This window comes from Streptomyces sp. BE303, assembly GCF_036290945.1.
In the GTDB taxonomy this organism is placed as follows: domain Bacteria; phylum Actinomycetota; class Actinomycetes; order Streptomycetales; family Streptomycetaceae; genus Kitasatospora.
This window is the reverse complement of the sequence record NZ_JAQYWZ010000945.1, coordinates 1-111,411: the sequence shown is the minus strand read 5'-3', so window position 1 is coordinate 111,411 and position 111,411 is coordinate 1. Positions and strand designations below refer to the sequence as shown.

Here is a 111,411-nt window from a genome sequence, read left to right as displayed (position 1 = left end):
AGGTCGCGCAGCTTGTCCATGAAGTTCTCGTAGCCGCGGTTGATCAGGTCGATGCCGTGCACGGTCGAGGTGCCCTCGGCCGCCAGCGCCGCGATCAGGTACGAGAAGCCGCCGCGCAGGTCCGGGATGACCAGCTCGGAGCCCATCAGCTTGGACGGCCCGGAGACCACCGCGGAGTGCAGGAAGTTGCGGGCGCCGAAGCGGCACGGGGTGGCGCCCAGGCACTCGCGGTAGAGCTGGATGTGGGCACCCATCTGGTTCAACGCGCCGGTGAATCCGAGCCGCGACTCGTACACCGTCTCGTGGACGATGGACAGGCCGGCCGCCTGGGTCAGCGCGACCACCAGCGGCTGCTGCCAGTCGGTCTGGAAGCCCGGGTGCACGTCGGTCTCCAGGGCGATCGCCTTGAGCTCGCCGCCCGGGTGCCAGAACCGGATGCCCTCGTCGTCCACCTCGAAGGCGCCGCCGACCTTCCGGAAGGTGTTGAGGAAGGTCATCATCTCCAGCTGGCGGGCACCGCGGACGTAGATGTCGCCCTTGGTGGCCAGGGCCGCGCAGGCCCAGGAGGCGGACTCCAGGCGGTCCGGCAGCGCGCGGTGGTTGTAGCCGTTCAGCTCGTCGACGCCGGTGATCAGGATGGTGCGGTCGGTGCCCATCGAGATGATCGAGCCCATCTTCTGCAGCACGCAGATCAGGTCGACGATCTCCGGCTCGATGGCGGCGTTGCGCAGCTCGGTGACGCCCTCGGCGAGGACGGCGGTGAGCAGCACCTGCTCGGTGGCGCCGACCGACGGGTAGGGCAGCTCGATCCGGGTGCCGCGCAGCCGCTGCTGGGCCACCAGGTAGGTGCCCTGCGGGTGCTTCTCGATGGTCGCGCCGAACTGGCGGAGCACCTCGAAGTGGAAGTCGACCGGCCGGCCGCCGATGTCGCAGCCGCCGAGGCCCGGGATGAAGGCGTGGCCGAGCCGGTGCAGCAGCGGGCCGCAGAAGAGGATCGGGATCCGCGAGGAGCCCGCGTGCGCGTCGATGTCGGCGACGTTGGCGCTCTCCACGTGGGACGGGTCGAGGATCAGCTCACCCTCTTCGTCGCCGGTGCGCACGGTGACCCCGTGCAGCTGGAGCAGACCGCGGACCACCTTGACGTCGCGGATGTCCGGGACGTTGCGCAGTCTGCTGGGTCCCTGGCCGAGCAGGGCGGCGACCATGGCCTTGGGGACCAGGTTCTTCGCACCGCGGACGCGGATCTCGCCTTCGAGCGGGTTTCCGCCGTGGACCAGCAGGACGTCGTCGGTCATCGTTCTCGCAATCCGGGGTGCCAGAGGAGTGGGTGGGGCTCTGCGAGGAGCCGTGCGGTGGACCGTTTCACGGACGAGTCGGGCCCCCGGCGTGACCGAGTCGGCACCGTGGAGGGGCGTCCACCATCAGTAGATGGTAGTGGTCGCGCCGACGGTTCCCGTGAGCCTCTCCCGTGATGGTGCTCTCCCCGGGCCGCGGGCCGCGCGCCGGTACGCCCGTACGGGTGTTCGCCGCGTGTTCGCCGGGTGTCGACCGGGTGTCGGCCCGGCGGACCGCTGATTGCCCTGCGGGTCCTCGGCCGGTCCCCGGTTTCGGGTGTCCGCCCCCGGGGGTCTGCGGGATCATGTGAGGCATGACGGCGGCCCATTCGCACGGAGGCCGGTCCCACACCGGCCGCTTGCTCGTCGCGACGCCCGTGCTCACCGACCCCAACTTCGCCCGGGCGGTGGTGCTCCTCCTCGACCACGACGTCGAGGGGGCGCTCGGTGTGGTCCTCAACCGGCCGACGCCGATCGAGGTGGGCAGCGTGCTGGACGGCTGGGGCGTGCTGGTGGGGCAGCCGGCCGTGGTGTTCCAGGGCGGACCGGTGGCACTGGACTCGGCGCTCGGGCTGGCCGTGGCGCCGGGGGAGCCGGGCACCGGCGAACCGCTCGGCTGGCGGAGGGTGCACGGCGCGATCGGCCTGGTCGACCTGGAGGCGCCGCCCGAGGTGCTGGCCGGCGAGCTCGGGGCGCTGCGGATCTTCGCCGGGTACGCGGGCTGGGCGCCCGGGCAGCTGGAGTCCGAGGTCACCAGCGGCGCCTGGTACCTGGTGGACTGCGAGCCGGGGGACATCTCCAGCCCGGAGCCGGAACGGCTCTGGCGCGCGGTGCTGCGCCGCCAGCGCGGCCCGATGGCGCTGCTCGCGACGTACCCCGACGACCCCACCCTGAACTGACCGGAGCGGCTCCCGTCGCGACACTGGCCCGGTTTTGCGGGGCGCCCATAGACTTGGCACCTATGAGCACTCTTGAGCCCGAGCGCGGCCTCGGCACCGGCACCCTGGTCGAGCCCGTCCCGCAGGTGTCCAACGGGGACGGCGACCACGAGCGCTTCGCCCACTACGTCCAGAAGGACAAGATCATGGAGAGCGCGCTCTCCGGGTCCCCCGTGGTGGCGCTGTGCGGCAAGGTGTGGGTGCCCGGGCGCGACCCGAAGAAGTACCCGGTGTGTCCGATGTGCAAGGAGATCTACGACGGCATCGGCAAGCCGCAGGGCGGCGACGACAAGTAGCGGCCTGCCCCGCATGTGAGGTCTGGACCATTTTGCAAACTGGTCTATGCCCGTGGACGGGCCGGGGGCAGGATGGCGGAATGGACCTCATACCCGCCCCCTTGAGCTCCGTCCGCCTCCCGGACCAGGACTTCTCCCTCGACCAGACCACCACCCTGACCGCGCCGCCGGCGCTGGCCGGGGCCGAACGGTGGCTGCGCTCCTCACTGGCCGCCGCCACCGGCCTTCCGCTGGCCCCGGGCCGGCCCGGGGAGGGAGTCGAACTGGTCCTCGACGAGACGCTGGCCGGCGAGGCGTACCGGCTCTCGGTGCGCCCCGGCCACGCCGTGATCACCGCCGGCGGGCCGGCCGGCGCGCTCTGGGGCGCCCAGACGCTGCGCCGGCTGCTCGGCCCGGACGCCTACCGGCGCGCTCCGCTGCGCTCCGCCGGCTGGGTGCTGCCCGGCACCGACATCGAGGACGCGCCGCGGTTCGGCTGGCGCGGCGTCCTGCTGGACGTCGCCCGGCACTTCCTGCCCAAGTCCGACGTGCTCCGCTTCGTGGACCAGCTCTCCGCGCACAAGCTCAACGTGCTGCACCTGCACCTGACCGACGACCAGGGCTGGCGGGTGGAGATCAAGCGCTACCCGCGGCTCACCGAGCTGGCCTCCTGGCGCGAGCGCTCGATGGTCGGCTTCCGGGCCGGCGAGCGCCGCGACGACCGCCCGCACGGCGGCTTCTACACCCAGGACGACCTCCGCGAGATCGTCGCCTACGCCGCCGAACGGGGCGTCACCGTCGTCCCGGAGATCGACCTGCCGGGCCACACCCAGGCCGCCGTGGTCGCCTACCCCGAGCTGGGCAACACCGATGTGGTGGACACCGCGGCGCTCGGGGTCTGGACCGACTGGGGCGTCAGCCAGAACGTGCTCAACCCCTCCGAGGCCACCCTCCGGTTCTTCGAGGGGGTGCTGGAGGAGGTCCTGGAGCTCTTCCCGTCCGAGTTCGTCCACCTCGGCGGCGACGAGTGCCCCAAGGAGCAGTGGAAGGAGAGCGCCGCCGCGCAGGCGCGGATCCGCGAACTCGGCCTGGCCAACGAGGACGAGCTGCAGAGCCACATCATCCGGCACTTCGACGGCTGGCTCGCCGAGCGGGGCCGCCGGCTGATCGGCTGGGACGAGATCCTGGAGGGCGGACTGGCGCCCGGCGCCGCGGTCTCCTCCTGGCGCGGCTACGGCGGCGGGATCGCCGCCGCCGAGGCCGGGCACGACGTGGTGATGTGCCCCGAGCAGCACGTCTACCTGGACCACCGGCAGGCTTCGGGGGAGGACGAGCCGATCCCGGTCGGCTTCGTCCGGACCCTGGAGGACGTCTACCGCTTCGAGCCGGTGCCGGCGCAGCTCGACGAGGTGGCCGCCCGGCGGGTGATCGGCACCCAGGCCAACCTGTGGAGCGAGTTCATGGACAGCGCCCGGGACATCGACTACCGGGCCTTCCCCCGGCTCGTGGCCTTCGCCGAGGTCGCCTGGTCCGCGCTGCCGGCCGATCCCGCGGAGCGCGACTTCGCCGGCTTCGAGCAGCGGATGGAGGCCCACCGGGAGGTGCTGGACGCGCTCGGCGTCGAGTACCGGCCGGCCGGCGGTCCGCACCCCTGGCAGAAGTGGCCCGGGGTGCTGGGACGGCCGATCGAGGGGCTTCCGCCGCTGGTCTGACGGGGCGGCCCGGACGTGGGGTCCCGCAGCCGGCGGGACCCCGCGGGCGGGCGCGGCGCGCGGGGCGTGCCGGGCGGGTGTGGCGGGCGGGAACTTCTGAGCGGTCGTCGGACGTCAAGAAGAGATGAATATCTGCTCCGGTTCGTATCGAACCGGAGCAGATACCGCCCGGTATCGGTCCCAATCGGGCAGTACCGTTCGCCCGACCCGGAATGATCATCGAGCATTGTGTGCCAGAGTTGCCCAACCCGGCCCGATCGCCCGTACCCTACGGGCCAGGCCGGACTGCCGCAGCGGACACCCCGGCCGAGGGCCGCGGGCGGCAGGCGATCGATGAGCAAGTGGAGCACGGTGGGACCCAGGTGAACCGGACGATCATGCTGCCGGCCTCCCTCGACGAGGCCGTAGAAGCGCTGGCCTCCCACCCGGCCGCGGTGCCGGTGGCCGGCGCCACCGACCTGATGGAGGCCGTCAACGCCGGGCGGCTGCGCCCCGCCGCCCTGGTCGGCCTGGGCCGGATCACCGAACTCCGCGGCTGGCGCTACGAGGACGGCGGCACCGCCGTCCTGGGGGCCGGGCTCACCCACGCACGGATGGACCGCCCCGACTTCGCCGCGCTGATCCCCGCGCTCGCCGACGCCGCCCGCACCGCCGGACCGCCGCAGGTCCGCAACGTCGGCACCCTCGGCGGCAACATCGCCACCGCCGCCCCGGCCGGCGACACCCTCCCGGTGCTCGCCGCGCTGGAGGCCAGCGTCACCCTCGCCCGGGCCGGCGCCACCCGCGAGGTCCCGGTCAGCCACCTGCTCACCGGCCTCGACCCGGTGCGCCCCGGCGAACTGCTCACCTGGGTGCGCGTCCCGCTGCTGCACGCCCCGCAGGTCTACCTCAAGGCCACCGGCCGCAGCGGCCCGGCCCGCGCCACCGCCTCGGTCGCCCTCGTCCTCGACCCCGCCCGGCGCGCCGTCCGCTGCGCCGTCGGTGCCGTCGCCCCGGTGCCGCTGCGACCGCTGGAGGCCGAGGCCTGGGTCGCCGGCTGCATCGACTGGGACGGTTCGCGGGAGATCGACCCCGCCGCGACGGCCGCCTTCGGCGAGTACGTGGCCGCCGCCTGCGTGCCCGACAGCTACGGCGCCGAGGGCTCCTGGGAGGCCGTCACCGAGGGGCCGAGCGCGGCCGCGGTGCGGCTGCGGCGTACCGTATCGGTGCTGGCCCGCCGGGCACTGGGAAGGGCGCTCAAGTGACCACAGACCACCCCATCGAGACCCTCGACGCGAGCCCCCTGGACCACGCGCCGCAGGTCAGCCGCGAGCTGCGCCCCTGCACCTCGTACACCCTGCGGGTCAACGGCTTCGAACGGCCCGTCACCGACGCCTGGATCGGCGAGAGCCTGCTCTACGTGCTGCGCGAGCGGCTCGGCCTGGCCGGTGCCAAGGACGGCTGCGAGCAGGGCGAGTGCGGAGCCTGCTCGGTCCAGGTGGACGGGCAGCTGGTGGCCGGCTGCCTGGTGCCCGCCGCGCTGGCCCAGGACAGCGAGATCAACACCGTCGAGGGGCTGTCCGCAGCCGGCGGCGCCAGCGACGTCCAGCAGGCCCTGGCCGAGTCCGGCGCGGTGCAGTGCGGCTACTGCACGCCCGGCCTGGCGATGGCCGTGCACGACCTGCTCCAGCGCAACCACCGGCCCACCGAGGTCGAGGCGCGTCAGGCGCTCTGCGGAAACCTCTGCCGCTGCACCGGGTACCGGGGCGTGCTGGCCGCCGTGCAGACCGTCGCCGACGCGCGCGCCTCGGACGGCGAACCGGCGGAGGGGACGGCGCCCGCCGCGGAGGCCGCACCCGCCGCCGCGCCCGCCCCGACGGCCGCGGAGCCGGTCCCCGGACCGCCCGCAGCCGCGCCCGTCGCCGCGACGGCCGCCGGCGACCTGCCGGTGTACACCGACGACGTCTGGATCGAGCACGTCCCGCAGCCGCAGGCCGAGGAGACCCCGACCACCGCCGGGACCGGCGTCGGCGTCGGCATGCAGTACGGCGTCCCCGACGGCCAGGGCGGCTACGACACCGGCGTGTACGACACCACCGTGCTCGCCCCGATCCGCGACGTCCCCGCCCCGCCCGCTGGCGACGGCACCGGCTACTACCCGGCCCCGGGCTACCCCGAGCAGCCCTACCCGGGCACCACCCCCGCCCACGGCACCTACCTGCCCGGACCCGGCGGCTACCCCGAGGCGGGCGGCTACCCGCAGCAGCCCGGCTACGACAACGCCTCGCCGTACGACGGCCCGGTGTACGAGACCGCTCCGGTGCACGGCACCCCGGCCCACGGCACCCCGCTCCCGGGCTACGACGGCCAGGGCTTCCCGAACCCGGGCTACGACGGCACCCCCGCGCACGGCACGCCGTACGTCCCCGCGCCCCCGCACGGTGCCCCGGCCGAGGGCGCCGCCCCCGCCGGCGTCCCGTACGGCGCCACCCCCGCCCACGGCATCCGGCTCCCCGAGGACGACCACGCATCATGACGTCGCCTACCGACATCGGCGCAGCACCCCAGCAGGACGGCGACCAGGGCGGTGCGGCGGAGCCGTTCGGCCTGGGCAGTTCCCCGCTGCGCAGCGACGCCCTGCCGAAGGCGCTCGGCATCTACCCGTACGCCGCGGACCTCTGGGCCGAGGGCCTGCTCTGGGGCGCGGTCCTGCGCTCGCCGCATCCGCACGCCCGGATCCGCGGCATCGACACCTCGGCCGCGCTCGCGCTGCCCGGCGTGCACGCCGTGGTCACCGCCGCCGACCTGCCCGCCGGGCCGGACGGCAGCCCCGACGGCGCCCCGGCCGGGCCGATCGTCGCCGACCGCCCGGTGCTGGCCGCCGGCGTGGTCCGCCACCACGGCGAGCCGGTCGCCGCCGTCGCGGCCGACCACCCCGACACCGCTCGGCTCGCGGTCGGCCTGATCGCCGTCGACTACGAGCCGCTGGACGCCGTCACCGACCCCGAGCAGTCCTTCACCGCCCCGCCGCTGCACCCGGACGGCAACCTCTTCCGCCACCTGCCGCTGCGCACCGGCGACCCGGAGGCGGTCGGCGAGGTCGTGGTCGAGGGCCTGTACCAGGTCGGCCGGCAGGACCCGGCGCCGCTCGGCGCGGAGGCCGGCCTGGCCGTGCCGCGTCCGGACGGCGGCGTCGAGCTGCACCTGTCCTCCACCGATCCGCACGGCGACCGCGACCGGACCGCCGCCTGCCTCGGTCTGGAGCCGGACCGGGTCCGGCTGGTGGTGACGGGCGTGCCCGGCGCCACCTCCGACCGCGAGGACCTCTCCTTCCAGGTCACCATGGCGCTGCTGGCGCTGCGCACCGGCCGCCCGGTGAAGATGACGCTCACCCGCGAGGAGTCCTTCCACACCCACACCTCGCGCCACCCGGCCCTGCTGCGCTACCGCCACCACGCCGACGCCGAGGGCCGGCTGGTCAAGGTCGAGGCGCAGATCCTGCTGGACGGCGGCGCCTACGCGGACGTCTCCGCCGAGGCGCTGGCCGCCGCCGCCGCCTTCTCGGTGGGCCCGTACAACTGCCCCAACGTCTTCGTGGACGCCTGGGCGGTGCGCACCAACAACCCGCCGGCCGGCCGGATGCGCGGCGAGGGCGCGCTCCAGACCTGCTTCGCCTACGAGTCGCAGCTGGACCAGCTGGCCGCCCGGATCGGCGTCGACCTGGTGGAGATCCGCCGCCGCAACGTGATGGCCACCGGTGATCCGCTGCCCACCGGACAGGCCGTCACCTGCCCGGCCCCGGTGAGCGCGCTGCTGGAGGCGGTCGCCGAGGAGCCGCTGCCGGCCCTGCCGGTGGACGACCCGGACGCCGAGTGGCTGCTGCCGGGCGGGCCCGGCGGCGCCGGCGACCCGGCGGCGGTGCGGCGCGGGATCGGCTACGCGCTGGGCATGGTGCACATGCTGGGCGCCGAGGGCGAGGACGAGGTCTCCACCGCGACCGTCCGGGTCAGCGGCGACCACGCGACGGTGATCTGCGCGGCGGTCGACGCGGGCCACGGCTTCGCGACGCTGGCCCGGCAGATCGTCCAGACGGTGCTCGGCGTGAGCGAGGTCTACATCGCGCCGGCCGACAGCGACCAGTCGGTGGCCGGGCCGTCCGCCCGCGGCCGGCACACCTGGGTCTCCGGCGGCGCGGTCGAGCGGGCCGCGCTGATGGTCCGCCACCAGCTGCTCCAGCCGATCGCCGCCAACTTCGGCATGTCGGTGGAGCTGCTGCAGATCGCCGACGGCAAGATCACCTCGTACGACGGGGTGCTCGGCATGCCGGTCGCGGAGGCGCTGGAGGGCAAGGAGCTCTGGGCCACGGCGCAGTGCCGCCCGCATCCGACCGAGCCCCTGAACGAGGCCGGCCAGGGCGACGCCTTCGTGTCGATCGCGTTCTGCGCGATGCGCGCGGTGGTGGACGTGGACATCGAGCTCGGCGCCGTCCGGGTGGTCGAGATGACCGTCGCCCAGGACGTCGGCAGGGCGCTGAACCCGCGCCAGATCGAGGACCGGATCGAGGCGGGCGTCGCCCAGGGCGTCGGCCTGGCGCTGCTGGAGGAGCTGCGGACCGAGGGGGGCCTGCTGCTCAACCCCTCGCTGACCGGCTACCGGCTGCCGACCGCGCTGGACACCCCGGAGATCCGGATCGCCGCACTGCTGGAGGAGCGTGACGTGGTCGCCTCGTTCGGTGCCAAGGCGGTCAGTGCCGTCCCCGCCGTGACGGCCCCGGCGGCGGTGGCCGCCGCCGTCCGCGCGGCCACCGGACTGCCGGTCGGCCGGCTGCCGATCCGGCCCGAGGACGCCGTCACCGGCTGAGCCCCGGGGGCGGCGGAACCGGCTTCCGGGTCCGCCGTCCCGGGCTCCCGGAGCCCGGGACGGCCAACGGGACCGCGAACGGGGAATGCTCGGGGCACGGTCGGGGCACGACGGGGAATTCGTCGGAAAATCGGCCCGGAAAAGCCGTGAAAAAGCATGAAGAATTGCCGGTCGGCCTATCGGGCGCCGACCGGCAATTCTTTTGGTGGAGGCCATGACGGGAATCGAACCCGTGTAAACCGCTTTGCAGGCGGTTCCCTAAACCACTCGGGCACACGGCCGTGGGGTGAGACTGGACTGCGGCGGCGATCAGGCGCGGCGGCAGCAGCGACAGGCGCGACAACACCGGGGAGCGGCGGCGCAGGTGCGGGGCGCGGAGGCCACCGTCTTCCTGTCCATGTCCGACTCCTTGTCGTCGTTCGCCGTGTTGGTGAATTCAGTTTGGCGGAATGAGCAGTGGAACGTCAATATCCATTTGTAAATTCTGTGTGGCGGGGTGTGCTACGGTCGAAGACAGGTGGCCCCTTCCGGCCGCCCCGGACGAGCGCGTCGTACCCGGTGACGACAAGACGGCGCAGCACAGCGGCAACCCGGCCGCTGCTGACTGCGGAGGTACGACCGTCATGGCTTGGCTCGTTCTGATCGTTTCCGGCGTCCTGGAGACCGTGTGGGCGGTCGCCCTGGAGTCGTCGAAGGGCTTCTCCCGGCTGGTTCCGACCGTCGTCTTCGGGGTGGCGCTGGCGCTGTCCATGGGCGGACTGGCGTACGCGATGCGCTCGATCCCGATCGGTACCGGCTATGCGGTCTGGGTCGGTATCGGCGCGGTGGGGACGGCCGTGTACGGGATGGCCGTGCTGGGCGACGCGGTGACCGCGGCGCGGATCGGCTGCCTGCTCCTGATCGTCTCCGGCGTGGTGGGCCTCAAGGTGCTGCACTGAGTCGCCGGCCCGCGCACGCTCCCGGGCGTCCGTCGGGGCATCGGTACCCGTCGGGGCATCGGTAGGGGCCTCGATCGGGACGTCGGTCGGGACGTCGGTCCTAGGACCGACGGCGGAGGCGGGTGACGACCACGGTCAGGTATCAACGGGGCGTACGGGGCTTACGGTAGTACGTATGACCACAGCCTCCCCCACCTCGGTCGACCCTGACCACGTCCCGATACCGACCGACCCCGGTGGAGGGGTCCTCGGCAGCCGCTACCGTGCGCTCACCCTCGGCATCGTGTCGGTGGTGCTGCTGCTGGCCTTCGAGGCGACGGCGGTCAACACCGCGATGCCGGTGGCCGCCCGTGAGCTGGACGGGATCGGGCTGTACGCCTTCGCGTTCTCCGGTTACTTCACCACGACGCTGTTCGCGCTGGTCGTCTCCGGCCAGTGGTGCGACCGGCGCGGGCCGCTCCAGCCGCTCTTCACCGGCATCGCGGTGTTCGGCGCGGGCCTGGTGGTAGCCGGTGCGGCGCCCGGGATGTGGATCTTCGTGGGGGGCCGGGCGGTCCAGGGTCTGGGCGGCGGGCTGGTGATCGTCGCGCTGTACGTGGTGGTCGGCCGGGCCTACCCGGAGCGGCTGCGGCCGGCGGTGTTCGCGGCCTTCTCGTCGGCCTGGGTGCTGCCCTCGATCATCGGTCCGGTGGTCTCCGGGGCCGTCACCCAGCACCTCGGCTGGCGCTGGGTGTTCCTGGCCGTGCCGGCGCTGATCCTGCTGCCGCTGGCGGTGATGGGTCCGGCGCTGCGCCGGTCGGAGCGGGAACAGCCGCTGCCGAAGGGCGCCGCGTTCGACCGGCGCCGGACGGTGCTGGCCGCGATGGCCGCGCTCGGTGCGGCCCTGCTGCAGTACGCGGGCCAGCGGCTGGACCTGCTCGGCCTGCTGCCGGCGGCGGCCGGTGCGGCGCTGCTGCTCCCGGCCGTGCTGGGGCTGCTGCCGACCGGGACGCTGCGGGCCGGGCGCGGGCTGCCGACGGTGATCCTGCTGCGCGGGGTGGCCGCCGGGGCGTTCTTCGCGGCCGAGGCGTTCATCCCGCTGATGATGGTGACCGAGCGGGACCTCTCGCCGACCCTGGCCGGGCTCACCCTGACCAGCGGCGGGCTCTCCTGGGCGCTGGGCTCCTGGCTCCAGGGCCGGCCCCGGGCCGAGCGGTACCGCGAGGCGATGATCCGGGGCGGGTTCGTGCTGACCGCGGTGGCGATCGCGGGGGCCGCGCTGGTGCTGGTCCCGGAGGTGCCGGTCTGGGTGGCGGCGGTCGCCTGGGGCGTCGGCGGGATCGGCATGGGGCTGACGGTGGCGAGTGTCAGCGTGCTGATGATGAAGCTGTCGGCGCCGCAGGACGCCGGGGCCAACTCGGCCTCGCTGCAGATGAGCGACGCCCTCGGCAACGTGCTGCTGGTGGGGCTGTCCGGGGTGCTGTTCTCGGCGCTGGGCGGCGGCTCGGTGACCGCCGCCCACGACGGGGCCGGGGGGACCGGGACGACCACCGCGTTCGCGGTGATCTTCCTGGTCATGACCGGGGTGGCGCTGCTCGGCGCGCTCGTCTCCGGCCGGGTCCGGAAGGCCGACCCGGTCCGGATCTGACGGGCCGCCCGGCCCGGTCCGGAGGGGCCGGTTCAGCCGACGGCGGCCGGTGCCGGGGCGGGGGCCGGGGCGGGGGAGCCGAGGAAGGTCTCCCAGCCGCCGGCCGGGGCCTGGCCGACGGCGAGGCTCTGCAGCTTGCGCAGCACCGCCGGGTCCTGCGCGTCCAGCCAGTCGACCAGCTGCCGGAACGAGACCAGCCGGACCTCCGGGCGGCCGGCGATCGCCCTGAGCACGTCCTCGACGGCGTTCATGTAGATGCCGCCGTTCCACTCCTCGAAGTGGTTGCCGATGACGAACGGCGCCCGGTTGGTGGTGTACGCCCGCTCGAACCCCATCAGGTAGGCGTCCCGGGCCTGGGTCTGGTACCCGGGGTGGAGCGCCGGGTCGGCCTTGGTGTTGCTGCCGCACTGGTTGAACATGATGTTGTAGTCCATCGAGAGCACCTGGAAGGTGTGCCCGGGGAAGGGGATGGACTGCAGGGGGAGGTCCCAGAGCGCGCCGCCCTGGATCTTCTGGGGCCAGATCTGCGTCCCGTTGCCGCTGCTGTCGTAGCGCCATCCGCGCTTGACGGCGGTGGGCAGCAGGTTGCGCTGGCCCTCCAGACAGGGGGTGCGGCTGCCGATCAGCTCCTTGCGGTAGTCGAAGGGCAGCGCCGGCAGGTCGGTGAAGCCGGTGGTGGTCCGCCAGTTGGTGACGAAGTCCATCGCCTGCTGGATCTCGTGGTCCCACTCCTCCGGCGACCACTGGCCGACGCCGGTGGCGCCGCAGAAGTGGCCGTTGAAGTGGGTGCCGATCTCGTGGCCCTCCAGCCAGGCGCCGTGCAGGTTCTCCAGCGTGTCGTGGATGTGCTGGTCGCTCAGGTAGCCGATGTCGGAGGCGCCGACCTTGTGCTGCGGGGGGCGGTAGAGGTCCTTCTTGGACTCGGGCAGCAGGTACAGGCCGCTGAGGAAGAAGGTCATCGAGGCGTTGTGCTCCGTGGCGAGCCGGCGGAACCGGGCGAACAGCCCGTTGTCGAGCTCGCCGGCGCCGTCCCAGGAGAAGACCACGAACTGGGGCGGGCGCCCGCCGAGCCCGAGCGGTTCGGCGGTGGGCTGGTTCGGCTGCGGGCCGGTGTCGGAGGTGGAGCCGTCGCCGATCACGGTGACCGGTGGCTTCGCGGCCTCGGTCGGGGGCCCGGCCTGGTCGACCCCGGGGGTGGCCGGCAGCGGCTCCGGGGTGCCCGTCAGCCCGCCGGCGTCGGTCCGGCCGCAGCCGGCCGCGAGGGCGGCTGCGCCGGCGGCACCCGCGGCCAGCAGGGTGCGGCGGGAGAGAGCGTCCATGGTCACTCCGTTCGTGGGGCGTGCGCGGGGAGGCGGGGCACACCAGGCGGGGCACGGCCGGCGGGCACGGCTGTCCGGAGGCGGACAGCGGGCCGGTCAGACAAGTGCGGTGATAGGCCTGTGAACGGGGTCAGCATGGCATGTGATCAAGTTCGGTCGACGGTTCACCACGAACGGTCGGAACTGATCGCCCGAACGATGCAACCAGGACGGTGTTCCTGAGTGTCCGATGAAGAGGTCGTCGCGGTAACCGGCGTCCGCCAGGTGGCGGGCCGGTGTCCTTGTGGTGACATTTCACCCGCTCGGACCAGCTGGGGCCCGCCGGACCCTGCCGAACGGGGGGAGCAAGTACGACCGTCGTATGGATGTGGCATAAGGTCCGATCCGGTTGCATTGCTCTCAGAAAACTTCCAGGAACCGGCAACCGGTTCCTCGTCAGCAGAGGGGAGCGCCGGTGGGCGCCCAGCAGAGCAGGAGCCCGTGGCCGGGCACTCTGGCCGTCGGGGCCGCGCTCGTGCTGGGTGCGTGGCTGCTGAACGACGGCGGTCACGGCGACCTCCCCCCGGCCCCCGGAGCGGGGCAGGCCCTCTCGGGCTTCGCCCCGGTCTCCGTGGTGCCCCCGCTCGGACCCTCGACGCCGACCCGGATCCGGATCCCCTCCGTCCGGCTCGACGCCCCGGTCACCGGCCTCGGCCTCGACCGGGACGGACACCTCCAGACCCCGCCGGAGTCCGACCGCAACCTCGCCGGCTGGTACCGCGGCGGGGCCTCCCCCGGACAGCGGGGCACCGCCATCCTCGCCGGACACGTCGACAACGACAGCGGGCCCGCCGTCTTCTACGACCTGGGCGCGCTCCACCGCGGCGACCGGATCGAGATCCTCCGCGAGGACGGCCGCACCGCCGTCTACCAGCTCTACGCCATCGAAGTGCACGACCGAAAGGACTTCCCGGACGACCGGGTGTACCGCCAGGCCGCCGACGCACAGCTGCGGGTGATCACCTGCGGCGGTGGGTACAGCGAGGACCGCGGCTACCAGGGAAACGTGGTCGCCTACGGTTTCCTGGCCGACACCAAGCAGCCGGGAAAGAACGTATGACCTCCGTCTCCCTCGCCCTGACCTGGAACCCGATCGACTGGCCGCTGACCCGCGGCCCGATCCCGTACGCCATCCTGGCGGCCGGCTGGGGTTCCCTGCTCGTCCTCGCCCTGCTGGCGCGCAGCCGCACCTGGTGGCGCCGCCGGCTCCCGGTCGCGCTGCTCACCGCCGCCGCGGCGAGCCTGCTGCTGGACATCGTGGTCGACGGCTGGTGGCACCCCTTCCCCGAGGGGCTGCCCCGGTACATCACCTGGTGGATCGCCGTCGCCCTGCTCGGGTTGAGCCTGGCCGCCTTCCGGATGCCCGGTACGGCGCTGCGGCGCAAGCTCCTGGCGATCGGCGCCGGGTCGCTCGTGCTGCTGATGGCCTCCTCCCAGGTGAACCGGGGCTTCGACCAGTTCCCGACCGGCCGCGTCATGCTCGCGCCCTGGCTCTCCAAGACCCAGGAGCTGACCACGGCCAAGGCCGCCACGACCGTGAGCCCCCCGCCCGGCAAGGTGATGGAGGAGGTCTGGACGGCCCCGCCGGGGCTGCCGGCGAAGGGCACGGTCTCCACCGTCCCGATCCCGGGGACCAAGTCCGGCTTCAAGGCCCGCGACGCGTACGTCTACCTGCCGCCGGCCTACCAGGCCAGCCCCCGACCGCTGCTCCCGGTCGTGGTGCTCGTCTCCGGCCAGCCCGGGACCCCGGGCGACTGGGTGCTGGCCGGCCAGGTCAACGAGGCGCTCGACGCCTTCGCCGCCCAGCACCAGGGCCTGGCGCCGATCGTGGTGATGCCCGACCAGCTGGGGTCGACCTGGACCAACACGCTCTGCTTCGACTCCAAGATCGCCAACACGCAGACCTACCTGGCCCAGGACGTGCCCGACTGGGTGCGCGCCAACCTCCAGGCGGCCGAGGGACGGAAGTCCTGGGTGATCGGCGGCGCCTCGATGGGCGGCACCTGCGCGCTCCAGCTCGCCGTCAACGCCCCCGAGGTCTACGGATCGTTCCTGGACATGGCCGGCCAGGACGAGCCCACCCTGGGGACCCGTGCGCAGACCGTCGCGGCGGCCTTCGACGGTGACGAGGCGAAGTTCAACGCCATCGACCCGCTCCAGGTGATGGCCGCCAGGAAGTTCCCGGACACCGCGGCCGCGATCGTGGTCGGCCGCACCGACAACGAGTTCCGTCCGCAGCAGGAGAAGGTGTACAAGGCGGCACTGGATGCGGGGATGAACGCCAAATTCGACCTGATGCCCGGCGGGCACGGCTGGATCATCTTCCGGCCGGGCATCGTCGACCAGTTGCCCTGGATGGCGCAACAGACCGGGCTGATCCGGTGATCCGGCTGGGGGCGGCCTCGGCCCTGTTCGCCGACCGGGGCGAGCCCGCCGTCTCGGCCCAGGGCGTTCCGGTGCAGCCCGCCAGGGCTCCCGGCGTCCGGGCGTCGGACGGCCCGGCACCCGAACCCTCCGGGCCCAGGACCCCCGCGCCGAAGTCCCCGGCGCCGGACACCCGGCCCGGTCGGCGGCCCGTCCGGGCGGCCGCCGCCCGGATCGTCGCCCGGCTGCGCGCGGCGCCGCTGACCCTCACCCTGCTCGCCGTCCTCTGGGCGGTCGGCGGTGCCTCCGGCAGCCTGGCGCACGGCGCCTCCCGGGGCGTGCTGGCCAAGGCCGGCGTCGGCCTGCCGACCCTGGCCGAGGGCCACTGGTGGGCGCCGGTCACCTCGCTGTTCTGGTGCGCGAGCGCGGGCTCGTACATCTCCACCAGCCTGCTGCTGCTCCTGCTCGGCCCGGTCGCGGAGAGCAGGCTCGGCCGGCCGCGCACGCTCGCCGTCCTGGTCGTCGGGCAGCTGCTGGGCACCCTGCTCGGCAGCGGGCTGAGCGCGGTCGCCGCACGGGCCGACGACCAGTGGGCGGCCGCCGCCGAGCAGACCGCCATCGGACCGGTGACCGGCCTGTTCGCCCTGGCCGGCGTGCTCGGCTACCGGCTGACCGTGCTCTGGCGGCGCCGACTGCACCTGCTGGTGGTGCTCGTCCCGCTGGTGATGACCCTGTACGTCGGCCACCTGCAGAGCGTCCAGCGGATCTCCGGCGCGCTGATCGGCCTGGCCGCCGGCGCGCTCCTCAGCCGGGGCCGGCCGCACCTGCGCTCGCACCGCTCCTCGCACACCGAGACCCGGGTGCTGGTCGCACTCTGCCTGGTCGCCGCCGCGCTCGGGCCGATGATCGCCTCGCTGTACGACAACGCGGCCGGGCCGTTCAACACCTTCTCCGAGATCTACCTCTCGCACCGCCTCACCCCGGACGAGGTCGCCGAATTCTGCGCCCGCTCGGCCCACGACTGCGCCCGCGCACACGCCGTCGAGCGGATCTTCGACACCCCGGCCCGGCTGATGGCCACGCTGTTCCCGGCCCTGTTGCTGGTGCTCGCCGAGGGTCTGCGCCGCGGTCTGCGGCTCGCCTGGCGGATCACGATCGCCACCGAGCTGCTCTGGACCGCCCTGCTGGTCTGGCTGTTCACCGAGACCGGCACCGGCTCGGGCGACGTCCTCCAGTACTTCGTCGAGGCGCTGCTGCTGCCGCTGATCACCACCGCGCTGCTGCTGGCCACCCGGAAGCGGTTCCCGCTGCGGGTGCCGCGCGCCGTCCTCGGCCGGCTGGCCCTGGTGGTCGGCGGCGCGCTGGCCGTCGCCTCCGCGGCGTACGCGGGCCTGGGCGTGCTGACGGCGGGCCAGTTCGAACCGGGGGCCACCCTCCGCGGACTGGTCGCCGGGCTGCCGGCCCAGTTCCTGCCGCCCGCGTACAACGACCTGATGCCGCACTACCCGATCGCGGTCGGGCCGTTCGCGCGGTTCCTGGAGACGTACTGCGGACTCGCCTTCTGGGCGGTCGCGCTGACCGCACTGCTGCTGGCCTTCCGGCGGCCGGTGCTGCACGTGGACGCCGAGGACGCCACCCGGGCCCGGGCGCTGCTCACCGAGCACGGCGGCGGGTCGCTCTCCTTCCTCACCACCTGGGACGGCAACCACTACTGGTTCGACGAGGACGGCCGGGCCGCCGTCGCCTACCGGGTGCTGAACACCGTCGCGCTGACCACCGGCGACCCGTTCGGCGCACCGGACGCGCGCCGCCGGGCGGTGGCCGGCTTCGCCCGGTACTGCGACGCCCGGGGCTGGACGCCGTGCTTCTACAGCGTCACCCCGGAGACGCGCTCCGCCGCCGAGCAACTCGGCTGGCGCTCGCTGCAGGTCGCCGAGGACACCGTGGTCGCCCTCCCCGAGCTGGCCTTCACCGGCCGCAAGTGGCAGGACATCAGGACCGCGCTGAACAAGGCCGGCAAGCAGGGCATCACCGCCGAGTGGTGGTCGTACCACGAGGCACCGATCGCCCTGAAGGAGCAGATCCGGGCCATCTCGGAGGAGTGGGTCTCGGAGAAGGGGCTGCCCGAGATGGGCTTCACCCTCGGCGGGCTGGAGGAGCTGGACGACCCGGCGGTCCGGCTGTTGATCGCCGTCGACCAGGACCGCACCGTGCACGGGCTGACCAGCTGGATGCCGGTCTACGAGAACGGCGAGCCGGTCGGTTGGACGCTGGACTTCATGCGCCGGCGCTCCGACGGGTTCCGCGGCGTGACCGAGTTCCTGATCGCCTCCGCCGCGCTCGGCTTCAAGCAGGAGGGCGCGAGCTTCCTCTCGCTCTCCGGCGCACCGCTGGCCCGCTCGGAGAAGGAACCGCCCACCGGGCTGCAGAAGACCCTGGACTGGTTGGGCCGGGTGCTGGAGCCGGTCTACGGCTTCCGCTCGCTGCTGGCGTTCAAGGCGAAGTTCCAGCCGGAGTACCGGCCGATGTACATGGCCTACCCGGACCCGGCGGCGCTGCCCAGCATCACCCGGGCGATCGGCAAGGCGTACCTGCCGCACCTGACGCCGGCGCAGGGCGTCCGGTTGATGCGCAAGCTCTCGTCGTAGCCGGTCGGGACCGGTCGGGACCGGTCGCCCGGAGCGTGACCGGGAAGGGCCCGGGGCGGCCGCCGTCGCCCCGGGCCCTTCCCGGTCGCGGTCCGGGCCCTGCCGGTCCGGGCCCTGCCGGTCCGGGCCCTGCCGGTCCGGGTCCTGCTGTTCGAGGGCCCGCGGCTCAGCCGAGCAGCTCGGCGAGCGCGCGGTCGGCGTCCAGGTGCAGGTGCTCCTCGCCCTCCGGGACGACCAGCCGGCTGCGCCACAGGAACTTCCGCAGGTCGTCGGAGTCGAACCCGACCAGCGCGGTGCCCTCGGGCGCGCGCAGCTCGACCATGGTGCGCCGGCCGGGCGCGGGCCGGACGTGGACGTCGCCGGCCCCGGAGGGCAGCTCCAGGCCGTCGGCGAGCAGCCCGCGGGCGAAGACCCAGACGATGTCGTCGCCGTGGTCGGGGCCGGCCGCCTCGGCCCGGTCGTCCAGCGAGAACTCGGCGGGGAAGGCCATGCGGACGGCGAGCGGATCCTCCGGCACGTAGGCCAGCGTCACCCGGAGCCGGGCGGAACGGTGGGGGGAGAGGATCAGGCGGGCCTGGACGGTCTCTTCGACGACGGTGTGCACGGCGGGGTCCCTTCGCTGGTGTGAGGCCTGTGACGGCTGTGGAGGGTGGGGTGGCCTCACCCGGATGAGAGACGGTCCGGGGGGTTCCGATTACCTGCCTTTCCCGGGTTTTCCGATGTGATGCGCGTCACGTCGCTTTCCGGCCGTGCGGGCCGTGCGCGGGCCACGCGCGGACCCGCCCCGGCCGCCCGTTCGGCGCCGGGCCCGGTAGGCTGGGTGGGTTGCCCGATCGCCGCCCGACCGCGGGACGGGGCTGCCAAACCGCCTCTGACCTGCGATGATCCCCCCTCGGAGACCGTGAGTACTGCCGCCGCCTCCTCGATGCCGCTCTTCTCCGACGCGGACGAGCCGCACGCGCCCGTCCGGCCGAGCGGCCATGCCGCGCCGACCTCCTCGCACCACCTGTCGCCGGCGTTCCCCGGCCGCGCCCCCTGGGGCACCGCCGGCAAGCTCCGGGCCTGGCAGCAGGGGGCGCTGGACAAGTACATCGAGAGCCAGCCCCGCGACTTCCTCGCCGTCGCCACCCCGGGCGCCGGTAAGACCACCTTCGCGCTGACGCTGGCCTCGTACCTGCTCCACAACCACCTGATCCAGCAGATCACCGTGGTCGCACCGACCGAGCACCTGAAGAAGCAGTGGGCCGAGGCCGCCGCGCGGATAGGCATCAAGCTGGACCCGGCCTACTCCTCCGGTCCGCTCTCCCGGGAGTACCACGGCATCGTCGTCACCTACGCGGGCATCGGCGTGAACCCGATGCTGCACCGCAACCGGACCGAGGCCCGCAAGACGCTGGTCATCATGGACGAGATCCACCACGCCGGTGACTCGAAGTCCTGGGGCGAGGCCTGCTTCGAGGCCTTCGAGCCGGCCGCCCGCCGGCTCGCGCTCACCGGGACGCCGTTCCGCTCGGACACCAACCCGATCCCGTTCGTCCAGTACGAGGCGGGCGGTGACGGCATCCGCAAGTCGGTCGCCGACTACACCTACGGCTACGGGCACGCGCTCGCCGACCACGTCGTCCGTCCGGTGATCTTCCTGTCGTACAGCGGCAACATGCGCTGGCGCACGAAGTCCGGCGACGAGCTGGAGGCCCGGCTCGGCGAGCCGATGACCAAGGACCTGATCGCCCAGGCGTGGCGGACCGCGCTGGCCCCGCAGGGCGAGTGGATCCCGGCCGTGCTCCAGGCCGCCGACCGGCGGCTGAGCGAGGTCCGCAAGGCGATCCCGGACGCCGGCGGCCTGGTGATCGCCACCGACCAGAACACCGCCCGCTCCTACGCCAAGATGCTGCGCGAGATCACCGGGGAGAAGGCCACCGTGGTGCTCTCCGACGAGGTGGAGGCGTCCAAGCGGATCTCCGACTACGCGGACGGTGACTCGCGCTGGATGGTCGCCGTCCGGATGGTGTCCGAGGGCGTCGACGTGCCGCGCCTGGCGGTCGGCGTCTACGCCACCTCGATCTCCACCCCGCTCTTCTTCGCGCAGGCCGTCGGACGTTTCGTGCGTGCCCGCAAGCGGGGCGAGACGGCCTCCGTCTTCCTGCCGACCATCCCGACGCTGCTGGGCTTCGCCAACGAGATGGAGCTCCAGCGCGACCACGTGCTGGACCGGCCGAAGAAGGAGGGCGAGGGCCTCTTCGACGAGGAGGACCGGCTGCTCGCCGAGGCCGAGCGGGCCAACGACGGTCCGGACGGCGCCGGTGGCGACGAGTTCTCGTACGAGGCGCTGGGCTCCGACGCGGTCTTCGACCGGGTGCTGTACAACGCCATGGAGTTCGGCATGCAGGCGCACCCGGGCAGCGAGGAGGAGGAGGACTACCTCGGTATCCCGGGCCTGCTGGAGCCGGACCAGGTGCAGATGCTGCTGCAGAAGCGCCAGCACCGCCAGATCCAGCGGAGCAAGAGCAAGCCGGCCGAGGAGGCCGACCTGCTGGAGCTGCCGGCCGAGCAGCGGCCCGTGGTGACGCACCAGGAACTCCGGGAACTGCGCAAGGAGTTGAACGCCCTCGTGGCGGCCTGGCACCACCGCACCAGTCAGCCGCACGGCACCATCCACAACGAGCTGCGCCGCCAGTGCGGTGGGCCGCTGACCGCGCAGGCGACCGTCAATCAGTTGAATGCGCGGATCGCCCAGATCCGGGAATGGGCCAAGTAACTGCCTGTCGGGGAAGTTCGGGGGCCGTCGGTACTCCGGCAGTGCTTCCTCGTCGCCTGCTCGGCGTCGAGGGAGTGCTGTGACCATAAGGTCATGTGACGTTCAGGTAGTCGCGAAGGATTCGTGGAGACAGTCAGTGTGATGATCGGCTAATGTTCCGCGTGCCGAACCGCCGTCGAGCTGTCGAAGCCGTGCGCCCACCCGTCCGTGGTCGCCGCCGAAGCCTCGGTGACATCGGTTCGCCGCACCTCACCGACCCGGCCCGCGACCCACCGTCGCGCCCGGGACTGCCTGTCTTCAAGGAGCACACCGATCGTGTCGTACCCCCCGCACCAGCAGCCCGAGCTCTCCGACAAGTCGAAGATCGTCGCCGGCATCCTGACGATCCTGCTCGGCAGCCTGGGCATCGGCCGCTTCTACACCGGTCACATCGGCATGGGCATCGCCCAGCTGCTGACCTGCGGCGGCCTCGGCGTCTGGTCGCTGATCGACGGCATCCTGTTCCTCACCAGCAACGACCGGACCGACGCCCAGGGCCGGCTGCTGCGCAGCTGACCCTTGCGCCCGTTCGCGAAGGTGCGTCGCCGCCCCGGCTCAGGCCGGGGCGGCTTCGCCGTTCCCGGAACCGCCGGCCGGGGGCGGGCCCGGCTGCGTACCGCCTGGCCGCCGGTCGCGGTGCTCGCCGGCGGTCTGGCCGGCGCCGCGTACCTCTGGTCGCGCAACCCCCACCTGCCGGGACAGGTCCTGCCGTTCTGCCCCTGGCGCAAGGTCACCGGCCTGGACTGCCCCGGCTGCGGCGGCACCCGGATGGCCTACGACCTGATGCACGGTGACCTCGCCGCGGCCTGGCAGGACAACGCGGCGCTGCTGCTGTCGCTCCCGCTGGTCGCCGCGCTCTACCTGGTCTGGCTGCGGCACGGCCTGGCGGGGCGGCGCTGGCAGCCGCCGCTCGGCCGGCGCGGGACGGCGGTGCTGATCGGCGTGGCGACGGTCTGGACGGTCCTGCGCAACCTGTTCTGACCGGACGGCCGGACGGCCCGCCCCGTGGCGTCCGAGTGTCCGGACTTCGGAGTGTGGTCGAACTTGCGTCCCGGTGGGCTGGGAAAAATATGACCCTTTGTCCCCGTTCGTCAAGGCCCGAACAATCGATCTTGACCGAATTTTGGACAACCACTTCCGCCGCCGCAATTCCTTCACTACCTTTCCCACACGCTCTCCCGCCGGGTGACCCCCGCGAGACGGGCGCGCAGGGCCCCAGGACGTCAAGGACGACACACCGCGGCCCGAGCGCGGCCACCCACCCTGCGCGCGACATTCGAGTCCCGGACCGGTCAGCCGATCCGCGACCCGCCGCGGAAAGGAATGCGCGTCGTGACTGCAGAGACCTCCCAAACCCTGGACCGAGGCGTCCGGGTCCTCAAACTCCTCGCCGACTCGGAACGCGGGCTCACCGTCACCGAGCTGGCGGCCCGGCTCGCCGTCAACCGGACCGTCGTCTACCGGCTGCTGGCCACCCTGGAACAGCACGGGCTGGTCCGCCGGGACATCGGAGGCCGGGCCCGGGTCGGGCTGGGCGTCCTGCGGCTCGCCCACCGCGTCCATCCGCTGCTGCGCGAGGCCGCGCTGCCCGCCCTGCGCAGCCTCGCCGAGGACCTCGGTGCCACCGCGCACCTCACCCTGGTGGACGGCAACGAGGCGCTGGCCGTGGCCGTGGTCGAGCCCAGCTGGACCGACTTCCACGTCGCCTACCGGACCGGACTGCGCCACCCGCTGGGCGAGAGCGCGGCCGGCCGGGCGATCCTGGAGGCGCGGGCCTTCCCGAGCCAGCGCCGGCCCGAGCAGGGGTTCGTCATCACCCGGGCGGAGGAGCAGTCCGGGGCTTCCGGCGCCGCCGCCGCGCTGCTGGGTCTGAGCGGGATCGAGGGCAGCGTCGGCGTGGTGATGCTCAACGGACTCGTCCCGGAACGGGTCGGTCCGCGGGTGGTGGAGGCGGCCACCGAGGTCGCCGACGCACTGCGGTAGCGGACGCACGGCCGGGGAACGGGCCCGCCGGTCGTACCGCGCCCCGGGCCGGGCGGTCCGGCGGGCCGGCCGGGGGACCGTGTACGTGCCCGCCCGGCGGCCCCGGTGTGTTTGGATGCCTCTGTGTCCGACTCCAAGCTGCCCAAGGCCCTGACCGCCCCCCGGACCCGAGCGCTCGCGCTCTGCGGGGCGCTGGTCGCCGCACTGTTCGGCGTGGCCGCCTTCGTTCCGCTGCCGTACACGCTGACCTGGCCGGGCGTGACCGCGGACACCCTCGGCAGCTATCAGGACCGGCCGGTGCTGACCGTCACCGGGGCGCCGGTCCGGAACACCCGGGGGCAGCTGCGGATGGTGACCATCTCGGCGACCAACCCGGGGGAGCGGGCCACCCTCTGGCGTTCGCTCCAGGCCTGGTTCGACCAGGAGGAGGCCGTCCGGCCGACCGACACCGTCTACCCGCAGGGCGACCCGGCCAAGGCGGAGGAGGTGACGGCCCAGCAGATGGCGCAGTCGCAGGACAGCGCCACCGCGGCCGCCCTCTCCTACCTCCACCTCTCACCCGACCAGGTGAAGGTGAAGGTCGACCTCGGCGACATCGGCGGCCCGAGCGCGGGCCAGATGCTGGCGCTCGGGATCGTCGACAAGCTCGCGGGGGACGGCAAGGGCGGCGACCTCACGGGCGGGCTGACCGTCGCGGGCACGGGGACCATCGACGACCAGGGGACGATCGGGGCCGTGGGCGGTGTCCCGCTCAAGACGCAGGCGGCCGCGCGGGACGGCGCGACGGTGTTCCTGCTGCCCAAGGACGAGTGCGCGGACGCGAAGGTGAACACGCCCGACGGGCTGCGGCTGGTGCCGGTGGGGACGCTGGCGGAGGCGGTCTCGGCGCTGGACGCGCTGCGGACGGGCGGGACCGTCCCCGGCTGCTGAGGGCGGGCGGTGCGTCCGGCGGGCGGTGCGTCCGGTCGGCGGTGTATCCGGCGGGCGGTGCGTCCGGCGGGAATCCCGGCGCCCGGTGATCGGCGCCCCCGGCCCCGGGCCGGGGCCGATCACTCCGCCGCGGCCTGGTCGACCAGCGGGAGGATCCGGTACGGCACCGGGTTCTCCAGCGCGATCGCCGTCGAGGACCGGACGATCCCGTCGAACCCCACCACCCGGTCGATCACCCGCTGCAGATCGGCGTTGGACCGGGCCACGATCCGCACCATCATGTCGCCGTGGCCGGTGATGGTGTGCAGTTCCAGGACCTCCGGCACCGACGCCAGGTGCCTGCGCACGTCGGCGCCCTGGCCCTGGGAGATCTCCAGGGTCGCGAAGGCCGTCACCGGGTAGCCCAGGGCCGCCGGGTCCACCTCGGGACCGAACCCGCCGATCACGCCCCGCGCCTGGAGCCGGTCCAGTCGTGCCTGCACCGTGCCGCGCGCGACCTGGAGCCGGCGCGAGCACTCCAGCACCCCGATCCGGGGTTCCTCGGCGAGCAGCCGGATCAGCCGGCCGTCCAGCGCGTCGATCGCGTCGTTGGTGCTCCCGGCCGTACCGCCGGGCAGGACGCCCGAGGGGCCGCCGGTCGGATTGCCGAGGGCACTGCCGCCGGGGGCGCCGGGCGGGCCGCCGGCCGGGCTGCCCGCAGGGCCGCCGGAGGGGGCGCCGGTCGGGCCGGAATGTCCTTGACCGACGGGCGAGTTGGACGATCCGGGGGAGCCGGGCGCATGGGCGGGGGGCATCGCGGGCTCCGTCCTCCGGTGGGCATTCTGTACAGCGGTCCGGTCGATTCTCCCGCCCCGGAGCACACCTTGACCAGGAGGAAACGGAACAGTTGCGTGGAGGTCGACTCGGCGCCACCCTCCAGCCACAACCCCGTGAGCCGGTCCCCGTACCGGCGGACGGGACCGTCAACCGTGGTCCGTACACCTACCGGGAGGGCCGACATGACCGACACCGCCATCGAACCCGTGCTGCTCACCGCCGGCCTGGGAGAGCCCGAGCTCCTCCCCATGGGCCATGCCGACGCGGTGGTCTTCGCGGTCGGCGACGCCGAGCGGGCGGCCCGCCGGTACGCCGTCGCGCTCGGCCTCCGCTGTACGGCCTACGCAGGACCCGAGACCGGCGAGCCGGAGACCGTCTCCTACGTCCTGCGGGCACCCGGGACGCGGTTCGTGCTCACCTCCCTCGTCCAGGTGATCGGCCCGCGCGGCCGGGAACTGGCCGGGTACCTGGCCCGGCACGGCGACGGCGTCGTCGACCTCGCGGTCTCCGTGCCGGACGTCTGTTACGCGTACGACTTCGCCGTCGACCGGGGCGCGGCCTCGCTGGCCGAGCCCTACGAGGTGCGGGACGCGTACGGCACGGTGGTGCTCGCCGCGATCGGTGTGCCCGGCGGAACCCGGCACACCCTGGTCGACCGGTCCCGGTACGCCGGCCCGTACCTGCCCGGCTACGTCCCCTTCGACCGGTGGTGACGGCTGCCGGGGTACCCGCGGTCAGCGGGTGACGGTGTCGACCACCGGCGGGTGGCCGTTCCAGTAGACGAACACCGAATTGGCCTGGTTGTCCTTGGTGAAGTCCACCCGGATCCACTGCGGGCCGTTCCAGACCTGCATCTTCCACCCCTGGTCCGGCGCGGCGGAGATCAGCGAGGCGTTGTCCGTCTTGAGGTCCAGGGCGACCTTGCCGCCCGGGACGAGATAGCTGCGCACGGAGGACGTGGTGGAGGTGACCGGCGAGGGTCGGTGCGGGGACGGAGCGGCGGCGGAGGGAGCCGCGGGCGTCGCGGGGGGCGACGGCGCCACGGGGGCGGTGGGCCGCGGGGAGCTCGCCGACGCGGTCGGCGGCGCCGCGGGCGACTCCGACCGGGTCGCCGACTGCTGCTGCGTCACCGTGAGCGTCGGCGTGGGTCTCGCCCCGTCGGCCGACGCCGGGGACGGCAACGGCAGCGCGGTGGGCTGTTCGAAGGCGGCGCCGGTCAGCACCGCGTGCACGCCGAACCAGGACAGCGCCACCGCCGCCCCGGTGGCCGCCGCCCAGGCGCCGAGCTGTACCAGTCCGTTCCGCATCGTGCGCACATCCTGCCGTACTCGCGGGCCGGGCAGACGGGCGCCCCGGTACTTAGGCAGGGAACTTGCACAAACCCCCGGCGGCCCGGCCGAACCGGTGCCGACCTGGCCGGCGGTCCCGTCCGGAGCCACCCCGAGGTACAGACCATTCGGGGGCGATGGCGTACCGTGCAGCCCCATGGCAACAGTGCTCGTGGTCGAGGACGACCCCTTCGTGCGATCCGCCCTCATCCGCCACCTGTCCGACACCGGCCACGCGGTTCGTAGCGTGGGCACGGCACTTGAGGCATTGCGCGAGGTCGCCCAGGTCGGCTGTGACCTGGTGATCCTCGATCTCGGACTGCCGGACCTGGACGGCAGCGAGGCCCTCAAGATGATCCGTGGACTGACCAACGTCCCGGTGATCATCTCCACCGCCCGCGACGACGAGGCCGAGATCGTCCGGCTGCTCAACGACGGCGCCGACGACTACCTGGTGAAGCCGTTCTCCGGGGAACACCTCAGCGCCCGGATGGCCGCCGTGCTGCGCCGGCTCGGCGGCGGCGCGGCGCCGGTCAGCCAGGTGCTGCGGGTCGGCGGGCTGGCCATCGACCTCCAGCGCCGGGAGGCCTCGCTGGACGGCAGACCGCTCGACCTGACCCGTCGGGAGTTCGACCTGCTGGCCTTCCTCGCCGCCAGGCCCGGCGTGGTCGTGCCGCGCAAGGAGATCCTGGCCGAGGTGTGGCGGCAGACCTACGGCGGGGACCAGACCATCGACGTGCACCTCTCGTGGCTGCGGCGCAAGCTCGGCGAGACCGCGTCCAGTCCCCGTTACCTGCACACCGTGCGCGGCGTCGGGGTCCGGCTGGAGGCCGCCGGGCACCCCGCCGGGCCCGGGCCCGTCCCCGGGGAGCGCCGGACATGAGGAGGTTCGGACACTCGCTGCGCTGGGCCCTGATCAAGGCCGCCGTGGCCGGGACCACCATGGTCGCGCTGGCCTTCCTCATCCCGCTCGGCCTGATGGTCCAGCAGACCGCCCGGGACCGGGCGTTCACCGCGGCCGAGCGGCAGGCGGCGGCGCTCGGTCCGGCGCTCGCCATCACCACCGACCAGGACGCCATAGCCCGGGCGGTGGCGTCCACCGACGCGGGTGCGCAGGGGCGGATGGCCGTGCACCTGCCGCCGCCCGAGGGGGCGGGGACCAAGGCGTCCACGGGGTCGGGGCCGGGTGCGACCGCCGGTCCGACGGGCGGTCCGTCAGGCGGAGTTCCGGGCCCGGCGTCCGCCGGTGCGGGCAGCGGCGGCCCGGGCGCGGTCGCGAGCGGGTCGGCGGCGAGCGGGGTGGCCGCGGCGCAGGCCGGGCCGGGTCCCGCGCCGGTGGGATCCGGGGCGGCCGGGCCCGGGCCGTCGGCCGGTGCGACCATCGGCGAGGTCCGCGCCCTGGGCGCCGACGTGACCACCGCGGGCGTCCAGGGACGTTCGTTCACCGTCGAGGTCCCGGGCGGGTACGCGCTGCTCCAGCCGGTCGCGGTGGACACCGTCCGGACCGCCGTGGTCGAGGTGTTCGTGGCCGACGGCGACCTCACCCGGGGTGTCTCGACCGCCTGGCAGGTGCTCTCCGGGGTCGCGCTGGCCCTGGTCGCCATCTCGGTCCTGGTCGCCGACCGGATGGGTGCGCGGATCGTCGCCTCCGCCCGCCGGCTGGCCGCCGCCGCCCGCTCGCTGGGCTCCGGGAACCTCACCGTCCGGGTGCCGGTGGAGGGCAAGCAGGCCGCGGGCAGCCCCGAGGAGCTGCGCGAGGCCGCCCACGCGTTCAACGCGATGGCCGACCGTGTCGTGCAACTCCTGGCAGCCGAACGCGAGTTGGCCGCAGACCTGTCGCACCGGCTGCGTACCCCGCTGACCGTGCTGCGGCTCAACGCGGCCTCGCTCGGCGAAGGGGACGCGGCGGACGCCACCCGGCACGCCGTCTCCCAGCTGGAGCGCGAGGTCGACCAGATCATCCGGTCGGCCCGGCGGGCGCCGGAGGACGCGCCCGTCGTCCTGGTCGGCTGCGACGCCGCCGAGGTGATCCGGGAGCGGGTCGGCTTCTGGTCCGCACTCGCCGAGGACGAGGGCCGCCGCTGGCAGCTGGCGGGCGCCGAGCGGGAGACGCCCGTCCCGGTCCAGCGCGGGGACCTCGCCGCCGCCGTCGACGCGCTGCTCGGCAACGTCTTCCGGCACACGGCGATCGGCACCGCCTTCTCGGTGGACGTGACGGCCACCGAGAGCTCGGTGATCGTGCTGGTCGGCGACGCCGGTCCCGGTTTCACCGACCCGGCCGCCGCCCTGAAGCGCGGTGAGGGCCACGGTGGCGAGGGCTCCACGGGTCTGGGCCTGGACATCGTCCGCAAGCTCGCCGAGGCCACCGGGGGCGACCTCGCGCTCGGCAGCTCGTCGGTGCTCGGCGGCGCCGAGATCCGGCTCAGGTTGCAGAGCCGGCAGGACGGCATCGTGCCGGCCCGGACCGGGCGGACCAGCCGGCGTCGCAGCCGCGGGGCGCTGTTCTCGCGCTGATCGCCCGCGCGATGACTTGGCGAAAGGTTTCGGCACCGGTGCGGTGAGACGTCCGCTCCTCTTTCTTAAGCGCACCGTAAGAGAGCTCTACCCCTGGCTCAGCAGGCGGGTTTCGGCCATCCGGCGCCGCTAGCGTCGTCCGCGCCGGTCATCCGACCGTGCCGGTCACCCTCGACCGAGCCGGGTCACGCTCGCCCGCGACGGGTCCACGCACCCACGCGTCCGGCGGACACCCGTGACCCCACCCGGTCCCCACCTGCCTGCCGCGGAGGTACGCCCCCATGACGACCCAGCAGCCCGACCGCCGTCCAGGACGCCGCCGTCGCAGCCGCAAGGGAGCGGTCCTCGCCGCCTCGGCGGTCGCCGCGGCCCTGGTCGCCGGGGGCGTCGTCGTCCTCGCCTCCTCGGCCAGCGCCGCCTCGCTCGGCGCCGTCTACAGCCGCACCAGCAGCTGGGACGCCGGCTACACCGGCCAGTACCTGGTCACCAACCCGGACAGCAGCGCCATCGAGGACTGGACGCTCACCTTCGACCTGCCGGCCGGGGCGAAGATCGACTCGCTCTGGAACGCCGCGTTCGCGGTCGAGGGCCAGCACGTCACCGTCAAGCCGGAGTCGTGGAGCAAGCGGCTGGATCCGGGCAAGAGCATCGTGATCGGCTTCGTCGCCCAGGGCGCCGGCGCCGCGCAGGGCGAACCGGGCAACTGCCTGATCAACAAGGTCTCCTGCAAGGCCGGTGACGGGACGGCGCCCACTCCGTCGGGGCGCCCGACCTCCACCGCCTCCGCCACGGCGTCGGCCACCGCGTCGGCCACCGCGTCGGCGTCGGCGTCGGCGTCCGCCTCTGCCTCGGCTTCGGCGAGCGCCTCGGCCTCGGCCACCGCGACCAAGCCCGGCACGCCGAGCCCGACCGCCACCACGACCAGGCCCACCACCCCGGCGCCGACGCCCACCGCGACCGCGACCACGCCGGTCCCGACGCCCACCGCCCCCGCGACGGACACCCCCGTCCCGGTCACCGGCGCCGGCTTCGCCCCGTACGTGGACACCTCGCTGTACCCGCCCTACGACCTGGTCGCCACCGCCAAGGCCACCGGCGTCAAGAACTTCAACCTGGCCTTCGTGGTCTCCGGCGGCGGCTGCACCCCGAAGTGGGGCGGCGTCAGCGACCTCGCCGCCGACGCCGTGGCCGCCCAGATCGGCGCCCTGCGCGCCCTCGGCGGCGACGTCCGGGTCTCCTTCGGCGGTGCCAACGGCAGCGAGCTGGCCCTCGCCTGCTCCTCCACGGCCGACCTGACCGCCGTCTACCAGAAGACCGTGGACACCTTCGGCCTCACCAAGGTCGACTTCGACGTCGAGGGCGGCGCGATCGCCAACGCCGCCGCCAACACCCGCCGCGCCCAGGCCATCGCCCAGCTGCAGAAGAACGCCGCCGCCAAGGGCAAGGCCCTGGACGTCTCCTTCACCCTGCCCGCACTCCCCTCCGGCCTGACCCAGGAGGGCGTCAACCTGGTCGCCGACGCCAAGAACAACGGCGTGGCGATCGGCGCGGTCAACATCATGGCGATGGACTTCGGCGACGGCGTCGCCCCGAACCCGCAGGGCCAGATGGGCAAGTACGCCATCGCCGCGGCCACCGCCACCCAGGCCCAGGTCAAGAGCGTGCTCGGCCTCGACGACGCCGCCGCCTGGCGCAAGGTCGCGGTCACCCCGATGATCGGCGTCAACGACGTGGCCAGCGAGATCTTCACCGTCGCCGACGCCAAGCAGCTCGCCGAGTTCGCCAAGTCCAAGCACCTCGCCTGGCTGGCGATGTGGTCCGGCACCCGCGACAAGGCCTGCGAGGGCGGGGCCAAGGCCTACGCCGACGCCAGCTGCAGCTCGATCGTCCAGCAGCCGCTGGACTTCACCCGGGCCCTCGGCGCCTACACCGGCTGACCTCGCCGGGTACCGGTCCGGTACCCGCCCCCCGGCTCCGGCCGGCCGCGCCCCGACCGCAACAGGGCTCGGCCGGCCGGCACCACCGTCACTCCCCGTCACCGTTCGCGGCCGGGTCCGGTCGACGGGCATCGGGTATCGTCGCTGGTTGGCCGAACGGTGGACGGAGCGAACAGTGACAGCGGTGCAAGACGAGCGCAGCGCGGTGCGAACCGTACCGGAGCAGGCGCCCGCCCCCCTGTCGGAGCGGCTGCGGACCGCCCTCGGCGCGCCCGCCCGCGCCCTGCGCGAGGCCCCTCGCCGGCCGCTGCTGGCCGTCTCCGCACTGGCGCTGTTCTCCCTGATGGCCTACGCGGTCGTCCGGCACTTCGCCCACACCTCGATGGTGGACATGATCGTCTACCGGGCCGAGGGCGCGGCCGTCGCCAACGGCGACGACCTCTACGGGCTGCGCGTCACCCAGTGGAACCTGCCGGCCACCTACCCGCCGTTCGCCGCGATGCTCTTCGTGCCGACGACCTGGTTCCCGGTGCCGTTCCTGCGGGTCGCGATCACGCTCGGCAACCTCGGACTGCTCGCCCTGTTCACCCACCTGTCGTTCAAACTGGTGGGCTGGCCGCGCCGCGAGCTGCGCCCGATCGGCGTGATCCTGGTCACCGGCGCCGGCGTCTGGCTCGAACCCGTCTACACCACGCTGCGCTACGGCCAGATCAACCTCGCCCTCGCCTGCCTGATCCTCTGGGACCTCACCCGGCCCGACGGGCGGCGCAGCAAGGGCATCGCCATCGGCATCGCCGCAGGGATCAAGCTCACCCCCGGGCTGTTCGCCGTCTACCTGCTGATCACCGGCCGGGTTCGCGCCGCCTTCGTCGCCGGCGCGACCTTCCTCGGCACCTTCCTGATCGGTGCCCTGTTCCTGCCCGACGCGACCTGGGGCTTCTGGACCAAGTACCTCTACGACTCCTCGCGGGTCGGCAAGACCGAGATCGTCGACAACCAGGCGCTGAGCGGCGCCGTCGCCCGTCTCCTGCACACCGCCGAGCCGGGTGCGGTGGGCACGCTGGCCTCCGCCGCCGTCGCGGTGGCCGGTCTCGGGATCGCCGCCTGGGCCGCGAACAGCACCCGCTGGCTGCCGCGCGCCGAGGCGTGGGGCGTCTGCTGCGCCGCCGTCACCGCGGTACTGATCTCGCCGATCAGCTGGACCCACCACTGGGTCTGGTGCGTGCCGATGATCGTCCTGCTCGGCTGCGAGGCGGCGGTCGAACACGGCCGTCCGGCCGCCGTCCGGAAGGTTCGCTGGCGGGCCGCCTTCTGGGCCACGCTGGTCGCCTTCGTGTCCTTCGCGATGTGGGCCGCCAAACCGCAGGGCGCGCTGGTGCTGGAGCTCTCGCCGCTCCGCCAGATCCCGACCTCGGTCTACCCGCTGGTCGGGATCTGCTTCCTGCTGGCCGCCGCGCTACGCATAAGGGCCCGGCGGCTGGCCGCCGGCGCGCCGCTCGTGGCGCTGCCCGGCCAGCGGGGCGGCGACCGGCCGGATCCCGCGCGCGAACGTCAGCAGGCCCCCGCGGCCAGCTGAGTCGCCGGCTGCCGCCGGTCCGCCGGGGGCGACCGGGCCGCCGCGCGCGGTCGGGCTGTCCGTGGCGGTCGAGGTGCTCGGCGCCGTCGGGGTGCTCGGGGTCGTCGCGCTGTTCGGGGCGGGCCCTGACCGGTGCGCCCGGGCCGTGCGGCTCACGCGAGCAGCTCGGCCAGTGAACCGTCCATGTCGAGCGCGGCCATCTCGCTGCCCGGCGGCACCAGCCGGTGCGCCCGCTCCAGCCAGGCGGCCACCGCCGGCAGCGGCGCCTCCAGCAGTGCGTCCCCGGCCGGCGAGCTCAGCGCCATGCAGAGCACGCTGCGCCGGCCCGAGCGGGTCGGCCAGATCCGGACGTCCCCCTGCCCGCAGGGCCGGAAGGTGCCCTCCACCAGCAGCTCCCGCGCGAACACCCAGGTGACCGGCGAGCCGGTGTCCAGGTGGAAGGTGATGTAGACGGCGTACGGGTCGTGGCTGCCGTAGGAAAGCCGGGCCGGGACGGGGACGCTGTGCTCGGGGGAGAGCACCAGGTTGAGTTCCAGTTCGTGCTCGACCACGCTCGTCGGGCGCTCCATGATCGGTTTCCTCTCTGCCTGCGCTTCATGCCCGGTATCGGGCCCTGTGACCTTGGAGAGCGCGGTCCGGGAGCGCTCTTACACGTGTTTTCGAGATTTCTTGACGGGGGCCCTCGGTGAGGGTTCGGAACCGGGACCGGGGTGGGGGGTTCGGGGCGGGCGTCGGGGAGTGGTGAACGCGGAGAGAACGGGCGCGCGCTCCGGCGTTCGCGCCGTCTTCCTTACCGCGGGCGGGCCGGGGCTGTCCGGTGAACGGCCAACTTCACACCCCGGGTCCGCCGAGGCACTACCCTTGGTGACTGTCCGGCGACTGTCCGCCCACCCGCCGACGCCCCCTCGCGCGCGCCGCCACCGCCGCCACCCGGTGCCGCCCGAGCCACCGTCGCGCGCACCCCTCGCCGGGCGAGCCGCATCGGCCCTGCCAGGAAAGAAGACCCCCATGACGGACCGGCCTCTCGCGGGCGGCAGCACGGAGACGGCCGCGGGCCCCGCGCCGGGCTACTACCCCGACCCCTCCGTGCCCGGTTTCGTCCGCTACTGGGGCGGCACCTCCTGGGTGCCCGGCACGACTCGGCCCGCCCCGGCGGCGGGCGAGGTGCTGGAACCGCCCCGGTACGCGACCCGGCGGTCCGGCGCGGCGGCCGGGGTGGGCGCGCGGTACATGCCGCCGCCGACAGCCGTCGAACCGGCCGCCGACCCGGTCGGGGAGGCTGCGGCGGACTCGGTTTCGGTGTCGGCGTCGGAGCCGGTACCGACGTCGGAGCCGGTGTTGATGTCGGAGCCGGTGCCGGTTTCGCCCGGGGACACCGGGCCCGTGTACCTGGACGAGACGTCGGGCGGCGCCTCGTTCACCTTCTCGGTGCCGGAGGGCGGGCCGGTGTTCCGGACCGGCGTCGGGTCGGCCCACGCGGCGGCGGCAGACGTGGCGCCGGACCCGATGGTGGAGCCGGCCGGCGAGGGCATGCTCGGGGCGGTCCCGGAACCCCGGCCGCAGGGGGCGGTGCCCGTCGCGGCGCCCGGTTCCGTCGCGGCGGTGGAGCCGCCCGACCGGCAGGCGGCCCCCCGGGCACCGCGCGGCCCGATGGAGCAGGGCGCCGCACCGCGCTGGGTCTCCTGGGGGGTGGTTCCCGGAGTGGAGGCGCCTGCCGGGGCGGCCGTTCCGGCGCCGGTGGAGAAGCCGGTGCCGCTCCGGGCCTCGGCCCCGGCGGTCGCTCCGGTGGCCGCCCAGGTGGCCGCCCCTACGTCCGCCTCGGCGGAGGGGGAGGCGGCGACGGCGGCGGCGTCGGCGTCGGCCGGGCCGGAGGAGGCGCCGCTGACCGGGCCCACGCGGTCCGCCCGGCCTGCCGCTCCCGTGCCCGCTGCTCCCGTGCCCGCCGCCACCCGTCCGCCCGCGTCCCGCTCCGCGGGGAGTGCGTCGGCCCCGCCCCGATCGTCCGCGACCCGGACGGCGGGGCCCCGGGCGGCGGGGACCCGGCGCCGGACGATCAGGCCCGCGCCACAGCCGGCCGGGCCCGGCCGGCGGCTCGCCGCCCGACTGGTGGACACCGCCGTCCTGGCCGTCGTCGCCACCGCCGCCGGGATCCCGCTCGGCACGTCCGTCGCGGACCACCTCCAGGAGAAGCTCGCCCAGGCGAGGATGGCCAGCCGGCTCACGCGCCGTCAGGTCGACGTCTGGATGCTGGACGGCGTGGTGGTCGGCAAGGTCGCCGTCCTGATCGGCATCCTCCTCTTCGTCGGCCTGCTCTACGAGGTCCTGCCGACCGCCCGTACCGGCCAGACCTTCGGCAAACGGCTGGCCCGGATCCGGGTGATCGACGCCGCCGCGGCCGTCCCTGCCGCCGCTCCGTCCGCCGCCTCGTCCGCCGCCCGCGCCCGGTTGGGCCTCGGCCGGTCGCTGGTGCGATGGCTCGTCAGGCAGGTTTCGACGCTGCTGCTGGTCGGCCTGGTCTGGCCGCTGTTCGACCGCCCCGCCCGGCGCGGCTGGCACGACCGGGCGGCCCGCACCCGCGTGGTCCGGCTCTGACCCGGGTCCGCCCGAGAGCCAGGTCGGACAAAACCGACCAAATATCCCAAGTTCATAGAATGTGTGATGTTCTACTCGGGGGATGAGCACCCACGACCCCTCAGGCCCCGAGCCGGAGGGGGGCGGCCAGCCCTCCTTCGACAAGAAGCCCCCGCAGCAGGGCGGCGGCACGCCGGAAGGTACGCCGTCGGACCCGTACGGCACCCCGCCGCCGTCCGGCACCCCCTCCGACCGCCCCGGCGCGTACGGCGGCACCTACGGCGGCTCGCCGTACGGACAGGGACAGCCCCCGCCCGGCCGGTCGCCCTACGACCAGCCCCCGCCCGGCCACGGTCCCGCCGGCCACGGCACACCCGGCGCCGGCCCCGTCCCGGGGATGCCGCCGCTCGGCAGCTGGCCCAACCGGATCCTCGCCCAGCTGATCGACTACCTGCTGGTGCAGGCCGTGGCCGTCCTGCTGGTGCTGCCCTTCGCCAGCCTCTCCGACAGCTCCGGCTCCGCCGGTGCCTTCTGGGTCGCCTGCGCCATCTACCTCGTCTACGACGGGGTGATGCTCGGCCGGGACGGCCAGACCCTCGGCAAGAAGGCCATGAAGATCCGGGTCGCCATGCTGATCGACGGCAGCCCGCCGACCCAGTCCGCCGCCTGGACCCGGGCCGCGGTCTTCATCCTGCCCGCCGTCCTCTGCTGCGCCTGGCTCTGGTGGCTGATCGACGGCATGTTCGGCGTCTTCGACAAGCCCTACCGCCAGTGCATCCACGACAAGGCCGCCAAGACCGTGGTGGTCTCCACCGTCTGAGCCCCGCACCGTCTGAGCCCCGCCGCGCGACCGCCCGGCCCGCTCGAACCCGCACCTCGCACCCCGGAACACCCGGTACGCCCGGTGGCGCCGCCTCAGCGCTGCCGGGCGTAGCCGTGCCCGGCAGCCGCCCGGTCCGCACGACCGGCGGCGGCCCGCAGCGACAGCACCGTCACCAACGTGCCGAGGGCGAGCGAGAAGACCACCACCACCGCCACCTCCGGTACCTCCTCGGCACCGGTGGCGGCCAGCAGCGCCACGGTGGCGGCGACGACGGTGAACACACCGAGGACGAACTGGGCCGGAGTCGGGCGGCGCGGCATGGCGGAGTCCTTCGCACGTCGGGGGGAACGAGCGGGTCGCACCGGAAGCCAGAAGGCCCGCCCGGAAAGGGAGTTCGGGAGGACCGGCCGGTCCTCCGGCATTCCGACCAGGCTAACCCGCCCCACCCGGGGCACAGGGGGCGCACGGGCTCACCCCGGGGTCGTCCGCCCCGCTGGATACGGTGGGCCCGTCCCGCACGCTCCGTGCGACCGACCGATCCGCTCCGTACTCCCAGGGGGAAACCGCCGTGCCCATCCCCGCCGACTGGCCGACCACCGAGGCCCAGGCGCTCGCCGAACAGGAGCGGCTGCGCCCGCTCGTCCAGCCGTACGGCGCCGCCGACGCCCCTGGCCCGGCCGGCGCCGACGACCGGCTCATCGCGGGCGTCGACGTCGCCTACGACGACGAGCGCGACCTCGTCGTCGCAGCCGCCGTCGTCCTCGACCGCACCACCCTCGACGTCGTCGAGGAGACCACCGCCACCGGCCGGATCGCCTTCCCCTACATCCCCGGTCTGCTCGCCTTCCGCGAACTCCCCGCCGTCCTCGACGCCCTCGCCGCCCTCACCCACCGACCCGGCACCGTCGTCTGCGACGGCTACGGCCTCGCGCACCCGCGCCGCCTCGGCCTCGCCAGCCACCTCGGCGTCCTCACCGGCCTGCGCACCCTCGGCGTCGCCAAGACCCCGTTCACCTTCGACCACCGGGACCCCGGCCCCGCCCGCGGCGACTCGACCCCGCTCACCGATCCGGCCACCGGCGAGGAGGTCGGGCGGGCCCTCCGCACCCGCCCCGGCGTCAAACCCGTCTTCGTCTCCGTCGGCCACCGCATCGGCCTCGCCGAAGCCGTCGACACCACCCTCGCGCTGGCCCCCCGCTACCGGCTCCCCGAGACCACCCGCCACGCCGACTCGCTCTGCCGCCGCGCCCTCACCGCAAGGCAGCAGGCGCACGTCAGTTGACGGACCGCCAGACGCGTCCGGACGTTCCGCCGAGGACCGTTCTGCTCGCCCGGACCGTGTGTTAGACATGACCCACCGGCCGCCACCCCACGGTGCCGCCGCACCAGCACCGCGCACGACACACCGGACGGACGCACGGGGGAGGCGCCGCACGTGGCAACGGGAACCGGAACGGGCACCGGGTCGACAGGCGGGGGCGGACGCGGCTACCGCGTCGAGGTCGAACAGCTGCGCGCCTTCGCCGCCCAGGTGCGGCTGCTGCTGGCCGAGTTCCAGCACCACGCCGACGGCACCACGACACACGGACGCAGCGGCATCGGCCGGAACGCCCTCGGCGCCTTCGCCGAGGCCACCGACCTGCACGGCCGCTACCAGACCATGCGGGACGGCCTGCGCGACGTGCTCGACCAGCTCCAGGACGCGGTCGACGAGGCCCAGAAGAAGGCCGAACTCACCGCCACCAACTACGAGGAGCAGGAGCGCCGCACCCGGAACAAGCTGAAGCTCGGCGACGACGGCTGGTCCGTCGCCAACCCCTCCGCCACCAGCGCCGCCGCCTACGCCCGGACCGTGGCCCCCGCCCGGCACGACGACGGAAAGGGCGTCCGGTGAAGTACACGGACTTCAGGCACTACAGCCACGCCGAACTCCGCACGATGGCCCAGGCCCTCAACCCGGGCGAGGTCATGGCCGCCGCCGACCCCTGGCGCCGCGCCGCCGACACCCTCAAAGCCATCCGCACCACCCTCACCCGCGCCAGCACCGAGGCCGCCACCTCCTGGGAAGGCACCACCAGCGACGCCTTCCACACCCGCATGCTCCACCTCGCCGCCACCATCAACAACGCCGCCTCCTACGCCAACGACGCCGCCATCACCCTCAAGGCCGTCTCCGAGGCCATCGCCAAAGCCAAACGCGACATGCCGGAGGAACCCGGCGGCTGGGACCAGCTCACCGACGGCGTCGGCGACACCTTCTCCGCCCTCTTCGGCGCCGACGACGAGGACAGCCGCACCGCCCTCGCCGACCAGCGGAAACTCGAAGCCGCCACCGTCATGCAGACCCTCGCCATGCACTACCGCACAGCCGCCCCGATGCTGAAGCCCCCGCAGCCGATGGGCGCGCCGACGAAGGTGGGCAAAGGGGAGGTGGAGGACATCCCGCCGCCCATGTCCGGCGGCGACAGCGGGGCGGCGGGCGCGGGCACGCTGATGGCCGGAGCGAGCCTCGGCAGCTCAGGTGTGGGTAGCGGCGGGTTCGGCGGGGACCCGGTGCGGTCGGGGGGACGGAGCGAGGTGCCGCTCTCGAAGAGGGTGGCCGGTGACACCACGGCGGTCATGCCCGCACGAGGGGACTCGGGCATCAAGGGGGGTACGCCGACGACGGTGGCGCCGGGGCCGAGACACCAGGTCGGCACCGGTCCGGGAGTGGTGGACGGGGCTGTAGCGCCGACACCGCCGAAGCCGCCCTCTTCCGGCAAGGTCGGGCCCGGGGTGCTTCTCGACGGCATCGTGCCGATTTCCGGTGGAAGCGGTGTCAGCGGGCCGGCGTCGATGGGCGCCGGTCACGCGGCCCCTGTGGGCCCGGTCGGCGGCCCGGGCGAGAGCGGTGTGGGGCCGGCCCTGCCGGGCGCCGGTCTGCCGGGGCGCGCCTTGAAGGGCGGGTCTGTGTTCGAACCGGGCGAGGCTCAGGGGAATGGCGGTTCGAGCGCATCGGCAACCGGCCGCGGCATGGGCGGTGTCGGCGCGAGCGGTACGACGGCGGGTGCCCTTCCAGCGGTCGGCCAGACAGTCCCGGGTGTTCGGTCGGGCTCGGGGTCGGCCCGGAAGGTCGGCGGTGTGGTCGGAGCCGGGGAGCGTCAGACCGGCGGCGCCACGGGGAGGGAGAAGCAGGTGTTCACCGAGGGGGGATCCGGTCTGGGCGCCCGGGGCCGCATGCGACCCGACGGTCTTCAAGGGAACACGGGCCAGCCGTTCCTGGGCGCAGGTCCTTTCCCGGGAACGGCTGATTCGCGGGCGCGGAGGAATCAGAGAGAACGAGACGGTAGGAGGCCCGACTACCTCGTCGAGGACGAGGAGACCTGGCTGCCGGACCGGCCGGCGAATCCGAAGGTAGTGGAGTGACAGGTCCTTCCCCGGAAGGACAGGCGGATCCGATCAGTCGTCCCGCAGGCCGGCGGTCTGCGGGACGACTGCTGTGCTGAGTGAGGTGACCGGGTTGGCAACCGACCGACTGGCGCGTGGTGCGGCCGTGTTTACCGTCGCGGTTCTTCTGGGGGGCTTGCCCGCCTGTCCGGTGTCGGCGGACCAGATTCGCGACAAGCAGTGGGCTCTGCGCATCTATGAGGCCGAGTCGAAGCTGTGGCCTGACAGCCAGGGAGAAGGAGTCGTCGTCGCGGTGGTCGACAGCGGCGTCAGACAGGACCACCAGGATCTGAGTGGGCAGGTGTTGTCCGGGGCCGACTTCTCCGGTGCCCAGACGGACGGACGGGAGGACGTCGACGGTCACGGAACGGGAATCGCGAGTCTGATCGCCGGGCACGGGCATGGCGCGCGGGCGGGCGTGATCGGTCTTGCCCCGAAGGCGAAGATCCTCCCCGTCCGGATCCGGTGGAACGGTGAACGGCAGGACCTGCAGCAGTCCGACGTCGGGCTTGCCGTGCGATTCGCCGTGGACCACGGGGCCAGGGTCGTCAACCTGTCGATCGGCGGGTACTCCCGCTCTGACACCCAGGCCCGCGACGCGATCAACTATGCGATCGCCAGGGACGTCGTGGTGGTGGCCTCGACGGGGAACGACGGGGACAAGGGTGCTGCGGTCGACTATCCGGCGGCAATTCCCGGGGTCGTGGCAGTTGGTGCGGTCGGTGAGCAGACCGAGTTGTGGGAGCGGTCGACGTACGGACCCGAGATCACGCTGGTGGCTGCGGGCGCTGGAACCTATCAAGCCACGGCCAAGTCCGAGTCGAGCTACGGAGTGGGTAACGGCACCTCTGGCGCCACCGCCTATGTCTCGGCTACGGCGGCGCTCATTCGGGCGAAGTACCCGAACCTCTCGGCGGGGCAGGTCATCAATCGGATGATCAAGAGCGCTACGCCGCCCACCGGTGGGGGTGCGGTCCCGAACGACCGCTACGGGTACGGGCTGCTGGCACCGGCCAAGGCGCTGGAGCCGAACGCTGCGGTCGACGGTGGGGCGAGGGAGAACCCGCTGCTCGGTCGTGCGGAGTCGCAGGGATCGCCGCCGGTGGTGAGCGAGGAACCGTGGGAGGAGCCTGTGGCGGGGCAGGGGGGCGGGGGGAATGCGGGGGTTGCGTACACGGTGACGGGGGCGGCGGGGCTGGTGGTGGCCGGTGGGGCGGTCGGGGCGGTGCTGGTGGTGCGGGGGCGGCGTCGGCGGCTGGGGTAGTGGCCGTCCGGGCTACAGGGTGCGGTGCATGAGGTGGAGGCCGACGGGGCCTTCGGTGGGGTGGTCGAAGGCGGCGGGGACGGTGGCGAGGACGTCGAAGCCGAACGACTGCCAGAGGGCGACGGCGCGGTGGTTGGTCTCGACGACGGCGTTGAACTGCATGGCGCGGTAGCCGTCGGCGCGGGCCCGGTCGAGGACGTGGGCGCAGAGGGCGCGGGCGACGCCGCGGCCGGCGTGGCGGGGGTCGACCATGAAACCGGCGTTGGCGACGTGGGCGCCGGCGCCGGCCTGGTTGGGGTGGATCTCCGCGGTGCCGAGGACGGTCCCGGCCGTGTCCTCGTCGACGGCGACGAGGACGCGGCCGCCGGGCTTGAACCAGGTGGCGCGGGCGAGGTCCTCGGGGGTGTCGCGGTCCCAGCAGTAGGTCTCGCCGGCGGCGACGATGTCGCGCAGGAACGGCCAGATGGCGGGCCAGTCGTCGGGGGTGGCGTCGCGGATGTGCATGGTGTCCAGCATGGACCGGAGTGCCCCGTTCCGACCAGGGGCGATGTCCCGGTGCGAGGTCTCCCCGAGCGGTCCGGACGGCGGCCGGACCGCTCGGGCTACTCGGCGACGGCGATCTGCTCGCGGTGGCGGGCGGCCGGTCCGGTGAGCTGGTCGGCGACGGCGACGGCGAGGTCGGCCTGGGCGATCCGCCGGCCGAGGACCTGCGGGCCGCCGAGCCGGTAGCGGCCGGTGCCGGGGGCGGTGCGGTCGAGGTCCAGGGGCGGGGTGACGGTGACCCAGTCGAGCGTGGCGGGGGAGGCCCGGAGCAGGTCGAGGGCGGCGGCGTGGCCGAGCGAGAAGGCGCGGTGGGCCTCGGGGAAGGCGGGGTCGTCGTGGACGGCCACGCCGGGGGCGGTCTCCAGGGTGGTGGCCACTCCGACGTGGACCAGCCGGCGGACCCCGGCCGCGGGGAGGCCGGCGACGAGGGCGCGGGCGGCGGCGGGGTAGAACTCGGCGGAGGGCACGTCGGGGGTGTAGACGGTGCTCACGGCGGCGGAGTGGCTGCGGGCCGCGCCGGTGACGGCGGCGGGGTCGGTGACGTCGCAGGACACCAGGGTGACGCCGGGGCCGGTGAGGTCGGCGTGGCGTCCGGGGTCGCGGACGGCGGCGGTGACGGTCAGCCCGCGGCGCCTGGCCTCGGCGACCACGGCGCGGCCGACCTGGCCGCCGGCGCCGAAGACGATGACGTCCACGGGTGCTTCGATCGGGCTGTCGGTGCTGCTCATCGCGGTCTCCGTCCGTTCGTCGGGGGCGTCGTCGCCCGCCGTCGCCGTGACGGTAGACCGGGGGGTGCCGGTTACTTCAACGGTACCGGCGGCCGACGGGGCCTGGCCGGCGGACGGGGGCCTGGCCGCGGACGGGGCCGTACCGCGGCCCGGACCGCGCGGGCGCCGGGTCCGTTACCGTCGGGGCATGACGCAGACCGGGGGAACGACGCGGACCGTGCCCGTACCGCTGCCGGCGGACTTCTTCGACCCGGACTGCCCGGTGCAGACGGTCCCGGTGCTGGGCGGCCGCAAGTGGGCGTGGAAGATCATGCGCTGCCTGGAGGGCGGCCCGCGCCGCTTCTCCGAGCTGAGGGTCCCGCTGGCGGGGATCACCGCGAAGGTGCTCGCCGAGTCGCTGCGCGCGATGGAGTACGAGGGCGTGGTCGTCCGGACCGAGTACGACGAGAACCCGCCGCGGGTCGAGTACGCGCTGACGCCGCTCGGGCGGACGCTGCTGGGGCCGATGGACGCGGTCTGCGACTGGAGCCGCGCGAACCTGGCGGAGCTGCTGGCGGCGCGCGAGGCGTACGAGCGGGAGCCCTCCGCGTAGGGGTCCGCCGGAGCGGCGCCCGGTGGCGCCCGGTGGCCGCGGGCGGACGGCGTGGCAGCATTTCGGCGACCGCTGGCGCGGACGCCGCTGGTGGGGCGGGTGCGGGCCCGGCCATGCTGGGGGCATGACCACTTCTGAGCAGGCCGAGGCCGCCGCCGACGGGATCGTTCCGGACTCCAAGGACTGGACCTGGGTCCTGGAGCGCCCCTGCCCGGACTGCGGGCTGGATTCCGGGGCGGTGGACCGCGAGGACGTCGCCGGAATGATCCGGGCCAACGCGGAGGGCTGGACGGCCGTGCTGGCGGGGGACCCGGGGGCGCTGCGCCGTCGGCCGCGTCCGGAGATCTGGTCGGACGTCGAGTACGCGTGCCACGTCCGGGACGTGTTCCGGCTGTTCCGCGTGCGGCTGGACCTGATGCTGGACCGGGAGGACCCGCTGTTCCCGAACTGGGACCAGGACGGGACGGCTGTCGCCGAGCGGTACGGGGAGCAGGAGCCGGCGGTGGTGGCGGTGGAGCTGGCGGAGGCCGCGGAGCTGCTGGCGGTGGCCTTCGAGGGGGTGGTGGGCGCGCAGTGGGCGCGGACCGGAAACCGCAGCGACGGGGCGCGTTTCACGGTGGAGTCGTTCTCCCGCTACCTGATCCACGATCCGGTCCACCACCTGTACGACGTGACGGGCGAGCGGGTCTGAACGGGATCCGGCCGGTCCCTCGGACGGGTCCTTCGGGTGGGTCCTTCCGACGGGTCGCTCCGGCCGGGCCGCCGGGCGGTCGGGCCGGTCGGCCGGTGGTTCGGGTCGGGGTGCGGCGGTGACGGGGGGCGCGACGGGCAGGGCGACGCGCCCCGGGTCACCAGCCGGAGGCCTCGCGCAGCATGGTGCGGCGCAGTCGACCGGCCACGCTGGCGGTGTCGGTGCCGATGACGTCGGCGATCTCGGGTGCGGCGAGTCCGACGACGTAGTGCAGGATGGCGAGGTCGTCATCGGCGGCGTGGCCGGGGCGGTCCGGTGGCGGGCCGCTCTGCCGGGTGTGCTCGCCGACGGTGTTGCGCAGGATCTGCCAGGCGCGCGCGGTGGGGTTGGAGCTTCCCAGTAATTCGCGCCAGTGGACGGCGATTTCGGCGAACGCCTGCTGGACGGCGCCGACCGCCTGGGTGTGGTCGGGCAGCCAGACGTGGGCGTAGCTGAGGTACCGCGGTCGGTGGAGTTCGCAGAACGCCGCGAACTCCAGCGGTACGGCGGGAGGTGCGCCGGGCCCCGGGGGTGGCTCGGCGGTGCTGTCCTGACGATTGGTCATCTCGGCTTCTCGGCAAGTGAGATGGGCATCTGACGGTCGATCATCTGTGCTCACTCTACGGTAGGCGCTCGGTGCGCTGGGTTACCAATCGGATGGAATGCCCGGAAGGCGCCGACGCGCGGCCGGTTCCGGCGGTGGCCGGGTGGGGGCCGGCGGGTGGCGCGGCGGTGGTGAGCGGGGGGTGAGCGGTGCGCAGTGATGTCAGAGGCGTGGCTGCTGGTGCGTCGTGGCCGGTCAGCGGGGTGGCACGGCCGGGGCGGCGGGCCGGTCGGCGCGCCGTCGCGGACGGTGTGATGTGCCACCGTAAGCGGTTCGGCGGCTCTCGTCCACGCCTGCGGCGCGAAGCTGATTCCGCACCACCGTCCGCACCACCGTTCATGCGCTCGGCGGGCCCGGTGGACTGGGGTGCGGGGCCGGGGGCAGTGGCTCCCCGGGTGGGTTGATCGGTGGGCCGGCCCCGTCGCGCGCGTTCCGCGCGCCCGGCCCGTTGTCGGCCTGTAGCCGCGTACCAGAAGGAAATTGACTGAGCGTCAGTAAGGTTGGCGGGTCTCGGCGGCGGCGACCCGGGCGTCCGCCGCGGTGCTCCGTTCGAGTTGGGCGGGGAACGTCTCGACGACCCGTCGGCGGGCCAGTCGGGCGGCGGAGGCCGCGGCGGCCTCGGCGGCGGCCGCAGCGGCGCCGGCGGCCTCCAGCCGGCCGCGGTCGGCGCGGCCGATCGCGTTGCCGTGGCCGCCGTGGCCGCCACTGACGTCGACGGCGCCGGCGGCGGCGTCGTGGGCGGGTCCGGGTGCCTCGCAGACGGCTCCACCGGGTTCGTGGACGGCTTCGTGGTCCGTCCCGTCGGTGCCGCGCCGGCCGCGTCCGTGGACGGCGCGGGCGGCGTGTTCCTCGGCCGCCTGTCTAGCGGCGAGGTAGGCCTGGACGGCGGCCATCCCGTAGACGGGTTGGATCAGCTGGTGGCCCTTGAAGAAGGGTCTGGCGGGGGCGAACCCGGCGGCGACCACCAGATCGCGGATCTCCGCTATCTCCGCCTCGCTGCGGGCGGTGAAGCGGACCTCCCAGCCCTTCTTGTAGGTATGGCCCTGTTCACCGCTGCGGCGGGCCGGGTCTGGCCGGCGGACGTATCCGGGCAGGCGGCCGAGGCGGAGCTGGGCCGCGCGGAGGCCGGCGGTCTCGTCACGTGACATGCACTAAGGGTAGGCAATGCGGAGGGCGGGAGTGACGCCCGGAGGTGACTTCGGCGTATGTGCTTGGTCACGCACGGTCAGACATACTGGTGACTCGTCGACGAGGACCGGTTCTGACAAGCATATGATCACCCATTCCTCCGAATGGGTGAGGGTATGAGGACTTTAGTGCGGGCTGGTCCCGGTTTCGCGACGGTTGGGTAACAGTGCGTCAGGCGGCCGGTCGACGTTCCGGGCGGTTGGGGATGGTGTCGGCATGAGCTACCGGATTCCCACGCCGCCGCCTTCCCTGGAGGAGCTGGCGCGCCGTCAGCAGAACGTCGTCACCGCAGGCCAGCTGCGCGCCCGGGGCGTGCCGAGCCGGGTCGTCAGTGAACACTGCCGCCGCGGCGGCTCCTGGCAGCGGCTGCTGCCCCGGGTCTACCTGCTGCAGTCCGGCGAGCCCTCGCCGGAGCAGCGGATGTGGGCGGCCCTGCTCTACGCCGCGCAGAACGGCCGCGAGGAGGGGCGCCGCGAGGGGGCGGTGATCACCGGCGCCGCCGCGCTGGCGCTGTACGGCTTCACCGCGGTGCCCCGACTGCCCGCCGTCACCGGTGTGGACGTGCTGGTGCCCCGCCAGCGCCGGCTGAAGGACGCGGGCGAGGTCCGGATCCGGCGCACCGAACGGGAGCTGGTGGCCCGCTCGGTGCACGGCCTGGCCTGCGCGCCGGTCGCCCGGGCGGTCGCGGACGCACTGCGCGAGTGGACGTCCGGTGCGGGCCCGGCCGGTCCGGTGCCGGTCCGGGAGGTGCTGGGCGAGGCCGTCGGCCGCCCCGAGCTCCGCTGCACCGTGCGGGAGTTGACCGCCGAGCTGGTCGAGTCCGGGCTGGTCGACGACCCCCGGGTGCGGGCGGTGCTGGACGGCTTGCTGGCCGCCGAACGGGACGCGGTGCTGCGCCGGGTCGGCGAGCTGGTCGACGAGTGGCTGCTGCCCGCCCCGCTGACCGGCCCGGAGCTGCGGATGCGCGGCGGCACCTACATCGCCGTACCCGACCTGTACTGGCCCGCGGCGGGCGTGGCCGTGGAGGTGGACTCCGAACTGCGCTGCGTCAGCGAGGGGGAGGCGGCCTGGGTGCGCGGCGGCCAGCACCGGATGGAGTACCTCGGGGTCCGGGTGGTCTACGTCTCCGGCACGCGCCTGGCGGACGACGCGGACGCCGTCGGCGCCGAGTTGCGCGAGGCGTTCCGGCTGGGCGGCACCGACGTGGTGGAGCTGCTGATCACCGAGCGCTGAACCCGCAGGGCGGGACGCTCAGCCCCCGACCACGGGCGTTCCGATCAGCTCCACCCCGGCCGCCCGCAGCTCCGCCAGCGCGGCGGTGGTGGTCGGCTCGGAGACCCCGGCCGTCAGGTCGAGCAGGACCCTGGTGGTGAACCCGGCCCGCACCGCGTCCAGGGCGGTGGCCTTGACGCAGTGGTCGGTGGCGAGGCCGACCACGTCCACCTCGGTGACCTGCCGTTCGCGCAGCCACTCGGCCGGCCCGCGGTTGTTCTCGTCCACGCCCTCGAAACCGCTGTACGCGGCCGCGTACGCGCCCTTGTCGAAGACCGCCTCGATCGCGCCGGAGGTGACGGACGGGGCGAAGTTGGGGTGGAAGCCCACCCCCTCCGTGCCCGCCACGCAGTGCACCGGCCAGCTGCGCACGTAGTCGGGCCGGTCGGAGAAGTGGTCACCCGGGTCGATGTGGTTGTCGCGGGTGGCGAGGATGTGCCGGTAGCCGGGGGCGGACTCGGCGATGAGGTCGGTGATCGCGGCGGCCACCTCGGCCCCGCCCGTGACGGCCAGACTGCCGCCCTCGCAGAAGTCGTTCTGCACGTCGACGACGATCAGTGCCCGGTGCATGGCTCGCATTCCTCGGTCTGGTGGGGGCGGCGCGCCGGTTCGGGGCGCGTCCGACAGGTTCGGTGGGCTTCGGCGGGGCTTCGGCCGGGCGCCGGTGGAGCTTCTCCGGTGCGGGGACTCGGCGGTGGGGACTTGGGGGGAACTCTACGGTCGACTGTAGGCAGTGGCATCCGGGGGCGGAAGGCCCGGTGCGGGCCCGACCGTCCGCCCCGTGTGCGAACGGTCGTCAGACCTGCAGTTCGGTCGCCAGCACCGGGTCGCCCTTGGAGAGCTGGGTGGCCGACAGCGGCAGCGCGGCCCGGGCCCGGACGTGCCGTTCCCGCGCGGCGGTGAGCGGCTCGCGGCCGACCACCTCGCCGCCCTTGACCAGCGGCACCTGGACGAGGTGCGGCTCCAGTTCGGCCGGGATCCGCCCGGTGCCGACCACCTCGGCCTCGGCGACGCCGTCCGCGTCGGGCCGCCGGGCCGCCCACTTGCGCCCGCCGGTGCTGGTCTTGCCGCCGGCCGCCCGCTTGGCGACCGGGAGCAGCGGGCCGTCCGGTTCGGTGGCCCGGGCGACCAGCTTGTAGACCATCGCGCAGGTCGGGTGGCCGCTGCCGGTGACCAGGCTGGTGCCGACGCCGTAGCCGTCCACCGGGGCGGCGGCCAGCGCGGCGATCGCGTACTCGTCGAGGTCGGAGGTGACGATGATCCGGGTCTCGGTGGCGCCGAGCTCGTCGAGCTGGCGGCGGACCCGGTGGGCGAGCAGCGTGAGGTCGCCGGAGTCGATCCGGACCGCGCCCAGCTCGGGGCCGGCCACCTCGACGGCGGTGCGGACGGCCTCGCGCAGGTCGTAGGTGTCGACCAGCAGGGTGGTGCCCCGGCCCATCGAGGCGATCTGGGCCCGGAAGGCGTCCCGCTCGCTGTCGTGGACGAGGGTGAAGGCGTGCGCGGCCGTTCCGGTGGTCGGGATGCCGTAGGTGAAGCCGGCCTCCAGGTCGGAGGTGGCCGAGAAGCCGGCCACGTACGCGGCGCGGGCGGCGGCGACGGCGGCCTGCTCGTGGGCGCGCCGGGCGCCCATCTCGATCACCGGGCGTCCGCCGGCGGCGGAGGCCATCCGGGAGGCCGCGGCCGCGATGGCCGAGTCGTGGTTGAGGATCGAGAGGATCACCGTCTCCAGGATCACCCCCTCGGCGAAGCTGCCCTCGACGGTGAGCAGCGGCGATCCGGGGAAGTAGACCTCGCCCTCGGGGTAGCCGTGGATGTCCCCGGTGAACCGGTAGTCGGCGAGGAAGCGCAGGGTCTCCTCGTCGACCACGTGCTGGTCCGACAGCCAGTCGAGCTGGGCGGAGGTGAAGCGGAAGTTCTCGACGGCGTCCAGGACCCGGCCGGTGCCGGCCACCACGCCGTAGCGTCGGCCGCCGGGCAGTCGGCGGGTGAACACCTCGAAGACGGAGCGGCGGTGCGCGGCTCCGCTGCGCAGGGCGGCCTGCAGCATGGTGAGCTCGTAGCGGTCGGTGAGCAGCGCGGTCGAGCCGGCCGCGGGCACGGAAGTGGCGTCCATGAGGATGATGCTACTACCCCTTAGCGTCAGATTGACGATTTCTCGTCGGAGGAGATCGTCCGGCGCGTTGCGGGCGCCGGGGCGGAATCGCCCGCCGGTCCCCCGGATGGCAGCATGGGGGCTGAAGGGGCCCGTGGCGGCCCTGTGGGATCAGAGTCGTGAGGAGGGACCCGTCGGTGAGTGTCGCGCCCGTGGAGATCGAGCGCCCGGAGGTCGAAGGCCTGCCGGTGGTGGAACCCGACACCCCCTGGGTCACCATCGTCCACAACGACCCGGTCAACCTGATGAGCTACGTCCAGTACGTCTTCCAGGCCTACTTCGGCTACCCGAAGGACAAGGCCCGGAAGCTGATGATGGAGGTGCACACCAAGGGTCGGACGGTGGTCTCCAGCGGATCCCGCGAGGAGATGGAACGCGACGTGCAGGCGATGCACGGCTACGGCCTGTGGGCCACGCTGCAGCACGACTGACACCGCCCGACCGCAGTACACCACCAGAGACGACGAAGACGGGCTGACCGATACCGATGGCTGGGTTGTTCGAGAGTGCCGGCGGCGGGAGCGCGGCGATCGCGCTGGACGAGCTGGAGGCCTCCATCCTGCGCTCGCTGGAAGTGCAGATGCTGGAGCTGATCGGCCCCGGCCCGGGCGGGGAGAACGACGACCCGCTGGCCGCCCTGTTCGCCGAGGGGCCGAGCGAGGCGCCCGACGACCCGGCGCTGGCCCGGCTCTTCCCGGACGCCTACGGCGATCCGGCGAAGCCCGCGGACGACGAGTCCCGGGAGGCCGCCGCCGAGTTCCGCCGCTACACCGAGCTGGACCTGCGGGCCCGCAAGCGCGAGGACGCGCTGCACGTCGTCCGGGCCCTGGACGGGCTCGACGGCGAGGGCGGGGTGCTGAAGCTGGCCGCCGCCGAGTGCCTGCGCTGGCTGGGCGCGCTCAACGACCTGCGGCTCACCCTGGGGGTGCGGCTGGAGATCACCGACGAGGACGAGCAGGGACTCTACGACCTGCCGGACAGCGACGAGCGCAAGCCGCTGGTGATGGCCTACCTCTGGCTCGGCGCCCTCCAGGAGTCGTTGCTGGAGTCGATCTCCGGCTGATCCGCGCGACGGCCGGGCGCTCCGGTCGGGCGCTCCGGTCGTGTACGCCGGCCGGGTGCTCCGGACCGGCCTCCGGGCTGCCCGCGCGCCCATCCGAAAGGCCCCGACCACCCGTCCAGCATGCGGACGACCGGTCGGGGCCTTTCCGGTTAAAACGGGCGAAACCCTATCGGGACATGCTCAAATATCGCTCAGATGGACACCGCTGTCCGGATCCCGCGTGGTACGACTTCTCCCCACCCCACGAGACCACCCATCCAGGACGGTGCCAGCATGGCCGAGCAGGTTTACGACGAAGTCGTCGACGCCAAACCGGACGAGGAGGGCTATCAGCGGGGGCTCGGCAGCCGCCAGATCCAGATGATCGCGATCGGCGGCGCGATCGGCACCGGCCTCTTCCTCGGCGCCGGCACCGCGATCTCCAAGTCCGGCCCCAGCCTGATCCTGTCCTACGCCGTCGCCGGCGTGGTGATCTTCGCGATCATGCGGGCACTCGGCGAACTGCTCACCTACCGCCCGGTGTCCGGGAGTTTCGCCGAGTACGCGCGGGAGTTCCTCGGCCCGTTCGCGGGTTACGTGACCGGCTGGACGTACTGGCTCTTCTGGGTTGTCACGGGCATGGCGGAAACCACCGCCGCCGCCGTCTACGTGAAGTTCTGGGCGCCCGGCATCCCGCAGTGGCTCAGCGCGCTCACGTTCCTGGTCATCCTCTACGGGGCCAACCTGATCTCGGTGAAGCTCTTCGGCGAGATCGAGTTCTGGTTCTCCATGATCAAGGTGACCGCCATCATCGGCATGATCCTGATCGGCATCGGGGTGCTCACCCTCGGCTTCAGCGACGCCGGTGACACCGCGTCGATCACCCACCTCTGGGAGAACGGCGGCTTCTTCCCCAAGGGCATCGGCGCCACCGTGATGACCCTGCAGATCGTCATGTTCGCCTACCTCGGCGTCGAACTCGTCGGCGTCACCGCCGGCGAGAGCGAGAACCCGAAGAAGACCCTGCCGCGCGCCATCAACACCCTGCCGTGGCGTATCGCGCTCTTCTACATCGGCGCCCTGGTGGTCATCCTCTCGCTGGTCCCGTGGACCGAGTTCCAGCCCGGCGTCAGCCCGTTCGTCGCCGCCTTCGGCAAGATCGGCATCCCCGCCGCCGCCGGCATCATCAACTTCGTGGTGCTCACCGCCGCGCTCTCCTCCTGCAACTCCGGCATGTACTCCACGGGCCGGATGCTCCGCGACCTCGCCCTGCGCGGCCAGGCCCCCGGCCGGCTCACCAAGCTCAACTCCAGCCGCACCCCGGCCGCCGCGATCACCCTCTCCTGCCTGCTGATGGGCGCCGGCGTGGTGCTCAACTACCTCGTCCCGGCCAAGGCGTTCGAGTACATCACCTCGGTCGCCACCGTCTGCGGCCTCTGGACCTGGGCGATGATCCTGATCTGCCAGATCCGCTACCGGAAGGCCTGGAGGGGCGGCCACCTGCCGCCGCCGAGCTTCAAGGCCCCCGGCGGCACCTGGACCAGCTGGGCCGCGCTCGCCTTCCTCGTCCTCGTGGTCGTGCTGATCGCCCTGGACGAGAGCAACCGGATCTCGCTGTACGTCTTCCCGGGCTGGGCCGTGGTCCTGGTGATCGGCTACCAGGTGCTCAAGCGCCGCCGCCCGGAGGCCGTCCACGCCGTCGCGCACGACCACCTGCACGCCCGCAACGGCTCCGGGGGCGGGGCCGGCGACCCGCACTGACCGGCCCGCGAGACCCCGGCGGCCCAGGCCGTGGACACCACGGCCGACGGCCGCCGGGGCGTGGCTATCCTGGCCGCATGTTGACCATCACCCGAGAACTGCGCGACGCGATCCTCGCCCACGCCCGCGCCGACCACCCGGACGAGGCCTGCGGCGTCGTCGCCGGCCCGGAGGGCAGCGACCGCCCCGAGCGGTTCGTCCCGATGCTCAACGCGGCCCGCTCGCCGACCTTCTACGAGTTCGACTCGGGTGACCTGCTGAAGCTCTACCGCGAGATGGACGACCGGGACGAGGTACCCGTGATCGTCTACCACTCGCACACCGCCACCGAGGCCTACCCGTCGCGCACCGACGTGACCTACGCCTCCGAGCCGAACGCCCACTACGTCCTCGTCTCCACCGCCGACGGCAACGGCCCGGAGGACCCTTACCAGTTCCGCTCGTTCCGCATCGTGGACGGTGAGATCACAGAGGAAGACGTCCAGGTCGTCGAGGCCCACCAGCCCTGACCCGCACCCACCTGGGCGAGGCCCGCCGACTGCCCGTGCGTCGTCGGCGGGCCTTTGCCGTTCCCCGGTAGTCTCAGCATGGGAAACGGAAGCATCCGGATCCCGAGACGGGCATGGATGAGCGGGCCCGGGAATCTATACGATGAGCCCATGCGTTCCGTCGATGTGAGCACCCAGGCCCCGGGCACCCGCCTCGTGGCGCGCCTGCACGTCGACCTGTGCCGGCTCGCCAGTGCGATCTGTCCCGGCACGCCGGCGCGCTCGCGCTGAGCCGCCCGCCCAGGCCCGCCGCAGGTTCCACGCTCCGGGCCCACCACGCCCTGCCGCGCCCGCTGCGGCGTCCACCCCACCTCACGACTCGCACAGGAGCGCACCCATGGCCATCGAGGTCCGCATCCCGACCATCCTCCGCACCTACACCGACGGCGCCAAGGCCGTCGAGGGCACCGGCAGCAACCTCGCGGAGCTCTTCAACGACCTCGACGCCCGCCACCCGGGCATCGCCGCCCGCCTGCTGGACGGCGGCGAACTGCGCCGCTTCGTCAACGTCTACCTGAACGACGAGGACGTCCGCTTCCTGGAGGGCATCTCCACCAACGTCGCCGACGGTGACAGCGTCACCATCCTGCCCGCCGTGGCCGGCGGCGCCCGCTGACCTCCCGCTCGCCCCGCTCCGCCCCGCCACCGCGGTCGGCCGGAGCGGGGCGAGCCGCCCGACCCGACCCTCACCGCCGTTGCCGGAGGCACCCCTTGCGTTACGACAGCCCGCTCGAAGCCGTCGGCAACACCCCGCTGGTCCGCCTGCCCCGGCTCTCCGCCGAGATCCCCGGCAACACCGAGGGCCTGGTCACCCTCTGGGCCAAGCTGGAGGACCGCAACCCCACCGGCTCCATCAAGGACCGCCCGGCGCTGCACATGATCGAGCGCGCCGAGGCCGACGGCCGGCTCACCCCGGGCTGCACCGTCCTGGAGCCCACCAGCGGCAACACCGGCATCGCGCTCGCCATGGCCGCCAAGCTCAAGGGCTACCGGATGGTCTGCGTGATGCCCGAGAACACCAGCGAGGAACGGCGCGAACTGCTCCGCATGTGGGGCGCCGAGATCATCCCCTCGCCGGCCGCCGGCGGCTCCAACACCGCGGTGCGCATCGCCAAGGAGATCGCCGCCGAGCACCCCGACTGGGTCATGCTCTACCAGTACGGAAACCCCGACAACGCCGGCGCCCACTACGCCACCACCGGGCCCGAGATCCTCGCCGACCTGCCCGCCGTCACCCACTTCGTGGCCGGCCTCGGCACCACCGGCACCCTGATGGGCGTCGGCCGGTTCCTGCGCGAGAAGGTCCCCGGCGTGCGGATCGTCGCGGCCGAACCGCGCTACGACGACCTGGTCTACGGCCTGCGCAACCTCGACGAGGGCTTCGTCCCCGAGCTGTACGACGCCGAGGTGCTCACCACCCGCTTCTCGGTCGGCTCCGCCGACGCCGTGCAGCGCACCCGCGAACTCCTCCAGCGGGAGGGCATCTTCGCGGGCGTCTCCACCGGTGCGATCCTGCACGCGGCGATCGGCGTCGGCCGCAAGGCCGCCAAGGCCGGCGAGCGCGCCGACATCGTCTTCGTGGTCGCCGACGGCGGCTGGAAGTACCTCTCCACCGGCATCTACACCGCCGAGTCCACCGAGGCGGCCGTTGAGGCGCTGCAGGGTCAGCTCTGGGCCTGAGGCCGCCCGGCCCGGGCGGCCGGCCGTGGAGCCCGTCCGCGCGGCCGTTCGCCGGACGGACGCCCGTTCGTCCCCGTGACGATCGGGGATTTGTCCGTACCGTGCTCCCGGTCTGTCACGGTACGACCACGGTGTCCGTTCTGCGCTAAAGGTGCCGCCGGGCCCGGAAAAGCTGATCACGCACGTCCCCCCACGCACAGCCGGAGGTGACCCGTGAGCCGCAGCACCGACCTGTGGTCGTACGCCGAGATCGCCCGCCACATCAACGTCCAGCCCGAGACCGTCCGCAACTACCGACGGCACGGCCTGATCCCCGAACCGGACGTGACCGACGGCAGCGGCCACCCCCGCTGGTACCCCGAGACCATCCGCGCCTGGGCCCGCCGGCGTCCCGGCCACCGCTGAACCCACCGCCGAACCCACCGCCGAATCACCGCTGAACGACCGTCCGACCGCCCGCCGACCGAGGCACGCCCCCGGCTCCCCGGCGTTCTGGTGATTCCAGCCACAGCACGGCACGGAGACGGGGGCAAAGTGCCCCTCCGCCCTTACCCTCGACACACGCGAAGGGCAGCGCTACCGGCCGGTCGACCCGGCCCGCTCTGTCATGACCAGCGGCTGCCAGGACGTGTCGGGGCGGAGGGGCTCGGATGAAACTGACCGTGGTGGGGTGCTCGGGGAGCTTCCCGTCCGCCGACTCGCCGTGCTCCAGCTACCTCGTGGAGGCCGACGGCTACCGCGTCGTGCTCGACCTCGGCAACGGCGCACTCGGCGCCCTGCAGAAGTACGTGTCGATCTACGAGGTCGACGCCGTCCTGCTCAGCCACCTGCACGCCGACCACTGCGTCGACCTCTGCGCCTACTGGGTCGCCCGCAACTACCGCGCCGAGGGCTGTCCGGACCCGATGCCCGTCTACGGCCCGGCCGGCACCGCCGAACGGATGGCCCGCGCCTACGACATGCCCGAGAACCCGGGCATGAAGGAGGTGTTCGAGTTCCGCACCCTCACCCCCGGACGCTTCGACCTCGGCCCGTTCCGCGTCGAGGTCGCCCAGGTCAACCACCCCGTCGACGCCTTCGCCTTCCGGCTGGAACACGACGGTCGCAGCCTCGTCTACTCCGGTGACACCGGCGAGAGCCCCGAACTCGTCGAACTCGCCCGCGACGCCGACCTCTTCCTCTGCGAGGCCGCCTACATCGACGGCCGCGACACCTACCGGGCCGTCCACCTCAACGGCCGGGAGGCCGGCGAGCACGCCACCGCCGCCCGCGCCCGCCGGCTCGTCCTCACCCACATCCCGCCGTGGACCGACGCCGAGCACAACCTCCGGGACGCCACCGCCGCGTTCGCCGGCCCCGTCGAGATCGCCCGGGCCGGCGCGGTCTACCCGATCTGACCCCGGCCCGCGCGCCCCACGCCGGGCCCGCGCCCCCGCGCCCCCGCGCGCCCCACACCCTCGCACGCCCCACGCGCCCAGACGCGTAGGCGCCTACGCGCCCACCGGCGTCAGCCAGTGCCGGTACCGCGGATCCGCGCCCGAGACCGCCGCCTCGTACGCCTCCCGCAACCGCACCGTCAGCGGGCCCGGCGCACACGGCAACGCGCGGTCGTCCAGCGAACCCACCGCCACCACCCCCGCCGCCGTACCGCACAGGAACACCTCGTCCGCCGCGTACAGGTCCGACCGCAGCAGCGCCTCCACCCGCACCTCCACCCCCAGGTCCCGGGCCAGCGTCAGCACCGTGTCCTGGGTGATCCCCTCCAGCGCGCCCGCGCTCGCCGGCGGCGTGCGCAGCACCCCGCCGCGCACCGCGAACACGTTCTCGCCGGTGCACTCGCTCACCGTGCCGTCCGGCCCCAGCAGCAGCGCCTCGTCGTACCCCGCGTCGGTCGCCTCCCGGCGCGCCAGCACCGCGTTCAGGTACGGGCCCGTCGCCTTCGCGGCCGGCGGCACCGAGTTCGGATCGGTCCGCCGCCAACTGCTCGTCTTCAGCCTGATCCCCGCAGCGGCGTCCGGGAGCTGCCCGTGCCACTCCCAGCTCGCGATCGCCGTCGTGGTCGGCGAGAACCGCATGTCCAGACCCATCGCGCCGTACCCCAGGAAGGCGAAGTGCCGCAGGTAGCAGGAGCGATGACCGTTGGCCCGCACCAGGTCCACCGTCGCCACGGCCAAGTCGTCCACGCTGAACGGTAGTTCCATCCGCAGCATGCGCGCACTGCGGTCCAGCCGGTGCAGGTGCTCGGACAGCCGGAAGACCGCCGGACCGTCCGCCGTGGCGAACGCCCGGGTGCCCTCCAACACCCCCGTGCCGTAGTGCAGGCCGTGCGTCAGGACGTGCGTCCGCGCCTGCTGCCAGGGCACCAGCGCGCCGTCCAACCAGATCGTCGAAGCTTCGGGAAGAGCTGCCATGCCGCCCATCCTGACCACCCGCCCGCCGCAGGTCAGCCGCTCCGGCACTGCCGGAACCGGCCATGACCGGGAGCGGAAGCGAGCCGTCTCGCCCCTCGGAAACCCCCCGCCCGACCCGCACCCCCTTCACTAGGCTGCGCCGATGGAGAGCCCCACCGGCGGCGACGCCACCCAGCTCTACGCCCGCCTGCTCGCCGAACCCGGCCGCCCGCCCGCCGCCACCGGCCCCGACTGGGACGAACCGCGACTCGCCGCCGCCACCGCTGAACTGCTGGCCCTCGGCCTGCTCCAGCCCACCGCCGCCGGGGATCCCCCCGGCCACGCCGCCGTCTCCGTCGACACCGCCGTCCGCCAACTGCTGATCGACGCCGACGAACAGGTCACCGCCCTGGTCGGCGCGCTCCACCGGGCCCGCGACTCGGTCGACCGCCTGCACACCCGCTACCTCCCCGTCCAGCACCGGCACCGGACCGGCAGCGCCCTCGAACTTGTCAGCGGCGCCGAACGGATCGCCGCCCTGCTGGAGGACGCCGCCCGCGGCGCCCGCACCGAGGCGCTCTCGCTCCGCCCCGGCCAGGACCTCTCCGGGGCCGCCCTCGCCGGCAAGCTCGCCCGCGAGCGGCTCGCCCTCGCCCACGGGGCCGCGCTGCGCACCATCTACCCGGCCGCGGCGCTGCGCCGGCCGGCCGTGCTCGCGCACGTCCGGGAGCTGACCGCGGCCGGGGCGCGGATCAGGACGGCCCACTCGCTGCCGCTCTGGCTGATCGTGGTCGACGCCCGGCTGGCGATCCTGCCCGCCCCGGGCGCCGGGCCGGGCGGGGACGCCCCCGCCGCCGAGGCGGCGGTGGTGGTGCGCGAGCCGGCGCTGGTCGCGCTGGTGGCCGAACTGTTCGAGTACTTCTGGTCGGCGGCCTGCACGCCGGTCGAACTCGTACCCGGTGCGGAGGAGATGACGGATCGGCACGGCGCGGTGCTGCGGCTGCTGGCGGCCGGGCTGACCGACGTGGCGATCGCCCGGAAGCTGGAGGTGTCCGAGCGGACGGTGCGCCGGCTGGTCGCCGAACTGACCGCCGGCCTGGGCGCGGAGAGCCGCTTCCAGGCCGGCGTGTACGCGGCCCGTCTCGGCCGCGTCTGACCGCCCCGGCCCCGGCCGGAGATACGGCCGGAGATACGGCCCGAGACGGCCGGGGCGGGCGGGGGCGGTGCGGTCGGGCGGTCGGACGCGGGCCGGGTCAGCGCCGGTTGGGGACCGGCAGGCCGAGGTGGTCGCGCAGCGTCGTCCCGGAGTACTCGGTGCGGAACACCCCGCGTTCCTGGAGCAGCGGCACCACCCGGTCGACGAACCCGTCGAGCCCGCCCGGGGTGAGGTGCGGGACGAGGATGAAGCCGTCCGCCGCGTCGCTCTGCACGTAGGTGTTGACCTGCTCGGCGATCGCCTCCGGGGTGCCGATGAAGGACTGCCGGCCGGTCACCTCGATCACCAGCTCGCGGCTGGTGAGCTTCTTCTCGGCGGCCACCGCGCGCCACTTGGCGGCGATCTCCAGCGGATCGCCGAGCGTGGTCCGGCCCTTGACGATGCCGGAGTCCGGGAGCGGGTCGACGGTGGGCAGCGGGCCGTCCGGGTCGTGGTCGGAGAGGTCGATGCCCCAGACCTGCTCCAGGTAACCGATCGTGGTCGCCGGGCTGACCTGGGCGCGCCGGATCTCGGCGGCCCGCTCGACGGCGTCCGCCTGGGTGTCGCCCAGGACGTAGGTGACCCCGGGCATGATCTTGAGCTCGTCCGGCTTGCGCCCGTACGCGGCCAGCCGGCGCTTGACGTCGGCGTGGAACGCCTGGCCGGCGGTGAGGGTGTGGTGCCGGCTGAAGATGACGTCGGCCGTGGCGGCGGCGAACTCGCGGCCCTCGTCGGAGTCGCCGGCCTGGATGACGACCGGGTGCCCCTGCGGCGGGCGGGGCACCGAGAGGGTCCCCTCGACGTCGAACTGCGGGCCCTGGTGGCGGACGGTGCCGCCGTCCGTCGCGTCCCAGAACTCCCGGGCCAGCTGGACGAACTCGGCGGCCCGGGTGTACCGGTCGGCGCGGTCGAGGTAGCCGCCGCGGCGGAAGTTCTCGCCGGTGAAGGCGTCCGAGGAGGTCACCACGTTCCAGGCGGCCCGGCCGCCGGACAGGTGGTCCAGCGAGGCGAACCGGCGGGCCAGTTCGTAGGGCTCGTTGAAGGTGGCGTTGACGGTGGCGGCCAGCCCGAGGTGGGTGGTGACGGCGGCGAGCGCGCCCAGCACGGTGATCGACTCGGGGCGGCCGACCACGTCCAGGTCGTGGATGCGGCCCTTGACCTCGCGCAGCCGCAGGCCCTCGGCGAGGAAGAAGAAGTCGAACCGCCCGCGCTCGGCGGTCTCCGCGAGCCGGCGGAAGGAGCTGAAGTCGATCTGGCTGGCGGACGCGGGGTCGGTCCAGACGGTGGTGTTGTTGACGCCGGGGAAGTGCGCGGCGAGGTGGATCTGCTTGAGCGGGCGGTCCGTCATCGGGTCACCTCGGCGGGAGCGGCGGGGGCGGCGGCGTCGTTGCCGGCGGCGGGGGTGTGGGTGATGGTGGCGGCGACGGCGTAGCGGCCGGCCGGGCGGGCCAGGCCGAGGTGGTCGCGCAGGGTGCGGCCGCTGTACGCGGTGCGGAACAGGCCGCGCTCGCGCAGCGCCGGGACGACGCGGTCGGCGACGGCGGCGAGGTCACGGGCCGGGTCGGCGGGCACCAGGTGGAAGCCGTCCACTCCGCCGCCGCCCTCGGTCACCTCGGCGACCAGCGCGGATGCGGCGGCGTCGTCGGTGAGCACGGCCGGGATCCTGGCCAGGATCCGCAGGGACTCGCCGCCGCGCAGCCGAAGTTCGGTGGCGGCGGTCAGCCGGGCGGCCCGGTCGGGGGCGTCCAGGAGGACGACGTCGGCGTACCGGACGGCCGTGTCGACCCGGGCGCGGCCCCCGGCGGTGGCGTCCGGGGCGAGGTCGGAGGCGGAGACCGTGACGGCGACGACCGGCCGGCCCTGCGGCGGACGCGGGGTGATCGAGGGTCCGCGGACCGAGAAGTGCGGCCCCTCGAAGTCGATGTAGTGCAGCTTTTCGCGGTCGATGAACCGGCCGGTGGCGGTGTCGCGGATCTCCGCGTCGTCCTCCCAGCTGTCCCAGAGCCGGGAGGCGACCTCGGCGGCGTCGGCCGCCTCGGCCCAGAGCTCGTCGGCCGGCGCGGTGCCCTTGCGGCCGAAGGCCTTCGCCTCGGCCTCGGTGTCGGAGACGCCGACCAGCCAGCCGGCGCGGCCCTCGCTCACCCAGTCCAGGGTGTTGACGGATATCGAGGTGTGGAACGGCTCGGTGTGGGTGGTGGTGACGGTCGGCACCAGGCCGAGGCCGCCGGTGACCGGGGCGAGCCTGGCGAAGGTGGCGAGCGCGTCGAGCCGGCGCGGCTCGGGGGTGTAGGAGTCGTCGAGGGTGACGAAGTCGAGGGTGGCCCGTTCGGCGAGGTGGGCGAGGGCGGTGAAGTGACCGGCGTCGACGTGGCCCGGACTGTCGAGGGCGGCGGAAAGATGCAGCTGGCGGGGCATGTGTGGCCTTGACTTTCCTCGTACGGAAGCGGTGCGTGCGGAGGCGGTGCGCCGGGCCGCGAGGTGCGCGGACGCGGTGCGTACGGACGCGTGGTGTGCCGTGCGGGCCCGCCGCGCGCGGGTTCGCGCGCGGTGCGGCCGGGCGGACGGCGGCAGCCCCGGGTCACGGGCGGGACGGGAGGCGGTGCGGCCGGGGCGCGGCGGGGACGTCAGCGGCGCGGCGGCGGGGGGGGAACGCTCGGGTCAGGCGCAACACGCCGCGGACCACACGCGACCGAAGTCGATGTGGCTGCGGGTGACCAGCATGCGAGGGGCGTTCACCGCTTCAGTTGACCAGCGATCTTCCCGGTTCGTCAACCACCGTCTCACCGGGCGGCCTCCGGTACGAGACACGGGCGGTCTCCGGTACGGGGCACGGACGGGACCCGCTACGGGACCCGGGCGGGGCACGCGAACGGCCCCGCCCCGCCACCCGGGGGAGCGGGTGGCGGGGCGGGGCCGTGAGCGGCGTCAGGTGGTTCCCGGCGTCAGGCCTTGGTGACGTCCTCGATCTCGTCGTCGTCCTCGCGACCGGGGGTCTTGAGGTCGAACTTGACGATCGCGAAGCGGAAGAGGAAGTAGTACAGGGCGGCGAACGCCAGGCCGAGCGGGATGATCATCCACGGGTCGGTGGCCTTGTTCCAGGCGAGCAGGTAGTCGATCAGACCGCCGGAGAAGGTGAAGCCGTCGTGCACCCCGAGCGCCCAGGTGAGGGCCATCGAGACGGCGGTGAGGAGCGCGTGGATGACGTACAGCAGCGGGGCGATGAAGACGAAGGAGAACTCGATCGGCTCGGTGACACCGGTGACGAAGGAGGTCAGCGCCAGGGACAGCATCATGCCGGTGACGGCCTTGCGGCGGTGCGGCTTGGCGGTGTGGGCGATGGCGAAGGCGGCGGCGGGCAGCGCGAACATCATGATCGGGTAGAAGCCCGACATGAACTGTCCGGCGGTGGGGTCGCCGGCGAAGAAGCGGGTCAGGTCGCCGTGCACGACGGTGCCGTCGGGCTTGGTGAAGTCACCGGTCTGGAACCAGGCGAAGGAGTTCACGAACTGGTGCATGCCGACCGGCAGCAGACCGCGGTTGACCAGGCCGAAGGCGCCTGCGCCGAGCGCGCCGGCCCCGATCAGGGTGTCGTTCAGGCTCTTGATGGCGTCGCCGATCGGGCCCCAGGTCAGGGCGAAGAGGACACCGACGGCGGTGCCGACGAAGGCCATGATGATCGGGACGAGACGGCGGCCGTTGAAGAAGCCGAGCCAGTCGACCAGCTTGGTGCGGTGGTACTTCTGCCACAGCACGGCGCTGAGCAGACCGATCACGATACCGCCGAGCACACCCGGGTTCTGGTAGGTCGGGGCGACCCACTTGCCGTCCGTGACGTGGCCCTCGGTGATCGGGAACGCGGTGAGCACGTTCTTGTAGACCAGGAAGCCGACCAGGGCGGCGAGGGCGGTCGAGCCGTCGGCCTTCTTGGCGAAGCCGATGGCGATGCCCACCGCGAAGAGCAGCGGCAGGTTGTCGAAGACACCGTTGCCGGCGGTGGCGAACACCGCGGCGACCTTGTCCCAGCCGAGGCCGTCCTTGCCGAAGACGTCGTCCTGGCCGAGGCGCAGGAGCAGACCGGCGGCCGGGAGCACGGCGATGGGCAGCTGCAGGCTGCGGCCGATCTTCTGCAGACCCTGGATCAGGTTCTGGCCGAACTTCTTGGTGGGGCTTGGCGTGGCCGGAGCCGCGGCGGGCGCCGGTGCCTGCGCAGACTGACTCATGGGGGTGGGTTCCTAACGGCAAGGGCGGGTCGGTCGGGGGACAGGCACAGGGGGCCGAACCGCGAACTGGTCTACACCACACGTGGTGTAGACCAGTTTTGTAGCACGGGTGGAGAAGGGGGGGAACCCCCGAAAGCGCTGCTGATGGGAAGCGCTATGAAATCGAAACCTACTTGCGGATCGACGATCATGATTACCCGCGGTGATTGGGATTTTGGCTATTTGCGCAACAAAAAGCCTGGACCCCCGGCAGGCCCGGCCCGCAGGGCCGTCGGAGGCCGGACGGGAGGGGCCTCGGGAGCCCCGGACGGCCCCGGACGCGGGGGAGGGGCGGGCGGGGGTCCGCCGGAGGACGGCGGGGGAGGTGGCCGAGGTCGCGGCGGCCGGGGGAGCCGGGCCCGAGCCGGCCCGCCCCGGACGGTCGCGGCCCTGCGGGGCGCCGGTGTCATGTACCCCCCTCGCCGGGCGCCCGGTAATCGTCGTCGGGATTGCTCCCGGGTCCGCCGCCGCGATCTCTTCGCGCAGGAAACCGGAGGCGAAACGGCAGGGCTGCGGTGGTGGCGGATTGTCCGGCGGTGGTTCTCGGCGGGTTGTGATCTTCCCCCCACCCGGACCCCCACCCGGACCCCCCGGCCGCGGTCCGCGGGCGCCGTGCCCGCCGGGTGTCCCCCTGCGGCCCACCCGTTGCCCTCCTGTGCGGGCCCCGTTGCCCGTCGACGCCCGCCCGCCGTGCCCGCCGGTGCTGTCCGGGTGCCGCCCGGGCGCAGGCCGGGCGCGGTCGGGGTCGTGGTCCTGTCCCCGAATTTCCGGCCCCGGAATTGTCCGGAGTTTCGTGTCGGGACCAAAGGCCCGCCCCGGATAAGCCGAAAGCCCCCGGACCGGTCGTCCGGGGGCTTTATCGGATAGCTCGTGGTGACGCTCGGTTTATGCCTTGGTCACGTCCTCGACCTCGTCGTCGTCCTCGCGTCCGGGCGTTTTCATGTTGAATTTCACGATGATGAACCGGAACAGCACGTAGTACACGACGGCGAAGCAGAGCCCGATCGGGATGATCATCCAGGGCTTGGTGGCCAGGCTCCAGTTGATCGCGTAGTCGATCAGGCCGGCCGAGAAGCTGAACCCGTCGTGTACCCCCAGCCCCCAGGTGACGGCCATCGACGCGCCCGTCAGCAGCGCGTGCACCGCGTACAGCGCCGGGGCGACGTAGGCGAAGGAGTACTCGATCGGCTCGGTCACGCCGGTGACGAAGGAGGTCAGGCCGACCGAGAGCATCAGGCCGTAGATCTCCTTGCGCCGGTGCGGTTTGGCCGCGTGGGCCATCGCCAGGGCGGCGGCGGGCAGCGCGAACATCATGATGGGGAAGAAACCGGAGGTGAACTGGCCCGCCGTGGGGTCGCCGGCCAGGAAGCGCGGGATGTCGCCGTGGACGACGGCGCCGTCCGGTTTCGTGAAGTCGCCGAACTGGAACCAGACGAAGGTGTTCAGCAACTGGTGCATGCCGATCAGCAGCAGTGCGCGGTTGGCGAGACCGAAGATGCCCGCGCCCCACGCGTCCAGGTCGGCGAGGGTCTGGCTGAAGTCGTTGAAGGCCCGGCCGATCGGCGGCCACGCCCAGACCGCGATGACGGCGACCACCATGCCGACCAGGGCGGTGATCATCGGCACCAGGCGGCGCCCGTTGAAGAAGCCCAGCCAGTCCACCAGTCTGGTGCGGTGGAAACGCACCCAGAGCCACGCCGACAGCAGGCCGATCAGGATGCCGCCCAGCACGCCCGGGTTCTGGTAGGTCGCCGCGGCCGCCTTGGCGGAGGTGAAGTCCACGCACTGGTTGCCGACCAGCACGGTCGGCAGCTTGCAGTCCTCCGGGAAGGCGTGCAGGACCTGGTAGAAGACGAGGAAGCCGACCACCGCCGCCAGCGCGGTCGAGCCGTCCGCCTTCTTCGCCATGCCGATCGCGACGCCGATGCAGAACAGCATCGGCAGACCGAGCGAGGAGTCCAACAGCGCGCCGCCCGCCGCCGCGAAGACCTTGGCGACGTTGTCCCAGCCCAGGCCGTCCTTGCCGAAGACGTCCGGCTGACCGAGCCGGTTGAGGATGCCGGCGGCCGGGAGCACCGCGACCGGGAGCTGGAGCGAGCGGCCCATCTTCTGGAGGCCGCCGTAGAAGGTGTGCCACCACGCGGTCTGCGGGGCTGTGGCGCCTGCCGAACTCATCCTTCGCCCTCCGAGAGCAGTTGCCGGCCGCGGGCCCCCGGGGGGACCTTCGGGCAGGGCCAGGAACACCCGGGGCTCTTCCTGCGTTCATCGGAGTACACATATATTGGTGTAGACCACTTTGGGACGCAGGCCGCGAGCACCGGGAGCACGAACCCCGCTGATCGTCATCCTCGGACGGCGGTCCGGGGCATGCGCGCCGGAATGGGCCAAAAGTGGACTAACGTGGCATATCGCTCCGGATCGGGTCATGCTGGTCGCGCTGCCGGGCAGCACGACACGGCATGACGCGGTACGACCGTCGGCTGACCTCGCGTCAGCACCGAACCGGACCCATCACCCCCCGACCTCCGGCCGGGGACGGCAGCACAGCGCACGACGGCACCCGGCAGAGCAGCCGACGGGCCGAGACAGAGGGAGAAAGCAATGGCCAGCAAGGCTGAGAAGATCGTCGCCGGTCTCGGCGGCATCGACAACATCGAAGAGGTCGAAGGCTGCATCACCCGCCTGCGCACCGAGGTCAAGGACGCCTCCCTCGTCGACGAGGCCGCGCTGAAGGCCGCCGGCGCCCACGGCGTCGTCAAGATGGGCACCGCGATCCAGGTCGTCATCGGCACCGACGCCGACCCGATCGCCGCCGACATCGAGGACATGATGTGAGCTGAGCCCACCAGGCTCACCACCCCTCGGCCCGCCCGCCCCCGTGGCCGGCGGGCCGAGGCACGCCCGGACCCGGACGCGGCCCGGACGCACCCCGGGACACCGCCCGGACGCACCCCGGACACGGGCCGGACGGGCACGGCGCCACAGCCCCTCCGGGCGGCCCCCACCACCCGTTCGGACCCCCGCCACCGCCCGCCCCGCCCCCCGGCCACCGCCCGCCCCGGGCGCACCCGGGACTCCACGGGGCGTACCCGGACCACCCGCCGAAACCGGCTACGCTCGGTGCCTATGTCACGCATCGACGGCCGCACCCCCGACCAGCTCCGCCCCGTCACCATCGAACGGGGCTGGAGCAAGCACGCCGAAGGCTCCGTCCTCATCTCCTACGGCGACACCAAGGTGCTGTGCACCGCCAGCGTCACCGAAGGCGTCCCGCGCTGGCGCAAGGGCAGCGGCGAAGGCTGGGTCACCGCCGAGTACTCCATGCTCCCGCGCGCCACCAACACCCGCGGCGACCGGGAGTCCGTCAAGGGGCGGCTCGGCGGACGCACCCACGAGATCAGCCGGCTCATCGGCCGCTCGCTGCGCGCCGTCGTCGACCACCGGGCGCTCGCCGAGAACACCATCGTCCTCGACTGCGACGTCCTCCAGGCCGACGGCGGCACCCGCACCGCCGCGATCACCGGCGCCTACGTCGCCCTCGTCGACGCCGTCGCCTGGGCGCGTGACAAGAAGATCCTCCGCGCCAAGGGCCAGCCGATCACCAGCGGCGTCAGCGCCGTCAGCGTCGGCATCATCGACGGCGTCCCGATGCTCGACCTCCCGTACGAGGAGGACGTCCGCGCCGAGACCGACATGAACATCGTCTGCACCTCAGACGGCCGCTTCGTCGAGGTCCAGGGCACCGCCGAGGGCGCCCCGTTCGACCGCGCACTGCTCGACCGGCTCCTCGACCTCGGCACCCTCGGCTGCGCCGAACTCGACGAGATCCAGCGCAAGGCCCTCGGCTCCCTCGAAGGCTGAGGTCTCGGTTCCGCTTCGGTTCCCCGAAACCCCCGGGCTCCGGCCTCGGTCGCTGTACAGGCCGGGTCCGGAGCCCGTACGGTTCCCGCAGCACCCGGTTGCGGGAACCGTGCACCCTCGGCGCGCGTCCTTCCCTTCCGGAAACCCGCGCACCGAGGAGGACCGGATGCCCCAGAGCATCGCCCGCCCCACCATGCTCGCCGTGGCCGGCCTGATCGCCATCCTCCCGCTCAGCGCCGTGAGTTGCGCGGCCGCCCAGAAGGCGCTCGACTGCGGCAACACCGCGGTCAAGATCACCGGTGACATCACCGAGGTCAGCAACGCCTACAGCAACGCCAGCAACGACGCGGCCGCCGCCGGGCAGGCGCTGCAGAAGCTCAAGAACGACCTCGACCAGCTCGGGAAGAACTCCAAGGACACCGACGTCTCCCAGGCCATCACCGACCTCTCCACCCAGGTCGACAAGGTCCAGCAGGCCGTCAACAACAAGCAGGTGCCGGACCTCAAGCCGCTCGGCGACGCCGCCTCGAACCTCACCAAGGTCTGCACCGGCTGACGTCCGGTTAGGGTGGTTTCATGACCACCCGACTCATCCTCGCCACCCGTAACCAGAACAAGGTCGTGGAGCTCCGCGACATCCTCGGCAGCGCCGGCCTGGACGTCGAACTGGTCGGCGCCGACGCCTACCCGGAGATCCCCGACGTCCGCGAGACCGGCGTCACCTTCGCGGAGAACGCGCTCCTCAAGGCCCACGCCCTCGCCCGGGCCACCGGCCTGCCCGCCGTCGCCGACGACTCCGGCCTCTGCGTCGACGTCCTCAACGGCGCCCCCGGCATCTTCTCCGCCCGCTGGGCGGGCAAGCACGGCGACGACCGCGCCAACCTCGACCTGCTGCTCGCCCAGCTCTCCGACATCGACGCGGTCCACCGCGGCGCCCACTTCTTCTGCGCCGCCGCCCTCGCCCTCCCCGACGGCACCGAGCGGGTCGTCGAGGGCCGCCTCCTCGGCACCCTCCGCACCGAGCCGTCCGGCGACGGCGGCTTCGGCTACGACCCGATCCTCCAACCGCTCGGCGAGACCCGTACCTGCGCCGAACTGACGCCGGCGGAGAAGAACGCCATCAGCCACCGCGGCCACGCCTTCCGCGCCCTCGCCCCGGTGGTCCGGGACCTGTTGGGCTGACGGCACCGCAGGAACGGCGAAGGCCCGCCCCGGAGATCACTCCGGGGCGGGCCTTCGTTTCAAAGGCAAGTGCGGCCTGAGGGACTCGAACCCTCACGGGATTCCTCCCACGGGCACCTAAAACCCGCGCGGCTGCCGATTACGCCAAGGCCGCAAGGCCTTCAGTCTAGGGGCTTGTCGAGGGCGGGGACAGCGACATTCCCGGGCGGGATGCCGTCCCGGTCGCGGTGTGCGGCGGGCCGCTCCCGCCGGTTCTTGTTCCGTCCGCAGTAAGTGTCGGTGACGGCATGGCAGTTCGGGCAGAGCAGGCGGAGGTTCTCCGGCCTGTTGTCGGACCAGTCGCCGTTGATGTGGTCGACTTCGAGCGTGAGGGGTCGCCCCTGCCACACGGGGCCGGTGCCGCAGCCCGTGCACGACTCCGGCCGGCCGAGCTCGGCCAGGGCCAGGCGGATGCGCGAACCGGGCAGCCGTTTGGCTTCCCGGGGGCGCTGCACGAGGAGTTGCTCGGGCGGGATCCTGGCCGGGGAGCGCCTGCCCCGGTGGTGCGCCTGGCCGGTGAAGTGCGAGGTGTCGATGCCGAGCGCCCTGATCCGCCGGCCGATGTGCGCCTGGGTGCCCCCGGCCTGACGCAGGTGGAGGTGGCGCACCACCCCCGCCACGCTCTGCGAGACGGCGACGGCCTCTTCGAGGAGTTCGCGGGTGTAGACGCTTCCCGCCGGCCGGAAGTGCGACGTGTCGACGTCGAACTCGGTCAGTTTGAGGCGCAGGTACTTGCGGCGGTCCTTGTTCGGCTCCTTGCCGAGTGCGATCAGCATCTCGTCGAGCGAGGCGGCGGTCGCCGCGAGGTCCGTGAGCAGCTCGCGGGTGTATCTGGTGACCGGCATGGTTGTCCCCCTTCGGGCGTGTGGGCCCGTCCCCCGTGTGGGCGAACGACCGGCCGGTCGTCCGGTCACGGGCTCACCACCAGTACGTGGGGTAGCGGCGGTTGCGCAGGCGGGCGGCGGCGAGGCCGGTGAGGGTGAGGAGGGCGGCGGCGAGGGCCAGGAGCGGGAGGAAGTGGCGGGGGTCCGGGGAGGTGAGGGTGACGATGACGGCGGTCGCGGCGGCGGGGGAGTGCGGGGTGCGGGCGAGGGTCATGACGCCGAGGGCGAGGCCGCCGGCGATGGCGGCCGACCAGTAGGCGGGGGTGGTGAGGGCGAGGACGGCGTAGCCGGTGAGGGCGGAGAGCAGTTGGCCGCCGATGACGCTGCGGGGTTGGGCGAGGGGGAGGTCGGGGGCGCCGGCGATGAGGGCCATGGAGGCGGCGAGGGGTGGGATGAGCAGGGGGTGTTCGGTGAGGGTGCCGAGGGCGGCGAGGAGGAGCAGGGCGGTGACTGCGGTGGCCGTGGAGGCGAGGACGGCGGTGGCGGCGGGGCGGGCGGGGGCTCGGCTGGGGAGGGGCACGGCGGCGGCTTCCTAACGCTTGTCATTGACTTGTAGCGTTAGTTTGCTCGGCTTGGCTAGCGGATGGCAAGCCGCGTTACCGTTAGGTATGGGTATGGGCAGGGATGTGGTGGAGCACGGTGCGGTCGACGGGATGCCGGTCGACGGTGAGCACGTGGCGCTGGACCTGGTGAACAGCACCTTCGTTCGGGGCGGCCTGCGCGGCCACCTGGTGGACGTGCTGGTGGAGCCGGCGGATCTGGCGGCCTGGGTGGAGCGGCATGCGGACGGGCTGGATCCGGCGAGCGCGCCGGCCGGGGAGCTGGGTCCGGCGGAGCTGGCGGCCTTCCGGGAGCTGCGGCGGGCGCTGCGGGCGGTGCTGACCGCGGTGGTGGCGGGCGAGCCGGCGGCGGAGCCGGACGTCGCGGTGGTGAACGAGGCGCTGCGGGCGGCTCCGGGGTGGGCGGAGCTGCCGCCGGGGGCGGTGGGGCGGGCGGTGCCGCGGAGTCTGGCGGGGGAGCGGGGGAGGGTGCTGCTGGCGCGGGTGGCGCAGGCGTCGGTGGAGTTGCTGACGGGGGAGCGGCGGGAGTCGGTGAAGGCGTGTCCGGCGCCGGGCTGCATCCTCTTCTTCCTGCAGCAGCACGCGCGGCGGGCGTGGTGTTCGACGTCCTGCGGGACACGGGTGCGGGTGGCCCGGCACAGCCGCCGACGTGCGGAGGAGTGAGCGCCGCGGCGATCCGGGACGTGGTCCGGAGGGGGGCCTGGCTGACCGTCGACAATCGGCCGTTCGACCGGCGATGTTGGGGAATTGATTACCAATTGGTACAGACCTATTGACCTATGTGGTTCAGACCACATAGCTTCAGCGCCAATCTGCTTTCCCCCACTGTGCGTGCTCCCCCACAGGCACGCGCCGGCACTCTGCCCGGAGGACCGAGTGTTGATCCGATCCACGGCTGAGCGGCGTCCCACCGCTGCTCGCCGTTCCACGAGCCCGGCGGCCCGCGCCGGCCTGGCCTCGCTGGCTGCCGCCGCCATGGCCGGCCTGCTGGTGGCCACGCTGGGCGCGGCGCCCTCCCAGGCGTCCGCCACCGTCGACAACGCGGCCTGTCGTCCGGACGGTCAGTACGCCACGCCCGGCGTCGACGTTCCGTACTGCAGCGTCTACGACACCAACGGCCGCGAGAAGATGGGCGCCGATCACCAGCGCCGCATCATCGGCTACTTCACCGGCTGGCGTACCGGCAAGGACGGCACCCCGCCGTACCTGGTGAGCGACATCCCCTGGGACAAGGTCACCCACCTCAACTACGCCTTCGGCCACGTCGGTTCCGACAACAAGCTGTCGGTCGGCACGGACAACGACAAGAACGAGGCCACCGGGATCTCCTTCCCCGGCGTGCCCGGCGCGGAGCTGGACCCGTCGCTGCCCTACAAGGGTCACTTCAACCTGCTGACGAAGTACAAGAAGCAGTACCCGAACGTCAAGACCATGATCTCGGTCGGTGGTTGGACCGAGACCGGCGGGTACTTCGGGGACGACGGCAAGCGCGTCAACTCCGGCGGCTTCTACTCGATGACCGTCAACCCGGACGGCAGCGTCAACCAGGCGGGCATCGACTCCTTCGCCACCTCGGCCGTCGACTTCATCAAGAAGTACGGCTTCAACGGCGTCGACGTCGACTACGAGTACCCGACCTCGATGAAGGACGCGGGCAACCCGCTGGACTGGCAGCTCGCCAACAGCAAGCGCGGTTCGCTGGCCAAGGGCTACGCCGCCCTGATGAAGACGCTCCGCGAGAAGCTGGACCGGGCGGGCGCCACCGACGGCAAGCACTACCTGCTCTCGGTCGCGGCCCCGTCGTCCGGCTACCTGCTGCGCGGCATGGAGACGTTCCAGATCGCGCAGTACCTGGACTACGTCAACATCATGTCGTACGACCTGCACGGCGCCTGGAACAAGTACGTCGGCCCGAACGCCTCGCTGTTCGACGACGGCAAGGACGGCGAGCTGGCGGCGGCCAACGTCTACGGCACCGGCCAGTACGGCGGCATCGGCTACCTCAACACCGACTGGTCGTACCACTACTTCCGCGGCGCGATGCCCGGCGGCCGGATCAACGTCGGTCTGCCGTACTACACCCGCGGTTTCAAGAACGTGGTCGGCGGCACCAACGGCCTCTGGGGCACCGCCTCGGCGACCACCTGCCCGGTCGGCTCCGGCCTGACCGCGTGCGGTGACGGCGCGGTCGGCATCGACAACATCTGGAACGACAAGGACGACGCGGGCAAGGAGTCCCCGGCCGGGTCGAACCCGATGTGGCACGCCAAGAACCTGGAGAAGGGCATCCTGCCCGACTACCTCTCCAAGTACGGCGTGAAGGACACCGCGCTGACGGGCACCTACGCCCGCAACTACAGCTCCGCCCTGGTGGCGCCGTGGCTGTGGAACGACGCCAAGAAGGTGTTCCTCTCCACCGAGGACGAGCAGTCGGTGGGCGCCAAGGCCGACTACATCGTCAACCAGGGCGCCGGCGGCGCGATGATCTGGGAGCTGGCCGGCGACTACAAGTGGGACGCGGCCGCGAACGGCGGCAAGGGCCAGTACGTCCCGGGCAACACGCTCACCTCGCTGATGTACGACAAGTTCAAGGCGGCCTCGCCGTACGGCGCGATCCGCTCGACGACGGCGCTGCCGCAGCAGACCCTGCCGATCGACGTGTCGTTCACCAACTTCGCGCTGGGTGACTCGAACTACCCGATCAACCCGAAGATCCACATCGTCAACAACTCGACGCTGACCCTGCCGGGCGGCACCGAGTTCCAGTTCGACTACAGCAACTCGGCCCCGGGCAACGCCAAGGACCAGTCCGGCTTCGGCCTGACGGTCATCAAGCAGGACCACACCGGGTCGGGCAACGTGGGCGGCCTCAAGGGCACCTACAACCGCGTGTCGGTCAAGCTGCCGGGCTGGCAGTCGCTGGCGCCGGGTGCGTCGATCGACATGGACTTCACCTACTACCTGCCGGTCTCGACCCCGTCCAACTGGACGGTCAACGTGGGCGGCACGCTGTACGGCCTCAAGGGTGACCTGACCCGCGGTGCGGTGAACGGCGGCACGCCGACCCCGACCGTGACGCCCACCGTGACGCCGACGGTCACCCCGACCGTGACGCCCACCGTGACCCCGACCGTCACCCCCACGGTGACGCCGACCGTCACGCCCACCGTCACGCCGACCGTGACCCCGACCACCGGCACCTGCGCCGCTGCGCCGAGCTGGGACGCGGCCACCACCTACGCGACGCCGACCAAGGTGTCGTGGAAGGGCCACTACTACCAGAACAAGTGGTGGACCAAGGGCGACGACCCCGCCGCCAGCGGCGCGTGGGGAGTCTGGAGCGACCTCGGGGCCTGCTGATGACAGCGGTCTCCTGAGGTGAGAGACGGCGGTGGCGGTGCACCCGGTCGGGGGGTGCGCCGCCACCGCTGCGTCGTGCCCGGGGGCGCCCCGGGGCCCGGCCCCGGCCGCTACTTCTCGATGTCGCCGCGCATCCCGGCGAAGAGGGCCGCGGCCTCGGCGGGGGTGCTCTTCGGGAACAGGGCCACGCCCGCCGTGGAGGCGTCGGACCAGCCGCAGAGGACGTCGGTGGTGGGTGCCGCCGGAAGCTGCAGGCACTCCAGCGAGCCGCCGAGCGGGCCGGCCGCGTACGGGACGCCGGAGGTCGGGTCGCCGGTGGAGCCGTGCTGCTGGGCGTAGTCGATCAGACCGCGCCAGAGGTGCTCGCGGCGCTTGGCCGGGTCCTCGGGGACGTTGTCGACGGCGACCAGCAGGATCCGGCGGCCGGAGGTCTGTCCGGCGCGGTCGTAGTTCGCGACCACCAGGTGCATGCCGTCGCGCATCTCGCCCGGGTCGACGGGGACGTCGGAGACGGCGTCCGGGCCGGTGGTCCTGGCCAGTCCGCCGGCCGTCCGGGTCTCGACGACCTGGCGCTTGCCGGTCGGCGCGGTCGGCGCGGTCGGCGAGGTCGGCGCGGTCGGCTTGGCGGAGCCCGGGGACGGCGCGGTGGCGGTCGGCGGCGCGGTGGGCCGAGCGGTGGTCGACGCGGTCGGGGCGGCGGGCTGCCCGGCAGACGGGGTGCTCACGGGCTCGGTGGTCGGCCTGGTGGGCGGCGGCGGCACGGCACTGTCGTCGTTCTCCGGTCCGCAGGCGCTCAGTGCGAGGACGGCGGCGACCGCGCCGACGACGGCGAGGCGGGTGACGGAACCGGATCTGGCGCTCTGCACGGCTCACTCCAGGGGCGTGGCGGGACCCGGGCGGCGGGCCCGGTGAGCAGCACGCTAGGGCCCGCCGCGGACCGCCCGACAGGGCCTTCGCGGAGTGGGGACAGCACCGGGACGAGGCGGTGACGAAGCGGGCCCCGCCGCGTCCCGGTGCGGTGCGCGGTCTCAGGCGGTCTCGACCTTGAGGTCGCGCAGCAGCTTGGCCACGTGGCCGGTCGCCTTGACGTTGTACAGGGCGTGCTCGACCTTGCCGTGCTCGTCGACGATCACGGTGGAGCGGATCACGCCGGTCACGGTCTTGCCGTACAGCTTCTTCTCGCCGAACGCGCCGTACGCCTCCAGGACCTTCTTCTCCGGGTCGGAGAGCAGGGTGACCTTGAGGTCCTCGGCTTCGCGGAACTTGCCGAGCTTCTCCGGCTTGTCCGGCGAGATGCCGATGACGTCGTACCCCGCGCCGGCGAAGACCTCCAGGTTGTCCGTGAAGTCGCACGCCTGCTTGGTGCAGCCGGGGGTGAGCGCGGCGGGGTAGAAGTAGACGATCACCTTGCGGCCGAGGTGGCCGGCGAGGGACACCTCGTTGCCGTCGGCGTCGGACAGGGTGAAGGCGGGCGCGGTGTCGCCGGGCTGGAGACGCTCACTCACGGGGTTTCTCCTGGTGCTGGACGGGCGGTCGTACCACGGCCAACTTACCCCCGTTGGTGGGTGGGGCCGCGCGGGGCCGCCCGTCAGCTGACACACTGGGTCAGTCGTAGGAGCAGGACAACATCAGTGAATGGGGTGGCCCGAGTGGGCGAGGCGAGCAGTACGGACAAGTCGGTGCGGACGACCGCTCAGATCGAGGCGGACATCTCCCGGACCCGCACCCAGCTGGCGGAGACCCTGGACGAGCTCGCCATGCGGGTCCACCCGACCACCATCTCCGCCCAGGTGAAGGCGAAGGCCGTGGCCACGGTCGAGGAGAAGGCCGGCCGGGCGTACGTGGCGGCCAGCGGGCTGGTCGAGCAGGCCCGGGCGCAGTTCGTGGACGAGAAGGGCCGGCCGCGCAAGGAGCGGATCGTCCCGGCCGCGCTGGTCGGCGTCGGCCTGGTGCTGCTGGTCGCCTCGGCCCGCAAGCGCCGCAAGGGCTGAGCGGGGCCGGGAGGCCGATCGACGTGGGCCGGGCACGGTTGTGCCCGGCCTCCCGCCTGTCGGGCTGCCGGCTGCCGGGCCGACCTCACACGGCGCGCCCGGGAGCGGTACCTTCGGGATCGTGAGTACGAACGACGAACCGACCCAGCTGTCCCGTTCCGCCGTGAGCGACGTGCCGCGTCACGACCGGCTGGGCGAGAAGCTGCCGATCAAGATGCTGCACGACCGGGTGCTGGTGAAGACCGAGATCGGCGAGGGCGAGCGGCGCTCGACCGGCGGCATCCTCATCCCGGCCACCGCGGAGCTGTCCAAGCGCTGCGCGTGGGCGGAGGCCGTCGCCGTGGGGCAGAGCGTCCGCTCGGTGGAGCCGGGGGACCGGGTGCTGTACGACCCGGAGGACAAGCTGGAGGTCGAGGTGCGCGGCGCGACCTACGTGCTGCTGCGCGAGCGGGACCTGCACGCGGTGGCCGCGATGCGTTTCGGCGACACCGAGGGATCGACCGGGCTGTACCTGTGAACCCCTGACCTGCGAACTTCTGACGCGGAGCCCCTGACACGGGGTCCGCGGCGCGGGGCTCCGGACGCGGGGCTCCGGGCGGGCCGTCACGCCGTGGGCGTGGCGGCCCGCCGTGCTGTTCGGGGCCGGTTCCCGCCGGAGGCGAGTCGGCCGGAGGAACGGCCCGTCAGGCGGGTGGCCGGTCGGCGGGCGGCGGGGTGTCGGGCTGGGGCCGGCCGGTCGTGGTGGGGGGACGTCCGGTCGCGGGCGGCCCGGTCGTGGCCGGCCCCTGGGTGGGCGGTGTGGTCGGTTTGGGCTGCTCGGTGGGCCGGTCCGTGGTGGGCCGGGCGGTCGGCGAGGACTGTGACGGCTCGGGTTCCCGGGTGGTCGGGGTGATCATGGTCGGCTGGGCGGGTTCGGTGGTGGGCTGCCCGGGTTCCTCCGTCGGCCGGGTGGTGGCGGTGGGCCGCTTGGGAGGGGTGGGCACGGACTGTCCGGGGCCGGTGCCGCCCGCGCCGCCGGTGCCGCCGCTTCCGCCCGTGGTGTCGGTCCCACCGGTCCCACCGGTCCCACCGGTCCCGCCGGTCCGGCCGGGCGCGGTGTCGGCGGAGGGCGACGGCGAGGCCGAGGCCGAGGCGGTGGCGGTGAAGGTGGGGGTCGGGCTGCCGGTGGGCCTGGTGTTGCCGCCGCTGGGCCGGAGGTCGAAGGACTGGACGACGGTGCCGTCCAGGACCTCGCTCATGTAGGCGGTCCAGATCTCGGTGGGGAAGGCGCCGCCGTTGATCCGGGTGTAGCCGGCGGTGCCGGCCAGGGGTTCCTTGGCGTGGGTCTTCGGGTTCTCCCGGAAGAGGCCGACGGTGGTGGCGAGTTCGGGGGTGTACCCGGCGAACCAGGCGGACAGGTTGGAGTCGGTGGTGCCGGTCTTGCCGGCGGCGGGCCGGCCGAGGTCGAGGGCGGCGGCGCCGGTGCCGCGCGGGCTGACGACGTCGCGCAGGACGTCGGTGACGGCGTCGGCGGTGCCCCGGTCGACCGCCGTGGTGGGTGCGTGCTCCGGCATCCTGGGGACGTCGACGGAGCCGGAGCCGGCGTTGACGCGTTCGAGGGCGCTCACCGACCAGGGGGTGTACGCCTCGCCGTGGTTGGCGAGGGCGGCGTAGACGCCGGCCAGGTCGAGGGCGCTGGGGGTGGCGGTGCCGAGGGTCATCGAGGTGTTGGCGGGGTCCAGGCCGGGGACGTCGTCGGGGATGCCGAGTCGCAGGGCGGTGTCCCGGACGTGGGCGAGTCCGGCGTCGACGCCTTCCTGCGCGTACACCGAGTTGACGGACTTGACCATGGCCTGGCGCAGGCTGATGGAGCCGTAGTCGATGTCGTCCTCGTTGGGCGGCGCGTACGGGGTGGGGCCGTCGGTGACGGGGCGTTCGCTGGTGCCGTCGTAGTGGGTCTCGGTGGTGATGGGGAGCCCGTCGTCGCTGCTGCGGCCGGAGGTGAGGCCGGCGGCGAGGTCGATGGGCTTGAAGGTGGAGCCGATCTGGTTGTCCTGGCGCAGCGCGTCGTTGTAGGGCTGTTTGGCGTAGTCGGGCCCGCCGTAGGCGGCGACGACGCGGCCGGTCCCGGGTTCGACGGAGGCGCCGGCGACCCGGACGTCGGTGTCGGTGTCGGGTCGGGCGGTGGGGTCGAGCTCGTCGGTGAGCTGTTCCTGGACGGCCCGCGCGAAGGCGTCCTGCTTCTCCTGGTCGAAGGTGGTGGTGATGCGCCAGCCGCCGGCCTTGAGGGTGGGGGTGTCGATGATGCGGTGGGAGATCAGGTAGTTGTCGGCGACGCCGACGAGGTAGCCGGCCTGGCCGCGGAGTCCGCTGGTGGGCTGGGGGTCGACCGGGTCGGGGAAGGCGACGGCGGCGCGGTCGACGGCGGTGAGGAAGCCGAGCTGGACCATGCCGTCGAGGGTGTAGTGCCAGCGGGCGACGGCCCTCTCGCGGTTGGCGGGGGTGGCGGTCTTGACGTCGTAGGCGCTGGGTGCCTGGAGCAGGGCGGCGAGGTAGGCGCTCTGGGGGAGGGTGAGCTGGGAGACGTCGACGCCGTAGTAGGCGCGGGCGGCGCTCTGGATGCCGTAGGCGCCTCGGCCGAAGTAGCTGGTGTTGAGGTAGCCGGTGAGGATCTCGTCCTTGTCGCGCTGCTGGTCGACCTTTAGGGCGATGAAGAGTTCGCGGCCCTTGCGTTCGATGGTCTGGGTCTGGGTGAGGTAGTAGTTCTTGACGTACTGCTGGGTGATGGTGGAGCCGCCCTGCATGCCCTTGCCGGTGAGGGTGTTCCAGCCGGCCCGGACCATGCCCTTCAGGTCGATGCCCCGGTTCTGGTAGAAGGTGCGGTCCTCGGCGGAGACGACGGCGTGCCGGGTGTCGACGGGGATCTGTTCGATCGTCACGTCGGTGCGGTTGACGGCTCCGGTGCGGGCGATCTCGGTGACGCCGTCGGCGTAGAGGTAGATGTTGCTCTGGGCGACGGCGTGGGCGTTGGGGTCGGGCACGGGGACGATGACGTAGAGCGCGGCGAAGGCGCCGACGGCGAGCAGCAGGACGGCGGTGAGGGCGCCGAGGATGACCCGCCAGGTGGGCAGGAGCCGCCGCCAGAACGGCAGGGCGCGGCGGGCCTCGCGGCGGGCGGCCCGTCTGGCCTGGCGGCGGGTGCTCAGGGTCATGCCGAGATTATGTGCTATTTGATCGTCGATCAGGTGCTGACCGGGCGTCGGCCGGGTGCCGGAAAAACCGGGTGCGGCGGGTAGTTCGCGGCGGTACGGTGAAAGGTGCAAGCCATATGGCGCACCTGGTTCCGGCGTACGTGTTCCGCGTTCCGGCCCGGTGCGGTTCCGGTCGAGCTCCGCCGCCCGGCCCGGTACCCCCGGGGGACGGTGGTCGGGGCGGGTTCGGCGTGCGCCGGTGCGGTTCGGCACCGCCCTGCGCTCTGATTTGTCGACAAGGAGACAATATGCAGAAGGCTGTTCCCGTGGCGCCCCGCGCCACCCACCCGCCCGATCCCGACGGCACCCCCGCGGGCGGCGCGGCGCGCCTCTACGCGGCGATCGCCCGCGGCGCGTTCCGCCGCTTCTCCACCTACCGCGCCGCCACGCTGGCCGGCGCCTTCACCAACACCGTCTTCGGCTTCATCCTCGCCTACACCTTCCTCGCCCTCTGGCAGGCCCGGCCCGGCCTCGGCGGCTACGACCAGAGCGCCGCCGTCACCTACATCTGGGTCAGCCAGGCGCTGCTGGTCACGGTCGCCGTCTGGGGCGGCGGCTTCCAGGACGACGTCCAGGAGCGGTTCCGCAGCGGCGACATCGCCGTCGACCTGTACCGTCCGGTGGACTTCCAGGGCTGGTGGCTGGCCACGGACCTCGGCCGGGCCGCCTTCCACCTGCTCGCCCGCGGCGTCCCGCCGCTGCTGGCCGGCGCCCTGGTCTTCCACACCCGGATGCCCGAGGCCCCGCTGACCTGGGTGTTCTTCCTGATCTCGGTCCTGCTCGCGGTGGTGGTCAGCTTCGGGCTGAGGTTCCTCGTCTCGCTCACCGGCTTCTGGCTGCACGACTCCGAAGGGGTGCGCGCGGTGATGCTGGTGGTGGCGATGTTCTTCTCCGGGATGCTGCTGCCGATCGGGCTCTTCCCCGGAGTGCTCGGCGAGGTCGCCCCCGTGCTGCCCTGGGCCGCGCTGGTGCAGGTGCCGACCGACGTCTTCCTGGAACGGTCGACCGGTACCGGCCTGCTCGGCGCGTTCGGCTTCCAGCTGGCCTGGGCGCTGGTGCTGCTCGCGGCCGGCCGGCTGTTCCAGCTGCTCGCGACGCGCAAGGTGGTGGTCCAGGGTGGCTGAGCCGACCACGTCCCTCCCGGGCGCCGCGGCCACGGACACCGTGATCCGGGAGGCAGTGACCCGGGGTGCCGACCTCGGCGACGTCACCCGCGACACCCCGGCCGCCCGTACGGCGTGGGCGCTGCGCTCCTGGTGGCTCACCGCCGCCATGTGGACCAAGGCGATCATGTCCTACCGGGCGTCCTTCGTCCTGATGCTCGGCGCCAACGTCGTGGTCACCTTCCTCGACTTCGCCGTGGTGATCCTGATGTTCCGGCACACCGACACGCTCGGCGGCTGGACCCTGGCCGAACTCGGCTTCCTCTACGGCACCTCCACGCTCGCCCTCGGCCTGGCCAACCTGTTCGTCGGCTCCATCGACGCGCTGGGCGAGCGGATCCGGGCCGGCACGCTGGACACCATGCTGGTCCGGCCCGCGCCCGCGCTGGCCCAGCTCTGCGCCGAGCGGTTCTCGCTGCGCCGGCTCGGCCGGCCGCTCCAGGCGGTGGCGGTGCTCGGCTGGGCGGTGGCCGCGCTGGACGTCCACTGGACCTGGGACCGGATCCTGCTGGTGCCCGTCCTGCTGATCTGCGGCACCCTCATCTTCGCGGCCGTCTTCATCGGCTTCGCCAGCCTCCAGTTCTGGTGGGGCGAGGCCAAGGAGCTGCAGAACTCCTTCACCTACGGCGGCGCCACCCTGCTGCACTACCCGCCGACGATCTTCGCCAAGGAGCTCGTCGCCGGCGTCGTCTTCGGCGTGCCGCTGGCGTTCGTCAACTGGCTGCCCGCGTTGCGGATCCTCGACAAGCCCGATCCGCTCGGCCTGCCGACCGCCTTCCAGTTCGCCTCCCCGCTGGCCGCCGCGCTCGGCCTGGCCGCCGCCGGGCTCGCCTGGCGGGCGGGCCTGCGCGCCTACCGCGGCGCCGGCAGCTGAACCAGGCCGCCGGACCGGGCAGTCGATCCCGTCGGCCGAACGCGCCGAACGCGCCGAACGCGCCGGGCCCGGCAGCCGAACCCCACCCCCGTTCTGAGGACATCCCATGGCACTGATCGAACTCGACGACGTCCGCCGCACCTTCACCGTCCGCGCCAAGGTCGGCCGGCTCCGGCGGGAGAAGCGCGAGGTGCGCGCCGTCGACGGGCTGAGCTTCACCGTCCGGGCCGGCGAGTGCGTCGGCTACATCGGCCCCAACGGCGCCGGCAAGTCCACCACCATCAAGATGCTCACCGGCATCCTCGTCCCCACCGCCGGGCGGCTGCGCGTCGCCGGCGTCGACCCGGCCCGCGAGCGGGTCGCCCTGGCCCGCCGGATCGGCGTCGTCTTCGGACAGCGCACCACCCTCTGGTGGGACCTCCCGCTGCGCGACTCCTACGAACTCGCCCGCCGGATCTACCGCATCCCCGAGCACCGATATCGGGCCAACCTGGAACGCTGCGTCGAACTGCTCGACCTCGGGGCGCTGCTCGACACCCCCGTCCGGCAGCTCTCGCTCGGTCAGCGGATGCGCGGCGACCTCGCCGCCGCCCTGCTGCACGACCCGCAGGTGCTCTACCTCGACGAGCCCACCATCGGCCTGGACGTGGTCAGCAAGGGCAAGGTCCGCGAGTTCCTCCGCGAGGTCAACCGCGACCGGGGCACCACCGTGCTGCTCACCACCCACGACCTCACCGACATCGAGCAGCTCTGCGACCGGGTCATGGTCATCGACCACGGCCGGGTGGTGTACGACGGCGGGCTGGACGGGCTGCACGCGGCCGGCGAGAGCGAGCGGACCCTGGTGGTCGACCTCGCCGAGGCCCGTCCGCCGATCGAGGTGGCGGGGGCCCGGGTGGTGCGGGTCGAGGGCCCGCGCCAGTGGCTGGCCTTCCCGGCGCAGCAGAGCGCGGCCCCGATCGTCGCCGCCGTGGCCGAGCGGTACCCGCTGGTCGACCTGTCGGTGCGCGAGCCGGCCATCGAGGACGTGATCGCCCGGATGTACGCGGAGGTCGCGATCGGCTGACCGTGACGGGACCGGCCCGTGGGCCTCCCCACGGGCCGGTTCGCGGGCCGGTTCGCGGGGCGGTCACCGGGGGCGGGCGTTCGACCGTACGTTCGCCACCCGTGCGCGCGTTCCTCTCCCGTCACCTGTCCGGGTGGCGGTCGTGACTCCGTGCCGCACAGCCGAGTTGACCTTGCATCGCCGGGCGGACCGTGGTCCGCCCGGCGCATGCTCGGCGATTAGCGCACCGGAGGGGCAGCGCCCGATGACCGTACCCGACGTGACCGTGGTGATCGCGGTCTACAACACCATGCCGTACCTGATCGCCTGCCTGGACTCGTTGGTCCGGCAGACCATCGGGCACGTGCGCATGGAGGTGGTCGCGGTCGACGACGGTTCGACGGACGGCGGAGGCGCCGTGCTCGACGACTACGCGGCCCGCCACCCCGGGCTGTTCCAGGTCGTCCACCAGGCCAACTCCGGCGGCCCGGCGGCCCCGACCAACCGCGGTCTGGCGCTGGCCCGCGGCCGGTACGTGCTCTTCCTCGGCGCCGACGACTGGCTCGGCGGCGAGGCGCTGGAGCGGATGGTGGCCGCCGCGGACGACTGGGAGTCGGACGTGCTGATCCCCAAGCAGATCGGGGTCAACGGGCGGCTGGTGCCGCAGGGCATCTTCGGCGGGACCTCCCCCTCGGTCGGCTTCGAGGACTCCGCGCTGGCCTGGGCGCTCGCCGACACCAAGCTCTTCCGGCTGGACCTGATCCGGCGCCACAACCTGGCCCGCAAGGAGGAGCTCAAGGTCTACTCCGACCAGCCCTTCACCCTCGCCGCGTGCCTGCGGGCCCGCCGGATCTCCGTCCTCGCCGACTACGACTACTACTTCCTGGTGCTGCGCGAGGACCGGGGCAACGTCACCCAGCGGGCCGGCGCGCTGGACCGGATCCGCGGCGTCGCGGCGGTGCAGTGGGTGGCGGCCGAGCTCGCCGCCCCCGGCGGCCAGCTGGACGCGATCAAGGCGCGGCACTTCGGCTGGGAGGTCCCGCAGCTGCTGCAGGAGGACTTCCTGCGGCTCGACGAGGGGCTGCAGGGCGAGATCTGCGGCGGCGTGGGCGAACTGGTCCGGCAGTTCGGCGCCCGCGAGGTGTACCACCGGATCACCGTCTCCGACCGGCTGCGCCTCGAACTCGCCGCCGCCGGCCGGGTGGACGCGGTCCGAGAGCTGATCGCGTACGAGGCGGAGCACGGCGATCCGCCGGTGGTGGCGGACGGGCGGCAGCGCTACGCCGGGTACCCGGCGTTCCGGGACGGCGGTCCGGGCCTGCCGGACGACCTGTTCCTGCTCGGGGAGGAGCCCGCGCCCGACGAGGCGCCGCAGCTCCGGCTCGTGCAGCAGCTCTGGCGCGGCGCCGTACCGGTCCAGGTGCGCCGCCGGCTTCGCCGCTACCCGGCCTGGCGCCGGTTCGCCGAGTCGGTGGCCGCCCCGGCCGCGGACCGGCCGGAAGGGGGACGGGGATGAGCCCGCTGGACATCCGCCCGACGGCCGGCGTGCCGCTCGACATCTGCGTGGTCGGCCTCGGCAAGCTCGGGCTGCCGCTCGCCGTCCAGTTCGCCGCCATGGGGCACCGGGTGACCGGAGCCGACGTCGCCCCACCGGTCGTCGAGGCCGTGAACCTGGGCAGGCCCCCGTTCCCCCGCGAGGCGGGGCTGGACGAGGCGCTCAAGCGGGTGGTGGCCGAGGGCCGGCTGTCCGCCACCACCGACACCACCGCCGCGGTCGCCCGGTCGGAGGCCGTCGTCCTGGTGGTCCCGCTGGTCACCACCGCCGAGGGCGAGCCGGACTTCACGCTGCTGGACGCGGCCACGGACGCCGTCGCCGCCGGGCTGCGCCGGGGCACCCTGGTCAGCTACGAGACCACCCTGCCGGTGGGCGTGACCCGGGGCCGCTGGGCGCCGCGCCTGGCCGCCGGATCGGGGCTGGTCCCGGGTCGGGACTTCGCGCTGGTGTTCAGCCCCGAGCGGGTCCGCACCGGCCGGGTCTTCGCGGACCTGCGCCGCTACCCCAAGCTGGTCGGCGGGATCGACCCGGCCGCCACCCGGCGCGGCGCCGAGTTCTACCGGGCGGTGCTGGACTTCGACCCGCGCCCCGACCTGGCCCGGCCCAACGGCGTCTGGGAGCTGGAGTCGGCCGAGGCCGCCGAGTTCGCCAAGCTCGCCGAGACGACCTACCGGGACGTCAACATCGCGCTCGCCAACCAGTTCGCCCGGTACGCGGACCGGGTCGGGGTGGACTTCGCGGCCGTCGCCGACGCCTGCAACTCCCAGCCGTTCAGCCATCTGCACCGGCCGGGTGTCGCGGTCGGCGGGCACTGCATCCCGGTGTACCCGCGGCTCTACCTGTGGAACGACCCCTCGGCGACGGTGGTCCGGGCGGCGCGGGCGGCCAATCTGGAGATGCCGGAGTACGCGGTCGGCGTGCTGGACGGCGCGCTGGCCGCGGGTGGGGCCGCGGGTGGGGCCGCGGGTGGGGGTGCGGGCGCGCGGCCGGGCGGCGAGGCGGGCGGCGGCGCGGCGCCGGGCGTCGGCGGGGTGGCCGGACAGGGGGTGCTGGTGCTCGGCGCGGCCTACCGGGGCGGCGTCAAGGAGACGGCGTACTCGGGGGTGTTCCCGCTGGTCGAGGCGTTGCGGGCGGCCGGCGCCCACCCGTACGTGTCCGATCCGCTGTACCGGGCGGAGGAGCTGGCCGCGCTCGGTCTGCCTCCCCACGAGGGCGAACCGGTGGTGGCGGCGGTGCTCCAGGCCGACCACCCCGAGTACCGCGAGCTGGCGCCCGCCGACCTGCCGGGCGTCCGGGTGCTGCTGGACGGGCGGCGGTGCACCGATCCGGACCGGTGGGCCGTGGGCGGAGTGCGCCGGATCGTCCTCGGGGGCGCGTGACGAGCTCCCGAGCAGGGGGGTCGCACCACGGACCCGGCGCACGTTTACCGGGCACGCCGTCCGCTCGCGCCGGGTAACGGGCAGACTGGCGGGGTGAGCGACGAAGCCTTGAGCGGGACGGGCCCCGGGGTCCGGTTCACCGCGGCCGACGAAGAGAAGACACGCGGCGTCCGCCGGATGAAGACCATCGCGACCGGCCTGCTGGCCTTCGCGACCCTGGTCTTCGCCCTGGCGACCTGGGCGGAGTCGGCCGGCGCCGGCGCCTGGGCCGGGTACGTGGCGGCCGCCGCCGAGGCGGGCATGGTCGGCGCGCTGGCCGACTGGTTCGCCGTGACCGCGCTGTTCCGGCGGCCGTTCGGCCTGCCGATCCCGCACACCGCGATCATCCCGACCAAGAAGGACGCGTTCGGCCGCTCGCTCGGCGACTTCGTCGGAGAGAACTTCCTCTCCGGCCAGGTCGTGCGCGGCCGGCTCGCGGCGCTCGGCATCGCCCGCAGGCTCGGGGAGTGGCTGGCCGCCCCCGGCAGCGCCGAGCGGGTCACCAAGGAGGCCTCGGCGGCGCTGCGCGGCGTGCTCGCGGTGCTCCGCGACGACGACGTGCAGGCGGTCGTCGCCGAGGCGGTGACCAGACGCGCGGCGGCCACCTCGGTCGCCGAGCCCGCCGGCCGGATGCTCGGCAAGGTGGTCGCGGACGGCGGGCACCACGGGGTGGTCGACCTGATCGCGGTCCGGGCGCACGACTGGCTGGCCGAGAACCACGCCGAGGTGGTCGACCGGGTGACCCAGAAGACCCCCGGCTGGACGCCGAAGTTCATCGACCATCAGGTCGGCGAGCGGGTCTACAAGGAGCTGATGCGGTTCGTCACCGACATCCGGGACGACCAGGAGCATCCGGCGCGCGGCGCGATCGACAACTTCCTCGCCGACTTCGCCACCGAGCTGCAGACCGACCCGGAGACCATCGCCCGGGTCGAGCGGGCCAAGGCCGACCTGCTGGCCCGCCCCGAGGTCCAGGACCTGATCGCCTCCACCTGGGCCGCCGTCCGCTCGCTGGTGATGAACGCCGCCGAGGACGAGGAGAGCGAGCTGCGCCGGCGCATCCGCGAGGGCGTGCGGACCTTCGGTGCGCGCCTCGCGACGGACGCGAAGCTCCAGGCCAAGGTGGACGGCTGGCTCCAGGACGCCGCCCAGTACCTGGTCGACACCTACCGGACCGAGATCACGTCGATCATCTCCGAGACGGTGGCGGGCTGGGACGCGGACGACGCCTCCCGCAAGATCGAGGCGAACGTCGGCCGGGACCTCCAGTTCATCCGGATCAACGGCACGGTGGTCGGCGCCCTGGCCGGCCTGGTGATCCACACGGCCGCGGTGGCCCTCGGCGGGTGAGCCGGGCGCGGCGTCCGACGGCGCGCGGGGTGGCGGGGCGGCTCGCCGTCGCCCGGGCGGGCCGGCCGCCGCGCCCCGCCGGGCCCGGCGGGGGAAGCCTGCCGGGCACCCGCCGCGGTGCTCTGCCTATCCTTGCGTGCACCGCTTGATACACGCGTAGAGGAAGAAGGGCACCACCGTGGTCCAGCCGGACGGAAGTCGGATCGGAACCCCCAGCAACACGGGCGGAGGACGCTCGATCGAAGCGTTCATCGCCGGAATGCCCAAGGCGGAGCTGCACGTCCACCACGTCGGGTCGGCCTCGCCGCGCGTGGTCGCCGAGCTGGCCGCCCGCCACCGCGGCCAGGCGAAGGTGCCGACCGACCCCGAGGCCCTCGCCGAGTACTTCACCTTCACCGACTTCGCGCACTTCATCGAGGTCTACCTGAGCGTCGTGGACCTGATCCGCGACGCCGAGGACGTCCGCGCCCTGACCTACGGCGTCGCCGAGGACATGGCCCGGCAGAACATCCGGTACGCCGAGCTGACCGTCACCCCGTACTCCTCGGTCAGCCGGGGCATCCCCGACGTCGCCTTCATGGAGGCCATCGAGGACGCCCGGGTGCGCGCCGAGAAGGACCTCGGCGTGGTGCTCCGCTGGTGCTTCGACATCCCCGGCGAGGCCGGTCTGGCCGCCGCCGAGGAGACCGCCCGGCTCGCTGTCGACCTGGCCCCCGAGGGCCTGGTCAGCTTCGGCCTCGGCGGCCCGGAGATCGGGGTGCCGCGCCCTCAGTTCAAGCCGTACTTCGACCGGGCGCGCGCGGCCGGCCTGCGCAGCGTCCCGCACGCGGGGGAGACCACCGGTCCGGAGACGGTGTGGGACGCGCTGCGGGAGCTCGGCGCCGAGCGGATCGGCCACGGCACCCAGGCGGTCGGGGACCAGGCGCTGCTCGACCACCTCGGCGAGCACCGGATCGCGCTGGAGGTCTGCCCGACCTCCAACATCGCCACCCGGGCGGTGGCGCGGATCGAGGAGCACCCGATCAGGCGGATGGTCGACGCGGGCCTGCTGGTCACCGTCAACAGCGACGACCCGCCGATGTTCGGCACCGACCTGAACACGGAGTACGCGGTGGCGGCCCGGCTGCTCGGACTGGACGAGGGAGGGGTCGCCGGGCTGGCGCGGAACGCGGTGGAGGCCTCCTTCCTGGACCCGGCCGGCAAGGCCCGGCTGACCGGTGAGATCGACTCCTACCTGGCGGGCTGGCGCCGGGGCTGACCCGCGCGCCCCCGCTCTCCGAGGCCCCGCCGGCGACCCGCCGGCGGGGCCTTCCGCGTCGTCACCCTCCCCGGTGGACGGTGAATGGTGCCACGGAGTGGCGCCAAAACACCTCGACATGGCGCCATTGATGTGCCATTCTCGTGCCATGGACCTCACGCCGTACGTCGACAACCTCCGGCGCGAGCTCGCCGCCGCCGCGGGTGCGGGCGGGGACGAAGCCCGGGCTCTGGCCGAGCGCCTGACCCTGCCGCTGGAGTCGGCCGCCCGGCTCACCCTGCTCCACGCCCTCTCCGCCGCCATGGGGGAGGTCACCCGGGAGCTGGCGCCGGGCTCGGTGGACGTCCGGCTGCGCGGACTGGACCCGGAGTTCGTCGTGACGGCGCCGTCGGCGGCGGAGCCCTTCCACGGGCCCGGGCCGGAGGGGCCGCTTCCGCCCGTGCCGCCGGCCGTCGCGGCCGGGGGTCCGTCCGGCGCCGCGGCGCCGGATCCGGCAGACGACGCCGGCACCGCCCGGATCAACTTCCGGCTCCCGGCCCACCTCAAGGCCCGGGTGGAGGAGGCCGCCGGACAGGAGGCCCTCTCGGTCAACGCCTGGCTGGTGCGGGCCGTCGCCGCCGCGCTGGAGCCGGGGCGGCCGGCCCGGCCCGAGGGGCAGAGCCGGCGCGACACCGGCCAGGCCTTCACCGGCTGGGTCCGCTAGCCGCCGGCCGCCAACCGCGGGCCGCCGGCGGTCCGTCACCCACCACCGGTCCACCCGCCGTCACCCGTCACCCGCCATCCATCACCCGCCGCCCGCCGCCGGCCGCCCGTCACCGGTCCACGCGTCGCCGTCGCCCGGCGCTGCCCGGTGCTGCCCGGTGCCGGCGTCGAGTCGGCCCGCAGCGTCGTCCGGACCGTCGAACCGGTCCGTGACCGGGTCGCCCCACCGGACCGCCGTGGGCGACCGCACGATCCGACCGTCCTGACCCGCCGCCACCGTCCCTGATGCGGAGAGAGCGTGACCGCCATGCCCTTAACGTCCACCGAGTCCGCGCCGCCCCCCGCGATCGCCGCGGTCGGCCTGACCAAGGCCTACGGAGGGAGGACCGTCCTCGACGGCATCGACCTGACCGTGCCGGAGGGCACCGTGTTCGCCCTGCTCGGGCCGAACGGCGCCGGCAAGACCACCGTGGTGGAGATCCTCTCCACCCTCGTCCCGGCCGACGCCGGGGCCGTCCGGGTGGCCGGCCACGACCTGGTCCGGGAGTCCGACGGGGTCCGCGCCGCGATCGGTGTCACCGGCCAGTTCTCGGCGGTGGACAACCTGCTCACGGCCGAGGAGAACCTGCTGCTGATGGCCGACCTGCACCACCTCCGCCGTCGGGAGGGGCGGGGGCGGGCGGCCGGGCTGTTGCGGCGCTTCGACCTCACGGAGGTGGCCGGGAAGCCGGTCGCCACCTTCTCCGGCGGCATGCGCCGCAAGCTCGACCTCGCCATGACCCTGGTCGGCGACCCCCGGATCATCTTCCTCGACGAGCCGACCACCGGGCTCGACCCGCGCAGTCGCCGGACCATGTGGGAGCTGATCGAGGGGCTGGTCCAGGAGCAGGGGGTCACCGTCCTCCTGACCACCCAGTACCTGGAGGAGGCCGACCGGCTCGCCGGTCGGATCGCCCTCCTCGACGGCGGTCGGATCGTCGCCGAGGGCACCGCCGAGGAGCTCAAGCGGCGCATCCCCGGCGGCCACCTGCGCCTGCGCTTCGCGGCCCCGTCCGACCTCAGGGCGGCAGCGGCCCTGTTCGACTACGCCAGCCCCGACGCCGAGGCGCTCACGCTCTCGATCCCCGGTGACAACTCGGTCGTCACGGTGAAGGCCGTCCTCGACATCCTGGACAGCGCCTCCGTCCGCGCCGAGTCGCTCACCGTCCACACCCCCGACCTCGACGACGTGTTCCTCACCCTCACCGCGGAGGGCGCCCGATGAGCACGACCTCCTACGCCGTCAGCGACTCCCTGACGATGCTGCGGCGCAACCTCAAGCACGCGCGGCGGTACCCGTCGCTGACCTTCGCGGTCGTGCTGATGCCGGTGATGATGCTGCTGCTCTTCAACTACGCCTACGGCGGTGCGCTGGGCGTCGGCATCGGCGGCGGCGAGTACATCGACTACGTGACGCCCGGCATCGTGCTGATGGCGGCGACGTCCGGGGCGCTGGTGACGGCGGTCGGCGTCTGTGTCGACAAGACCGAGGGCATCGTCAACCGGTTCCGGACGATGGCGATCTCGCGGGCGGCGTTCCTGACCGGGCACGTGGTCGGCAGCCTGATCCAGACCGTGCTGGGCCTGCTGCTCGTCCTCGCCGCCGCCTTCGCGATGGGCTTCCGGCCCGACGCCACCCCGGTGGAGTGGCTGGCCGCGGGCGGACTGCTGGTCTTCGTCATCCTCGCCCTGACCTGGTTGGCGGCCGGGATCGGTCTGGTCGCCAAGACGCCCGAGAGCGCGAGCAACCTGCCGATGCCGCTCCAGTTCCTGCCTTTCGTGGGCAGCGCCATCGTCCCGCCGGAGTCGATGCCCGCGGCCCTGCGGTGGTTCGCCGAGTACCAGCCGTTCACCCCGGTCATCGAGACCCTGAGGGGTCTGCTGATGGGTACCGCCATCGGTGCGAGCGCGCTCGTCGCCCTGGCCTGGTGCGTCGCCCTCACCGGGGTCGGCTACCTCTGGGCGCGCGCCACCTTCCGCCGGCCGCCGAGGCGGTAGCGCGGCCCCGGCGGTGCCCGGCCGGGTCCGGAGCGGCCGGGTCGGGAGCGGCCGGGCCCGGTGCCGCTTCGCCGGCGGGCCGGCCCGGGCGTCAGCGCGGGAGGCGGAGGGCGAGTCCGTCGAGGATGATCTCCAGGCCGTAGTCGAACTTGGCGTCGCGCATCTCGGTGGGGTCCGTGATGGCGGCGGTGGCCGCGGCGGCGGCGTAGGAGTCGGAGAGGAGGTCGTGGCCGGCCACGGCCTTCTGGGCGGTGGGCATCAGCCGGGCGACGAACTCGGCCTCGCTCTCGCCGCTGCGGGCCACCGCGGTCAGCCAGGCGGCCTCGGTGGTGCTCATGCCGATGACGTAGGCGAGGACGGTGTCCAGGCCGCGCGAGGCGTCGGGGAAGCCGGCCGAGGTGAAGAGCTCGGCGAGCCGTTCGGAGACGGCGACCAGGTTGGGGCCGAGGTAGGCGAGTCCGGCCTGGCCCAGGACGGACGCCAGCCAGCGGTGGCGCAGCGTGGCGGACCGGAAGGACCCGCAGGTCTCGATGACGGCGGCCCGCCATTCGGCGGGGTCGGTGGCCGGCACGGTGATCTCGCCGAAGACCTCGTCCACGGCGAGTTCCATCAGCTCGTCCTTGGTGGCGACGTGCCGGTAGAGGGAGGTCGCGCCCGCGTTGAGGCGGGCGCCGAGCTTGCGCATGGAGAGCGCCTCGATGCCGTCGGCGTCCAGCATGGTGATCGCCTCGCGGACGATCACGGCTCGGCTGAGCGCCGGCTGTTCGGGTTCGCGCTGCTGGCGGGCCCATACGGACGGGATCGGATTCGTCTTCGCGGCCATCGGCCGGTCCTCCCTCGGTGGGTCGGCGAGTTGTCCCTGCGTACACCGTGCGCATTCAGCGTACAGGGTTCGAACACTGCACACGGCGTTCGCAATTGCGCACGGCGTTAAAGGGTTGCGCACACCGTTCCATGATGCGTACAGTGTGCGCAACGGCGGAACAATGTACGCACCTCGGAGGGGAACATCCATGGAAGCCCGCAACCCACGTCGCTGGTGGATCCTGATCGTGCTGTGCCTCAGCACGCTCGTCCTGGTGGTCGACAGCATGGCGCTGACGGTGGCGGTGCCGTCGATGACCGAGGACCTGAAGGCCACCGCGCAGGACACGCAGTGGATCCTCGACTCCTACATCCTGGTCTTCGCGGGCCTGCTGCTGACCTCCGGAAGCCTGGGGGACCGGTTCGGCAGGCGGAAGGTGATGATCATCGGACTGCTGCTCTTCGGAGCGGCGTCGCTGGCGGCGACGCTCTGCAGCAACCCGGGTGAGGTCATCGCGAGCCGGGTGGCCATGGGTGTGGGTGGCGCGCTGATCATGCCGTCGACGCTGTCGATCCTGATCACGGTGTTCGAGGAGGACGAGCGCGGCAAGGCGATGGCGGCCTGGGGTTCCGTCTCCATGCTGGGCCTGGTCGGTAGCCCGGTGCTCGGTGGCGTGCTGATCGACCACTTCTCGTGGCACTCGATCTTCTTCATCAACGTGCCCGTCGTCGTGCTCGCCATCACCGCCGCGCTGGTCCTGATGCCGGAGTCCAGGGGCCCGTGGCAGAAGCCGGACCCGCTGGGCGCGGTGCTGTCGGCGGTCGGCATGACCGCGATGATCTGGTGGATCATCGAGATCCCGAAGCACGGCGCGTTTGGCGGCACCTCGCTGGTGACCCTCGCGGTCGCGGTCCTGGCGCTCGGCGGGTTCGTGGTCTGGCAGAACGTGGCGGCGGAGCCGATGGTGCCGCTGATGCTCTTCAAGAAGCGCAACTTCAGTGGTGGTTCGCTCTCCCTGACGCTGGTCCAGATCGGCAACGGCGGTCTGCTGCTGGTCCTCACCCAGTACCTCCAGTTCGTGCTGGACTACTCGCCGGTCAAGGCGGGCCTGGCCTTCGTGCCGATGGCGATCGCGGCCCTGGTCGGCAACGGCCTGGGCGCCGGTCTGGCGGCGAAGATCGGCAACCGGATGCTGGTGCTGGTCGGCATGCTGATGATGGCCGGGGCGTTCGTCCTGTTCAGCACGGTGGACGCGGCGACCGGGTTCGCCGTCCCGGCGACCGCCCTGGGGATCCTGGGGTTCGGCGCCGGTCTGGCGATGCCGGCCGCGGTCGGTGCGCTGATGGGCGAGATCCCGGCGGACAAGGCGGGCGTCGGCTCCGCGCTGAACGACACCATCCAGCAGGCGGGTACGGCGCTGGGCATCGCGATCCTCGGGTCGATGCTGGCCGGCGGCTACGCGGACAGGATGCCGAAGGGCTCCTCGGAGCAGGCGAAGCAGTCGATCGTCGGCGCCCTGGCCGAGGCCAAGGGGGACGCGGGCCTGGCGCACGCCGCCCGGGAGGCCTTCACCTCCGCCATGTCGACCACCTTCACGGTGAGCGCGGTGGGCGTGCTGGCGGCGGCCCTGGTGGCGACGATCGTGATGCGGGACAAGAAGACGGCCGAGCAGGCTCCGGCGGAGGACGCGGCCGAGCTGGCGGCCTGACCCCGCAGGAACCCGGGCCCGCAGGAACCCGGGCCCGCAGGAACCCGGGCCCGCAGGAACCCGGGCCCGCAGGAACCCGGGCCCGCAGGACGAAGGCCGAGGGCCGGCACCCGGAAGATCGGGTGACCGGCCCTCGGCCTTCTCCGTGCGGTGGTGCCGGGTCAGTTGACCGTGAGGTAGTCGACCCGGTCGTTCCAGCTGCCGCCGTAGGGGTAGCCCTGGGCGGAGAGGTCGTAGCAGCCCCATCCGAGGTAGAGCGACGGGTCCGGCTGGAGGGCGCGGTCGTCGTAGAGGGTCGCGCCGCTCGCGTTGTAGGCGCAGGCGGAGCTGGCCCGGTCCCGGAAACCCCAGTCGGACAGGTACTTGGTGCCGAACTGCGACCAGCGCAGGGCGGCACCCGTGTAGTTGGAGTGCTCCCAGATGCAGACCCAGCCCGAGGAGCAGTCCGCGTCGGTCAGTGAGGCTCCGGCGGCAGGCGCCTTCCGCGAGGTCTCGGCCGAAGCGGGATCGATGGTGGCGAGTGCCTGGTCGGCCTCGGCGATGCTGTCGTGGCAGTAGACGGCACCACCGGTCACCTCGGTGCAGACGCGGGCGCCGCCCCAACCCTGGGAAAGGTCGATCTTCTTGCCTCTATAGGTGGCGATCACGGGCTTGGACGGCCTTGCGTCCGTCGGATCCGCGGACTGCCTGACGTCGGTGGCCTGCGCAGACGCGTCTGCGGGTGCGGCCACGGCCGTCGGAGCCGCCAGCGCGAGTGCGCCGGCGACCGTGGTGACGGCAGCGAGCGTGCGGAATGTACGCACGGTCAACTTCCCCCCTGCTCGGTTGTGTCGGTTCGGTGCTGACACGACCCAACGCGGGATTCGCCGATCACACAATAGCTGCAGCGCAGTCCGGTCAATGGCTGACCGAATCGACTCAGGGGGTTGCTTCCTGGGGTGCTGCCTCACCGGGGGTGTCCACGATGCCCCAGGCGACGAGGGCCGCGGAGTCCACCTCGTCCCCGGATTTGCCCCACGGGCCGTCCTTGATCAGGACCGTGCGGGTACCGAGCAGACGCATCGTCTGGCGGTCGAAGATCCACTCGAAGCGTTCGCCGTTGTGGACGCGGGCCACGGCCACCCCGCGGCGGCCGGCGGCGTCGACGGCGTCGTCGACCGCCACCACACCGGGGATGCGGGCCGCCGCACGGTAGAGGGCGGCGCTCAGTCGCGGCGGCACGACCGTGCTGCGCAGGAGGTCGCCGATCGCGACGAAGGACTCCTGGTCGGGACCGGTGGTCGAGTCGGAACCGCGTCCGTGATCGCGCACGGCGTCGGCGTGGATCTTCCTGAGCAGCAACTCGGGGTCGGTCGGAAGGGTGGCCAGCAGGCGGTAGGAGGAGGACGTCAGGAGGGAGCCGTCGAGGGCGGAGAGCGGTTCGTCGGCGCCGGCGTGACGGGTCAGCCCGGGCCGGCTGCCGTCGACGGAGGCCCACTTCTCGGCTTCGGTGGTGGTGGTGCCGCGCCGCATCGTGCCGTCGGCGGACTCGCTGAGCGAGGTGGAGTGGCTGACGGTCCTGAGGTAGGTGTACTGGGCGTCCCGGACCGAGGGCTCGGGGCCGGACCAGGCGACCCGGGCGGCCCGGTCGAGGAGTTCCACGGAGGCCGCGGTGGCGGGGGGCGTCCGGTTCGCCGAGGCTCCGGTGCCCTGGGTGAGGGTCACCGCCATGAGGGTGGCGGCGGTGCCGACGGCGGCCACCAGGGCGAGGCCCCGCCAGCGGGAGGTCAGGGCGGCGAAGGGACGTGACCGGTCGAACTCGTCCAGCAGGAACTCGCGGCGGGCGGCCATCTGGTCGAGGGACGGGACCGGATGCGGGGGCGGGGGCAACAGGCGGGCCAGTTCGCGGCGCTCGCCGTGCTCGTCCCACCTGTCGTGGTCGGTGGATGCGGTGTTCATGGCCGGCTCTCCTGGTGGTGCCCCACGGGCTGACGGCTGGCGGCGAGGTGGTGGGCGCGGTCGTGCGGTGGCTCCGGCGGGTCCTCGGTGTCGACGATCCGGCGCAGCTTGTCCCGCACGCGGGAGAGTCGGGAGCGGACGGTGCCCACGGGTATGCCCAGGGCGCGGGCGGCCTCCGCGTAGCCCAGCCCGGACCAGACGACGAGGGTGAACACCTCGCGCTCGGGGGCGCCCAGCTGGTCGAGGGCGCGCACGGCGGCGGCGGCCGTGTTGGCGTCCGTGATCCGGCCGACCACCTCGTCGGCGAAGTCGGGGATCGGGTCGCGGCGGGGGAGGCGGGACATCGCCTCGCGGTGACGGCGCGCGGTGCGGGCCGTGTTGCGCAGGACGTTGGTGGCGATCGCCAGCAGCCAGGCACGGGGGTGCAGGACCTCGTCGCGGAGCTTCTTCCGCAGCCGCCAGGCTTCGAGGAAGGTCAGGGAGACGATGTCGTCCGCGAGGTCGCGGTCCCCGGTGGATCTGTAGGCGTGCGCGAAGACCGTGCGCGCGTGCTGATCGTAGAGCTCGGCGAAGACCTGGCGGTCGCCGGGCTGCGCCTGCTTACTGGACAAGGAGGACTCCACGCAGATCTGGTGTCCGCAGCGGGGGAGTGGTTCCAGGGAATGTTGAGGAGATGTGGACGACCGGTGCCTCCCGGGAGGCACCGGTCGCGCCGGAGCAGGTCAGACGTCGAACTCGCCGTTGCGGATGCCGGCGAGGAGGTCACGCCACTCGGCGAGGGTCAGCTCGGCTATGGAGGAGGGTTGGAGACTGCTCCGGACGTACACGGCCTCGGAGGTCACCGCCACCTCGGGGCAGTTGGTGGAATCGGCGCACGCAGACGGCCGGGTCCAGGCCAAGGGTTCCATAGCTCAGATTTCCTTCTTGATACGTGACACCAGATCGCGCGAATGTTCAACGGAAAGCGACCGATCGATCATCCGCTCTATGATCTGCCGATAGTTGTCGACCTGCGTGCGCTCGTGGAGAAACACCGGGCCGCCAACGGCATCGAGCTGAACGGTATCGAGGCGGGTGACCGGGCCTTGCGCATGGACGATGGCCTGGCCCGCGCCTTTGAAGCCATCCGCTTCAAAGGGGACCACTCGGACGGTCACGTGCGAGAGGTGGGAGAACTCAAGGATCCTTCCCAGCTGTCGCCGAGCGACCTCGCGTCCTCCGAATCGCATCCTGAGTGCGGCCTCGTGGACCACCGCTGTGTACGGGTGTGCATCCGGTTCCATGAGGATCTCGGAGCGGCGCAGACGGTTCTCCACCCGAGACTCCAAGAGGCGTGGCCTCAGCGGCGGATACGCCTCCTGGAAGATTGCCCTGCTGTACTCCTCGGTCTGCATGGCACCCGGAGGATGGCACACCTGGTAAGTCATCATGCCCTGGGCGAAGTGCTCAAGCTCGGAGGTATCGAGGAACCCGGTCGGCACGGATCCCCGGTACTCCTCCCACCAGCCCTTGTGTCTCTCCCCGGCCATCCGGGCGAGGGCGTCGATGTACTCGGCGTCGCCCTCCTCGTAGTCGGCGGCGAGCGCTCGAACACGATCGGGAGTGACGGGGTAATAGCCCTTCTCGATCTGTGTGATCTTCGTTCGGTCGAGGCCGAATAGGGCGGCAGCTTGGGAGGTCGTGCGGCCGGCGCAGTCTCGCATCTTGCGCAGCTCGATGCCCAACCGTTCCTGCCTGGCCGTCGGGATGGCGCGTGGTGGCATGGGTCAAGCATCTACACGGGTGGTCGATCAGTCCAGCCACAATCTGGTGGCACCTGTTTCCTGAATCTCGTGGCACATGTGAGTCAAAGTGCTCTACAGTCTGTGATGCACCGCTCACCGGACGGATTGTCATCAACGTCCCGGATCAGGGCAGTTGGTACCTGCTGCCCGGGCACCGAAGAGCACTCGTGCGCGGCGTCGCCATCGCCGCCGCGACCTTGCTCACGGCGACGCACCCCGTTCTGGTGTGCCCCACCTGCACCGCTGGGAGACTCCCCATGTGTAACCTCAACTCCCCTTCCCTCGCCATCGCCCGAGCCGCGCTCCGGGACGCCATGGTCCGCAGCGGGTTCCACCCCGAGGCCATCGCCGACGCCGAGCTCGCCCTCGCCGAACTGATCGTCAACGCCTGGCGGCACGGCCGGACCACGTCGCCCGTCGTCCTCGTCCTCGTTCTCGACCGGACGCTCCGCGTCTCGGTCGGCGACGACTCCTCCGACTTCCCCGAACGGCGAACGCCCGCCGGCCTCGCCGAGTGCGGCCGGGGACTCCAGCTCGTCGACGGCCTCACCCACCGCTGGGGGACCGAACCGCAGAAGCGCGGCAAGATCGTCTGGTTCGAACTGGATGCCGCCGCGTGAACCTCCCCACCGTTCCCGAGGGTTGGCCGCCGTGCTCGGGCTGCTGATCCTCGTCATCGCGGCAGCCGTCGTCGGCGCCGTCTGCCAGGTCCGCACCCAGGCCCTCCGTGATCGCCACCACGATCAGGACGCCTCCGCCCCCGAGCGGACCCGCATACCCGATTGACCTGCAGGCCCGCCACGTCCTGGGGCTCGTCCGGTTCACGCGCCCCCGCCGTCGGGCGGGGGCGCGCCGGTCGTTCAGCGGTGGCCGCCGGGTTCGGCGTCCGGGTGTGCCGTCGGATCAGGGGGTCGTGCAGACGGCGTACGCCCTGATGGACTCGTCGACGTTGTTGGTGTTGGTCCCGCGGACGATCCAGGCGCTGCCGCTCGGGTAGGAGTCGGTGAGGAAGATCCTGAAGGCGCTGGTCGTGCCGCCCCCACCGGTGGGCACCTGGCCGGACGGACAGAGCACGGCCGCCGACAGGTTCTGCCCCGGGTGCACGACGACCGAGTCGCCGGTGACCTGCGTGTGCGCGGACAGTAGGGACGCGTCGGCGGCGGCCTGGTTCCCGGGGACGACGACGGTCGGCTTCTCCTTCGGGCGGGCGGCCCCGCGGTCGTCGGCGGTGGCGATCGCGGCGCCTCCGACCAGGATTCCGACGGCGCCGAGCGCAGTCAGGGCGAGGGGGATCGTGCGGGCCATTCCGGCCTCCTGAGGTGTGGGCTTCGACCTGTGCCGACGAGGGCGGTGGCACCCTGCGCCGACTGCGATCAGTACCCGACCCGCTCCCGCCGCCGCCGTCGGGCGCGGCGACCGGCTACCCGAGCGGAGGAACACCGCCCCTCGGCCGGTCTAAGAACCCCTCACACAAGGAGCCACCGGACATGACTGCCCGCCATGTCGCGCTCGCCCCGGCATCGGCGAGGTGTGGGGGCGTGCGACTGCCCCCGAGGTGGTGCGGCGCGAGCTGTGGGAGGTCGAGGACGGGTGTGGGAGCGGATTCGAACCGCCGCCCTTCGAGGTCACGCAATGCCGGCTTTGCGTTCCGTCAGTTCGTAGAGCTCACGGTCCGGAGCCCGAAAGTGCAGGTACCGCTCACGTTCGTTCTCGCCGATCGGCCCTACCTCGACGCCCGCTTCGCGCAGATCCGCCGCCGCAGCGTCGAGATCGTCCACGAGGAAGCCGACGGACCGGGGCGCCCCCATCCCGCCGGGCGAGGCCACGGCGAAGGTCGACCCGTCGGGCAGTTCGAACAAGTCGGCCTCAACGCCGCCCACCTCAACACGGGGCAGGCCCAAGGTGTCGCCGAGGAAGTCGGCCATCTGAGAGCGGTCGGGTGTGGACGTGCCCGCGAAGACGAGGCCGAGGATGCGCATGCCGTCATACTCTCCCAACTCAACTACCCCAACGAATCATTTGGTTGAGCCCTCACAGCCGCCTCGCCGTGGCGGAGGGCTTCGGGCCCACCGCCACGGGCGTCGAACGGCGTCGGCACGTGGAGGCGGGCGGCCGACGGTCCGGCGACACCTGCGCCGCGCGCTTCAGCTCTCCTCCAGCACCGCCCGGATCACGTGCCGGGCGTTGGCCGCCATCAGCGGGTTGGTCTCCCGGTAGTACGGCAGCGCCCCCAGTGCCTGCGCGAGTGTCCGCCCCCTGCCGCGCCGCCAGGTCGCGTCGTCCACGTCGAGCGCCTTGCGGAAGACCTCCCGCCCCTCGGCGGGCAGCAGGTTCCAGGCCGGGAACATGTCGCAGGCCGGATCGCCGACGCCCGCGCACCCGAAGTCGATCACCGCCGTCAGCCGGCCCCCGCCGTCCACCAGCAGGTTGCCCGGCATCAGGTCCGAGTGCAGCCACACCGGCGGCCCGTCCCACACCGGAGCCCGCAGCGCGTCCTCCCAGACGGCGGTCGCGGCGTCGCAGTCGACGCCCTCCTCGGGGAGGCCGCGCAGTTCCTCGATCGCCGACCGGGTCTCGTCGTCGAGCAGCCGGACCGGCCCGCCCCGGTAGGCGGCGGGCCCGCCCGGGAGGGTGATGCTCCGCATCGCCGACACGAACCCGGCCAGGTCCTCGGCCAGCGGGACCGGCGCGGTCAGCGCGCCGGCCTCCGGGTTCCTCCCGTCCAGCCAGCGGTACACCGACCACGCCCACGGATACCCCTCGGCGGGCCCGCCGAGGGCGATCGCCGCCGGGATGGCCGTGGGCAGGAGCGGTGCCAGGCGCGGCAGCCACTCCTGTTCCATCGCGACGTCCACCTCGCCCCAGTCGACGAGCGGCAGCCGGACCACCATGCCGTCGCCCAGCCGGTACATGGCGTTGACCGTGCCGCCGGACGGGAAGCCCCGCACCGGCAGCCCCGCCCACTGCGGGAACCGACCGGCGACCAGCCGCCGTACGAGGTCCTCGTCGATGGCGTGCTGACCGGGGTGCAACTGCCCTGTGCTCATGGGACACCATCCGACCGGCGGGCGGCGACGGGCGTCAACCGCTTTTCCCCCCGCCCCGTCCGGTCCGCCCCGTCCGCCCCGCTCGGTTCTGGGGGCCGGTCAGCGGGTGGCCGGGCCGAGCTCTACGCGAAGCTCCGGCCCGGTGCCCGGGATCGCTCCCACGAGCGGGGGAACCCCGGCGCCCGGGGCCACACCGGCGCCGACACCGGCGCCCGCGACCGGGCCGCACAGCGTCTTGGCCAGGAGCGAGCCGATCGCCTCGCCGCTCGCCGAACTGTCCGTGCCCAGGTACGGGTTGTGCGACAACGCCAGCTGCCGCCGCCCGTCCCCGGTGCCGACCAGCAGGGTGCTCCACCCGGGAAGGCCGCCGTCGTGGCCCCAGGCCGCCTCGCACCCCGGGCCCAGATCGATCCGGAACACACCGAGGCCGTAGCGCATCTCCGGCGTCGAGGTCTCCACCGTGTCCGTGAGCGCGGCCAGTTGGGCCGGCCGCAGCAGCTTCCCGCCGAACAGGGCGGCGTGGAACCGGTTGAGGTCGGCGGTGGTGGAGATGCCGTTGCCGGCCGCGTCCACGACGGTCGTGTTGTACCGGGTGACGTCGGCCGGTCCGGCCGGCATCGCGGCGTAGGCGTGGGCGTGCGGGCCGCCGAGGCCGGTCTCGGATCCCGGGAAGGAGGTGTCCTCCAGGTGCAGGGGCCGGACGATCCGCCGTTCGACCTCGCGCTGCCAGGTGTGGCCGGTGACCTTCCTGATGATCATCCCGGCGAGGACGTAGTTGGTGTTGGAGTAGTGCCAGCCCTGGCCGGGCGCGAAGTACGGCGGGTGCTCGGCGGAGACCGCGGCCAGCTGCTGCGGCCGGTAGTTCCGGTAACGCCACGTCCCGTACACGAAGTCCTGCAGTTCGGCCTCGGTCCTGACCAGGAACCGGTCGTCCTCCGTGAAGTTGAACAGGCCGCTGGTGTGGTTCAGCAGCTGTCGGACGGTGATCGCGCCGCCGTTCGGGACGACGCCCGGCAGGTGGCGCTCGACCGGGTCGTCCAGCCTGATCCGGCCCTCCCCGACGAGCTGGAGCACGACCGTCGACACGAACGACTTGGTCACGCTGCCGATGCGGAACCGGCCGTCCGACCTGGCCGGCTGCCCGTCGGCCAGGTCGGCGGTCCCGGCGGCGCCCCGCCACAGGGGGCGGCCGGCGTCGCGGATCTCCGCGAGCGCGGCGGTCATCCCGCCGTGCTCCACGAGGTACCGCAGTTCCTGCTGTCCGTCGACGCGGGGCCGACGTTCCTGCGCGGACCCGGCAGCGGATCCTGATGCCCCTGCCGCCGCCACCGCTGCGGTAGGAGCGAGCGTGACGACGGTGGCCCCGGCCAGGGCGACGGCTGCGAGCCGCAGCCCCGCCCGGCGTCGCCGGTACGGAGATCGAGCCTGAACGATGGTCATGGTGCCCCGCCCCTTCCGACCCGGCCCCGGGCCGTCCGCACCACGATCGCACCGAACGGAACACCGGCGCGTCGTCCTGAGGGGGTCATCGACCGTGCGTCCCGAGGGCCGGACGCCCGGCCGAAGGGAGGGTGTGACGCACGGTCAAATCATCGTCAAGGCGCTTGACTTGTCGAGGTCTGCCGTATCAGCGCAGCGTCTTGAAGGTCGTCGACGGCGGGCCGCCGTCCGCTCCCTTCGCCGCGGGGGTCCCCGGGGCCGCCGCCGTGTCCGGGCCGCAGGCGGCCCTCAGGATGAACGTGTTCAGCGTGGTCTCGGTCTCCTCGGTCTCGGTGCCCTCCAGCAGGTTGAACGAGAGGGCGAACTGCCGCGAGCCGTCCCGCGCCCCCAGCAGCACCGAGTTGAACCCCGGGATGCCCCCGGTGTGGCCCCAGACCTCGCCGCACGGCAGGTCGTAGCGGATCAGGCCCAGCCCGTAGTGCGCGCCGATCATCGGCGCCGGGACGGCCGTGGTCATCTCGGCCAGCCGGGCGGCCGACAGCAACCTGCCGCCGAACAGGGCGGCGTGGAAGCGGTCGAGGTCGCTGGTGGTGGAGATGCCGTTGCCGGCCGCGTCCCCGACGGTCGGGTTGATCAGGGTGACGTCCGCCGGACCCTCCGGCAGCTTGACGTACCCGTGGGCGTGCGGGCCGGGGATCCCGGGCCACGAGCCCGGGAAGGAGGTGTTGTCGAGGTTCAGCGGCTCGACGATCCGCTTCTCGACCTCGCGCTGCCAGGTGTGGCCGGTGACCTTCCTTATGATCATCCCGGTGAGGATGTAGTTGGTGTTGGAGTAGTGCCAGCCCTGGCCGGGCGCGAAGTACGGCGCGTGCTGCACGCCGGCCGTGACCAGCTGCTCCGGGCGGTAGTTCGTCCAGCGCCCCTGGGCGAGGAACGCGCGCAGGCTCGCCTCGTCGTGGAAGAGGAACTGCGGGTCCTCCAGGTAGTCGTACAGGCCGCTGGTGTGGTTCAGCACCTGCCGCAGGGTGATCGCGCCGCCGTTCGGCACGACCCCCGGCAGGTAGCGCTCGACCGGGTCGTCCAGCCGGAGCCGGCCCTCGTCGGCCAGCTGCAGCACCACGGTGGAGACGAAGGTCTTGGTGATGCTGCCGATCCGGAACCGGCCGTCGGCGCGCGCCGGACGCGCGGAGTCCAGGTCGGTGACGCCGGCCGCGTCGCGCCAGGTCCGGCGGCCGTTCTCGCGCGTCTCGCCGAGCGCGGCGGTCGAGGAGCCCCGCGAGACGATGTCCCGCAGCTCCGGGCCCAGATCGACGGACGGGCGGTGCCGGTCGGACGAGGCCGAGGAGTCGGCGGAGTCGGTGGCGGTGCCGGCCCCCGCCGCCACCGCCGTCGGGGCCAGCGAGACGACGGTCGCCCCGGCCAGCGCGGCGGCGGCGAACCGCAGGGCGAGCCTGCTGCGGCGGCGCGGCCGAACGAAGTGGTTGGCGTGCATGGTGATCCCTCCCGGGCCCGACCTCCGGGCCCCGGCCACCACGTTCGCATCCGCACCGCGCCGCCCGCGTCGTCCTGCGGAGGGTGCCGCGGTGCGTCCTGCGGGTACCCCTCCGGAGCCGAACGGCGGGGGACGTTCGTCGTCAAATACTCTGCGGGTGGCTTGACTTGAGGTCCGGGATGGGCGCATCGGGGCCCGCCGTGTCACCGCTGCTGCCGGTGGGGCGGACCGTGCTGTCGGTGAGGTTGGTGGAGCCGCTCAGCGCAGGCGGGAGGACGAGAGGATCGACGCCAGGTGGGCGACGACCATCCCCCAGGTGATCACCGCGATCGCCGCGACCGTCCCCTGCGTCGGATCGGTGGAACCCACCACCGCGTCCGCGACCGCCGCGGCCAGCAGCACCAGCGACGCCTCGATGCCGTTGGTCACCCGGTGGATCTTGAGGATCGAGCCCAGCCGCCGCGCCGTGGCGATGCCCTGCGACCGCGGCTGCGTCGACTCCTCGTCCGCCGGGGCCAGCCCGCTGCGCGCCCGCGCCACGTCGACCAGGTCCGTGGACGCCTTCAGCAGCACCACGCCCAGCGCGGCCGCCAGCCCCACCGACACCCACAGCTCCGACCCGCCCCGGGCCGCCCGGACGCCCGCACCGATCATCAGTGCGGCGTCCGCCAGGTAGGCGCCGAGCCGGTCCACGTACACCCCGGCCGTGCTGAACCGGCGCGTCCAGCGCGCCACCTCGCCGTCCACGCAGTCGAAGAACAGGAACCCCTGGAACAGCACCGCCGCCAGCGCGGCCCCCGCCAACCCCGGGATCAACAGCGCCGCCCCGGCCCCGACCCCGCACACCACCATCAGCCAGGTGAGGGTGTTCGGCGAGACCGACGTCCGCACCAGGTGCCGGGTCGCCCGCAGGGAGAGCCGCCGCATGTAGAGCCGGCCCGCCCAGTGCTCCCCGTTGCGGCTCGCCAGCTTCGCCTGCGGCTGGCAGACCTCCCGCAACTCGGCCAACGCCGGAGCAGCGACCACCATGACGACATCCCTCCACCTGTCCGTCGGCCGGGGACCCGTGTGGTCGGCGGACGACGAAAACGATCAGCTCAGGCTAGAGCAGCGCCACCCGCCGGTCGGCTCCCGGTCAGGGGCGGGGGGAGCGGTGGTCGGCACGGGGCCGGGGCGGCTCACCGGGGCGGCGGCCGGTCGGCGCGCCGCCCCGGTGAGCCGCCGTCAGACCAGCGCCACGCCCGCGCCCACCGGCACCGGCGCGTTACGGTGCAACCACGCCCGCTCGGCGGCCGACCACGCGGTGGTCGTCAGCAGGTAGACCCCGGCGGCCAGCGGCACCAGTGCGGCGAACAGCACCGTGCCGAACGACAGGTACGGCAACAGCGCGAGCGCCGGCTGCGGCAACGCGGTCTCGGCCGCCGGACCGCCCTTCGCCCCGCCCTTCGCCCGGCCGCCCCGAGCCTTCCTCGCCTGCTCCGCCTGCAACGCCTGCTGCTCCTTCTGCGCGGCCTGCGCCCGACGGGCCCGCCGGAAGCCGACGTACGCCACCGCCGCCAACCCGGCGTACAGCGCGCCGAACACCACCCACTGCGCCACGCCCTGTGCGCTCCCCACGTGCAGGCCCAGCGGGACGCCGAACAGGGTGTGGCCGAGCAGGTCGTTCGGCGTCGTGAACAGCCGGTACATCACCGAGAAGAACGGAATCTGCACCAGCATCGGCAGACATCCGGCGAGCGGCGAGGACTTCTCCTGCGCGTACAGCGCGGCAAGGGCCTCCCGGAGCTTCTCCGGCCGGTCCTTGTGCCTCCGGTTCAGCTCGGCGACCTGCGGCGCCAACCGGGTCCGGGTCTGCTCGCCGCGCGCCGCGGCCCGCGCCAGCGGGTGCAGCGCCAACCGGACGCAGACGGTGAACAGGACGATCGCGAGCGCCGTCGGCACGACCTGGGCCAGCGCGGCGACGACGTCGTGGGCCAGGCCGACGGCCGGGTCGAGAAGTGCGAAAACGGACATGGTGGAGCGAGCCCTCCGGGGGTCTCGGCGCGCTGCGGCAAGCGGCATGCGGCGCGTACGACACGGCGTACGGGGCATGCGCGGCGGAAGGCCGGCGGCGCGCGGAAATGAGTGGTCGGCGGAGGACGGCCGCGTCAACGGCCCAGCAGTCGTGCGGGGGGTTACGCGGCCGCCGGGGCCGCCCCCGGCGCCCTGGGGCGTCGCCGGCCCCGGGCATCCGGATCACGCTGCGGAAGGAACGCCGTCCTGAACGCGCGTCTGCGCAACACCCCGGCCCTGACGGCGGCGGGAGCCCGCGCCCCCAACAGCCGCGAGACGACCAGCGCCCCCGCGACCGCTCCGGTCACCAGCACCACGGCCGCTGCGGCCGCCACCGAGGCCAGCGACCCGCCACCCTCGACGAGCCACTCCCCACTCAGCACCCGGAACACCCCGAGCAGCATCGCGACCAGCGCCACGGCGTGCTCCTTCCTGTGCTCCGGACCAGTGCTCCAGCCCAGGATACGGCCGGGCTGCCACAGAGGTTCCCGACTCGGTTCAGGGAACGTTCATCGCGTACACCCACACCTGGACGGGGCTGTCGCCGGCTGACGGTCCCAGCCATACCTGGCTCGCCACACGCTTGGTGTGCCCCGGCAGGTGTGAGACGAAGGTGCCGTAGCGCAGGGTGAGTGCGGAGAGCGGATCAGGGGCCCCGATGCGCTGCAGGTCCCGCAGGGCGCCGGTGTCCGGTGGCCGGGCGGCCTCCTTCCACGTCGCCTCTCTGAGGCCGGCCGTGAAACGGTCCACTTCGTCGGCCGGCAGCCGGAACGCCAGCACGGCCGTGTCGTCCTGGAAGCCCTTCGTGTATCCCCATCGGGCGTCGACCGCGCCGGCAGGGATGGGCACCTGGGTGAACTCGGAGATCTCGGTGGCCGTCAGCGTGGTCATCCACGACCCGGGCCGCCCGCTGTTCGGCTCCGGATGACGGAGCTCGGCATCCGCCCGGAACGCCACATATCCGACGGCTCCCAGCAGCGCCAGCGGGAGCACCACCAGCACCCAGATCCACACACGCCGTCGCCGTCCGGTACGCACGCCGCTCATCGGGTCTGCCTCCCCGGATCGGCGGGACCGCCCTCCCGATCGGCGTATCTCTCGCCGGTGCCACCGGGTACCAAAGGCGAGCCGTCGCCGACTACCCGGGTCGACGCAGAACTCCGACCACTGATGTCGTACTCCTGAGCCAGGCCCGTCTGGTGGAGCCTCTGCATGTCCGCGTCCGAGATGTTGATGCCGGCGATCGTCGTGCTCTTGTCCTTGTCCCAGTTGTACCTGTCCCAGACATTGACCTGGTACTGCATGGAAACGGCGGGCTTGCCGTCGGGCCCCGGCTTCACGGTCACCACCCCCGATACGACGTACGGCTGGCTTCCCACTGCGGTGAACCAGTTGGGCTGCTCGGATTGGCGGAACGTGTAGTCGCTCTTCGTCTCCACCGGGACCGCGACGGGGGACCCTCCTGCCTTCGCGTAGGCAGCCAACGCGGTCTCACGCCACTGGGCATCGTTGGCGGCCATCGACGAATCCACGTGGTTGCGGAAGTTGGGGTCATCGCGCAGCATCCGGTCCACGCTCACGGTCAAGGGTTCGCCGCTCGCGTCCAGGAAGTGCTGCAGGTGGCGGGCCGCGTCCTCGTGACCCACGAGCGTGCCGCCGGCGACGAGCCCGGTGGCGACAGCGTAGAACGTCCGATCGCCGGCGTCGGGCTCGCGGACGTGGAACGGGCCCGCGCCGCTGTCGGGCGGTGACCACTTGTAGGTCGGGTCGAGGATCCCGGCCTCGATCAGCGGGCCCGGTGAGAGCTCCAGCAGCTGCGCCCGGACGGCGGGGTCCACCGTCGCCCACCAGGCCGGGACGTCCTTGCGGTCCTTGGGCATGCCGACCGCGCCCATGACGTCCGCCTTCGCGTCCTGAACGGCGCCCGGGCGGGTTGCCGGGTCGACCTGGGTGGGGTCGAGGGCGCGCAGGGCCGCGGCGGCCGTGGTGTCGGCCTCGGTGGCCGTGGTCACGGCCTTGCGCATGGCCTCGATGTGCTGCTGTACCTCGTCCCACTTCCGCTTCTGGTAGGCGATCGAGTCCGGGTCGTTGCGCTCCTCGGCGGGGAGGGGCGGCAGGGTGACGGTGCCGTCGTCCGAGACGGTCGCACCGAGCCCCTCGGCGTCGCCGACGGCGCGCAGCAGGTCCTGCCTGGCCCGGGCGAACGCGGACTCGGCCCGGCGCAGGGCGGCCGTGACGGCGAGTGCCTCGTAGCGGAACGCGGTCAGCTCGTCGGCCAGCAGGCCGATCTCCCGGGCGGCCTCGTCGGCCGCGAGGCCGGTCCACGCGCGGCTCCCCGGGGCCGAGAACGCGTGCGGTCCGGCTCCGGTCAGCGGTTGCAGGACGCCCGACCGCAGCCGGCTGGCGATCTGTTCGACGTGTCCGGAGACGCCGTTCCAGGTGTCTCCGGCCTTGCCCAGCGGTTCGAAGGAGCCGTGGCGGAGCTGCGCGAAGGTCACCACGGCTCACGGCGCCTTGAACGTGGAGGCGGAGGCCCCGTCGGTCGACCGGTAGGCGCCGGCGGTGGCCTCCAGCCGGTCGGCGGTCAGGCCGAGGCGGTTGTCCATGCTGGTCCAGCGGGCCTTCCACCAGGTGAGGACCTGGGAGAGCGCGGCCCCCGTGCTCCAGCAGTCGGCGGACAGCGCCCGGGCCGCCGCGCCGGTGTCCGGCTCGATGTGGAGGACCGAGTTCCTCAGCTCGCCCTGGAGGCGTCGGGACACCCCGGCCGCCTGCCGGAGGGCGGCCGGTTCGACGTGGACCGGGGCGCTCCCGGAGGTGCCGGTGGCCCACGGGCCCGGGCCGGTGGCCTGGGCGGGGATGCCGGCCGGTGGGCCGTCCTGGCCGTAGAGCCAGGGGTTGTGTTGTGCCTCGGTGGTGTCGGTCATGGCCAGAGCCCCCCTCTGTCCGCCGTGCGCTGCGTCGACGGTCGGACGTTAGCGCACCGACGGTCCGGGTGTGGGGCGTTTCCGGAGGGCGGTGCAGGGGTGTAGCCGCCGGTGCTACACGGGGCTACCTTGGAAAGCATGAAGACGATTACCCAGCGGGAGTTCCGGAACAACTCCGCAGCGGTGATGGACGCGGTGGAGGCGGGGGAGACCTTCCACATCACGAGGAACGGGGTCGAGGTCGCGGAGCTGCGGCCGGTGTCGGGCCGGCGGCGGCTCACGGCGGAGGAACTGGTGGCGCGGCACGTGAAGCTGCCGCGGGTCGACTACCAGCAGATGCGCAAGGAGGCCGAGGAGTACTTCGGTCCCGAGGAACTGGTGGGCGACGAGGACGGCGACCCGTTCGAGCGGCGGCGTGGCTGAGCGGCGGAGAGCACCCCGGCGCCGGCGGCCGGCCGGGGTGCTGGACACCTGCGTCTACATCGACCTCGCGCTGCTCGGCGCGGCCGACCTGCCCGCGGTGCCGGAGCTGACCGCGATCACCTTCGCCGAACTCCAGCAGGGCGTCTCGATGGCCCGCGACCCGGTCAGCCGGGCGGCGCGGCTGGAGGTGCTGGGCGCGGCGATGGCCGACTTCGAGCCGCTGCCGTTCGACGCGGCGGCGGCGGCCCGGTACGGGACGCTGGTCACCCTGACGATCGCCGCCGGCCGCCAGCCGCGCCCGCGCCGGATCGACCTGATGATCGCCGCGATCGCCTCCGCCCACGGCCTGCCGCTGTACACGCGCAACCTGGCGGACTTCAAGGGGCTGGGTCCGGCGGTCGAGGTCATCGGGATCTGAGGGTCGCCCCTCTCCTGCCCCTCCCCGCTCCGGTCCTCCGTTCGCCTGAGGAAGCCGGAGGAAGCCTGGGGAAGCCGGAGGGGGCGGGGGAGGCGCGGTGCCGCGGGGCTCTGGGGTTCAGCCGAGCCGGACGGCGGTGCCGGTGGCGGCGGAGGCGCGGGCGGCCTCCAGGACGGCGAGGGTGGCGACGGCGTCGCGGGGGTCGACCGGGGGCGGGGTGCCGGGGTCGGCGAGGGCGGCGGCGACGCCCGCGTAGAAGGCCGGGTAGTCGCCCGGGTCGGTCGGCAGCGGGGCGGCGGTCTCGTCGGTGCCGAGGGTGCCGTAGGACGCGGGGTCGTCGGCGCCCCACGGGGCGGTGCCGTCGGGGCGGCGGCCGGCCCGGAGGTCGGCCTCCTGCGGGTCCATGCCCGACTTGACGTAGCCGGCCCTGTCGCCGAGCACCCGTAGGCGGGGGCCGACGAGCGGGGTGACGGCGCTGGTCCACAGGTGCGAGCGGGTGCCGTCGGCGTGGGTGAGGGCGAGGAAGGCGTCGTCGTCGACGACCGCGCCGTCCCGGCGGACGTCGATCTCCGCGTACACCGTCTCGACCGGCCCGAACAGGGCGAGCGCCTGGTCGACCAGGTGGCTGCCCAGGTCGTACAGGGTGCCGCCGACCTCGGCGGGGTCGGCCAGCTCGCGCCAGCCCGGCTTCGGCTTGGGCCGGAACCGTTCGAAGCGGGACTCGAACCGGTGGACCCGCCCGAGTGCGCCCTCGCGGACCAGACGGGCGGCGGTGAGGAAGTCGCCGTCCCAGCGACGGTTCTGGAAGACGGTGAGCAGGGTGCCGTGCGACTCGGCCAGCTCGCAGAGCTCCAGCGCCTCGGCGGCGGTGGCGGCGAGCGGCTTGTCGACCACGGTGGCCAGACCGGCTTCCATGGCGGCCCGGGCGAGCGGGACGTGGGTGCGGTTGGGGGAGGCGATGACGACCAGGTCGAGCGCGTCCGGGTCGGCGAGCAGCTGCTCGGGGGTGTCGACGGCGCGGGCGTCGGGGTGCTCCCGGTGCAGCTGGGCGCGGCGGTCGGGGTTGGCGGTGACCACCGCGTCCAGTCGGAGCCCGGGGGTGGTGGCGATCAGCGGGGCGTGGAACGCGGAGCCGGCCAGGCCGTAGCCGATCAGGCCCACGCGGAACGGGCGGGCCGGGTCGGCGTTCCGGGAGACGGGGCGCGTGGAGGGGGTCATGGGCCCTACTCAACCACGGGGTGTCCGGTCTGCCCCGGTTCCTGCGTCACGGGGACCCTCCGGGGCGCCCGGGGAGGGGGGCGCGCCCCGGAGGGCTGTCTGCGGCGGTAGCTGTCGCCGCCGCGGTGGGGGTCGCGGCGGCAGCAGCTACCGCAGCGCCGAGGGGGTCCGTCCGGGCCCCTGGTCGGCGTGCCGTTCACGCTAACCGTGCCGGGCGGTTCTGCTGAGGGGTCATCACTGCGGTTAGGGGTGGGTTAAGGACTCGTTGAGACGGGGCGGGGCGGGGGAGCGGTGCGGAGGGAAGGTCCTGCGGTGATCCTTCTCCGGCCCGTCCCGCACTCGTCCCGTACTCGACCTGCGCCCGTTCCCCGCGCGTCCCGTGCCCGTCCCGCTGGGCGGGACATGCTGCCGTCGGCCTGGTGTGCGGATTAGGCTGTGCCCCGTTGGGGCAGCCAGCAGTACCCCCGGCGGTCCGGTGTCCCGAGGAGGGTCCGGTCGGTGGGAGGCGCAACGGTGACGACGGTGCGCCGCAGTTTCGTATGACCATCGCACTACATGGCAAGACTTCGGGAGACACGCACGTGGCAGACCGCAAGCCCATCGAGTCCTGGCTGACCGACATGGACGGCGTCCTCATCCACGAGGGCACGCCGATCCCCGGCGCGGAGGAGTTCCTTCGTCGGCTGCGGGAGTCCGGCAAGCCGTTCCTGGTCCTCACCAACAACTCCATCTACACCCCGCGCGACCTCAGCGCCCGCCTGGCCGGCATGGGCCTGGAGGTGCCGGAGGAGTGCATCTGGACCTCGGCCCTGGCCACCGCCAGCTTCCTGAAGGGCCAGCGTCCGAACGGCACCGCCTACGTGATCGGCGAGGCCGGCCTGACCACCGCGCTCTACCAGGCCGGCTACGTGCTGACCGACAACCACCCGGACTACGTCGTCCTCGGTGAGACCCGCACCTACAGCTTCGAGGCGCTCACCAAGGCGATCCGCCTGATCAACCAGGGCGCCCGGTTCATCTGCACCAACCCGGACGAGACCGGCCCCTCCACCGAGGGCGTGCTGCCGGCCACCGGCTCGGTCGCCGCGCTGATCACCAAGGCGACCGGCGTCGAGCCGTACTTCGTCGGCAAGCCCAACCCGCTGATGATGCGCGAGGCGCTCAACACGGCCGGCGCCCACTCGGAGACCGCCGTCATGATCGGCGACCGGATGGACACCGACATCGTGGCCGGCATGGAGGCGGGCATGGAGACCATCCTGGTGCTCACCGGCCTCACCGCCGCCGCCGACGTGGAGCGTTTCCCGTACCGGCCGACCCGCGTGTTCAACTCCATCGCGGACCTCGTCGAGCTGGTCTAGCCTCGGCACTGCTGTTGCGGGCTCCGCCGCCCCGGCCGACGGTCGGGCGGCGGGGCCCGTTCGCTGTGCGCCGAGGAGGGGCGGATGGGTACTACGGGGGAATCACCGGTGGCGGTCGAGGAGAAACGGGTCACCTGGGCGGAGCTCTACTTCGACCTGGTCTTCGTCTTCGCCATCACCCAGGTCTCCGGTCTGCTGCACCACCACCACGACTGGGCCGGCGTCGGCCGGGCCCTGGTGGTGTTCGTGCCGGTCTACTGGTGCTGGGTCGGCACCACGGTCCAGGCCAACATCCGGGACGTGGACAACCCGCGCGACCGGCTCGGCATCCTCGCCGTCGGGCTGACCGGCCTGGTCATGGCGCTGGCCGTGCCCGGCGCGTACGGGGGCCGGGGCGTCCTGCTCGGCGCCGGGTACTGGGCGGCCCGGGTGGTCCTGCTGCTGCTGGTCGTCCGCGTCCCGGGCGTGTGGCGCGGACCGTACGGGGTCGGTGTGCTGGTCAGCGGACCGCTGCTGTTCGCCGGCGGGCTGCTGCCGGAGGGGCCGCGGACGGTGCTCTGGGCGCTGGCGGCGCTCTGCGACCTGTCCGCGCCGGTGCTCCTGCGCCGCCGGCTCGCCGCGGTGGCCTACCACCCCGTGCACATGCCGGAACGGTTCGCGCTCTTCCTGCTGGTCGCGCTGGGCGAGTCCATCGTCGGGATCGGCGCCACCGCGGCGGGGGTGCCCCTCGACGCGGCCGAACTCGTCGCCGTCACCGCCGCGTTCACCATCTCGGCGGGGCTCTGGTGGCAGTACTTCGTCCACGCGGCCGACGCCATGCGGCACGCGGTCACGGTCGCCGAGTCGCGCCGGGACGTCATCCGGCGCGTCTTCCAGTACGGGCACCTGGCGCTGGTGGCCGGGGTGATCGCGGTGGCGGTCGGCTTCGGCGAGACGGTGGCCGACCCGCGCCGGGCGCTCGGCGCGGGCACGGTGGCCCTGCTCTACGGGGGCTGCGGGCTGTACCTGCTCGCCTTCGGCTACACCCGGTGGATGATGTTCCGGAGGGTGGCGACCACCCGGATCGTGGCGGCGGCGGTGGTGCTGGCCTTGGCCCCGGCGATGGTGCGGTGGCCGGCGATCACGGCGCTGGTGGCGCTGGCGGTGGTGCTGGTGGTGCTGAACGTGGTCGAGCACCTCCGCGTGGCGCGGGCGGGGACCGCGGCGCCGGGCGGTGCGGCCCCCGGCGAACCGGTGGCCGCAGGTGCCGTCGTGGGCCCTGCGGCCCCGGTTGCCCCGGTTGCCCCGGTGGCACCCGTGGCACCGGGGGCACCTGCGGCTCCGGCGGAGTGAACTGTCAGTGGGCCTGTGTAGCGTTCGGTGTGGAAAGAGGGCGTGCGGCGCAAGGGCCGCAGGGCGTCCGAGGGTCGGGGCGGTGCGGCGGTGAGCGGCCGTCCGGTGGGAGGTTGATGTCGTGACGGACACGGTCGAGGCGGGCGTGACGGAGCCGGGTACGCCGGAGGCGGGCGCCGGGCTGGAACTGCCCGAGTCCTGGCACACGGTGCTGGGCGCCGAGACGGAGAAGCCGTACTTCGCCGAGCTGGCGGCCTTCGTGGCGTCCGAGCGCGCGGAGCAGCAGGTCTTCCCGCCGAGCGGGCAGGAGTTCTCCGCGCTGGAGGCCACGCCGTACGACAAGGTCCGGGTGCTCGTCCTCGGCCAGGACCCGTACCACGACGACGGCCAGGCCCACGGCATGAGCTTCTCCGTGCTGCCCGGTACGAAGACGCCGCCGTCGCTGCGCAACATCTTCAAGGAGCTGGACGCCGACCTCGGCATCCCGGCGCCCGACAACGGCTACCTGATGCACTGGGCCGAGCAGGGCGTGCTGCTGCTCAACGCGGTGCTCACGGTCCGTGCGCACGAGGCCAACTCGCACAAGGCCAAGGGCTGGGAGAAGTTCACCGACGCGGTGATCAAGGCGGTGAGCGCGCGCGAGGAGCCGGTGGTCTTCGTGCTCTGGGGCAACTACGCCAAGAAGAAGCTGCCGCTGATCGACACCGAGAAGCACGTGGTGGTCCAGGGCGCCCACCCGTCGCCGCTCTCCGCCAAGCTGTTCTTCGGCAGCCGGCCGTTCTCCCAGATCAACACGGCGCTGGAGGGCTTCGGCGTCGACCCGATCGACTGGCGGGTGCCGGACCTCAAGCAGGGCTGATCCGCCGGCGGCCGCCGGGGCGCCCGGCCGTCCGGCCGTCCGCCCGGAAGGCCCTCCGGGGCATCTGACGTGCAGTCCACTCGGCGTCGGCCGCCCGCTGTTCACCGGCTGGTGAACAGCGGGCGGCACCCGGTATGCGAAGCTGGGGACCGACCGGTCGCCCGACCGGGTCTGGGAGGGGCGGTACGTGCGCCGAGCAGGGCGAAGAGTGGGTTTCCGGCTGGCCGCGGGGGCGGCGATGCTGGGGCTGGTGACGGGCGTCGCGGGGTGCGCGGGAGGCAGCGCCGGGGCGGTCAAGGGGCCTTCCGGCGGCGGGAGTTCGAACAGCGCCGCGTCGACGGGCGCCTCGGCGGTCCCCGCACCGCCCGGCGGTGCACCCGCCGGGGGAGCGGGCGTGCTGCCGCAGCTTCCCGGTCAGGCCTTCTACGTCTCCGACCAGACCTCCGCCGCCCGTCAACTGTCCGCCCTGCGCGGCCAGGGCCGCACGGCCGAGGCCGACACCCTGCTCCGGATCGCCGCCCAGCCCTCCTCGCAGTGGCTCGGCGACCAGGCGGCCCGGGGCATCGCCGAACAGGTGAGCCGGCGGGCCGCGGCAGCGGACCGCACGCCGGTCTTCGTCGCCTACAACATCCCGCACCGGGACTGCGGCCTGTACTCGGCGGGCGGTGCGCCCGACGCCGCCGCGTACCGGTCCTGGATCACCGGCCTGGCCGAGGCGCTGGGCGACCGCCGGGCCTGGGTGGTCCTGGAGCCGGACGCGGTGGCGCACACCCTGGACACCTGCGGGGTCAAGGGCGACGCGGCGGCCGAGCGGTACGGCCTGCTCGCCTTCGCCGTCCAGGAGCTGAAGAAGCGCCCGCAGGTGCGGGTCTACCTGGACGCGGGAAATCCCGGTTGGGTGCAGGACCCCTCCGCGCTGGCCGAGGCGCTGCGCAAGTCCGGTGTCGCCTCGGCGGACGGTTTCGCGGTGAACGTCTCCAACTTCTCGACCACGGACCGGAACGCCACGTACGGTGCCCAGCTCTCCGCCCTGCTGGACGGCAAGCACTTCGTCATCGACACCAGTCGCAACGGCAACGGCCCGCTGAGCGGCGAGGCGTGGTGCAACCCGCCCGGCCGCGCGCTCGGGGCGCCGCCCACCGCCGACACCGGGCGGCCGGGCGTCGACGCCTACCTCTGGATCAAGAACCCCGGCGAGTCCGACGGCGAGTGCGGGCGCGGCGAGCCCCGGGCGGGCGAGTTCTGGCTGCCGTACGCACTCGGGCTGGCCCAGGCCGCCGGCTAGCCCCAATGCCGTGTAGATAGAGCTTGCGGATTCCTGTCACGGGTCTGGTGTGGTCAGGATGTCGATGCTGATGGTGGCTTTGTAGCTGGTCCGGTCGATGGTGCCTTTGGCGTTGTACTTGGAGATCGCGCGTT

At 73.2% G+C, this 111,411-nt stretch carries 108 protein-coding genes, 2 tRNA genes, 2 pseudogenes and 1 riboswitch (1 of these 113 only partly in view); of the genes and pseudogenes, 68 read left to right on the top strand and 44 right to left on the bottom strand.

Going from position 1 to position 111,411, the window contains the following annotated elements; genetic code table 11:
- A protein-coding gene (murA, locus tag PUR56_RS39455; RefSeq protein ID WP_329883583.1) for a UDP-N-acetylglucosamine 1-carboxyvinyltransferase crosses the window boundary here: on the bottom strand, positions 1-1,295 show its 5' portion. Its footprint begins 58 nt before the window's first position; 1,295 of the gene's 1,353 nt are visible here — the first part of the coding sequence; its start codon is at positions 1,293-1,295; the stop codon falls past the left edge of the window.
- Positions 1,296-1,648: 353 nt separating this feature from the next.
- Between murA and PUR56_RS39450 the strand changes: the two genes are divergently transcribed.
- The 6 genes and pseudogenes from PUR56_RS39450 (at position 1,649) to PUR56_RS39425 (ending at position 9,098) form a co-directional block, all read left to right on the top strand.
- Positions 1,649-2,233 carry a YqgE/AlgH family protein gene (locus PUR56_RS39450; RefSeq protein WP_329883584.1) on the top strand — a complete coding sequence of 195 codons (585 nt, stop codon included), beginning with the start codon at positions 1,649-1,651 and terminating at the stop codon, positions 2,231-2,233.
- A 62-nt stretch (positions 2,234-2,295) separates the two neighbouring features.
- A complete protein-coding gene (locus PUR56_RS39445) occupies positions 2,296-2,568 on the top strand; it encodes a DUF3039 domain-containing protein (protein ID WP_327677380.1) in 273 nt (90 codons plus the stop codon).
- A gap of 80 nt (positions 2,569-2,648) precedes the next feature.
- Positions 2,649-4,259, top strand: coding sequence for a beta-N-acetylhexosaminidase (locus PUR56_RS39440; protein WP_329952508.1), 1,611 nt, complete (start codon positions 2,649-2,651; stop codon positions 4,257-4,259).
- A gap of 377 nt (positions 4,260-4,636) precedes the next feature.
- Positions 4,637-5,503: an FAD binding domain-containing protein gene (locus PUR56_RS39435; RefSeq protein ID WP_329883745.1), complete on the top strand. Its 867-nt coding sequence runs from the start codon at positions 4,637-4,639 to the stop codon at positions 5,501-5,503.
- Between the two features lie 74 nt (positions 5,504-5,577).
- Positions 5,578-6,031: pseudogene (locus PUR56_RS39430) on the top strand ((2Fe-2S)-binding protein); the annotation flags it as partial.
- 739 nt (positions 6,032-6,770) lie between these two features.
- Positions 6,771-9,098 carry a xanthine dehydrogenase family protein molybdopterin-binding subunit gene (locus PUR56_RS39425; protein WP_329883586.1) on the top strand — a complete coding sequence of 776 codons (2,328 nt, stop codon included), beginning with the start codon at positions 6,771-6,773 and terminating at the stop codon, positions 9,096-9,098.
- A gap of 206 nt (positions 9,099-9,304) precedes the next feature.
- On the opposite strand, the gene PUR56_RS39420 is transcribed toward PUR56_RS39425, so the two are convergent.
- A tRNA-Cys gene (locus PUR56_RS39420) sits at positions 9,305-9,379 on the bottom strand.
- 233 nt (positions 9,380-9,612) lie between these two features.
- A riboswitch (guanidine-III (ykkC-III) riboswitch) is annotated at positions 9,613-9,677 on the top strand.
- Between the two features lie 44 nt (positions 9,678-9,721).
- Here PUR56_RS39420 and PUR56_RS39415 point away from each other — a divergent pair.
- Positions 9,722-10,036 (top strand): DMT family transporter, encoded by a 315-nt coding sequence (locus PUR56_RS39415; protein ID WP_329883587.1) that lies wholly within the window; start codon positions 9,722-9,724, stop codon positions 10,034-10,036.
- A gap of 175 nt (positions 10,037-10,211) precedes the next feature.
- Positions 10,212-11,663 (top strand): MFS transporter, encoded by a 1,452-nt coding sequence (locus PUR56_RS39410; protein ID WP_329952507.1) that lies wholly within the window; start codon positions 10,212-10,214, stop codon positions 11,661-11,663.
- 32 nt (positions 11,664-11,695) lie between these two features.
- On the opposite strand, the gene PUR56_RS39405 is transcribed toward PUR56_RS39410, so the two are convergent.
- Entirely contained in the window at positions 11,696-12,982 is a 1,287-nt protein-coding gene (locus PUR56_RS39405) for a hypothetical protein (protein WP_329952506.1), read from the bottom strand.
- A 454-nt stretch (positions 12,983-13,436) separates the two neighbouring features.
- Between PUR56_RS39405 and PUR56_RS39400 the strand changes: the two genes are divergently transcribed.
- From PUR56_RS39400 to PUR56_RS39390, 3 genes are read left to right on the top strand one after another with little or no spacing between them, the layout of a single operon-like run.
- A complete protein-coding gene (locus PUR56_RS39400) occupies positions 13,437-14,081 on the top strand; it encodes a class F sortase (RefSeq protein ID WP_329883590.1) in 645 nt (214 codons plus the stop codon).
- Positions 14,078-15,406, top strand: coding sequence for an alpha/beta hydrolase (locus tag PUR56_RS39395; RefSeq protein WP_329952505.1), 1,329 nt, complete (start codon positions 14,078-14,080; stop codon positions 15,404-15,406). Before PUR56_RS39400 ends, PUR56_RS39395 begins: the two co-directional genes overlap by 4 nt.
- A complete protein-coding gene (locus tag PUR56_RS39390; RefSeq protein ID WP_329952504.1) occupies positions 15,403-18,033 on the top strand; it encodes a DUF2156 domain-containing protein in 2,631 nt (876 codons plus the stop codon). The genes PUR56_RS39395 and PUR56_RS39390 overlap by 4 nt, the downstream gene beginning before the upstream one ends.
- A 166-nt stretch (positions 18,034-18,199) precedes the next feature.
- Here the strand turns inward: PUR56_RS39390 and PUR56_RS39385 are convergent, their stop codons facing one another.
- Positions 18,200-18,637: an SsgA family sporulation/cell division regulator gene (locus tag PUR56_RS39385; protein WP_329883593.1), complete on the bottom strand. Its 438-nt coding sequence runs from the start codon at positions 18,635-18,637 to the stop codon at positions 18,200-18,202.
- 321 nt (positions 18,638-18,958) lie between these two features.
- Between PUR56_RS39385 and PUR56_RS39380 the strand changes: the two genes are divergently transcribed.
- The 5 genes from PUR56_RS39380 to PUR56_RS39360 all read left to right on the top strand — a co-directional run bounded on the left by PUR56_RS39380 (position 18,959) and on the right by PUR56_RS39360 (position 23,743).
- The gene (locus tag PUR56_RS39380; RefSeq protein ID WP_329883746.1) at positions 18,959-20,791 is read left to right on the top strand and encodes a DEAD/DEAH box helicase; all 1,833 of its coding nucleotides are present in this window, start codon (positions 18,959-18,961) and stop codon (positions 20,789-20,791) included.
- 315 nt (positions 20,792-21,106) lie between these two features.
- A complete protein-coding gene (locus PUR56_RS39375; RefSeq protein ID WP_329883594.1) occupies positions 21,107-21,346 on the top strand; it encodes a TM2 domain-containing protein in 240 nt (79 codons plus the stop codon).
- A gap of 21 nt (positions 21,347-21,367) precedes the next feature.
- Entirely contained in the window at positions 21,368-21,811 is a 444-nt protein-coding gene (locus tag PUR56_RS39370) for a DUF2752 domain-containing protein (protein ID WP_329952503.1), read from the top strand.
- A gap of 351 nt (positions 21,812-22,162) precedes the next feature.
- Positions 22,163-22,813: an IclR family transcriptional regulator gene (locus tag PUR56_RS39365; protein WP_270146684.1), complete on the top strand. Its 651-nt coding sequence runs from the start codon at positions 22,163-22,165 to the stop codon at positions 22,811-22,813.
- A 123-nt stretch (positions 22,814-22,936) separates the two neighbouring features.
- A complete protein-coding gene (locus PUR56_RS39360) occupies positions 22,937-23,743 on the top strand; it encodes a S16 family serine protease (protein WP_329952502.1) in 807 nt (268 codons plus the stop codon).
- A gap of 119 nt (positions 23,744-23,862) precedes the next feature.
- On the opposite strand, the gene PUR56_RS39355 is transcribed toward PUR56_RS39360, so the two are convergent.
- A complete protein-coding gene (locus PUR56_RS39355; RefSeq protein ID WP_329883747.1) occupies positions 23,863-24,360 on the bottom strand; it encodes an Lrp/AsnC family transcriptional regulator in 498 nt (165 codons plus the stop codon).
- A gap of 381 nt (positions 24,361-24,741) precedes the next feature.
- Between PUR56_RS39355 and PUR56_RS39350 the strand changes: the two genes are divergently transcribed.
- Positions 24,742-25,272, top strand: coding sequence for a VOC family protein (locus tag PUR56_RS39350; protein WP_355399135.1), 531 nt, complete (start codon positions 24,742-24,744; stop codon positions 25,270-25,272).
- 21 nt (positions 25,273-25,293) lie between these two features.
- On the opposite strand, the gene PUR56_RS39345 is transcribed toward PUR56_RS39350, so the two are convergent.
- On the bottom strand, positions 25,294-25,866 hold the full coding sequence (locus PUR56_RS39345; protein WP_329883597.1) for a hypothetical protein: 573 nt from the start codon (positions 25,864-25,866) through the stop codon (positions 25,294-25,296).
- A 178-nt stretch (positions 25,867-26,044) separates the two neighbouring features.
- Between PUR56_RS39345 and PUR56_RS39340 the strand changes: the two genes are divergently transcribed.
- The 4 genes from PUR56_RS39340 (at position 26,045) to PUR56_RS39325 (ending at position 31,914) form a co-directional block, all read left to right on the top strand.
- The gene (locus tag PUR56_RS39340; RefSeq protein WP_329883598.1) at positions 26,045-26,770 is read left to right on the top strand and encodes a response regulator transcription factor; all 726 of its coding nucleotides are present in this window, start codon (positions 26,045-26,047) and stop codon (positions 26,768-26,770) included.
- Positions 26,767-28,401 (top strand): HAMP domain-containing sensor histidine kinase, encoded by a 1,635-nt coding sequence (locus PUR56_RS39335; protein WP_329952501.1) that lies wholly within the window; start codon positions 26,767-26,769, stop codon positions 28,399-28,401. Before PUR56_RS39340 ends, PUR56_RS39335 begins: the two co-directional genes overlap by 4 nt.
- A 281-nt stretch (positions 28,402-28,682) precedes the next feature.
- Positions 28,683-30,338 carry a glycoside hydrolase family 18 protein gene (locus PUR56_RS39330; protein ID WP_329952500.1) on the top strand — a complete coding sequence of 552 codons (1,656 nt, stop codon included), beginning with the start codon at positions 28,683-28,685 and terminating at the stop codon, positions 30,336-30,338.
- Positions 30,339-30,513: 175 nt separating this feature from the next.
- Positions 30,514-31,914: a glycosyltransferase 87 family protein gene (locus tag PUR56_RS39325; protein ID WP_329952499.1), complete on the top strand. Its 1,401-nt coding sequence runs from the start codon at positions 30,514-30,516 to the stop codon at positions 31,912-31,914.
- A 152-nt stretch (positions 31,915-32,066) separates the two neighbouring features.
- Here the strand turns inward: PUR56_RS39325 and PUR56_RS39320 are convergent, their stop codons facing one another.
- On the bottom strand, positions 32,067-32,483 hold the full coding sequence (locus PUR56_RS39320) for an SsgA family sporulation/cell division regulator (RefSeq protein WP_329883603.1): 417 nt from the start codon (positions 32,481-32,483) through the stop codon (positions 32,067-32,069).
- On the opposite strand from PUR56_RS39320, the pseudogene PUR56_RS43710 reads away from it, so the two are divergent.
- Positions 32,482-33,027 (top strand): annotated as a pseudogene (locus PUR56_RS43710) (hypothetical protein); the annotation flags it as partial. The gene PUR56_RS39320 and the pseudogene PUR56_RS43710 overlap by 2 nt on opposite strands.
- Here the strand turns inward: PUR56_RS43710 and PUR56_RS39315 are convergent.
- Complete coding sequence (locus PUR56_RS39315; RefSeq protein ID WP_329952498.1) at positions 33,018-34,028, bottom strand: hypothetical protein; 1,011 nt, start codon at positions 34,026-34,028, stop codon at positions 33,018-33,020. The pseudogene PUR56_RS43710 and the gene PUR56_RS39315 sit on opposite strands and share 10 nt — an antisense overlap.
- Between PUR56_RS39315 and PUR56_RS39310 the strand changes: the two genes are divergently transcribed.
- Together PUR56_RS39310 and PUR56_RS39305 are read left to right on the top strand one after the other, a co-directional pair.
- Positions 34,021-34,506 carry an RDD family protein gene (locus PUR56_RS39310; RefSeq protein WP_329952497.1) on the top strand — a complete coding sequence of 162 codons (486 nt, stop codon included), beginning with the start codon at positions 34,021-34,023 and terminating at the stop codon, positions 34,504-34,506. The two genes, PUR56_RS39315 and PUR56_RS39310, sit on opposite strands and share 8 nt — an antisense overlap.
- Before the next feature lie 82 nt (positions 34,507-34,588).
- On the top strand, positions 34,589-35,305 hold the full coding sequence (locus PUR56_RS39305; RefSeq protein ID WP_329952496.1) for an RDD family protein: 717 nt from the start codon (positions 34,589-34,591) through the stop codon (positions 35,303-35,305).
- A gap of 95 nt (positions 35,306-35,400) precedes the next feature.
- Here the strand turns inward: PUR56_RS39305 and PUR56_RS39300 are convergent, their stop codons facing one another.
- A complete protein-coding gene (locus PUR56_RS39300; RefSeq protein WP_329883605.1) occupies positions 35,401-35,628 on the bottom strand; it encodes a hypothetical protein in 228 nt (75 codons plus the stop codon).
- A gap of 248 nt (positions 35,629-35,876) precedes the next feature.
- On the opposite strand from PUR56_RS39300, the gene PUR56_RS39295 reads away from it, so the two are divergent.
- From PUR56_RS39295 to PUR56_RS39280, 4 genes are all read left to right on the top strand, one after another.
- Complete coding sequence (locus PUR56_RS39295) at positions 35,877-36,590, top strand: endonuclease V (RefSeq protein WP_329952495.1); 714 nt, start codon at positions 35,877-35,879, stop codon at positions 36,588-36,590.
- Between the two features lie 153 nt (positions 36,591-36,743).
- Positions 36,744-37,202: a hypothetical protein gene (locus PUR56_RS39290; protein ID WP_329952494.1), complete on the top strand. Its 459-nt coding sequence runs from the start codon at positions 36,744-36,746 to the stop codon at positions 37,200-37,202.
- Positions 37,203-37,246: 44 nt separating this feature from the next.
- The gene (locus PUR56_RS39285; protein WP_443034623.1) at positions 37,247-38,713 is read left to right on the top strand and encodes a WXG100-like domain-containing protein; all 1,467 of its coding nucleotides are present in this window, start codon (positions 37,247-37,249) and stop codon (positions 38,711-38,713) included.
- A gap of 94 nt (positions 38,714-38,807) precedes the next feature.
- On the top strand, positions 38,808-39,998 hold the full coding sequence (locus tag PUR56_RS39280) for a S8 family serine peptidase (RefSeq protein WP_329952492.1): 1,191 nt from the start codon (positions 38,808-38,810) through the stop codon (positions 39,996-39,998).
- 12 nt (positions 39,999-40,010) lie between these two features.
- On the opposite strand, the gene PUR56_RS39275 is transcribed toward PUR56_RS39280, so the two are convergent.
- Both PUR56_RS39275 and PUR56_RS39270 read right to left on the bottom strand, forming a co-directional pair.
- Positions 40,011-40,502, bottom strand: a complete 492-nt coding sequence (locus PUR56_RS39275; RefSeq protein ID WP_329952529.1) for a GNAT family N-acetyltransferase — start codon at positions 40,500-40,502, stop codon at positions 40,011-40,013.
- 98 nt (positions 40,503-40,600) lie between these two features.
- On the bottom strand, positions 40,601-41,269 hold the full coding sequence (locus PUR56_RS39270; RefSeq protein WP_329952491.1) for an NAD(P)-dependent oxidoreductase: 669 nt from the start codon (positions 41,267-41,269) through the stop codon (positions 40,601-40,603).
- A gap of 187 nt (positions 41,270-41,456) precedes the next feature.
- Here PUR56_RS39270 and PUR56_RS39265 point away from each other — a divergent pair, with 187 nt between their 5' ends.
- Positions 41,457-41,861, top strand: coding sequence for a winged helix-turn-helix transcriptional regulator (locus tag PUR56_RS39265; RefSeq protein ID WP_329952490.1), 405 nt, complete (start codon positions 41,457-41,459; stop codon positions 41,859-41,861).
- A 124-nt stretch (positions 41,862-41,985) separates the two neighbouring features.
- On the top strand, positions 41,986-42,552 hold the full coding sequence (locus PUR56_RS39260; protein ID WP_329952489.1) for a DinB family protein: 567 nt from the start codon (positions 41,986-41,988) through the stop codon (positions 42,550-42,552).
- Between the two features lie 157 nt (positions 42,553-42,709).
- Here PUR56_RS39260 and PUR56_RS39255 read toward each other — a convergent pair whose 3' ends face one another.
- Positions 42,710-43,156 (bottom strand): RNA polymerase sigma factor, encoded by a 447-nt coding sequence (locus PUR56_RS39255; protein WP_329952488.1) that lies wholly within the window; start codon positions 43,154-43,156, stop codon positions 42,710-42,712.
- Between the two features lie 530 nt (positions 43,157-43,686).
- On the bottom strand, positions 43,687-44,343 hold the full coding sequence (locus PUR56_RS39250; RefSeq protein ID WP_329952487.1) for a hypothetical protein: 657 nt from the start codon (positions 44,341-44,343) through the stop codon (positions 43,687-43,689).
- A gap of 256 nt (positions 44,344-44,599) precedes the next feature.
- Here PUR56_RS39250 and PUR56_RS39245 point away from each other — a divergent pair, with 256 nt between their 5' ends.
- Entirely contained in the window at positions 44,600-45,616 is a 1,017-nt protein-coding gene (locus tag PUR56_RS39245; protein ID WP_329883615.1) for a hypothetical protein, read from the top strand.
- Between the two features lie 18 nt (positions 45,617-45,634).
- Here PUR56_RS39245 and PUR56_RS39240 read toward each other — a convergent pair whose 3' ends face one another.
- Positions 45,635-46,225, bottom strand: a complete 591-nt coding sequence (locus PUR56_RS39240) for a nicotinamidase (RefSeq protein WP_329952486.1) — start codon at positions 46,223-46,225, stop codon at positions 45,635-45,637.
- A 226-nt stretch (positions 46,226-46,451) separates the two neighbouring features.
- The gene (locus PUR56_RS39235) at positions 46,452-47,768 is read right to left on the bottom strand and encodes a nicotinate phosphoribosyltransferase (protein WP_329952485.1); all 1,317 of its coding nucleotides are present in this window, start codon (positions 47,766-47,768) and stop codon (positions 46,452-46,454) included.
- Between the two features lie 176 nt (positions 47,769-47,944).
- Here PUR56_RS39235 and clpS point away from each other — a divergent pair, with 176 nt between their 5' ends.
- From clpS to PUR56_RS39190, 9 genes are all read left to right on the top strand, one after another.
- A complete protein-coding gene (gene clpS / locus PUR56_RS39230) occupies positions 47,945-48,238 on the top strand; it encodes an ATP-dependent Clp protease adapter ClpS (RefSeq protein ID WP_063351371.1) in 294 nt (97 codons plus the stop codon).
- Positions 48,239-48,294: 56 nt separating this feature from the next.
- Positions 48,295-48,870: a DUF2017 domain-containing protein gene (locus PUR56_RS39225; protein WP_329883618.1), complete on the top strand. Its 576-nt coding sequence runs from the start codon at positions 48,295-48,297 to the stop codon at positions 48,868-48,870.
- 273 nt (positions 48,871-49,143) lie between these two features.
- Positions 49,144-50,610: an amino acid permease gene (locus PUR56_RS39220; RefSeq protein WP_329883620.1), complete on the top strand. Its 1,467-nt coding sequence runs from the start codon at positions 49,144-49,146 to the stop codon at positions 50,608-50,610.
- A 77-nt stretch (positions 50,611-50,687) separates the two neighbouring features.
- Positions 50,688-51,119 carry a M67 family metallopeptidase gene (locus PUR56_RS39215; RefSeq protein ID WP_329952484.1) on the top strand — a complete coding sequence of 144 codons (432 nt, stop codon included), beginning with the start codon at positions 50,688-50,690 and terminating at the stop codon, positions 51,117-51,119.
- Between the two features lie 150 nt (positions 51,120-51,269).
- Complete coding sequence (locus PUR56_RS39210) at positions 51,270-51,389, top strand: putative leader peptide (protein ID WP_327677307.1); 120 nt, start codon at positions 51,270-51,272, stop codon at positions 51,387-51,389.
- A 106-nt stretch (positions 51,390-51,495) separates the two neighbouring features.
- Positions 51,496-51,774, top strand: a complete 279-nt coding sequence (locus PUR56_RS39205; RefSeq protein WP_329883622.1) for a MoaD/ThiS family protein — start codon at positions 51,496-51,498, stop codon at positions 51,772-51,774.
- Between the two features lie 95 nt (positions 51,775-51,869).
- Positions 51,870-52,838: a PLP-dependent cysteine synthase family protein gene (locus PUR56_RS39200; protein WP_329883624.1), complete on the top strand. Its 969-nt coding sequence runs from the start codon at positions 51,870-51,872 to the stop codon at positions 52,836-52,838.
- A 213-nt stretch (positions 52,839-53,051) separates the two neighbouring features.
- Positions 53,052-53,243, top strand: a complete 192-nt coding sequence (locus PUR56_RS39195) for a MerR family transcriptional regulator (RefSeq protein ID WP_329883625.1) — start codon at positions 53,052-53,054, stop codon at positions 53,241-53,243.
- 245 nt (positions 53,244-53,488) lie between these two features.
- On the top strand, positions 53,489-54,235 hold the full coding sequence (locus PUR56_RS39190) for an MBL fold metallo-hydrolase (RefSeq protein WP_329883626.1): 747 nt from the start codon (positions 53,489-53,491) through the stop codon (positions 54,233-54,235).
- A gap of 93 nt (positions 54,236-54,328) precedes the next feature.
- Here PUR56_RS39190 and PUR56_RS39185 read toward each other — a convergent pair whose 3' ends face one another.
- A complete protein-coding gene (locus PUR56_RS39185) occupies positions 54,329-55,249 on the bottom strand; it encodes a branched-chain amino acid transaminase (protein WP_329952483.1) in 921 nt (306 codons plus the stop codon).
- Positions 55,250-55,391: 142 nt separating this feature from the next.
- Between PUR56_RS39185 and PUR56_RS39180 the strand changes: the two genes are divergently transcribed.
- On the top strand, positions 55,392-56,384 hold the full coding sequence (locus tag PUR56_RS39180) for a helix-turn-helix transcriptional regulator (RefSeq protein WP_329952482.1): 993 nt from the start codon (positions 55,392-55,394) through the stop codon (positions 56,382-56,384).
- 97 nt (positions 56,385-56,481) lie between these two features.
- Here PUR56_RS39180 and PUR56_RS39175 read toward each other — a convergent pair whose 3' ends face one another.
- The 4 genes from PUR56_RS39175 to PUR56_RS39160 form a co-directional block, all read right to left on the bottom strand.
- Positions 56,482-57,771, bottom strand: a complete 1,290-nt coding sequence (locus PUR56_RS39175) for an LLM class flavin-dependent oxidoreductase (RefSeq protein ID WP_329952481.1) — start codon at positions 57,769-57,771, stop codon at positions 56,482-56,484.
- Positions 57,768-58,838: an LLM class flavin-dependent oxidoreductase gene (locus PUR56_RS39170; RefSeq protein ID WP_329952480.1), complete on the bottom strand. Its 1,071-nt coding sequence runs from the start codon at positions 58,836-58,838 to the stop codon at positions 57,768-57,770. Before PUR56_RS39170 ends, PUR56_RS39175 begins: the two co-directional genes overlap by 4 nt.
- Positions 58,839-59,365: 527 nt before the next feature.
- Positions 59,366-60,643, bottom strand: a complete 1,278-nt coding sequence (locus PUR56_RS39165) for a PTS transporter subunit EIIC (RefSeq protein WP_329883631.1) — start codon at positions 60,641-60,643, stop codon at positions 59,366-59,368.
- 924 nt (positions 60,644-61,567) lie between these two features.
- Positions 61,568-62,857 (bottom strand): PTS transporter subunit EIIC, encoded by a 1,290-nt coding sequence (locus PUR56_RS39160; RefSeq protein WP_329952479.1) that lies wholly within the window; start codon positions 62,855-62,857, stop codon positions 61,568-61,570.
- 426 nt (positions 62,858-63,283) lie between these two features.
- Between PUR56_RS39160 and PUR56_RS39155 the strand changes: the two genes are divergently transcribed.
- The 4 genes from PUR56_RS39155 (at position 63,284) to rdgB (ending at position 65,725) form a co-directional block, all read left to right on the top strand.
- Positions 63,284-63,517, top strand: coding sequence for a glucose PTS transporter subunit EIIB (locus tag PUR56_RS39155; RefSeq protein ID WP_030060521.1), 234 nt, complete (start codon positions 63,284-63,286; stop codon positions 63,515-63,517).
- 291 nt (positions 63,518-63,808) lie between these two features.
- On the top strand, positions 63,809-64,543 hold the full coding sequence (gene rph / locus PUR56_RS39150; RefSeq protein WP_329952478.1) for a ribonuclease PH: 735 nt from the start codon (positions 63,809-63,811) through the stop codon (positions 64,541-64,543).
- A 166-nt stretch (positions 64,544-64,709) separates the two neighbouring features.
- Complete coding sequence (locus PUR56_RS39145; protein ID WP_329883635.1) at positions 64,710-65,099, top strand: hypothetical protein; 390 nt, start codon at positions 64,710-64,712, stop codon at positions 65,097-65,099.
- A gap of 20 nt (positions 65,100-65,119) precedes the next feature.
- Positions 65,120-65,725, top strand: a complete 606-nt coding sequence (rdgB, locus tag PUR56_RS39140) for an RdgB/HAM1 family non-canonical purine NTP pyrophosphatase (protein ID WP_329883636.1) — start codon at positions 65,120-65,122, stop codon at positions 65,723-65,725.
- A gap of 70 nt (positions 65,726-65,795) precedes the next feature.
- Here the strand turns inward: rdgB and PUR56_RS39135 are convergent.
- From PUR56_RS39135 to PUR56_RS39125, 3 genes are all read right to left on the bottom strand, one after another.
- Positions 65,796-65,879, bottom strand: a tRNA-Leu gene (locus PUR56_RS39135).
- A 7-nt stretch (positions 65,880-65,886) separates the two neighbouring features.
- Positions 65,887-66,609, bottom strand: coding sequence for an HNH endonuclease signature motif containing protein (locus PUR56_RS39130; RefSeq protein ID WP_329883637.1), 723 nt, complete (start codon positions 66,607-66,609; stop codon positions 65,887-65,889).
- A 73-nt stretch (positions 66,610-66,682) separates the two neighbouring features.
- Entirely contained in the window at positions 66,683-67,168 is a 486-nt protein-coding gene (locus PUR56_RS39125) for an HPP family protein (RefSeq protein ID WP_329952477.1), read from the bottom strand.
- Between the two features lie 94 nt (positions 67,169-67,262).
- Here PUR56_RS39125 and PUR56_RS39120 point away from each other — a divergent pair, with 94 nt between their 5' ends.
- Complete coding sequence (locus PUR56_RS39120) at positions 67,263-67,871, top strand: CGNR zinc finger domain-containing protein (protein ID WP_329952476.1); 609 nt, start codon at positions 67,263-67,265, stop codon at positions 67,869-67,871.
- A 312-nt stretch (positions 67,872-68,183) separates the two neighbouring features.
- Positions 68,184-70,568: a chitinase C-terminal domain-containing protein gene (locus PUR56_RS39115; RefSeq protein WP_329952528.1), complete on the top strand. Its 2,385-nt coding sequence runs from the start codon at positions 68,184-68,186 to the stop codon at positions 70,566-70,568.
- Between the two features lie 110 nt (positions 70,569-70,678).
- Here PUR56_RS39115 and PUR56_RS39110 read toward each other — a convergent pair whose 3' ends face one another.
- Together PUR56_RS39110 and bcp are read right to left on the bottom strand one after the other, a co-directional pair.
- Entirely contained in the window at positions 70,679-71,434 is a 756-nt protein-coding gene (locus tag PUR56_RS39110; protein ID WP_329952475.1) for a hypothetical protein, read from the bottom strand.
- Positions 71,435-71,596: 162 nt separating this feature from the next.
- Positions 71,597-72,073, bottom strand: a complete 477-nt coding sequence (gene bcp / locus PUR56_RS39105) for a thioredoxin-dependent thiol peroxidase (RefSeq protein ID WP_329883641.1) — start codon at positions 72,071-72,073, stop codon at positions 71,597-71,599.
- 174 nt (positions 72,074-72,247) lie between these two features.
- Between bcp and PUR56_RS39100 the strand changes: the two genes are divergently transcribed.
- Positions 72,248-72,559: a DUF3618 domain-containing protein gene (locus PUR56_RS39100; protein ID WP_329883643.1), complete on the top strand. Its 312-nt coding sequence runs from the start codon at positions 72,248-72,250 to the stop codon at positions 72,557-72,559.
- Between the two features lie 214 nt (positions 72,560-72,773).
- Positions 72,774-73,076, top strand: a complete 303-nt coding sequence (locus tag PUR56_RS39095; protein WP_329883752.1) for a GroES family chaperonin — start codon at positions 72,774-72,776, stop codon at positions 73,074-73,076.
- Between the two features lie 166 nt (positions 73,077-73,242).
- On the opposite strand, the gene PUR56_RS39090 is transcribed toward PUR56_RS39095, so the two are convergent.
- Positions 73,243-75,750 (bottom strand): transglycosylase domain-containing protein, encoded by a 2,508-nt coding sequence (locus PUR56_RS39090; protein WP_329952474.1) that lies wholly within the window; start codon positions 75,748-75,750, stop codon positions 73,243-73,245.
- A gap of 287 nt (positions 75,751-76,037) precedes the next feature.
- Between PUR56_RS39090 and PUR56_RS39085 the strand changes: the two genes are divergently transcribed.
- The 10 genes from PUR56_RS39085 (at position 76,038) to PUR56_RS39040 (ending at position 87,191) form a co-directional block, all read left to right on the top strand.
- Positions 76,038-76,913, top strand: coding sequence for an ABC transporter permease (locus PUR56_RS39085; RefSeq protein WP_329883645.1), 876 nt, complete (start codon positions 76,038-76,040; stop codon positions 76,911-76,913).
- A gap of 148 nt (positions 76,914-77,061) precedes the next feature.
- Positions 77,062-77,826 carry an ABC transporter permease gene (locus tag PUR56_RS39080; RefSeq protein ID WP_380358534.1) on the top strand — a complete coding sequence of 255 codons (765 nt, stop codon included), beginning with the start codon at positions 77,062-77,064 and terminating at the stop codon, positions 77,824-77,826.
- A 106-nt stretch (positions 77,827-77,932) separates the two neighbouring features.
- Entirely contained in the window at positions 77,933-78,892 is a 960-nt protein-coding gene (locus PUR56_RS39075; protein ID WP_329883647.1) for an ABC transporter ATP-binding protein, read from the top strand.
- A gap of 244 nt (positions 78,893-79,136) precedes the next feature.
- Positions 79,137-80,387, top strand: a complete 1,251-nt coding sequence (locus PUR56_RS39070) for a glycosyltransferase family 2 protein (RefSeq protein WP_329952472.1) — start codon at positions 79,137-79,139, stop codon at positions 80,385-80,387.
- On the top strand, positions 80,384-81,805 hold the full coding sequence (locus PUR56_RS39065) for a nucleotide sugar dehydrogenase (protein ID WP_329952471.1): 1,422 nt from the start codon (positions 80,384-80,386) through the stop codon (positions 81,803-81,805). Before PUR56_RS39070 ends, PUR56_RS39065 begins: the two co-directional genes overlap by 4 nt.
- A gap of 93 nt (positions 81,806-81,898) precedes the next feature.
- Positions 81,899-83,194 (top strand): DUF445 domain-containing protein, encoded by a 1,296-nt coding sequence (locus PUR56_RS39060; protein WP_329952470.1) that lies wholly within the window; start codon positions 81,899-81,901, stop codon positions 83,192-83,194.
- Positions 83,195-83,432: 238 nt separating this feature from the next.
- A complete protein-coding gene (locus tag PUR56_RS39055; protein ID WP_329883754.1) occupies positions 83,433-84,452 on the top strand; it encodes an adenosine deaminase in 1,020 nt (339 codons plus the stop codon).
- 148 nt (positions 84,453-84,600) lie between these two features.
- Complete coding sequence (locus PUR56_RS39050) at positions 84,601-85,155, top strand: hypothetical protein (protein ID WP_329952469.1); 555 nt, start codon at positions 84,601-84,603, stop codon at positions 85,153-85,155.
- Positions 85,156-85,461: 306 nt separating this feature from the next.
- Positions 85,462-86,418, top strand: coding sequence for an ATP-binding cassette domain-containing protein (locus tag PUR56_RS39045; protein WP_329883755.1), 957 nt, complete (start codon positions 85,462-85,464; stop codon positions 86,416-86,418).
- Positions 86,415-87,191, top strand: a complete 777-nt coding sequence (locus tag PUR56_RS39040) for an ABC transporter permease (RefSeq protein ID WP_329952468.1) — start codon at positions 86,415-86,417, stop codon at positions 87,189-87,191. The genes PUR56_RS39045 and PUR56_RS39040 overlap by 4 nt, the downstream gene beginning before the upstream one ends.
- Before the next feature lie 91 nt (positions 87,192-87,282).
- Here PUR56_RS39040 and PUR56_RS39035 read toward each other — a convergent pair whose 3' ends face one another.
- Positions 87,283-88,014, bottom strand: a complete 732-nt coding sequence (locus PUR56_RS39035) for a TetR/AcrR family transcriptional regulator (RefSeq protein ID WP_329883652.1) — start codon at positions 88,012-88,014, stop codon at positions 87,283-87,285.
- Between the two features lie 190 nt (positions 88,015-88,204).
- On the opposite strand from PUR56_RS39035, the gene PUR56_RS39030 reads away from it, so the two are divergent.
- Entirely contained in the window at positions 88,205-89,704 is a 1,500-nt protein-coding gene (locus PUR56_RS39030; RefSeq protein WP_329952467.1) for an MFS transporter, read from the top strand.
- Between the two features lie 161 nt (positions 89,705-89,865).
- Here the strand turns inward: PUR56_RS39030 and PUR56_RS39025 are convergent, their stop codons facing one another.
- The 5 genes from PUR56_RS39025 to PUR56_RS39005 all read right to left on the bottom strand — a co-directional run bounded on the left by PUR56_RS39025 (position 89,866) and on the right by PUR56_RS39005 (position 93,405).
- Entirely contained in the window at positions 89,866-90,507 is a 642-nt protein-coding gene (locus tag PUR56_RS39025; RefSeq protein WP_329952466.1) for a peptidase inhibitor family I36 protein, read from the bottom strand.
- Positions 90,508-90,622: 115 nt separating this feature from the next.
- Positions 90,623-91,642 carry a CU044_5270 family protein gene (locus PUR56_RS39020; RefSeq protein ID WP_329952465.1) on the bottom strand — a complete coding sequence of 340 codons (1,020 nt, stop codon included), beginning with the start codon at positions 91,640-91,642 and terminating at the stop codon, positions 90,623-90,625.
- Positions 91,639-92,253 carry an RNA polymerase sigma factor gene (locus tag PUR56_RS39015; protein WP_329952464.1) on the bottom strand — a complete coding sequence of 205 codons (615 nt, stop codon included), beginning with the start codon at positions 92,251-92,253 and terminating at the stop codon, positions 91,639-91,641. Before PUR56_RS39015 ends, PUR56_RS39020 begins: the two co-directional genes overlap by 4 nt.
- Positions 92,254-92,364: 111 nt before the next feature.
- Positions 92,365-92,550 (bottom strand): DUF397 domain-containing protein, encoded by a 186-nt coding sequence (locus tag PUR56_RS39010; RefSeq protein ID WP_329952463.1) that lies wholly within the window; start codon positions 92,548-92,550, stop codon positions 92,365-92,367.
- A gap of 3 nt (positions 92,551-92,553) precedes the next feature.
- The gene (locus PUR56_RS39005; protein WP_329952462.1) at positions 92,554-93,405 is read right to left on the bottom strand and encodes a helix-turn-helix domain-containing protein; all 852 of its coding nucleotides are present in this window, start codon (positions 93,403-93,405) and stop codon (positions 92,554-92,556) included.
- 278 nt (positions 93,406-93,683) lie between these two features.
- On the opposite strand from PUR56_RS39005, the gene PUR56_RS39000 reads away from it, so the two are divergent.
- Together PUR56_RS39000 and PUR56_RS38995 are read left to right on the top strand one after the other, a co-directional pair.
- Positions 93,684-94,046, top strand: a complete 363-nt coding sequence (locus PUR56_RS39000; protein ID WP_329883659.1) for an ATP-binding protein — start codon at positions 93,684-93,686, stop codon at positions 94,044-94,046.
- A 31-nt stretch (positions 94,047-94,077) separates the two neighbouring features.
- Positions 94,078-94,212 carry a hypothetical protein gene (locus tag PUR56_RS38995; RefSeq protein WP_329883660.1) on the top strand — a complete coding sequence of 45 codons (135 nt, stop codon included), beginning with the start codon at positions 94,078-94,080 and terminating at the stop codon, positions 94,210-94,212.
- Positions 94,213-94,329: 117 nt separating this feature from the next.
- On the opposite strand, the gene PUR56_RS38990 is transcribed toward PUR56_RS38995, so the two are convergent.
- The 11 genes from PUR56_RS38990 to PUR56_RS38940 form a co-directional block, all read right to left on the bottom strand.
- Positions 94,330-94,731 (bottom strand): hypothetical protein, encoded by a 402-nt coding sequence (locus tag PUR56_RS38990; RefSeq protein WP_329952461.1) that lies wholly within the window; start codon positions 94,729-94,731, stop codon positions 94,330-94,332.
- Between the two features lie 320 nt (positions 94,732-95,051).
- On the bottom strand, positions 95,052-95,405 hold the full coding sequence (locus PUR56_RS38985) for a VOC family protein (protein WP_329952460.1): 354 nt from the start codon (positions 95,403-95,405) through the stop codon (positions 95,052-95,054).
- A 165-nt stretch (positions 95,406-95,570) separates the two neighbouring features.
- A complete protein-coding gene (locus tag PUR56_RS38980; RefSeq protein WP_329952459.1) occupies positions 95,571-96,473 on the bottom strand; it encodes an aminoglycoside phosphotransferase family protein in 903 nt (300 codons plus the stop codon).
- A gap of 99 nt (positions 96,474-96,572) precedes the next feature.
- A complete protein-coding gene (locus tag PUR56_RS38975) occupies positions 96,573-97,913 on the bottom strand; it encodes a serine hydrolase domain-containing protein (RefSeq protein WP_329952458.1) in 1,341 nt (446 codons plus the stop codon).
- A 187-nt stretch (positions 97,914-98,100) separates the two neighbouring features.
- Complete coding sequence (locus PUR56_RS38970; RefSeq protein WP_329952457.1) at positions 98,101-99,405, bottom strand: serine hydrolase domain-containing protein; 1,305 nt, start codon at positions 99,403-99,405, stop codon at positions 98,101-98,103.
- Positions 99,406-99,663: 258 nt separating this feature from the next.
- Positions 99,664-100,434, bottom strand: coding sequence for a CDP-alcohol phosphatidyltransferase family protein (locus PUR56_RS38965; protein WP_329883665.1), 771 nt, complete (start codon positions 100,432-100,434; stop codon positions 99,664-99,666).
- Positions 100,435-100,629: 195 nt separating this feature from the next.
- Positions 100,630-101,418, bottom strand: coding sequence for a YidC/Oxa1 family membrane protein insertase (locus PUR56_RS38960; RefSeq protein WP_329952456.1), 789 nt, complete (start codon positions 101,416-101,418; stop codon positions 100,630-100,632).
- A gap of 161 nt (positions 101,419-101,579) precedes the next feature.
- Positions 101,580-101,876 (bottom strand): DUF6412 domain-containing protein, encoded by a 297-nt coding sequence (locus PUR56_RS38955; protein WP_329952455.1) that lies wholly within the window; start codon positions 101,874-101,876, stop codon positions 101,580-101,582.
- Positions 101,877-101,955: 79 nt separating this feature from the next.
- Positions 101,956-102,504, bottom strand: coding sequence for a hypothetical protein (locus tag PUR56_RS38950; protein WP_329952454.1), 549 nt, complete (start codon positions 102,502-102,504; stop codon positions 101,956-101,958).
- Positions 102,501-103,958, bottom strand: coding sequence for a hypothetical protein (locus PUR56_RS38945; RefSeq protein ID WP_329952453.1), 1,458 nt, complete (start codon positions 103,956-103,958; stop codon positions 102,501-102,503). The genes PUR56_RS38950 and PUR56_RS38945 overlap by 4 nt, the downstream gene beginning before the upstream one ends.
- Positions 103,959-103,961: 3 nt before the next feature.
- On the bottom strand, positions 103,962-104,381 hold the full coding sequence (locus PUR56_RS38940) for a type VII secretion target (protein WP_329883670.1): 420 nt from the start codon (positions 104,379-104,381) through the stop codon (positions 103,962-103,964).
- A gap of 138 nt (positions 104,382-104,519) precedes the next feature.
- On the opposite strand from PUR56_RS38940, the gene PUR56_RS38935 reads away from it, so the two are divergent.
- On the top strand, positions 104,520-104,804 hold the full coding sequence (locus tag PUR56_RS38935; protein ID WP_188295332.1) for a type II toxin-antitoxin system Phd/YefM family antitoxin: 285 nt from the start codon (positions 104,520-104,522) through the stop codon (positions 104,802-104,804).
- A complete protein-coding gene (locus PUR56_RS38930) occupies positions 104,797-105,222 on the top strand; it encodes a type II toxin-antitoxin system VapC family toxin (RefSeq protein ID WP_329952452.1) in 426 nt (141 codons plus the stop codon). The genes PUR56_RS38935 and PUR56_RS38930 overlap by 8 nt, the downstream gene beginning before the upstream one ends.
- 117 nt (positions 105,223-105,339) lie before the next feature.
- Here PUR56_RS38930 and PUR56_RS38925 read toward each other — a convergent pair whose 3' ends face one another.
- On the bottom strand, positions 105,340-106,440 hold the full coding sequence (locus tag PUR56_RS38925) for a Gfo/Idh/MocA family oxidoreductase (RefSeq protein ID WP_329952451.1): 1,101 nt from the start codon (positions 106,438-106,440) through the stop codon (positions 105,340-105,342).
- Between the two features lie 581 nt (positions 106,441-107,021).
- On the opposite strand from PUR56_RS38925, the gene PUR56_RS38920 reads away from it, so the two are divergent.
- The 4 genes from PUR56_RS38920 to PUR56_RS38905 all read left to right on the top strand — a co-directional run bounded on the left by PUR56_RS38920 (position 107,022) and on the right by PUR56_RS38905 (position 111,277).
- Positions 107,022-107,801, top strand: coding sequence for an HAD-IIA family hydrolase (locus PUR56_RS38920; RefSeq protein ID WP_329883673.1), 780 nt, complete (start codon positions 107,022-107,024; stop codon positions 107,799-107,801).
- Between the two features lie 84 nt (positions 107,802-107,885).
- Entirely contained in the window at positions 107,886-109,133 is a 1,248-nt protein-coding gene (locus tag PUR56_RS38915; protein ID WP_329952450.1) for a low temperature requirement protein A, read from the top strand.
- A 181-nt stretch (positions 109,134-109,314) separates the two neighbouring features.
- Positions 109,315-109,992, top strand: coding sequence for a uracil-DNA glycosylase (locus tag PUR56_RS38910; protein ID WP_329883756.1), 678 nt, complete (start codon positions 109,315-109,317; stop codon positions 109,990-109,992).
- Between the two features lie 394 nt (positions 109,993-110,386).
- A complete protein-coding gene (locus tag PUR56_RS38905; protein WP_329883676.1) occupies positions 110,387-111,277 on the top strand; it encodes a glycoside hydrolase family 6 protein in 891 nt (296 codons plus the stop codon).
- The last annotated feature ends 134 nt before the right edge of the window (positions 111,278-111,411 follow it).

Coding starts and splice junctions, on each gene's coding strand:
- PUR56_RS38985 (WP_329952460.1), bottom strand. CDS start 95,405: ATGCGCATCCTCGGCCTCGTCTTCGCGGGCACGTCCACACCCGACCGC.
- PUR56_RS39220 (WP_329883620.1), top strand. CDS start 49,144: ATGGCCGAGCAGGTTTACGACGAAGTCGTCGACGCCAAACCGGACGAG.
- PUR56_RS38980 (WP_329952459.1), bottom strand. CDS start 96,473: ATGAGCACAGGGCAGTTGCACCCCGGTCAGCACGCCATCGACGAGGAC.
- PUR56_RS39170 (WP_329952480.1), bottom strand. CDS start 58,838: ATGCCCCGCCAGCTGCATCTTTCCGCCGCCCTCGACAGTCCGGGCCAC.
- PUR56_RS39040 (WP_329952468.1), top strand. CDS start 86,415: ATGAGCACGACCTCCTACGCCGTCAGCGACTCCCTGACGATGCTGCGG.
- PUR56_RS39185 (WP_329952483.1), bottom strand. CDS start 55,249: ATGGCAGCTCTTCCCGAAGCTTCGACGATCTGGTTGGACGGCGCGCTG.
- PUR56_RS39270 (WP_329952491.1), bottom strand. CDS start 41,269: ATGAGCAGCACCGACAGCCCGATCGAAGCACCCGTGGACGTCATCGTC.
- PUR56_RS39450 (WP_329883584.1), top strand. CDS start 1,649: ATGACGGCGGCCCATTCGCACGGAGGCCGGTCCCACACCGGCCGCTTG.
- PUR56_RS39010 (WP_329952463.1), bottom strand. CDS start 92,550: ATGGAACCCTTGGCCTGGACCCGGCCGTCTGCGTGCGCCGATTCCACC.
- PUR56_RS39245 (WP_329883615.1), top strand. CDS start 44,600: ATGAGCTACCGGATTCCCACGCCGCCGCCTTCCCTGGAGGAGCTGGCG.
- PUR56_RS38940 (WP_329883670.1), bottom strand. CDS start 104,381: ATGACCGACACCACCGAGGCACAACACAACCCCTGGCTCTACGGCCAG.
- PUR56_RS39130 (WP_329883637.1), bottom strand. CDS start 66,609: ATGCCGGTCACCAGATACACCCGCGAGCTGCTCACGGACCTCGCGGCG.
- PUR56_RS39350 (WP_355399135.1), top strand. CDS start 24,742: ATGACCGACACCGCCATCGAACCCGTGCTGCTCACCGCCGGCCTGGGA.
- PUR56_RS39205 (WP_329883622.1), top strand. CDS start 51,496: ATGGCCATCGAGGTCCGCATCCCGACCATCCTCCGCACCTACACCGAC.
- PUR56_RS38915 (WP_329952450.1), top strand. CDS start 107,886: ATGGGTACTACGGGGGAATCACCGGTGGCGGTCGAGGAGAAACGGGTC.
- PUR56_RS39005 (WP_329952462.1), bottom strand. CDS start 93,405: ATGCCACCACGCGCCATCCCGACGGCCAGGCAGGAACGGTTGGGCATC.
- PUR56_RS39330 (WP_329952500.1), top strand. CDS start 28,683: ATGACGACCCAGCAGCCCGACCGCCGTCCAGGACGCCGCCGTCGCAGC.
- PUR56_RS39255 (WP_329952488.1), bottom strand. CDS start 43,156: ATGACCAATCGTCAGGACAGCACCGCCGAGCCACCCCCGGGGCCCGGC.
- PUR56_RS39115 (WP_329952528.1), top strand. CDS start 68,184: ATGGCCGGCCTGCTGGTGGCCACGCTGGGCGCGGCGCCCTCCCAGGCG.
- PUR56_RS39440 (WP_329952508.1), top strand. CDS start 2,649: ATGGACCTCATACCCGCCCCCTTGAGCTCCGTCCGCCTCCCGGACCAG.
- PUR56_RS39145 (WP_329883635.1), top strand. CDS start 64,710: ATGCCCCAGAGCATCGCCCGCCCCACCATGCTCGCCGTGGCCGGCCTG.
- PUR56_RS38990 (WP_329952461.1), bottom strand. CDS start 94,731: ATGGCCCGCACGATCCCCCTCGCCCTGACTGCGCTCGGCGCCGTCGGA.
- PUR56_RS39045 (WP_329883755.1), top strand. CDS start 85,462: ATGCCCTTAACGTCCACCGAGTCCGCGCCGCCCCCCGCGATCGCCGCG.
- PUR56_RS39380 (WP_329883746.1), top strand. CDS start 18,959: ATGCCGCTCTTCTCCGACGCGGACGAGCCGCACGCGCCCGTCCGGCCG.
- PUR56_RS39035 (WP_329883652.1), bottom strand. CDS start 88,014: ATGGCCGCGAAGACGAATCCGATCCCGTCCGTATGGGCCCGCCAGCAG.
- PUR56_RS39180 (WP_329952482.1), top strand. CDS start 55,392: ATGGAGAGCCCCACCGGCGGCGACGCCACCCAGCTCTACGCCCGCCTG.
- PUR56_RS39000 (WP_329883659.1), top strand. CDS start 93,684: ATGTGTAACCTCAACTCCCCTTCCCTCGCCATCGCCCGAGCCGCGCTC.
- PUR56_RS39225 (WP_329883618.1), top strand. CDS start 48,295: ATGGCTGGGTTGTTCGAGAGTGCCGGCGGCGGGAGCGCGGCGATCGCG.
- PUR56_RS39065 (WP_329952471.1), top strand. CDS start 80,384: ATGAGCCCGCTGGACATCCGCCCGACGGCCGGCGTGCCGCTCGACATC.
- PUR56_RS39175 (WP_329952481.1), bottom strand. CDS start 57,771: ATGACGGACCGCCCGCTCAAGCAGATCCACCTCGCCGCGCACTTCCCC.
- PUR56_RS39235 (WP_329952485.1), bottom strand. CDS start 47,768: ATGGACGCCACTTCCGTGCCCGCGGCCGGCTCGACCGCGCTGCTCACC.
- PUR56_RS39275 (WP_329952529.1), bottom strand. CDS start 40,502: ATGCACATCCGCGACGCCACCCCCGACGACTGGCCCGCCATCTGGCCG.
- PUR56_RS38960 (WP_329952456.1), bottom strand. CDS start 101,418: ATGTCCGTTTTCGCACTTCTCGACCCGGCCGTCGGCCTGGCCCACGAC.
- PUR56_RS39405 (WP_329952506.1), bottom strand. CDS start 12,982: ATGGACGCTCTCTCCCGCCGCACCCTGCTGGCCGCGGGTGCCGCCGGC.
- PUR56_RS39240 (WP_329952486.1), bottom strand. CDS start 46,225: ATGCACCGGGCACTGATCGTCGTCGACGTGCAGAACGACTTCTGCGAG.
- PUR56_RS39415 (WP_329883587.1), top strand. CDS start 9,722: ATGGCTTGGCTCGTTCTGATCGTTTCCGGCGTCCTGGAGACCGTGTGG.
- PUR56_RS39395 (WP_329952505.1), top strand. CDS start 14,078: ATGACCTCCGTCTCCCTCGCCCTGACCTGGAACCCGATCGACTGGCCG.
- PUR56_RS39095 (WP_329883752.1), top strand. CDS start 72,774: ATGCTGCACGACCGGGTGCTGGTGAAGACCGAGATCGGCGAGGGCGAG.
- PUR56_RS39085 (WP_329883645.1), top strand. CDS start 76,038: ATGCAGAAGGCTGTTCCCGTGGCGCCCCGCGCCACCCACCCGCCCGAT.
- PUR56_RS39075 (WP_329883647.1), top strand. CDS start 77,933: ATGGCACTGATCGAACTCGACGACGTCCGCCGCACCTTCACCGTCCGC.
- PUR56_RS39080 (WP_380358534.1), top strand. CDS start 77,062: ATGTGGACCAAGGCGATCATGTCCTACCGGGCGTCCTTCGTCCTGATG.
- PUR56_RS39435 (WP_329883745.1), top strand. CDS start 4,637: ATGCTGCCGGCCTCCCTCGACGAGGCCGTAGAAGCGCTGGCCTCCCAC.
- PUR56_RS39210 (WP_327677307.1), top strand. CDS start 51,270: ATGCGTTCCGTCGATGTGAGCACCCAGGCCCCGGGCACCCGCCTCGTG.
- PUR56_RS39425 (WP_329883586.1), top strand. CDS start 6,771: ATGACGTCGCCTACCGACATCGGCGCAGCACCCCAGCAGGACGGCGAC.
- PUR56_RS39285 (WP_443034623.1), top strand. CDS start 37,247: ATGGCCCAGGCCCTCAACCCGGGCGAGGTCATGGCCGCCGCCGACCCC.
- PUR56_RS39345 (WP_329883597.1), bottom strand. CDS start 25,866: ATGCGGAACGGACTGGTACAGCTCGGCGCCTGGGCGGCGGCCACCGGG.
- PUR56_RS38935 (WP_188295332.1), top strand. CDS start 104,520: ATGAAGACGATTACCCAGCGGGAGTTCCGGAACAACTCCGCAGCGGTG.
- rph (WP_329952478.1), top strand. CDS start 63,809: ATGTCACGCATCGACGGCCGCACCCCCGACCAGCTCCGCCCCGTCACC.
- PUR56_RS39070 (WP_329952472.1), top strand. CDS start 79,137: ATGACCGTACCCGACGTGACCGTGGTGATCGCGGTCTACAACACCATG.
- PUR56_RS39320 (WP_329883603.1), bottom strand. CDS start 32,483: ATGGAGCGCCCGACGAGCGTGGTCGAGCACGAACTGGAACTCAACCTG.
- PUR56_RS39120 (WP_329952476.1), top strand. CDS start 67,263: ATGGGCAGGGATGTGGTGGAGCACGGTGCGGTCGACGGGATGCCGGTC.
- PUR56_RS39155 (WP_030060521.1), top strand. CDS start 63,284: ATGGCCAGCAAGGCTGAGAAGATCGTCGCCGGTCTCGGCGGCATCGAC.
- PUR56_RS39300 (WP_329883605.1), bottom strand. CDS start 35,628: ATGCCGCGCCGCCCGACTCCGGCCCAGTTCGTCCTCGGTGTGTTCACC.
- PUR56_RS39190 (WP_329883626.1), top strand. CDS start 53,489: ATGAAACTGACCGTGGTGGGGTGCTCGGGGAGCTTCCCGTCCGCCGAC.
- PUR56_RS39030 (WP_329952467.1), top strand. CDS start 88,205: ATGGAAGCCCGCAACCCACGTCGCTGGTGGATCCTGATCGTGCTGTGC.
- PUR56_RS39020 (WP_329952465.1), bottom strand. CDS start 91,642: ATGAACACCGCATCCACCGACCACGACAGGTGGGACGAGCACGGCGAG.
- PUR56_RS39335 (WP_329952501.1), top strand. CDS start 26,767: ATGAGGAGGTTCGGACACTCGCTGCGCTGGGCCCTGATCAAGGCCGCC.
- PUR56_RS39090 (WP_329952474.1), bottom strand. CDS start 75,750: ATGACCCTGAGCACCCGCCGCCAGGCCAGACGGGCCGCCCGCCGCGAG.
- PUR56_RS38970 (WP_329952457.1), bottom strand. CDS start 99,405: ATGCACGCCAACCACTTCGTTCGGCCGCGCCGCCGCAGCAGGCTCGCC.
- PUR56_RS39050 (WP_329952469.1), top strand. CDS start 84,601: ATGGACCTCACGCCGTACGTCGACAACCTCCGGCGCGAGCTCGCCGCC.
- PUR56_RS39340 (WP_329883598.1), top strand. CDS start 26,045: ATGGCAACAGTGCTCGTGGTCGAGGACGACCCCTTCGTGCGATCCGCC.
- PUR56_RS39305 (WP_329952496.1), top strand. CDS start 34,589: ATGAGCACCCACGACCCCTCAGGCCCCGAGCCGGAGGGGGGCGGCCAG.
- PUR56_RS39250 (WP_329952487.1), bottom strand. CDS start 44,343: ATGTCACGTGACGAGACCGCCGGCCTCCGCGCGGCCCAGCTCCGCCTC.
- PUR56_RS39215 (WP_329952484.1), top strand. CDS start 50,688: ATGTTGACCATCACCCGAGAACTGCGCGACGCGATCCTCGCCCACGCC.
- PUR56_RS39265 (WP_329952490.1), top strand. CDS start 41,457: ATGACGCAGACCGGGGGAACGACGCGGACCGTGCCCGTACCGCTGCCG.
- PUR56_RS38950 (WP_329952454.1), bottom strand. CDS start 102,504: ATGAGCGGCGTGCGTACCGGACGGCGACGGCGTGTGTGGATCTGGGTG.
- PUR56_RS39160 (WP_329952479.1), bottom strand. CDS start 62,857: ATGAGTTCGGCAGGCGCCACAGCCCCGCAGACCGCGTGGTGGCACACC.
- PUR56_RS38925 (WP_329952451.1), bottom strand. CDS start 106,440: ATGACCCCCTCCACGCGCCCCGTCTCCCGGAACGCCGACCCGGCCCGC.
- PUR56_RS38975 (WP_329952458.1), bottom strand. CDS start 97,913: ATGACCATCGTTCAGGCTCGATCTCCGTACCGGCGACGCCGGGCGGGG.
- PUR56_RS39410 (WP_329952507.1), top strand. CDS start 10,212: ATGACCACAGCCTCCCCCACCTCGGTCGACCCTGACCACGTCCCGATA.
- PUR56_RS39165 (WP_329883631.1), bottom strand. CDS start 60,643: ATGAGTCAGTCTGCGCAGGCACCGGCGCCCGCCGCGGCTCCGGCCACG.
- PUR56_RS39260 (WP_329952489.1), top strand. CDS start 41,986: ATGACCACTTCTGAGCAGGCCGAGGCCGCCGCCGACGGGATCGTTCCG.
- rdgB (WP_329883636.1), top strand. CDS start 65,120: ATGACCACCCGACTCATCCTCGCCACCCGTAACCAGAACAAGGTCGTG.
- PUR56_RS39445 (WP_327677380.1), top strand. CDS start 2,296: ATGAGCACTCTTGAGCCCGAGCGCGGCCTCGGCACCGGCACCCTGGTC.
- PUR56_RS38965 (WP_329883665.1), bottom strand. CDS start 100,434: ATGGTGGTCGCTGCTCCGGCGTTGGCCGAGTTGCGGGAGGTCTGCCAG.